At 56.1% G+C, this 115343-nt stretch carries 105 protein-coding genes and 2 pseudogenes (1 of these 107 running past the window's edge); 62 read left to right on the top strand and 45 right to left on the bottom strand.

Going from position 1 to position 115343, the window contains the following annotated elements:
- The 4 genes in view from H8S11_RS04885 to H8S11_RS04870 are tightly spaced (at most 43 nt apart) and all read right to left on the bottom strand, a layout consistent with a single transcriptional unit that may run on beyond the window.
- Positions 1-172 carry the start of a TRAP transporter substrate-binding protein gene (locus tag H8S11_RS04885; RefSeq protein WP_186852385.1) on the bottom strand. Its footprint begins 878 nt before the window's first position, so the window shows 172 of its 1050 coding nt (coding positions 1-172); its start codon is at positions 170-172; its stop codon lies beyond the left edge, outside the window.
- Between the two features lie 41 nt (positions 173-213).
- The gene (locus tag H8S11_RS04880; RefSeq protein WP_186852384.1) at positions 214-696 is read right to left on the bottom strand and encodes an RpiB/LacA/LacB family sugar-phosphate isomerase; all 483 of its coding nucleotides are present in this window, start codon (positions 694-696) and stop codon (positions 214-216) included.
- A gap of 21 nt (positions 697-717) precedes the next feature.
- Entirely contained in the window at positions 718-1689 is a 972-nt protein-coding gene (locus H8S11_RS04875; RefSeq protein WP_186852383.1) for a transketolase family protein, read from the bottom strand.
- Positions 1690-1732: 43 nt separating this feature from the next.
- Complete coding sequence (locus tag H8S11_RS04870; protein WP_147572886.1) at positions 1733-2566, bottom strand: transketolase; 834 nt, start codon at positions 2564-2566, stop codon at positions 1733-1735.
- 328 nt (positions 2567-2894) lie between these two features.
- On the opposite strand from H8S11_RS04870, the gene H8S11_RS04865 reads away from it, so the two are divergent.
- The 8 genes from H8S11_RS04865 to H8S11_RS04835 all read left to right on the top strand — a co-directional run bounded on the left by H8S11_RS04865 (position 2895) and on the right by H8S11_RS04835 (position 11927).
- Complete coding sequence (locus tag H8S11_RS04865; RefSeq protein ID WP_186852382.1) at positions 2895-3668, top strand: DeoR/GlpR family DNA-binding transcription regulator; 774 nt, start codon at positions 2895-2897, stop codon at positions 3666-3668.
- A gap of 256 nt (positions 3669-3924) precedes the next feature.
- The gene (locus tag H8S11_RS04860; protein ID WP_147572882.1) at positions 3925-4398 is read left to right on the top strand and encodes an RpiB/LacA/LacB family sugar-phosphate isomerase; all 474 of its coding nucleotides are present in this window, start codon (positions 3925-3927) and stop codon (positions 4396-4398) included.
- An 81-nt stretch (positions 4399-4479) separates the two neighbouring features.
- Positions 4480-5850, top strand: a complete 1371-nt coding sequence (locus tag H8S11_RS04855; RefSeq protein ID WP_186852381.1) for an aldehyde dehydrogenase family protein — start codon at positions 4480-4482, stop codon at positions 5848-5850.
- A gap of 91 nt (positions 5851-5941) precedes the next feature.
- On the top strand, positions 5942-6571 hold the full coding sequence (locus H8S11_RS13895) for a hypothetical protein (protein WP_243200929.1): 630 nt from the start codon (positions 5942-5944) through the stop codon (positions 6569-6571).
- 72 nt (positions 6572-6643) lie between these two features.
- The gene (locus H8S11_RS13890) at positions 6644-7159 is read left to right on the top strand and encodes an acetyl-CoA hydrolase/transferase C-terminal domain-containing protein (protein WP_243200928.1); all 516 of its coding nucleotides are present in this window, start codon (positions 6644-6646) and stop codon (positions 7157-7159) included.
- Between the two features lie 483 nt (positions 7160-7642).
- Positions 7643-8674 carry a TAXI family TRAP transporter solute-binding subunit gene (locus H8S11_RS04845; protein ID WP_186852380.1) on the top strand — a complete coding sequence of 344 codons (1032 nt, stop codon included), beginning with the start codon at positions 7643-7645 and terminating at the stop codon, positions 8672-8674.
- 136 nt (positions 8675-8810) lie between these two features.
- Positions 8811-10778: a TRAP transporter permease gene (locus H8S11_RS04840; RefSeq protein WP_186852379.1), complete on the top strand. Its 1968-nt coding sequence runs from the start codon at positions 8811-8813 to the stop codon at positions 10776-10778.
- Between the two features lie 543 nt (positions 10779-11321).
- Entirely contained in the window at positions 11322-11927 is a 606-nt protein-coding gene (locus H8S11_RS04835) for a cytidylate kinase-like family protein (RefSeq protein WP_186852378.1), read from the top strand.
- Between the two features lie 72 nt (positions 11928-11999).
- Here the strand turns inward: H8S11_RS04835 and H8S11_RS04830 are convergent, their stop codons facing one another.
- Positions 12000-12968 (bottom strand): LysR family transcriptional regulator, encoded by a 969-nt coding sequence (locus H8S11_RS04830; RefSeq protein WP_186852377.1) that lies wholly within the window; start codon positions 12966-12968, stop codon positions 12000-12002.
- Positions 12969-13098: 130 nt separating this feature from the next.
- On the opposite strand from H8S11_RS04830, the gene H8S11_RS04825 reads away from it, so the two are divergent.
- The 4 genes from H8S11_RS04825 to H8S11_RS04810 are packed head-to-tail and all read left to right on the top strand — an operon-like array spanning position 13099 to position 16938.
- On the top strand, positions 13099-13800 hold the full coding sequence (locus H8S11_RS04825; RefSeq protein ID WP_147572873.1) for an RraA family protein: 702 nt from the start codon (positions 13099-13101) through the stop codon (positions 13798-13800).
- Positions 13801-13843: 43 nt separating this feature from the next.
- Positions 13844-15097, top strand: a complete 1254-nt coding sequence (locus tag H8S11_RS04820) for an SLC13 family permease (RefSeq protein ID WP_186852376.1) — start codon at positions 13844-13846, stop codon at positions 15095-15097.
- 15 nt (positions 15098-15112) lie between these two features.
- Complete coding sequence (locus tag H8S11_RS04815; RefSeq protein WP_186852375.1) at positions 15113-15964, top strand: DUF6282 family protein; 852 nt, start codon at positions 15113-15115, stop codon at positions 15962-15964.
- 11 nt (positions 15965-15975) lie between these two features.
- The gene (locus H8S11_RS04810; RefSeq protein WP_186852374.1) at positions 15976-16938 is read left to right on the top strand and encodes a hydroxyacid dehydrogenase; all 963 of its coding nucleotides are present in this window, start codon (positions 15976-15978) and stop codon (positions 16936-16938) included.
- A 130-nt stretch (positions 16939-17068) separates the two neighbouring features.
- Here the strand turns inward: H8S11_RS04810 and H8S11_RS04805 are convergent, their stop codons facing one another.
- A complete protein-coding gene (locus tag H8S11_RS04805; RefSeq protein WP_186852373.1) occupies positions 17069-18265 on the bottom strand; it encodes an ABC transporter ATP-binding protein in 1197 nt (398 codons plus the stop codon).
- A gap of 640 nt (positions 18266-18905) precedes the next feature.
- Here H8S11_RS04805 and H8S11_RS04800 point away from each other — a divergent pair.
- From H8S11_RS04800 to H8S11_RS04735, 14 genes are all read left to right on the top strand, one after another.
- Positions 18906-19886 (top strand): thiamine pyrophosphate-dependent dehydrogenase E1 component subunit alpha, encoded by a 981-nt coding sequence (locus tag H8S11_RS04800; RefSeq protein ID WP_240288741.1) that lies wholly within the window; start codon positions 18906-18908, stop codon positions 19884-19886.
- Positions 19886-20956 carry an alpha-ketoacid dehydrogenase subunit beta gene (locus H8S11_RS04795; protein WP_186852443.1) on the top strand — a complete coding sequence of 357 codons (1071 nt, stop codon included), beginning with the start codon at positions 19886-19888 and terminating at the stop codon, positions 20954-20956. The genes H8S11_RS04800 and H8S11_RS04795 overlap by 1 nt, the downstream gene beginning before the upstream one ends.
- A 17-nt stretch (positions 20957-20973) precedes the next feature.
- A complete protein-coding gene (locus H8S11_RS04790; protein ID WP_186852371.1) occupies positions 20974-22557 on the top strand; it encodes a dihydrolipoyl dehydrogenase family protein in 1584 nt (527 codons plus the stop codon).
- Positions 22558-22570: 13 nt separating this feature from the next.
- Complete coding sequence (gene lpdA / locus H8S11_RS04785; protein ID WP_147572863.1) at positions 22571-23941, top strand: dihydrolipoyl dehydrogenase; 1371 nt, start codon at positions 22571-22573, stop codon at positions 23939-23941.
- An 88-nt stretch (positions 23942-24029) separates the two neighbouring features.
- On the top strand, positions 24030-24779 hold the full coding sequence (locus H8S11_RS04780; protein WP_186852370.1) for an SDR family NAD(P)-dependent oxidoreductase: 750 nt from the start codon (positions 24030-24032) through the stop codon (positions 24777-24779).
- A gap of 173 nt (positions 24780-24952) precedes the next feature.
- Positions 24953-26089 (top strand): GNAT family N-acetyltransferase, encoded by a 1137-nt coding sequence (locus H8S11_RS04775; protein WP_186852369.1) that lies wholly within the window; start codon positions 24953-24955, stop codon positions 26087-26089.
- Between the two features lie 54 nt (positions 26090-26143).
- Positions 26144-27040 carry a carbohydrate ABC transporter permease gene (locus tag H8S11_RS04770; protein ID WP_147572860.1) on the top strand — a complete coding sequence of 299 codons (897 nt, stop codon included), beginning with the start codon at positions 26144-26146 and terminating at the stop codon, positions 27038-27040.
- Positions 27037-27873 (top strand): carbohydrate ABC transporter permease, encoded by an 837-nt coding sequence (locus H8S11_RS04765; protein WP_186852368.1) that lies wholly within the window; start codon positions 27037-27039, stop codon positions 27871-27873. The genes H8S11_RS04770 and H8S11_RS04765 overlap by 4 nt, the downstream gene beginning before the upstream one ends.
- A gap of 65 nt (positions 27874-27938) precedes the next feature.
- The gene (locus tag H8S11_RS04760; RefSeq protein WP_147572856.1) at positions 27939-29351 is read left to right on the top strand and encodes an extracellular solute-binding protein; all 1413 of its coding nucleotides are present in this window, start codon (positions 27939-27941) and stop codon (positions 29349-29351) included.
- 92 nt (positions 29352-29443) lie between these two features.
- Positions 29444-30523 (top strand): ComEC/Rec2 family competence protein, encoded by a 1080-nt coding sequence (locus H8S11_RS04755; protein ID WP_186852367.1) that lies wholly within the window; start codon positions 29444-29446, stop codon positions 30521-30523.
- A gap of 24 nt (positions 30524-30547) precedes the next feature.
- On the top strand, positions 30548-31168 hold the full coding sequence (locus H8S11_RS04750) for a DUF624 domain-containing protein (RefSeq protein ID WP_186852366.1): 621 nt from the start codon (positions 30548-30550) through the stop codon (positions 31166-31168).
- A gap of 32 nt (positions 31169-31200) precedes the next feature.
- Positions 31201-32685, top strand: coding sequence for an FGGY family carbohydrate kinase (locus H8S11_RS04745; protein WP_186852365.1), 1485 nt, complete (start codon positions 31201-31203; stop codon positions 32683-32685).
- Positions 32686-32739: 54 nt separating this feature from the next.
- Positions 32740-34062: an alkaline phosphatase family protein gene (locus H8S11_RS04740; protein WP_186852364.1), complete on the top strand. Its 1323-nt coding sequence runs from the start codon at positions 32740-32742 to the stop codon at positions 34060-34062.
- A gap of 164 nt (positions 34063-34226) precedes the next feature.
- Complete coding sequence (locus tag H8S11_RS04735) at positions 34227-35318, top strand: LacI family DNA-binding transcriptional regulator (protein ID WP_147572846.1); 1092 nt, start codon at positions 34227-34229, stop codon at positions 35316-35318.
- 90 nt (positions 35319-35408) lie between these two features.
- Here H8S11_RS04735 and H8S11_RS04730 read toward each other — a convergent pair whose 3' ends face one another.
- Positions 35409-36227 (bottom strand): sugar phosphate isomerase/epimerase family protein, encoded by an 819-nt coding sequence (locus H8S11_RS04730; RefSeq protein WP_186852363.1) that lies wholly within the window; start codon positions 36225-36227, stop codon positions 35409-35411.
- A gap of 169 nt (positions 36228-36396) precedes the next feature.
- Here H8S11_RS04730 and H8S11_RS04725 point away from each other — a divergent pair, with 169 nt between their 5' ends.
- The 10 genes from H8S11_RS04725 (at position 36397) to H8S11_RS04680 (ending at position 43079) form a co-directional block, all read left to right on the top strand.
- Complete coding sequence (locus H8S11_RS04725; RefSeq protein WP_186852362.1) at positions 36397-37047, top strand: GDSL-type esterase/lipase family protein; 651 nt, start codon at positions 36397-36399, stop codon at positions 37045-37047.
- 165 nt (positions 37048-37212) lie between these two features.
- Positions 37213-38193, top strand: coding sequence for a lipoate--protein ligase (gene lplA, locus H8S11_RS04720; protein WP_147572840.1), 981 nt, complete (start codon positions 37213-37215; stop codon positions 38191-38193).
- Between the two features lie 27 nt (positions 38194-38220).
- Positions 38221-38910 carry an MgtC/SapB family protein gene (locus H8S11_RS04715; RefSeq protein WP_240288722.1) on the top strand — a complete coding sequence of 230 codons (690 nt, stop codon included), beginning with the start codon at positions 38221-38223 and terminating at the stop codon, positions 38908-38910.
- A 338-nt stretch (positions 38911-39248) separates the two neighbouring features.
- Entirely contained in the window at positions 39249-39926 is a 678-nt protein-coding gene (gene tsaA, locus H8S11_RS04710) for a tRNA (N6-threonylcarbamoyladenosine(37)-N6)-methyltransferase TrmO (RefSeq protein ID WP_186852442.1), read from the top strand.
- A 108-nt stretch (positions 39927-40034) separates the two neighbouring features.
- A complete protein-coding gene (locus tag H8S11_RS04705) occupies positions 40035-40370 on the top strand; it encodes a cyclic-di-AMP receptor (protein WP_147572836.1) in 336 nt (111 codons plus the stop codon).
- Positions 40371-40527: 157 nt separating this feature from the next.
- Positions 40528-41328, top strand: a complete 801-nt coding sequence (locus H8S11_RS04700; protein WP_186852361.1) for a YhfC family intramembrane metalloprotease — start codon at positions 40528-40530, stop codon at positions 41326-41328.
- A 50-nt stretch (positions 41329-41378) separates the two neighbouring features.
- Positions 41379-42032: a MerR family transcriptional regulator gene (locus tag H8S11_RS04695; RefSeq protein WP_147572832.1), complete on the top strand. Its 654-nt coding sequence runs from the start codon at positions 41379-41381 to the stop codon at positions 42030-42032.
- Entirely contained in the window at positions 42016-42270 is a 255-nt protein-coding gene (locus H8S11_RS04690; protein WP_147572830.1) for a hypothetical protein, read from the top strand. The genes H8S11_RS04695 and H8S11_RS04690 overlap by 17 nt, the downstream gene beginning before the upstream one ends.
- Complete coding sequence (locus tag H8S11_RS04685; protein WP_147572828.1) at positions 42251-42514, top strand: hypothetical protein; 264 nt, start codon at positions 42251-42253, stop codon at positions 42512-42514. Before H8S11_RS04690 ends, H8S11_RS04685 begins: the two co-directional genes overlap by 20 nt.
- Positions 42515-42767: 253 nt before the next feature.
- A complete protein-coding gene (locus H8S11_RS04680; protein ID WP_147573039.1) occupies positions 42768-43079 on the top strand; it encodes a YbjQ family protein in 312 nt (103 codons plus the stop codon).
- Positions 43080-43170: 91 nt separating this feature from the next.
- Here the strand turns inward: H8S11_RS04680 and rny are convergent, their stop codons facing one another.
- On the bottom strand, positions 43171-44718 hold the full coding sequence (gene rny / locus H8S11_RS04675; RefSeq protein WP_147572825.1) for a ribonuclease Y: 1548 nt from the start codon (positions 44716-44718) through the stop codon (positions 43171-43173).
- Positions 44719-45157: 439 nt separating this feature from the next.
- Between rny and H8S11_RS04670 the strand changes: the two genes are divergently transcribed.
- On the top strand, positions 45158-46546 hold the full coding sequence (locus H8S11_RS04670) for an NAD(P)/FAD-dependent oxidoreductase (protein WP_186852360.1): 1389 nt from the start codon (positions 45158-45160) through the stop codon (positions 46544-46546).
- A gap of 377 nt (positions 46547-46923) precedes the next feature.
- Positions 46924-48306, top strand: coding sequence for a tRNA uridine-5-carboxymethylaminomethyl(34) synthesis GTPase MnmE (mnmE, locus tag H8S11_RS04665; protein ID WP_186852359.1), 1383 nt, complete (start codon positions 46924-46926; stop codon positions 48304-48306).
- A 104-nt stretch (positions 48307-48410) separates the two neighbouring features.
- On the opposite strand, the gene H8S11_RS04660 is transcribed toward mnmE, so the two are convergent.
- The 9 genes from H8S11_RS04660 to gpr all read right to left on the bottom strand — a co-directional run bounded on the left by H8S11_RS04660 (position 48411) and on the right by gpr (position 59704).
- Entirely contained in the window at positions 48411-49433 is a 1023-nt protein-coding gene (locus H8S11_RS04660) for a TAXI family TRAP transporter solute-binding subunit (protein ID WP_207721906.1), read from the bottom strand.
- 88 nt (positions 49434-49521) lie between these two features.
- The gene (locus H8S11_RS04655) at positions 49522-51498 is read right to left on the bottom strand and encodes a TRAP transporter permease (protein ID WP_207721905.1); all 1977 of its coding nucleotides are present in this window, start codon (positions 51496-51498) and stop codon (positions 49522-49524) included.
- A gap of 109 nt (positions 51499-51607) precedes the next feature.
- Complete coding sequence (locus H8S11_RS04650; RefSeq protein ID WP_186852357.1) at positions 51608-53017, bottom strand: MATE family efflux transporter; 1410 nt, start codon at positions 53015-53017, stop codon at positions 51608-51610.
- A 358-nt stretch (positions 53018-53375) separates the two neighbouring features.
- Positions 53376-55223 (bottom strand): FtsX-like permease family protein, encoded by a 1848-nt coding sequence (locus tag H8S11_RS04645; RefSeq protein WP_186852356.1) that lies wholly within the window; start codon positions 55221-55223, stop codon positions 53376-53378.
- Positions 55213-55980, bottom strand: coding sequence for an ABC transporter ATP-binding protein (locus H8S11_RS04640; protein ID WP_147572800.1), 768 nt, complete (start codon positions 55978-55980; stop codon positions 55213-55215). Before H8S11_RS04640 ends, H8S11_RS04645 begins: the two co-directional genes overlap by 11 nt.
- Before the next feature lie 56 nt (positions 55981-56036).
- Positions 56037-56189, bottom strand: a complete 153-nt coding sequence (locus H8S11_RS04635) for a hypothetical protein (RefSeq protein WP_186852355.1) — start codon at positions 56187-56189, stop codon at positions 56037-56039.
- A gap of 199 nt (positions 56190-56388) precedes the next feature.
- Positions 56389-58173, bottom strand: a complete 1785-nt coding sequence (locus tag H8S11_RS04630) for an asparagine synthetase B family protein (RefSeq protein WP_186852354.1) — start codon at positions 58171-58173, stop codon at positions 56389-56391.
- A gap of 133 nt (positions 58174-58306) precedes the next feature.
- Positions 58307-58612, bottom strand: coding sequence for a translation initiation factor 2 (locus tag H8S11_RS04625; protein WP_240288696.1), 306 nt, complete (start codon positions 58610-58612; stop codon positions 58307-58309).
- A 201-nt stretch (positions 58613-58813) separates the two neighbouring features.
- Complete coding sequence (gpr, locus tag H8S11_RS04620) at positions 58814-59704, bottom strand: GPR endopeptidase (RefSeq protein WP_186852353.1); 891 nt, start codon at positions 59702-59704, stop codon at positions 58814-58816.
- Positions 59705-59902: 198 nt separating this feature from the next.
- Between gpr and rpsT the strand changes: the two genes are divergently transcribed.
- Positions 59903-60166, top strand: coding sequence for a 30S ribosomal protein S20 (gene rpsT / locus H8S11_RS04615; RefSeq protein WP_147572797.1), 264 nt, complete (start codon positions 59903-59905; stop codon positions 60164-60166).
- A 105-nt stretch (positions 60167-60271) separates the two neighbouring features.
- Here the strand turns inward: rpsT and H8S11_RS04610 are convergent, their stop codons facing one another.
- Both H8S11_RS04610 and H8S11_RS04605 read right to left on the bottom strand, forming a co-directional pair.
- Entirely contained in the window at positions 60272-62566 is a 2295-nt protein-coding gene (locus tag H8S11_RS04610) for a sensor histidine kinase (RefSeq protein ID WP_186852352.1), read from the bottom strand.
- Entirely contained in the window at positions 62541-63242 is a 702-nt protein-coding gene (locus tag H8S11_RS04605; RefSeq protein ID WP_186852351.1) for a response regulator transcription factor, read from the bottom strand. Before H8S11_RS04605 ends, H8S11_RS04610 begins: the two co-directional genes overlap by 26 nt.
- 230 nt (positions 63243-63472) lie before the next feature.
- On the opposite strand from H8S11_RS04605, the gene H8S11_RS04600 reads away from it, so the two are divergent.
- The 6 genes from H8S11_RS04600 to H8S11_RS04575 all read left to right on the top strand — a co-directional run bounded on the left by H8S11_RS04600 (position 63473) and on the right by H8S11_RS04575 (position 72521).
- A complete protein-coding gene (locus tag H8S11_RS04600) occupies positions 63473-64351 on the top strand; it encodes a YihY/virulence factor BrkB family protein (protein WP_207721904.1) in 879 nt (292 codons plus the stop codon).
- Positions 64352-64492: 141 nt separating this feature from the next.
- Positions 64493-69292 (top strand): nicotinate-nicotinamide nucleotide adenylyltransferase, encoded by a 4800-nt coding sequence (locus tag H8S11_RS04595; protein ID WP_186852350.1) that lies wholly within the window; start codon positions 64493-64495, stop codon positions 69290-69292.
- A 70-nt stretch (positions 69293-69362) separates the two neighbouring features.
- Complete coding sequence (locus tag H8S11_RS04590) at positions 69363-70601, top strand: lactate dehydrogenase (RefSeq protein WP_186852349.1); 1239 nt, start codon at positions 69363-69365, stop codon at positions 70599-70601.
- 78 nt (positions 70602-70679) lie between these two features.
- Positions 70680-70910: a hypothetical protein gene (locus tag H8S11_RS04585; protein WP_186852348.1), complete on the top strand. Its 231-nt coding sequence runs from the start codon at positions 70680-70682 to the stop codon at positions 70908-70910.
- Between the two features lie 98 nt (positions 70911-71008).
- The gene (locus H8S11_RS04580; protein WP_186852347.1) at positions 71009-71416 is read left to right on the top strand and encodes a hypothetical protein; all 408 of its coding nucleotides are present in this window, start codon (positions 71009-71011) and stop codon (positions 71414-71416) included.
- A 46-nt stretch (positions 71417-71462) separates the two neighbouring features.
- Positions 71463-72521 carry a flavodoxin family protein gene (locus H8S11_RS04575; RefSeq protein ID WP_186852346.1) on the top strand — a complete coding sequence of 353 codons (1059 nt, stop codon included), beginning with the start codon at positions 71463-71465 and terminating at the stop codon, positions 72519-72521.
- Positions 72522-72608: 87 nt separating this feature from the next.
- Here H8S11_RS04575 and malQ read toward each other — a convergent pair whose 3' ends face one another.
- Entirely contained in the window at positions 72609-74117 is a 1509-nt protein-coding gene (gene malQ, locus H8S11_RS04570) for a 4-alpha-glucanotransferase (protein ID WP_186852345.1), read from the bottom strand.
- Positions 74118-74377: 260 nt separating this feature from the next.
- Between malQ and H8S11_RS04565 the strand changes: the two genes are divergently transcribed.
- The 3 genes from H8S11_RS04565 (at position 74378) to H8S11_RS04555 (ending at position 77103) form a co-directional block, all read left to right on the top strand.
- A complete protein-coding gene (locus tag H8S11_RS04565) occupies positions 74378-75010 on the top strand; it encodes a cytidylate kinase-like family protein (RefSeq protein ID WP_186852344.1) in 633 nt (210 codons plus the stop codon).
- A gap of 26 nt (positions 75011-75036) precedes the next feature.
- Positions 75037-75699: a gamma-glutamyl-gamma-aminobutyrate hydrolase family protein gene (locus tag H8S11_RS04560; protein ID WP_186852343.1), complete on the top strand. Its 663-nt coding sequence runs from the start codon at positions 75037-75039 to the stop codon at positions 75697-75699.
- 63 nt (positions 75700-75762) lie between these two features.
- Positions 75763-77103, top strand: coding sequence for a D-alanyl-D-alanine carboxypeptidase family protein (locus H8S11_RS04555; RefSeq protein ID WP_186852342.1), 1341 nt, complete (start codon positions 75763-75765; stop codon positions 77101-77103).
- A gap of 55 nt (positions 77104-77158) precedes the next feature.
- Here H8S11_RS04555 and H8S11_RS04550 read toward each other — a convergent pair whose 3' ends face one another.
- The 8 genes from H8S11_RS04550 to H8S11_RS04515 all read right to left on the bottom strand — a co-directional run bounded on the left by H8S11_RS04550 (position 77159) and on the right by H8S11_RS04515 (position 87959).
- Entirely contained in the window at positions 77159-79024 is a 1866-nt protein-coding gene (locus H8S11_RS04550) for an S-layer homology domain-containing protein (RefSeq protein ID WP_186852341.1), read from the bottom strand.
- A gap of 111 nt (positions 79025-79135) precedes the next feature.
- Positions 79136-80377 (bottom strand): ABC transporter permease, encoded by a 1242-nt coding sequence (locus tag H8S11_RS04545; RefSeq protein WP_147572774.1) that lies wholly within the window; start codon positions 80375-80377, stop codon positions 79136-79138.
- Positions 80374-81114: an ABC transporter ATP-binding protein gene (locus tag H8S11_RS04540; RefSeq protein WP_279287539.1), complete on the bottom strand. Its 741-nt coding sequence runs from the start codon at positions 81112-81114 to the stop codon at positions 80374-80376. The genes H8S11_RS04545 and H8S11_RS04540 overlap by 4 nt, the downstream gene beginning before the upstream one ends.
- A gap of 5 nt (positions 81115-81119) precedes the next feature.
- On the bottom strand, positions 81120-82751 hold the full coding sequence (locus H8S11_RS04535) for an efflux RND transporter periplasmic adaptor subunit (RefSeq protein ID WP_186852340.1): 1632 nt from the start codon (positions 82749-82751) through the stop codon (positions 81120-81122).
- Between the two features lie 246 nt (positions 82752-82997).
- Entirely contained in the window at positions 82998-83168 is a 171-nt protein-coding gene (locus H8S11_RS04530; protein WP_186852339.1) for a hypothetical protein, read from the bottom strand.
- Between the two features lie 156 nt (positions 83169-83324).
- Positions 83325-84143: a Cof-type HAD-IIB family hydrolase gene (locus H8S11_RS04525; RefSeq protein ID WP_186852338.1), complete on the bottom strand. Its 819-nt coding sequence runs from the start codon at positions 84141-84143 to the stop codon at positions 83325-83327.
- A gap of 54 nt (positions 84144-84197) precedes the next feature.
- Entirely contained in the window at positions 84198-86600 is a 2403-nt protein-coding gene (gene feoB / locus H8S11_RS04520) for a ferrous iron transport protein B (protein ID WP_186852337.1), read from the bottom strand.
- A gap of 180 nt (positions 86601-86780) precedes the next feature.
- Entirely contained in the window at positions 86781-87959 is a 1179-nt protein-coding gene (locus tag H8S11_RS04515) for a pyridoxal phosphate-dependent aminotransferase (RefSeq protein ID WP_147572764.1), read from the bottom strand.
- A 161-nt stretch (positions 87960-88120) separates the two neighbouring features.
- On the opposite strand from H8S11_RS04515, the gene H8S11_RS04510 reads away from it, so the two are divergent.
- The 4 genes from H8S11_RS04510 to H8S11_RS04495 all read left to right on the top strand — a co-directional run bounded on the left by H8S11_RS04510 (position 88121) and on the right by H8S11_RS04495 (position 94044).
- The gene (locus H8S11_RS04510; RefSeq protein ID WP_147572762.1) at positions 88121-89083 is read left to right on the top strand and encodes a LysR family transcriptional regulator; all 963 of its coding nucleotides are present in this window, start codon (positions 88121-88123) and stop codon (positions 89081-89083) included.
- Positions 89084-89249: 166 nt separating this feature from the next.
- Entirely contained in the window at positions 89250-90161 is a 912-nt protein-coding gene (locus tag H8S11_RS04505; protein ID WP_186852336.1) for a phosphate acyltransferase, read from the top strand.
- A gap of 308 nt (positions 90162-90469) precedes the next feature.
- Positions 90470-92305: an NAD(P)-binding protein gene (locus tag H8S11_RS04500; RefSeq protein WP_186852335.1), complete on the top strand. Its 1836-nt coding sequence runs from the start codon at positions 90470-90472 to the stop codon at positions 92303-92305.
- On the top strand, positions 92299-94044 hold the full coding sequence (locus tag H8S11_RS04495) for an NADH-dependent [FeFe] hydrogenase, group A6 (protein ID WP_186852334.1): 1746 nt from the start codon (positions 92299-92301) through the stop codon (positions 94042-94044). Before H8S11_RS04500 ends, H8S11_RS04495 begins: the two co-directional genes overlap by 7 nt.
- Positions 94045-94164: 120 nt before the next feature.
- Here the strand turns inward: H8S11_RS04495 and H8S11_RS04490 are convergent, their stop codons facing one another.
- Entirely contained in the window at positions 94165-94986 is an 822-nt protein-coding gene (locus tag H8S11_RS04490; protein ID WP_186852333.1) for a hypothetical protein, read from the bottom strand.
- Between the two features lie 177 nt (positions 94987-95163).
- Between H8S11_RS04490 and H8S11_RS04485 the strand changes: the two genes are divergently transcribed.
- The 3 genes from H8S11_RS04485 (at position 95164) to H8S11_RS13885 (ending at position 96094) form a co-directional block, all read left to right on the top strand.
- On the top strand, positions 95164-95397 hold the full coding sequence (locus tag H8S11_RS04485; RefSeq protein ID WP_207721903.1) for a helix-turn-helix domain-containing protein: 234 nt from the start codon (positions 95164-95166) through the stop codon (positions 95395-95397).
- Between the two features lie 152 nt (positions 95398-95549).
- The gene (locus H8S11_RS04480) at positions 95550-95888 is read left to right on the top strand and encodes a helix-turn-helix domain-containing protein (RefSeq protein WP_186852332.1); all 339 of its coding nucleotides are present in this window, start codon (positions 95550-95552) and stop codon (positions 95886-95888) included.
- Positions 95889-95920: 32 nt separating this feature from the next.
- Positions 95921-96094 carry a helix-turn-helix domain-containing protein gene (locus tag H8S11_RS13885; protein WP_186852331.1) on the top strand — a complete coding sequence of 58 codons (174 nt, stop codon included), beginning with the start codon at positions 95921-95923 and terminating at the stop codon, positions 96092-96094.
- Between the two features lie 91 nt (positions 96095-96185).
- Here H8S11_RS13885 and H8S11_RS04470 read toward each other — a convergent pair whose 3' ends face one another.
- Genes H8S11_RS04470 through dcm (H8S11_RS04455) form a run of 4 tightly spaced genes read right to left on the bottom strand, consistent with a single transcriptional unit; the run spans position 96186 to position 100002 of the window.
- Positions 96186-97115, bottom strand: a complete 930-nt coding sequence (locus H8S11_RS04470; RefSeq protein WP_186852330.1) for a DUF6119 family protein — start codon at positions 97113-97115, stop codon at positions 96186-96188.
- An 11-nt stretch (positions 97116-97126) separates the two neighbouring features.
- On the bottom strand, positions 97127-97432 hold the full coding sequence (locus H8S11_RS04465) for a hypothetical protein (RefSeq protein ID WP_186852329.1): 306 nt from the start codon (positions 97430-97432) through the stop codon (positions 97127-97129).
- A 59-nt stretch (positions 97433-97491) separates the two neighbouring features.
- Positions 97492-98715, bottom strand: a complete 1224-nt coding sequence (gene dcm / locus H8S11_RS04460) for a DNA (cytosine-5-)-methyltransferase (protein WP_186852328.1) — start codon at positions 98713-98715, stop codon at positions 97492-97494.
- 51 nt (positions 98716-98766) lie between these two features.
- Positions 98767-100002 carry a DNA (cytosine-5-)-methyltransferase gene (dcm, locus tag H8S11_RS04455; protein ID WP_186852327.1) on the bottom strand — a complete coding sequence of 412 codons (1236 nt, stop codon included), beginning with the start codon at positions 100000-100002 and terminating at the stop codon, positions 98767-98769.
- A gap of 65 nt (positions 100003-100067) precedes the next feature.
- Between dcm (H8S11_RS04455) and H8S11_RS04450 the strand changes: the two genes are divergently transcribed.
- From H8S11_RS04450 to H8S11_RS04440, 3 genes are read left to right on the top strand one after another with little or no spacing between them, the layout of a single operon-like run.
- The gene (locus H8S11_RS04450; RefSeq protein WP_186852326.1) at positions 100068-101462 is read left to right on the top strand and encodes a Sau3AI family type II restriction endonuclease; all 1395 of its coding nucleotides are present in this window, start codon (positions 100068-100070) and stop codon (positions 101460-101462) included.
- Positions 101463-101490: 28 nt separating this feature from the next.
- Positions 101491-102300, top strand: a complete 810-nt coding sequence (locus tag H8S11_RS04445; protein ID WP_186852325.1) for a hypothetical protein — start codon at positions 101491-101493, stop codon at positions 102298-102300.
- Between the two features lie 2 nt (positions 102301-102302).
- Positions 102303-102785: a very short patch repair endonuclease gene (locus H8S11_RS04440; RefSeq protein ID WP_186852324.1), complete on the top strand. Its 483-nt coding sequence runs from the start codon at positions 102303-102305 to the stop codon at positions 102783-102785.
- A gap of 279 nt (positions 102786-103064) precedes the next feature.
- On the opposite strand, the gene H8S11_RS04435 is transcribed toward H8S11_RS04440, so the two are convergent.
- The 7 genes and pseudogenes from H8S11_RS04435 to H8S11_RS04405 form a co-directional block, all read right to left on the bottom strand.
- Positions 103065-103307: a DUF6061 family protein gene (locus tag H8S11_RS04435; protein ID WP_186852323.1), complete on the bottom strand. Its 243-nt coding sequence runs from the start codon at positions 103305-103307 to the stop codon at positions 103065-103067.
- Positions 103304-103603, bottom strand: a complete 300-nt coding sequence (locus H8S11_RS04430; RefSeq protein ID WP_186852322.1) for a hypothetical protein — start codon at positions 103601-103603, stop codon at positions 103304-103306. The genes H8S11_RS04435 and H8S11_RS04430 overlap by 4 nt, the downstream gene beginning before the upstream one ends.
- Before the next feature lie 45 nt (positions 103604-103648).
- A pseudogene (locus H8S11_RS04425) lies at positions 103649-104882 on the bottom strand (plasmid recombination protein).
- A 385-nt stretch (positions 104883-105267) separates the two neighbouring features.
- Positions 105268-106416, bottom strand: a complete 1149-nt coding sequence (locus H8S11_RS04420; RefSeq protein ID WP_186852321.1) for an AAA family ATPase — start codon at positions 106414-106416, stop codon at positions 105268-105270.
- Positions 106406-106738, bottom strand: a complete 333-nt coding sequence (locus tag H8S11_RS04415; RefSeq protein ID WP_186852320.1) for a plasmid mobilization protein — start codon at positions 106736-106738, stop codon at positions 106406-106408. The genes H8S11_RS04420 and H8S11_RS04415 overlap by 11 nt, the downstream gene beginning before the upstream one ends.
- A 3-nt stretch (positions 106739-106741) precedes the next feature.
- Positions 106742-107817, bottom strand: a pseudogene (locus H8S11_RS04410) (site-specific integrase).
- Positions 107817-108008, bottom strand: coding sequence for a DNA-binding protein (locus H8S11_RS04405; protein ID WP_186852319.1), 192 nt, complete (start codon positions 108006-108008; stop codon positions 107817-107819). The pseudogene H8S11_RS04410 and the gene H8S11_RS04405 overlap by 1 nt, the downstream one beginning before the upstream one ends.
- Before the next feature lie 531 nt (positions 108009-108539).
- Between H8S11_RS04405 and H8S11_RS04400 the strand changes: the two genes are divergently transcribed.
- The 4 genes from H8S11_RS04400 (at position 108540) to H8S11_RS14185 (ending at position 109951) form a co-directional block, all read left to right on the top strand.
- Complete coding sequence (locus H8S11_RS04400) at positions 108540-109052, top strand: helix-turn-helix domain-containing protein (RefSeq protein ID WP_186852318.1); 513 nt, start codon at positions 108540-108542, stop codon at positions 109050-109052.
- 37 nt (positions 109053-109089) lie between these two features.
- Entirely contained in the window at positions 109090-109383 is a 294-nt protein-coding gene (locus H8S11_RS13880; RefSeq protein WP_243200927.1) for a hypothetical protein, read from the top strand.
- Positions 109384-109443: 60 nt separating this feature from the next.
- On the top strand, positions 109444-109695 hold the full coding sequence (locus H8S11_RS13875) for a hypothetical protein (RefSeq protein WP_243200926.1): 252 nt from the start codon (positions 109444-109446) through the stop codon (positions 109693-109695).
- Positions 109696-109783: 88 nt separating this feature from the next.
- Positions 109784-109951, top strand: coding sequence for a helix-turn-helix domain-containing protein (locus tag H8S11_RS14185; protein ID WP_366460690.1), 168 nt, complete (start codon positions 109784-109786; stop codon positions 109949-109951).
- Between the two features lie 656 nt (positions 109952-110607).
- Here H8S11_RS14185 and gdhA read toward each other — a convergent pair.
- The 5 genes from gdhA to H8S11_RS04365 form a co-directional block, all read right to left on the bottom strand.
- On the bottom strand, positions 110608-111960 hold the full coding sequence (gene gdhA / locus H8S11_RS04385) for an NADP-specific glutamate dehydrogenase (RefSeq protein WP_147572750.1): 1353 nt from the start codon (positions 111958-111960) through the stop codon (positions 110608-110610).
- A 260-nt stretch (positions 111961-112220) separates the two neighbouring features.
- Positions 112221-113096, bottom strand: a complete 876-nt coding sequence (locus tag H8S11_RS04380; protein WP_186852316.1) for a GNAT family N-acetyltransferase — start codon at positions 113094-113096, stop codon at positions 112221-112223.
- Positions 113097-113154: 58 nt separating this feature from the next.
- Entirely contained in the window at positions 113155-113364 is a 210-nt protein-coding gene (locus H8S11_RS04375) for a PspC domain-containing protein (RefSeq protein WP_147572747.1), read from the bottom strand.
- Between the two features lie 126 nt (positions 113365-113490).
- Positions 113491-114069 (bottom strand): hypothetical protein, encoded by a 579-nt coding sequence (locus H8S11_RS04370; protein WP_147572745.1) that lies wholly within the window; start codon positions 114067-114069, stop codon positions 113491-113493.
- Positions 114066-115247: a DEAD/DEAH box helicase gene (locus H8S11_RS04365; protein WP_186852315.1), complete on the bottom strand. Its 1182-nt coding sequence runs from the start codon at positions 115245-115247 to the stop codon at positions 114066-114068. Before H8S11_RS04365 ends, H8S11_RS04370 begins: the two co-directional genes overlap by 4 nt.
- Positions 115248-115343 lie beyond the last annotated feature (96 nt).

Raw genomic sequence — 115343 nt, 5'->3', positions numbered from 1 at the left:
GATACTGGGGACTAGTAGTAGTCAAACCGCCGCCCATGTGAAGTGTGACACTCTTCTCAGCGGTGTTGCTGCTGTCAGCTCCGTTGGTGCCACTACTGGAACTGTCGTTGCTACAGGCAGTTAAAGAGATGGCCATTGCCAGTGCAAGGGAAAAAGCGAATAGTTTTTTCATTGTCAAAACCCTCCTAAAAAATAATGGTTTATTTTTTGCGCTCATTTAAAATTCTCTTCCTCAATACGAGCAATCTCCTGCTGGGCAAACTCTAAAAATTCATGTCGGTCTGCGGGAAAACCGACCTTAAAGGGTGTTTCGAGAAAAAGATCCAGCATTTCTTCCGCAATTGCGGGAGTAAGAACTCCGCCACCCAGGCACATGATGTTAGCGTTGTTGATTGTCTGGCACATACGTGCCTCATACGTGTTATGGCAGAGCACCGCATAGATGCCCTTAAACTTGTTTGCGACTACGCTCATTCCAGCCCCAGTGCCACACAGGAGGATCCCTCGGTTAAAGTGCCCCTGCTGGATTTCACGGGCAGCCTTACACGCCGTGTCAATATAGGAAATAAAGGCGCCGCCCTCCTGCATCCCCACGTCGGTAACTTGATAGCCATGGACTTCCTCAAGTCGATGTTTTAGAGCATCCTTTAGCGGTACAGCCAAACGGTCAGCGCCAATAATGATTGTTTTATCCATCTCCAATGACACCTCTTGCCTTTAATATTTCCGCTTGAGGACCTGTTTTGCTTTTTCTACAATGAAGCGGAAGCTTAGTCCGTACTCATCCATCAGGTAGCGCAGGCTTCCCACATCCCCAAAACGGTCCATATTGGCCACACGCTCCATCGGTACCAGACAGTGCTCTACCAGATACTCTGCGACAGCAGAGCCGAGCCCTCCGTTCACATTATGGTTTTCAGCAGTGACGATGGCACCCGTTTCCTTGGCTGCGGCCTCCACCGCATCGGTGTCTAGGGGCTTGATGGTGAACATATCGATGACTCGGGCTTCGATGCCCTCCTGGGCTAATACCTCGGCAGCGTCAAGTGCCTCGGATACCTCAATACCAGAAGCAATAATCGTTAGGTCTTTTCCGTCGCGCAGTTGAACAGATTTGCCGAGCTGAAACTCCATGCTCTCATCATATACACGGGGAATGCTAGTACGTGGATATCGAATAAAAAATGTGCCGTGAGTGTCAGCGATTTGAGGTAATAGCTTGGCGGCCATCACCGTATCGCATATGTCTACGATGGTCATCTCTGGAATGGCCCGTAGGGCAGCGATATCTTCGTTAGGGGTATGGGTGCCGCCATTGAGGGCGGCGACTACACCGGGATCGCTGCCTAGGATCTTAACGTTTTGTTTGGCGTAAGCACAACTCATAAAAATCTGGTCTAAGGCACGACGGGCAGAAAAACATCCAAAAGTATGGACAAAAGGAATAAAGCCCTCGCTTGACAAGCCGGCAGCGACACCTACCATGTTGGCTTCGGCAATGCCACACTCAATGATCTGCTCTGGATATTTGTTCCAGAGCCCGTAAGTGCCGATGGCTCGCATAAGGTCTGCGTCCAGAGCGACAATTTGTTTACCTTCCAGAATCATCCTTTCAATGGACTGCGCATAGATAGTGCGCATCTCCGGATCTTTAATGTCCTTTCTATTTTGGGCTAAGCTTCCAATCATAGCAAAATCACCTTATTCTTTATCTTGAATTACCCTGAACCCTTTATTTTTGAAGGAAAAATTCCGCACAGGCCTCTGCCGCCTGCTCTGCATTGACCTTGAAGTTATGGTTGTTCTCCAGTGTCTCAGCATAGGACCAGCCTTTGCCCTTTACTGTATGTAGAATGATAGCGGAAGGTTTGGACTGTTCTGCCTTGGCTAGTTCAATTGCGGCCCAGATCTGCTCTACATTATTCCCGTCCGGCACGTCAATAACATTCCAGTTGCAGGCTTTAAATTTTAACTCAAAATTGGGAGGGCCTCCCACTTGTTCCACCGTGCCATCAATCTGCTTTCTGTTGTAGTCCACAAAGGCAATTAACCTGTGGAGATGCTTGGCGCCAGCGAACATGGCAGCCTCCCAGACCTGACCCTCTTGACTCTCGCCATCTCCTATGATCACATAAGTGTAGTTATTGTTCCCTTTTAAATGACATCCCAGTGCAATACCAACTGCGGAGGAGATTCCTTGGCCCAAGGAACCAGTAGTCATATCTACACCAGGGGTACGGTTCATATCTGTATGACTGGGAAGATTTGTAGGGGGCTGGTTCAGAGTGTCTAACATAGCCATTGGAAAATATCCCTTTAGACCAAGGGCTGCATACATAGCAGGACCGGCATGGCCTTTGGAAAGAATAAAACGGTCGCGGTCCTCCCATTTTGGATTTTGGGGATCAATTTTCATTGCGCCGCCATATAGACAAGCCAGTACATCTGCGATGGACAGACAACCCCCTACATGACCGACGCCGATTTTGGAGATCATCTTGATACACTCGCTTCTAATTTCAGCCGCAAATCCAGTTAACTTTGTTTTCTGTTCCTGTGTCATCATAGCTCAGTTATACACCATCCTTAATAGATTGCTTTTTGAATCATTTGAGTGTTCGGTATTTTTTATTTCTGGTTATATTATGTTCTTTTATGTATCATAATATATTTTTTTGAAACAAGAAAGTCAACATATTTTTTGCGGGAGGTAAAATATTTATTAAAAATATACAACTTGTTTTTCTTTTGTTGGTTGTTTTGACGAAAAAAGTTTAAATTAAATAAACGGAATTTTAAAAATATAAAAAGTGCTGTAACATAGTTGACATTAAGTAATAAATGTACCATAATAAATTTAAATTTATAAAAAATAGAGGAAAGCTGGTGATTCCTTGACTGCATCAGAAAGACGCAATACAATTATCAATTATTTGCAGACCAAGCAAGACTGTGATGTAAATGAAATTATTGACCAGTTTGACGTTACGCCAGCGACCATTCGCCGGGACTTGACTTTTCTGGAAAACAGCGGAAGTATTAGCCGTACCCATGGTGCGGTACATCTTGTAAAAACGCCGGCGGTACCCGGATTCTTGACTAGAAATACTTTATTTGCGGAAGAGAAACAGGCAATGGCTCGTGTGGCGGCGCAAATGGTGCAATCGGGAGATTCTGTCATGCTGGACTCCGGCACGACCGTGCACGCAGTAGCGATTGAAGTTGGAAAACGGTCAGATATTACTCTGATAACGAATTCTTTGTCAATTGTTTCTGCGCTGGAGGCACCCAAACAGAATATTTTGCTTACCGGCGGGTTGTTTGAGTATGATAACCTGGCTCTAGTTGGTCCGGATGTAGAATTGTTCTTAGATCGAATTTCTGCTTCAATCCTATTTTTAGGTGCTACAGGGATTCGTGGATGTGACGGGCTGACAGTTATTTCACCCCTCCAGGCGGGAGTAAAGCGAAAGATGATCCAATGCGCGAAAAAACGTGTATTGGTAATTGATAACAGTAAATTTGCATTAACTGGAATGGTTTTATTTGCATCCTTTGAAGAAATAGACACAATTATTGTAGCCCGGCCAATTGAGGACCCAATTTTGAAACGGCATTTAGATGAAATTGGTGTTCAGGTAATTGTGGCGCTGCCCGAACAAGGTTAAAAGAGAATATATTAAGAAAGTGTTGCGCGAAATCGCGAAGACGGCGATTTCACGCAACACTTTTTTGCTTTGTATAGAGTTCTGAAAAATACTATTTCTTTATGAGAATAAGAAACTCATAAAAAATCCATTATTTTATATTGACAAATATTTTAGGCTAGATTACAATAAACGAAAAATAAATGATATTAAAATAAAAATAAATATTATCTTTTTGATAATAAAAGATAAAAAATATGAGAGATGGTGACTGAATATGAAAATTACTATTGCGGCAGACCCAGGAGGAGCAGAATTAAAAGAAACAATTAAAAAGCACTTAGAAACCTGCGGATATGACGTGACCGACAAAGGAAGCAGGGAGGGAGAACGTGTCCTGTATCCTTCGGTCGGGGATGTGGTAGCTTCTGATATTCAAAGTGGCAAAGCGGATGTGGGCATTGTACTATGCGGAACTGGAATGGGAGTCAGTATTGTTGCCAATAAGCACCGCGGTGTCTACTGTGCTGTGGTGGAGAGCATATATGCCGCCTACAACTGCCGTGAGATTAATAATTGCAACTGTTTGGCTTTGGGCGGCAATATCATTGGGCCTGGTCTTGGTATTCAAATCGTGGATACGTTTTTGAACACAAAATGGAAGGCGGATGCGGATGAAGTGCGCGGTAAACGCTTGGAAGCATTTCTGGATGCAGTTCGTAACATCGAGGATAAACAGTTCCGGACATGAACATAAGAAGCTGTGTTCAGGGAGACCAATCTGTCTGTATTTCACGTAGTAATCGAGTTTTATATCAAAGGAGATTTTATTATGAATACACAGGAATATCTGGAGGAACTGATTGGAAAGGCCCGTACGGCACAAAAGGAGTTTGAAACCTATACCCAGGAAAAAGTGGATGAAGCGGTGAGGGCTATTGGAAAGTCCGTCTATGACCATGCGGAGGAACTGGCAAACCTGGCAGTGGAGGAGACCCGAATGGGAAGGGTAGATAGTAAAATCGCTAAGTGCCGGAACAAGGCCAAAAGCACCTGGTGGCGGATGAAGGGAAAGAAGAGCCGCGGTATTATCGAGCGGGACGAGAAGAACGGGATCGTCAAGGTGGCCAAGCCAATTGGCGTGGTAGGCTGCATCACTGCCACCACCAACCCAGTGATCAATCCCATGCACAACTCTATGTGCGCCCTGAAGTGTGGAAACGCAGTGATCATTTGTCCCCATCCACGGGCGAAAAAGGTAGGGGTAAGAACAGTGGAATTGATGAACGAGGCACTAGACCAACTGGGGATGCCCAATAATCTGATTCAGATTATTGCGGAGCCCACCATGGAGCTGTCTGCTGGACTGATGAAGTTTGCTGATTTGTGTGTCTGTACCGGCGGTCCAGCACTGGTCAAGACGGCCTACTCCTCTGGAAAACCTGTGTATGGCGTGGGCCAGGGCAACGTCCAGGTGCTGGTGGACCGGGATGTGGACTATGATGAAGTGGCCAAGATGGTTATTGCGGGCCGTACTTTTGACAACGGAGTGCTGTGTACCTGTGAGCAAAATATCATCTGCCCCCGAGACAAGGCGGGAGAGATGATTGCGGCAGTTAAGGCTAACGGAGCCTATTACATCGGGACCCAGGGGGAGGCGGACAAGGTGCGGGACAGCGCCTTCCCAGATGGTGTGTTCAACAAGGCCTGGACCGGAACGACAGTGCAGGAGATAGCAGAGTTGGCCGGGCTGAAGGACGTCCCCCAGGATGCCAAAGTTATTGTGTGCTGCACCCACGGATACGCTCGGGATGAGGTGCTGTCCAAGGAGAAGCTGTTTCCCGTGCTGGCTCTCTTCCTGTACGACACCTGGGAGGATGCTATGGAGATCGCTCGGGCCAACCTGGCGGAAGAGGGGATGGGGCACAGCGTGGTAATTCACTCCAATACCCAAGAACATATCGAGGCAGTCTCATTTGTAGTTAATGTGTCCCGCTATGCGGTCAACCAGGTGGGCGGTACCGCATTGGGCGGAGCTATGGATAACGGGTTAAATCCCACCACCACCCTAGGCTGTGGTACATGGGGGAACAACGTCATCAGTGAAAATCTGTGGTACACACACCTGATGAACGTGAGCCGTATTTCTTATAAGGTGCCTGAGATGTATATCCCGACGGATAAAGAGATTTGGGCTGAGTAATACAGACAAGGGCCTGTTTGACAGATTGAATGTGAAAGTCCGGCTTAAAGAAGCCGGACTTTCATATTGGAAAAAAGAACCTGGGTTTCAAATGGAAGAAAAAATGTGGAGCGGTCTAAAAAGTAAGTTTACTACCCCAGAAGTAGCGGCAAAGGCAGTCCGTCCAGGGGACTGGGTTGATTATGGATTTGGAGCGGGATTTTCAGAATTGATGGACCGGGCGCTAGCAGAACGCAGAGAGGAACTGACTGATGTGAAGATCTGCGGAGGGCTGGTGATACGGCCGCGGATTGAGGTAGTGGAGTGCGACCCGGAGCAACGGGCGCTTTCGTATTATAGTTGGCACATTGAAGACTATGAGCGGGGACTTCAGACTAGGGGATTGGTAAAATTTACACCAGTTATGCTCCGCTCCCTGCCTTATCAGTATCGGGACAGACATATTCGCTGTGATGTGGCCTTTGTGCCTGTTTCTTTGCCAGACAGCCGGGGATACTATGGTTTGGGCATTTCCAATTACACATGGCGGACCATTTTGAAATGCGTGCGGACGGTAGTTTTCGAGATAAACGAGAGACTTCCCCGGCTACATGGGATGGATTTCATAGGGTACATGTTAGCGAGGCGGACTATATTGTGGAGGGGGAGCATGAATCTCTGCCTCAACGCAGCTATCGGGAGCCCAGTGGAGCGGACCTTGAGATCGCCAAGCTGGTGGTGAAGGAAATCCCCGATGGAGCGGTGCTGCCCCAGGGGTGGGGAGCGTGCCCTTTACTGTGGTCAAGCTGCCAGCTTGGTCAGATCGGAAGGGGACCTGGGCTGCCACACAGGAACGATCAGCGACGCCTTTTTAGAGCTGTGGAAGGCAGGTAAACTGACCAATGCAAGAAAAGAGGTGGAGCGTATCGGCCGGATGAGTAATGTGATCAGTATCGATGGCGGAGTAGAACTGGATCTTATGGGACAAGAAAATGCAGAATCTGCTGGCACCCGTCGGCTCTCAGGCATTGGAGGACAGATGGACTTCTTAGAGGGAGCCTGCCGCTCCAGAGGAGGAAAAGGTTTTATCTGCTTGAATGCTGTTCATAGATACAAAGACGGAACACTAAAATCGAATATTGTCCCATACTTTTTCAGTGGAAGCGCTGTTTCTGTTCCCCGGACGATGGTCCAATATGTAGCAACCGAGTATAGGATAGCGAGGATATCTGGACAAACGCTTCGAGAGAGGGCAGAGGCTATGATCGCAATAGCCCATCCTGATTTTCGGGACAGCTGGGCGCAATACGCTCAAGAGCACTTCCAGTAGAGAGCGTGGAGAGGAGAAGCCTTTATAAAAAAGTGCCGGATGGGGACAGTGCTTCCCTATCCGGCGCGCCTCTACAGCGATAAAATATTTAAAAAGTGGTTGAATTGCTGACTGTGAAAGGTGTTCTGTATCCCGATTGTTACGGAAATTTTAGAGTTCTGCCTCCTCACTTTTACTACTTTACTACCTGCTTCACCGAGCGCATATCAAACACAGCGGAATTTGAAATGAAAAAGTTGGAGCAAAAGTAGGCTAAATTACAAAAGTTTAAGAAAAATCCAGAAAATTGTAATATCTCACAAATGTTTCGCGAAATAAAGAAGAGATATTGCGCAGAAAGATGAGCCGTGATATAATACACTCACCCAATGAGGGAAAAAATGGAAAGCAAATCCCCCGGGGGATTTGCTGTGTACGGTCGTACACAGCAAATGGTTTGAGAACCAATGAAATGGTTCAATATCGAAGAAAGGGAGCGAAAAAATGAAAAGAACAAAACAAGCGATCGGGATTTTGCTGTCTGCGGCGATGATGCTGGCTATGCTGGCTGGCTGCGGCGGAAAGCCCAGCACCTCTCAGGGCGGCAGGGACAACAGTAGTGGTGCCGCAAGCGGTTCGAACAGCCCCTCCCGTGGAAATGTGATGATGACTTTTGGAACTGGTGATACTGGCGGTTCCCTATATCCGGCTGGCGCGGCGCTCTCACAGTTATGGACCAACAGCGTTCAGGGTGTGAAGTGCAATACCCAAACCTCTACTGGATCCTTCCAAAACGTTCAGGATGTGGCCAGCGGCGAAGTGGATGTAGCCGTGGCTACCGCCGACGTGGTGCTGAATGGTTACAATGGAGTCGAACCCTTTACATCCGCACTGGAGAATGTCCGGGTTATCGGTGCGGTTTACACCTCTGTTTCCAGTGGCGTAGCGCTGAAGGAGTCCGGTCTGGAGTATGTCCATGATCTGCTGGGCAAGCGTGTTGCTGTTGGCCCCGCCGCTTCCGCTACTGAGAACTCCTGCTTGGATGCCTTCGAGGTTATGGGCATCAGCGCCGAGAATACCAGCCTGGAGAACCTTGGGCTGGGTGATGGTGCCGATTCTGTGGGCGACGGCATCATTGATGCGGCCTTTGGCTTTGCTGGGCTGCCCATTGGCGGACAGCTCAACTTGGCTGCCACTAAGGACATTGTGGTCCTGAACTATACCCAGGAAGAGATCGACGACATTCTGGCTGGAAACGAGGCATACATTCAGTCCACCATTCCTGCGGGCACCTACACTGGTCAGGACTATGATACCTTGACTTTCGGTGTGAAGTGCCTGGTCATCGTGAGCGCGGATTTGGACGAGAGCCTGGTCTATGATATGTGCAAGACCATGAACGAGAACTCTGCCGATTTGGCGGCCGGCAACGCTATCCTCAGCGAAATGACCGATTCCTCCTTCCTGTGTACCAACATGCCTATTCCCCTGCACCCAGGCGCTGAGAAGTATTATGCCGAGCAGGGTCTGATTTGAGCGCCCTGAGCTACAAGGTTTGGTAGTTTCAATATCAATGCGCTAGCGGCCGGAACTGAGGAGCCCTCGGCTCCGGCCTCTCTTTATGTAGGACACGATACTGTGTGAATCTGTAGTAAGGAAAGGATTCAATTTTATGGCAGAAAAAGAGTACAAGGAGATTGACATAACCTCGTTGGACAGCGAACTGGCCGCGGCCAAAGCCGTAGAAGATGGGAGAAAGGACAAATTTATCAAGATTGCTACCATTGTGGCGATTGCCATGACGATCTTTCATATCTACACCGGGTTCTTCGGCCTGTTTGATTTTGTGACACAGCGAGGTGTCCATCTCAGCTTTGCCCTTACCTTAGTGTTGCTGACGCAGCCCCTTTATAAGCACGTCTTTAAGGACAAGTTTGCCGGGAATAAAGGCTTCCGGATATTTTGCCGGGTGGTGGATATTGCCTTGATCGCCCTCACTTGGCTGGCTTGGTGGATGGCCCAGGATGAGGTGCATCACATGACCGAACGCCTGAGCCAGACAACATGGATGGCCGTCTTTGCTGGTGCGGTTCTGGGTCTGGTAGTTCTGGAGTGTGCCCGGCGTGTGCTGGGCTACATTATGCCTGTGTTAGCTCTGATTTTTGTGGCCTACGCCTTGGCTGGGCCCCATCTGCCTTGGGCTATTGCTCACCGGGGCTACTCACTGGAGCGTATTTGTTCCTTCCTGGCCACCGACTTGGACGGCTTATTTGGTACGACAATGAGTGTGTCGGCCACCGTCATTTTCATGTTTGTAATGTTTGGCGCATTTCTGGAATCCTCCGGCTGTTCCGATTTCATCAATAACATCGCTATCTCCCTGACCGGAAAAATCAAGAGCGGCCCTGCCCTCTCTGCAGTGGTGGCCTCCGGACTGATGGGCTCCATTAACGGCTCCGCCGTAGCCAACGTGGTGGGCACGGGCACCTTTACCATTCCGCTGATGAAGTCCCGCGGCTACAAGCCCGCTTTTGCTGGCGGTGTGGAGGCGGTGGCCTCCACTGGCGGCCAGATACTTCCTCCAGTTATGGGCTCCGGTGCCTTCCTAATGGCGGCATTTACTGAAAACCAGTATATTACGATCTGTATTGCCGCCGTCATTCCTGCCCTGTTATACTATTGGGGCTGCGGAGTGGCGGTTGTCAGCCAGTCAGAGTTGGCGGACATCAAGTTAATGGATCCCAAGGATGTGCCCAAATCCCGGGACGTGATGAAGACCGGCTGGATCTATCTGCTGATTATTGCGATCCTGCTGTATTGCCTGTTGGTGGCCCAGTATTCCCCGCTGTACTCCGCCCTGTGGGCGACCTGCGCAGTGCCTGTTATCATGCTTTTTGACAAGAAAAAGCGATTCACCCTAAAAAGCATTTTGCCTGCCATGGCAAAATCCGCCTTTAGTTCCATGTCCATTGTTATCGGTTGTGCCTGCGCCGGATTTGTGGTAGGCATGGTGTCTCTCACCGGTATCGGAGTCATCTTCGGTGACATGATGATCCAAGCGGCCCACGGCTTGCTGTTCCCTTCACTGCTCTTTACTGCTATCACTTGTGTTATCCTGGGCATGGGCCTGCCCACCACAGCGGCCTATGTCATTGCCGCCTCTATCCTGGCTCCCTCCCTGATCAAGCTAGGTCTGCCTGCGCTGACCGCCCACCTGTTCGTGTTTTATTTTGCCTGCCTGTCTGCCATTACACCTCCTGTAGCCCTGGCAGCCTATGCTGGCGCTGGTATCGCAAAGACAAGCCCCATGACAACGGCAATCGAGGCATGCAAACTGGGCTTTGCCGGATTCATGGTGCCATTCGCCTTCTGCTATAATGAGGCAATGATGATGCAAGGCAACGTGGTGGATATTATTTCGGTGGCGGTTTCAGCCATTGTTGGTACGGCTGTGATTTCCGCGGCCTTCCAAGGCTGGTTGCTGTGGAAACTGAATATCCTGGAACGGACAGCCTTTATCGTAGGTGGTCTGTTAATGTTCATTCCTGGAACAGTGACAGACCTGATCGGTCTTGCTATTGCGCTTCTCCTGATCTTGATTAACATGAGAAAATGGAAGAAGATAAAGCAATCTGTGTAGCCTGACATACATAGGAATTCTTTATAACATATGTGAGAGGCTCGGAACTGTTGATGACAGTCCCGAGCCCTTTTTTGCCCACTTGCCATAAAGTGTTTAAATTTGGAACAGCTTGCTTGAAGATAAAAATTCCAAAATCCCGAGGAATTGAAAAAGGCGGGAGGGGCTGGGCGTCCTGATGGGAAAATATGCGATACCACGTACTATTTCCTTATTGGCCGCGGCGTTGTATAATATGATAAAGCAGATTTTTGCTGCCAATATGGTGGCCTGTCCAATCACCATGGTGGCACAGGTGGCGGAAGTGATAATCAGGACGGCTGCTTTTCCAGCATCAGCATAGGAGCGGGACGCGCCGAGGGGGCTCATCGGGGCACTGGGAACGCGGCTGTGCTCTGCGTGTGCTCCTACCTGCCGCTGCCGATGCTTTTAGGATCTGGATAGAGTCCTGAATTCTATGCCGGGGTTAAACCTGTTGACTTTTTTGATTGTGGCGCCGGTCATCCGAAAAATCTATCGAGAGCTAAATGAGGAGGAACGAATATGAGCAAGACAATCATTACCATTAGCCGGGAGTTTGGCAGCGGGGGCAGAAGTATCGGAAAATCAGTGGCCGAGGCTCTGGAGATCCCCTACTACGACAAGGAACTCATCAAACAAGTGGCGGAGAAGACCGGCTTCGCGCCAGAGTATGTAGAGAATGCGGGGGAGTACGCGCCTGGAAAGTCCATTCTGGCCTATTTCGCCGCCTTCAGTGGGCGGGCTGATGTCATGGGCGGCATGAACGCCTCCGACTTCCTATGGTGTATGCAGCGCCAGGTCATTCTGGATCTAGTGGAAAAAGGTTCCTGTGTGATCGTAGGCCGCTGCGCCGACTATATTTTGAAGGATAACCCAGACGCCTTCCATATCTTTGTCCACGCCGCTCCTGCCTTCCGGGCAGACCGGATCGTCCGTCTGTACGGTGAGAGCGAGAAGAAGCCGGAGGAGCGGCTGCGCGACAAGGACACAAGGCGAAAGGTCAACTATAAGCACTTCACCGGCAGGGAGTGGGGGCGCTGCCAGAACTACCACCTCTCTCTGGACAGCGGTGTCATTGGCGTTGAAAAGTGTGTTTCCATGATCGTGGAACTGGTCCGGTCCAGATAATAGAATAGAAAAGCGCCGGACGGAAAGATACTCTTTCCAGCCGGCGCTTTTGCTACCAGACGGACGGAAACATCAGTCGGAGATCTGTCCCAGACGCTCCATGCGGGTGCGCTCCACGTCGCTGAAATAGCCGAAAAGCTGCTCCAAAAAGAATTTGGAATAGTGGGACAGATAGCGGTCCTTCATGCGGATGAGAGAGAGCCGCTGGGACAGGGGCTCATTCCGGTAAAGCAGGGGAAAAATGTTGATATCCGAAGGAATGTTGTCCCGCTGGCTGACCAGGTTCGCCTGGGAGCAGAAGCAGGCGGCCAGTCCCTGGAAACAGGCGGTGATGCCGGCCTGGGTATAGGTGCTGGTGATATAGGCGCGGGGAATCAAATTGGCGCTTTCAAAACACTGGTTGATCTGGCGTCCCATACGGTTGTCAAAAATGCAGAAGGGGAGCTTGGAGAAGTCCTCCACATGGGCGCCGGAGAGGGCCTTCCGTTTCAGCATCGGGGCCTGTTCTCCATAGTAGGACTGAAGCAGGGAGTCCGCGACACAGAGATAGACCTGGTCGTCCATCAGGTGGTGGGTGACCAACTTGGGGTGCTCCTCCCCGTTGAGGGTGATAGCAAAGTCGAGGGACCGGTCTAATACCAGCGGCTCCAGACGGGGTGTGATGGTGTCGGTAATGTGGATGTCCACATTGGGATAGCGGGCAGAGAACTGCGGCAGGACAGCGGGCAAACACATATTTAAGCGCAAGGCGCTGGCGCCGAAACGGAGGACGCCCCGCTCCTGCTGCTCGATATCGGACAGAATGTCCTTCAGATTGGTCTGTTCCTTCATCATCACCTCCGCAAAGGCCAGCACAAACTCCCCTGCCGTAGTCAGGGAGAGGGACGGCTTGCGGTGAAGCAGCCGAACGCCATAGTAGTCCTCCAGACGTTGGATGTGGTTGCTTAACGTCTGCTGGGAGATAAAGAGGCGGTTGGCGGTGCGAGTCATATGCAGGTCCTTTGCCAACTCGGAGAAGTAATATAGACTGGTCAGATCCATACATACCTCCACAAAATTTTTTTGTTAAAAACTCAAAAAAACTCCGTTTGATTTTTGCATACCACTATATTACTATGAAACTACAAAATCCGCAACGCAAAAAACAAGGAAAGCAGAGGAGGAATTGATTATGTCTGTTGGCAAGAGGATCTACCTCAAGCGCGAGATGCCGGACCCCGAGATCATGGCGCAGTTTAAGAGCATTCCCGCATCCAACACCGCCGATGTCATGGGCCGCAGCTGTGCCATGAACCCCCGTATCAAGCTGGTGAGTCAGCCAAAGGACCAGATGATGGTGGGTCCGGCCTATACCGTCAAGGGCCGGGCGGGGGACAATCTGGCTCTCCACGCGGCGCTGAACCTGTGTCAGGAGGGGGATGTGCTGGTGGTGTCCAACGAGGAGGACGATACCAGAGCTCTGATGGGCGAGGTGATGATGGCTTACCTGAAGTATACCAAAAAAATCGCCGGTATCGTTCTGGACGGCCCCATTCGTGACATCGACGAGATTGGACACTGGGATTTCCCGGTCTACTGCACCGGAACTACCCCTGGCGGCCCCTATAAAGAGGGTCCCGGCGAGATCAACGTGCCCATCTCCTGCGGCGGTGTCAGTGTTAACCCTGGGGATATTATCCTGGCTGATCCTGACGGAGTGATCGTGATCCCCAGAAAAGACGCTCCCGTGATTCTGGAGGAGGCCAAGAAATTCCAGGCCGCGGATGAAAAGAAGCTGATTGCGGCCAGAGAGGGTACTGCAAACCGGGCCTGGGTGGAAAAGACACTGGAAGAAAAGGGGTTTGAAATCATCGACGACGTATACCGGCCCTGAACACATATTTCCCGCCAATACAACGACATAAGGAGAGAGAACCATGAGTCCAATTACGATCGCACTGATCATTCTGGCAATCACTGTCGTCCTCTTTATCTGGGAGCCGATTCCCATCATCGTCACTGCCATTGGCGCGTCTATCGCGTTCGCCTACACTGGTCTAATTACCATTGATGATATCTTTACCGGCTATAACAGCACAACTATCGTTCTTTTGGCTGGTATGATGGTGATTGGATCGTCCCTGTTCCACGCCGGCATCACCGATTTGATTGGTGAAAAGATGGTTCGTGTAACGGGTAAAAGTGAAAGGAATATCATTCTTGCCACATTGATTGTGTCCTGCGCCCTCAGCTCTGTATGCAGCAATATTGGTGTGATGACTGCAATGGCTCCCCTGGTTACCGCCATGTGCATCGCCGCCGGAGTTGGTCCCTCCAAGGCTCTGCTCTCCCTGCTGTTCGGCGCTCAGTTTGGAGGCTTTGTGACCCTGGTGGGTGTCGGCTCCAACGCCACGGCCAACAGTGTAATGAGTGAATTGGGCATTACTCCCTTCGGATTCTTCAGCATCACTCCCTTCGGCATCGGTATCTGCATCCTGGGTACCCTGTACTTCACCTTTATAGGGCGCAAGCTGATCCCCGACACCGGCTATGTTCCTGAGTTTGCCAAGACCGATAAAAAGCCCTTGGACAAGAGAAAGGCCGCTATTTCTGTGATTACACTGCTGTGCGTGCTGGTGGTGATCGCGGCCAGCCCCAAGAACATGCCTATGCATGTGGCAGCTGTGATTGGTGCTCTGATCATTGTGGGTACCAAGTGTATGACTGTCCAGGAGGCTATACGGGCTATTGACTGGAACTGCATGTTGCTGGTTGGTTCTCTTACCGCAATTTCAACCGGATTCAAGAACAGCGGCGCGGGTGATGCCGTGGCGGAACTAATCTTGAAGATCCTGGGCGAAAATCCCAGTCCCTTTATGGTTACGACTGTGATCTTCTTTGCCGCCGCCATCCTGACCCAGTTCATGTCCAACATTCCCTCTATTATGCTGTTCCTGCCTATCGGCATCTCCATTGCCGAGCAGATTGGTGTCAGCCCATATCCTGTGGCCATGACTATCACTTTGGCGGGTGCCGCTTCCTATGCCACCCCCTTTGCTGCGCCCCAGAACATGATGACGGTCGGCTGGACCCACTACAAGTTTGTGGACTTCTGCAAGATTGGTCTGCCTATGCTGTTGGTCACCTATGTGGTGGTGGTTGCGCTGGTTCCGATTTTCCTGCCTTACTAAAGAAAGAGGTGCACGATGGAAGACCTCCTAAAGGGCGCATATGACCTGCATATCCATACGGCTCCTGATGTAGTTCAGCGGAAATGCGGAGATCTGGAGCTGGCCCGGCGGCTGGTCCATCGGGGAATGGCCGGGTGCGCGATCAAGAATCACTATTTCGATACTGCCGTCCGGGCGAAACTCCTTCAAGAGCAATTTCCTCAGCTGAGAGTTGCGGGCGGCGTGACGTTGAACCGTTCTGTTGGGGGTGTAAATCCCGATGCGGTGGAGCGTTCCGCCCAGGCGGGCGGCAAGCTGGTCTGGTTTCCCACCCTGGAGGCCCGGTCATACCAGCAATATCAGCATCGGAACGAGCCCAGTGCAGACCTGTCCCGGTTTTTGTCGGTCTGCGATGAAAAGGGAAATCTCCTGCCCCAGGCGCTGGAAGTGCTGGATGTGGCCACACGACACCAAATGGTGGTGGGGACTGGTCACATTGGGGCCGATGAGGGTATGGCTCTAGTCCGGGCTGCGGCAGAGCGAGGCTGCACCGTTGTCTTGACCCATGCGGATAACCCGGCCGATTGCTATTCGATCCAACAACAGCAGGAGGCCGTGGCGTTGGGAGCCTATGTGGAACACAGCTTTTTTACCACATACCACAACAGGACATCTATCGAGGAAATCGCCCGGCAAATCAGGGCGGTAGGATGTGAACATGTGCTGCTGACCACAGATTTTGGTCAGCTGAATTCCCTCTATTCTGACGAGGGTATGGAGGAATATGCCCGGGTGCTGATGACCCAGGGATTTACCGCAAAAGAGTTGGGGATCATGATGCGGCAAGTGCCTGAGCGTTTGCTGGAAGGGATGTCCTCCGCAGACTAAGGAGTGTAATAATGAGTTATAAGGTTTTACTGCCCCAGCCGATTCTACCCGAAGGCTATGCCTATCTCCGTGACCACGGCTATGAAGTGGTGGATGGACGTGGCTTTGCGGAGGAGGATGTGCTGGCGGATGTGGCTGACTGTGACGCCATGATTGTCCGGACCGCTAAGATTACCGCGAAGATACTGGACAACGCCCCCAAACTGAAGATCATAGCCCGCCATGGGGCGGGCTATGACGGAGTTGACTTGGAGGCTGCCCGCCGCAATAAGGTGCTGGTCACCACTGCCGGCGGGGCCAACGCCATCTCGGTGGCGGAGCTGGCGATTTTCTATATGCTCTACTGCTCCCGGAATTTTAAGGCCGTGATGGCCCACTGCGAGAGCGACTACCGCTATGCCAAGATGGGAATCCCAAAGACCGAGCTGGAGGGCAAGACCTTGGGCTTGATCGGCACGGGCAACATCGGAAAACTGGTGGCGAAGAAAGCGGCGCTTGGCTTTGATATGAAGGTAGTGGCATATGACCCCTTCGCCCGGGAGCTGCCGGACTACATTCAATTAACAGAGGATCGGGACGAGGTGTTCCGCTGTGCCGACTATGTGTCTCTCCATGTACCCGCTACCAAGGACACTGTTCACAGCATCAGTGACCATGAGTTTGACCTGATGAAGGAGAGCGCCTTTCTCATCAACACTTCCCGAGGAAAGATCGTAGACGAGGCGGCGCTGATCCGAGCCCTTGAAGCGAAGAAGATCGCGGGAGCCGGCCTTGATGTGGTGGAGCAGGAGCCCTTCGACCTAAAGAATCCTCTGCTGAACATGGAGAACGTACTGGTCGCCCCTCACATCGGCGGCGCGACCAAGGAGGCATCCACCCGGTCCTCCCTGGCCTGTGCCCAGGCCATCGACGACTTTTTCTCCGGCCGTACGCCCAAGTTCATCGTCCCTGAACTGCGGGACCTGATTGGATAACGATTGACCAAAAAAGAGCGCGGAGCCCCAGTGGGGCCCGCGCTCTTTTCCTTGCTGAAACGATGAGGCCGGAGCCCGTAGGGGTTCCGGTCTCATCTGTTATCAAAAAGAAACGATTTGCTGGAGCGGATTAAAGCTCCAAATTGTTCTCGTCAGCACCAAAAATGTGGCATACGTTGCCGCCGAAAGTGAAATTGATCTTGGCGCCGTAGGAGAATGTCTCCTTATGGCTGCCGGAGATGTCCATGGTGGGGACAATGATAATTACATCCCGGCCCTGGGTGTTGGCGTGGAGATGGACCTCGCTGCCCATCATCTCTGACACATCTACCGTGGCTTCGATGGCGTTGGTGCCGTCGTTGAGGATGATGTGGTTGGGGCGGACGCCTAAGGTGACATCCTGGGCGGAAACTTTCTTCGCCGCTAGGGCTTGCTGCTTCTCTTCAGAAAGCTCCACCTTGACCGCCCCGGTGGTGACAAAATAGCGCCCACCTTCCAGAAGCAGTTTGGCATCAAAGAAATTCATCTGGGGCGTGCCAATAAAGCCGGCAACGAACAGATTGGCCGGGTGGTCAAAGACCTCCTGAGGCGTGCCGATCTGCTGGATAAAGCCGTCCTTCATGATGACAATACGGTCGCCCAGGGTCATAGCCTCGGTCTGATCGTGGGTAACGTACATAAATGTGGTATCGATTTTCTGGCGCAGTTTGATGATCTCGGAGCGCATCTGATTGCGGAGCTTGGCATCCAGATTGGACAGGGGCTCGTCCATCAAGAGCACCTTGGGTTCCCGCACGATGGCGCGGCCGATGGCAACGCGCTGACGCTGGCCGCCGGACAGGGCCTTGGGCTTCCGGTTCAGGTACTGGGTGATGTCCAGAGTGGCTGCGGCCTCTTTCACCTTGCGGTCGATCTCGTCTTTGGGCATTTTCCGAAGCTTCAGGGGGAAGGCCATATTTTCATATACAGTCATATGGGGGTACAGGGCATAGCTCTGGAAGACCATTGCGATATCACGGTCTTTGGGCTCTACGTCGTTCATCAGTTTGCCGTCAATGTACAGCTCGCCTTCTGAGATCTCCTCCAGACCGGCGACCATCCGAAGCGTGGTGGATTTTCCGCAGCCGGAGGGACCGACCAGTACGATAAACTCCTTGTCAGCGATATCCAGATTGAATTGCTGGACAGCTACCACGCCCTGGGAGGTCACCTCAAGATTGGCTTTTTCGCCTGTGGGAGCCTCGCCTTTTTTGGAAGCCTTCTTTTTCTTGCCGTTGCTGGCATGGGGATAGATCTTTTTGATGTTTCTAAGGGAGAGAGTCGCCATAGTGATCGGCTTTGGTGTCACGGCCTCTGCCTGTGACCCCTTGCCCGCGGAGAGCGGAACTCCGCGGACGTTGCAGCAGGTCTCCACACTGCTGTACCGCAAGCCGCGCGGATATTTGGTCCTCCTTACTTTATTAGCCTGACAGACTATAAGAATGGAGTAGGCTGCCGGCCTGATCTAAATCGATCGCTCGATTTTGGCTATTATACATGATGATTTTGGGAAACACAAGTAAAATGAAGGTAAAAAGTGCCGAATAAAAAGGTAAAGAGGAATACCATCAACCTGAAAAATATATTAGTAATTAATAAAAAGAGAAATGAAATGTAAAAAATAAGAAAAATAAAAGAAAAATGTTAGTAAAAATAAATAATTATAAAAGAAAATAAAATATTGTTCGAAAAATAAAAAAACAACGTGAGTAAAAGAAGGTTGAGAAAAAATAGATAAATTAGATTTGAAAAAATTTATTTTCAGTCTATTATTGACAAAAATAAGAGCTAGAAGTATACTTGCTTTACGTTCGAGGAAATAAAATATTAGTAATAAAAAGAGGGGGAGAAGGGACGGGACTGGTTGGAAAACAGTGGGAAGGAATACGGCACAGCCGGCAAAATGTAATGAGCAGGAGGATATGATCATGAGCGATTTCCCATCGAAAGAAAAAGCCCTTGGAATGTACAAAAAGATGTACGAGATCAGAAAGTATGAGGAGAGTATCTACTATCTGTTTTTAGAGGGCATCATGCCCGGCACCATCCACCAGAGCACTGGCGAGGAGGCCAGCGCCGTCGGTATGCTCTACGATTTGAGCCATGAGGACTGGATGGCCTCCACCCATCGGCCCGCCGGCCATGATATCGCCAAGGGTATCAGCGTCAAGGCCATGATGTGTGAGATGTTCGGCAAGGCCGAGGGCTGCTGCGGCGGCAAGGGCGGCGCTATGCACACCGGCGACATCTCTGTGGGCGCTATGGTGGCCAACGCCATCGTTGGCGGAAACCTGCCCATCGCGGCGGGTGTCGCTCTGGCCTTTAAGATGCAGAAGAAGAACAATGTGGTGGTCTGCTTCTTTGGCGACGGGGCCAGCAATGAGGGCTCCTACCATGAAACGATGAATGTGGCCGGCCTGTGGAAGCTGCCGGTGATCTTTGTGTGCGAGAACAACCTGTACTCTGCCACCACCTCAATCAGCCTGACCTGCCTGCAGGAGAACGTGGCCGCCGACCGGGCCGCCATCTACGGCATTCCCAGCGAGGTGGTAGATGGCAACGACGTGCTGGCTGTCAACGAGGCTGCTACGCGGGCCATTGCTCGGGCTCGGGCTGGGGAGGGTCCTACTATCCTGGAGCTGAAGACCTACCGCCACGGCGGACACTCCCGAAACGACGCCTGCGGCTACCGCCCCAAGGAGGAGGAGGCCGAGTGGTTTGCCAAGGACCCTGTGGTTCTGTTCCGGAAGAAGATCCTGGAACACGGCGTGATCACGGAGGAGGAACTGCAAAAAGAAGAGGCGGCTATCGAGCAGGAGATCGAGGACGCGGTGGAATACGCCAAGCAGGCGCCCTTCCCGGCCAACGAGGACGCTCTGATCAACGTGTTTAAGGAGGATGATGAGTGATGGCTGTGATGTCTATCGCTGACGCGCTCAAGAGCGCCATTGCGGAAGAAATGAGAAGAGATCCCACCGTATTCTGCATCGGTGAGGACGAGGATATCCCCGGAGGTATGGGCGGCGCCTTTACCGTTACGAAGGGGCTGGCTGACGAGTTCGGCGCTAATGTGAGATCCGCTGACGATAAGGGCTTCGGCGGCACGCCGGTGCCCATTGGCGAGGCTCGGGTCATCAACACGCCCATCGCGGAGATCATGATTTCCGGCGTGTGTGTCGGCGCGGCTATGGCGGGGATGCGCCCGGTGGCCGACCTGCAGTATGGCGATTTCCTGTTCTGCATGATGGATCAGCTGGTCAATCAGGCGGCCAAGATGCGCTATATGTCCAACGGTCAGGTGTCTGTGCCGATGGTCATGCGGGCCCCCTGCGGCGCCACCAACCGCGGTGCCCAGCACGCCCAAAGCCTGGAGAGCTATTTTACTCATGTGCCCGGACTGAAGGTCATCTGCCCCTCTACCGCCTATGATGCCAAGGGCATGATGAAGCAGGCCATCCGGGACAACAACCCGGTGCTGGTATTCGAGCACAAGCTGCTGTACGGAGGCTCCCGAAAGGAGGCCGGCCAGCTCAGCTCCGCCGGCGAGGTGCCCGAGGGAGATTACACCGTTCCCTTTGGAAAGGCGGCCATCCGCCGGGAGGGCAAGGATGTAACCATCGTGGCCAACCTGCTGATGTGGTATCGGACGATGGAGGCTGCGGAAGAGCTGGAGAAGGAGGGCATCAGCTGTGAGATTATCGACCCCCGCAGCCTGGTCCCCTTCGACTATGATACGGTGCTGGCCTCGCTGGAGAAGACCGGAAAGCTGATGATCGTCCACGAGGACCACTACAACTGCGGCTGGGGCGCTCAACTGGGCTCCTATGTAGCTGAGAACGCCATCACCCTGCTGGATGCGCCTATTGTCCGCCTGGGCGCCACAGATACGCCTACCCCCTTCTCTCCGCCGCTGGAGCAGTTTGTGATCCCCTCTACCCAGCGCATCATTGAGGGCGCGCGCAAACTGGCCAGGCTGTGATCGGGAGGGACCGAACTATGGTACAGCAGATCAAAATGCCCTCTGCCGGACAGACCACCGATGAAGCCCGGATTACCAGCGTCAAGGTAAAGGCGGGAGATCCGGTGAAGCGGGGCGATATTCTGGTAGAGGCGGAAACTGATAAGGCGATCCTGCCGGTAGAGAGCTATGCTGCCGGCGTCGTGCTGGATGTTCTGGTCGCGGAGGGCGACGATGTCCACGCCGGAGATGTATTGGTAGCCGTGGGCTCTGAGGAGGATCGGAAGAGCTATGTCCGGAGCGGGGAATCCGCCCCTGCCGCTCCTGTGGTTCAGGCGGCCCGGCCCGAACCGGAGAAGCCGGCGTCGGCGGCCGGCGGCCAGCCCATCAAAATGCCCTCCGCCGGCCAGACCACCGACGCGGCCCGGATCACCAGCGTACTGGTCAAGGTGGGCGACAAGGTCAAACGGGGCGATACTCTGGTGGAGGCGGAAACAGACAAGGCGGTGCTGCCGGTAGAGAGTTACCTGGCCGGCACCGTACTGGAGATCCTGGTCAAGGAGGGGGACGATGTTACCTCCGGGGATGTGCTGATGATGATCGGGAGCGGAGCCGCTGCCCCCCGTCCTGCTGCCGCTCCTGCGGTTCAGGCACCAGCCGCCCCTGCCGCTCCTGCCGCCGGCGTTCTGGATGAGGAGGAATATATCCCCATCATCAAGGGCGCTGCTCCCGCCCCTCGTCCCGCTGCTCCCGCTGTAGCCAAGGCCCTGTGGCCCGCTATGCCCAACGCCAAAATGCTGGCCCGGGAGCTGGGTGTGGAGCTGGCCGGTCTGACTCCGGCCAATGGGGTGATGCTTACCCGTAAGGATGTGCGTGCAGCCCAGGCGGCGGCTCTGGCGGCGGAGCGGGCCCTGCCCGCTCCGGCTGCTGCGCCCGCCGAGGCGGAATATGAGGTCCTGCCCATGACCAAGACCCGGGAGGTCATCGGCCGCCGGATGCTGGAGTCCGTCCAGAACATCCCGGCTTGGCAGTGTACGGTAAATATCAATATGGAGGCCTGCATGGCCCTCAAGCAGAGCTATCAGGAGAAGCGGGGCGTCAAGCTATCCTACAACGACATTATGGCCAAAGCCATCGCCGTGGCCTCCCGAAAGTTCCCTCTGGTCAACGCCCGCTGCGAGGGCGGCGAGGTCCGGGTCTACCGCCATACCAATGTGGGTCTGGCCGTGGGTCTGGAGGGCGCTCTGCTGGTCCCTGTAGTAAAGGGAATTGACACAATGGGGCTGGAGGAGATTGCGGACAAGTACCGCCAGGTGGTGAAAAAGGCCCGGGACAGCAAACTGGCCCCCTCGGACATGGGATGTGGCAGCATTACCATCTCCAATCTGGGTATGTTTGACGTGGATCAGTTTATTGCCATCGTTAATCCGCCGGAGAGCTGTATCCTGGCGGTGGGACGGATCGCTGTGCAGCCCGTTTGGGACGGACAGCAGTTCCAGCCCGTCCATATGATGAGCGTGACCGGGTCCTTCGATCACCGGATCATTGACGGAGCTTATGGAGCCCAGTTCCTGCGTGAGCTGAAGCTGCTGATGGAGAATCCTGCCCTGATGCTGGGCTGAGGAGGAATTCGCTGTGGAAACGTTTGATATTTTGGTGCTGGGCGGCGGCCCGGGGGGATACTCTTTAGCCATCGCCGCGGCTAAAAAGGGGCAGAAGGTAGCCCTGTTTGAAAAGGAGCATCTGGGTGGGACCTGCCTGAACGTGGGCTGCATCCCTACTAAATACCTGGTGGACAAGGCCAACGCCATGGAAAAGGTCCGCTCGCTGGTAGACAGGGAGATTTTCCGGGATGCCGGTTCTTTCAGCTTCCGCAAGATTCAGAAGGGCAAAGGGGAAGTGACGGCCAAGCTGGTGGGCGGCGTACAGTTTCTGCTGAAAAAGTGCGGCGTCACCGTGATAAACGGCGAGGCCAGTCTGGAGAAAAACCGGGTGGTCCGCTGCGGCGGACAGGAGTACAAGGGGAAAAATGTGGTGATCGCCACCGGCTCGGTCCCCATGACGGTGCCCATCCCCGGCCATGAGCTGACGATTGACAGCACCGGAGCGCTGAATCTGGAGCGGCTGCCCCGCCGTATGGTGGTGATGGGCGGCGGTGTCATCGGGTTGGAACTGGCCAGCGCCTTTGCCTGCTACGGCACTGAGATCACGATTATTGAGATGCTGCCCAGTCTGCTGCCCCGGGATCAGAAGGAAGCTGCCAATATGGTGGTATCTGCGCTGAAAAAGCAGGGGATCCGTATTCTCACCGGGGCTAAGATGCTGCGGGTAGAGAAAGGAAACGGCGCCCTGCGGGCGGTCTATGAGCTGGACGGAAAGCAGGACAGCGTAGAAGCGGATCAGGTGCTGATGGCGGTGGGACGACGCCCCAATCTGTCCGGGATCGACGCGGAGGCCCTGGGACTGAAGTTGAGCGAGAAGAAGCACATCCTGGTAGACGGCGCCCAGCGCACAAATTTGAAGGGCGTATACGCCATCGGGGATGTAGCGGGAGGGATCCAGCTGGCCCATGCGGCTTACGCCGAGGGCGAAGCGGCTCTGACCCATATCTTGACAGGCAAGGCGCCCAAAGACCGGGCACCTGTGCCCAGCTGCGTCTATACGAATCCCTGCTTTGCCTCTGTGGGACTGAATACGGACAGTGCCAAAGAGGCCGGCTTTGATCCGGCTCTGGGTACCTTTGACTACTCCGCTAATGGTATGGCACTGGCGGAGGGAGCCTCCGGACGGGTGTTCGTGGTGGCGGATAAGGCCACCAAGCAGACTCTGGGCGTTACCATCGTCGGGGAAAATGCCTCTGAGCTGATTGCCTTTGGGGCCCTGGCGGTAGACAAAAAGCTGACTCTGGAGGAGTGGGAACGGATGGTAGTGGCCCACCCCTCTCTGGCGGAGATGGTGCGGGAGGCCGCTCTGGACGCCTTCGGAGCCGCGGTTCATAAGGCTTAACGGACCCGAAGGGCGGCCTCCTGCCGCCCTTCGGAGGGGCGGGCGCGGCGATGACCCCGCCTGCCCGACAGGAAAGGAGATCGGGTCAATGGACCATATGTTTATGCGAGATAAGGTGGCCGTGGTCACCGGCTCCGGCCGGGGAATTGGCGAGGCGATTGCCCGCCGCCTGGCGGAGTTTGGGGCCAAGGTGGTCATTACTGACATCAATATGGAAACGGCCCAGAGGGTGGTGGACGACATCATCGCCCAGGGGGGGCAGGCCAAGTGTGTGCTGTTCAACGTGGCGGACTTTGACCATATCAAGGAGAAGGTTGAGGAGATCAAGGGGCTGTTCGGCCGGATCGATGTGTGGGTCAACAACGCCGGCATTACCGGCTCCACACCTATAGAGGAGATCAGTCTGGAGAGCTGGGACAAGATGATGAACATTGACCTGAAGGCTATGTTCTTCTGCACCCAGGCGGTATTTGCCATCATGAAGGAGCAGAATTACGGCAAGCTCGTCCATATGTCCTCTCTGGCGGCGCTGCGGGGCGGCCGAAGTTCTGACGCCTCCTATGCGGCGGCCAAGGCCGGCATCCTGAACCTGAGCAAATGCTTTGCGCTTCATGGCGCCGCATACAACATTACCTCCAACGCTGTGTGTCCTGGCAATATCCTGACGCCGATGGGCAAAACGCTCTCCTGGTCCCAGAAGAACCCCAAGACCTATATCCCCCTGGGCCGGTACGGCACTGCCGAGGACATTGCTAACGCGGTGCTGTTCTACGCCAGCGACCTGTCCAGCTATGTGACTGGTGATGCCATGAATATAAACGGCGGCCTTTATATGTAATATTAATAATATTAAAAAACATTTAAGGAGATATTTTACACAATTTTTACAAGAATTAAACAAAAAATCTTGACTAAGTAATAAAATATGTGTAAAATAAAATTGAAAATTCTTAAAAGAAATCGTTAAAATTTTACTAATAGTAACGAGGCGGAATGGAGGGAGAATCTGGAATGGCAAACATTTACTTGGTCCGGCACTGCGAGTCAGAAGGAAACGCCTGCCGGCGGACTCAGGCACAGACGGACGCTCTGGTCACCACGAAGGGCTATCTGCAAAATGAGATGCTTCGCCGCCGTTTTCGGGATATCCCTATCGACGGCATCTATTCTAGCGACGCCTTCCGTTCTATCATGACAGTGGAGCCCATCGCCAAGGAGCGAGGGCTGCCCATCCGAGTGAGGATCCACCTGCGGGAAGTCACCACTGGTGTCTGGGAGGATATGGCCTGGGGCAATATTGCCAAGGAATATCCCAAAGAAAGCAAAGATTGGGATGAGCACCCCTGGGCCAATACTACTCCGGGGGCCAGTACCTTTCAGCAGGTGGCAGACCGTCTGCTGTTCGGCCTGCGGCGCATTGCCCGGGAAGTGGGGGACGGGAATGCCCTGTGCGTATCCCACTCCTGTACCATCAAGGCTGGCCTATGCGCTATGATGGGGCGGCCCATGTCTGATGTGAAAGTGGTAGGCCATGGGGACAACACCTCGGTCAGCCTGATTCATGTAGACCGGGAGGGCAATTTCTCTGTGGAGTACATGAATGACGGCTCCCACCTCCCGCCGGAACTGCGGCGGGCCTGGAGCGGCGTAGCGGGAGCCGACATCAATATGGCTGTGGACCCGGTGGACTTAGACAAGGAGAGTCAGGTCCTGGAGGAACTGGCCAGAGCCCACGCCCGGCAGACAGAGGGAGCGGAAGTGCCCTTTGACGAAGCGGAGTGGCTGGCACGGGCCAGAGAGCTGACGGCCTACAATCCGGATTATTTGGCTGTCTGCCGCCTAAAGGGCCGCCCTGTGGGCTTTGTCTGGATGGAAAACGAGGAGGAGACTCCTGAGGACTGCGGCCATGTCAGGACCATGTTTGTCCTGCCAGAGCTTCAGGGCAAGGGTTATACTGAACAACTGTTCGGATATGCGGCTCATGTGTTTCGGTATCAGGGGAAACGTGTCCTGACCGTCTCTGTTCCTCGGCTGCCCGAGGACCAGCGGGTGGTGGAGCGGTTTACCTTTACCCCTATGCGGGGCTTCCGGGACCGTATGGCCCTTGAACTGTTCTCTCCCCCGTGCCCTTATCCCATCCTGGCCTGAGGCCGGGTGGATGACCGTTTGATGCTTTGAGCGAACAGAGGAAGGGTGAAAATTTTGAGCAAACTCCAAAGGGAACCGGGGAAGGAACGGCGCCTGGGACGGGTCAAACCGCTGCCCTATGTACTGATCTTTCCTGCTATGGCCCTGTTCACGCTGTTTACCTTTTATCCCTTTATCAAGACTATTGTACTGTCCTTCGCGCTGACCAATAAGCAGGGTAACTTTACCCAGTGGGTTGGTCCGGACAACTGGATTCGAGTGCTGACCAAGGACTCCTTCTGGGATGTGGTGGCCGTTACCTTGAAGATGGCCGCTATCAACCTGTTTTTTACCTTTATTGTCGCCATGATTTTTGCCCTGATGGCGACTAAAAAGGTCCGTTTTTCCAAGGTCTACCAGACCATGTACGCCTTGCCCATGGCCATCGCCTCCTCCCCGGCTGCCGCTATCTTCTTGTTTATCTACCGCCAGAAGAACGGCCTGCTGAATAATATTCTGGGTACGGAGATCGCCTGGACAAACGAGATGCCCCATGCCATCTGGGCGGTCTGCGCTATGACAATCTGGATGCATATTGGCGTGAGTTTCATCTTCCTGTTGGTAGGCTTTCGGAATGTGCCTGAGGACCTGCTGGAGAGTGCCCTGCTGGACGGGGCCGGCCCTTTCCGCCGAATTAAGGATATTATTATTCCAATGGCCTCTCCTCAGATTTTCTTTGTCCTGTTTCTGAACATCGGCAGCTCGTTCAAGAGCTTTGCTCAGATCAGACTGCTGACCCAGGGCGGTCCGGCTAACCAGACGAAGACACTAATCTACTACATATACGAGAACGCCATTATTAACGGTCGATTTGAAACGGCCTGCGTGCAGGCCCTGTTCCTGTTTGGGCTGATCTTCCTGTTCACCAGGATCCAGTTCGCCCTGGAGAAAAAGGTGGTGCATTACCAATGATTACGCCCCATCAGAAGAAAATAGCGGGAGAGATATCCTCCTTTGCTCTCAAGACGATCATCGGTATTTTGTTCATTTCTCCGCTGATTGTCGGCGTATGCTTCTCGCTGCAGACGGATCAGGAGCTGATGACCTATCCCCTGAAGCTGATCACAGCCAACCCCACCCTGGAGAGCTATGCTCAGGTTTTTCGGCAGATCCCCATTCTTCACTATCTGAAAAACTCTGCCGTGGTATGCTTGGTGTGTATCGTGGCCCAAGTCATAATCTCCTGTCTGGCAGCCTACGGCTTCGTGTTCTTCAAATTCCCTGGGAAAAACCTGCTGTTTACCCTGATTTTGATGACGACGATGATCCCTGGCGAGGTGGTGGTCATCACCAACTATGTTACCATTCAGAACATGGACCTGATTGACACCTATATCGGTTTGGTCCTGCCCTCCCTCATTTCGGGCACCGCTATTTTCCTAATGCGGCAGTATTTTATGACCCTGCCCAAAGATTATAAGGAGGCCGCTATTCTGGATGGCTGCGGTGACATGGGATTTCTCTTCCGTGTGGCTATGCCCCTGTCCATCCCTACCATTTCCTCGTTGGCGATCTATCTGTTCGTCCAGATCTACAACCAGTATTTCTGGCCTATGCTGGTCACCAGCCGGGACGAGATGCGGACCATCCAGATTGGAATCTCCTATCTAGTCACAGCCGATGTGGTGAACTACGGACATATTCTGGCCGGCGCCGTGGTAGCTATCATTCCCTCGGTCCTAATCTATATTTTGGGTCAGGATTACATTATCAAGGGCATGACAGCCGGCGGCCTGAAGGGCTGAGGCCTATCCTGATGTTGTAAAAAGCAAAGAGGCTTTTTATAAAAAATTGGAAAAGGAGCATTAGTATGAAAAAGGTCTTATCCATTGTTCTTGCGCTTGCCATGACTATGAGCTTGGCGGCCTGCGGCGGCAAAGACAAGCCCGACGACAGCAAGGGCAGCGCGTCTTCCGGCGCGGGCACCAGCGCCAGCACCCCCTCCACCTCCGGCGAGCCTGTCGAGGTTCTGTGGTGGACCGCCTTTGGCCAGGCCAACGTGGACCACCTGCAGAAGGTGATTGACGCCTTCAATGAGAGCCAGGACGCCTATCATGTGACCATCGAGTATCAGGGCAATCAGACCGAGCTGAACGCCAAGCTGGGCTCTACCGCCCAGGCCGATCTGCCCTCCATGTTCTCTGGTCCTGTGGAGAACGTAGCTATGTACGCCACGGCTGAATACTGTGTCCCGCTCCAGGGCTTTATCGACGCCGATACCAACGGCTGGCCTGAGCTGGAGAGCACCTGGGAAGCCATCCGCACCGCTTACTGCGACAACGAGGGCAACCAGGTCGGTTACCCCGTGGGCTACAGCTATCCCGGCATTTACTATAACGCCGATATGCTGGCTGAGGCCGGCATCGATCCCAAGGAGATCAAGAGCTTCAACGATCTCTATGACGCCTGCGTCAAACTGGTCGAGGGCGGTTATACCACCTACGGCGTCGGCTTCCATCCCGATGGCTTCTACTTCAACGCCGCTCTGGGCCGTGAGGGCCTGCAGGCATATAACAACAACAACGGCCTGGGCAGCGAGCGGATCACCGAGTGTCTGTACACCAAGGATGCCAAAGTACACGACGCCATCTACAATATGCTGGACGTGTATCAGAAGCTCCACGCGGAAAAGCTGTGTGTGGCCTACGGTTCTGACTACCAGGCTGAGGTTATTCCCCAGATGGCTTCCGGCGACTGCGCCATGTTCATGGGCGTGGTTTCTATGACCACCAAGATTCTGGACGCTGCCAACGGCGCTTTTGAAGTGGGAATCATCCCCATGATCTCTGCCACTGAGGCCGGCATGAATTCCGGCGAGCCCGCCGGCGGCACCGGCCTGTGGATCTGCAACACCGGCGACACCGCTGAACAGCAGGGCGCCTATGAATTTATCAAGTTCGCCAGCACCGGCGAGCAGGCCGCTTCCTTTGCTGTCGCCACCGGCTATCTGGCTCCCAACCAGGAGTCCTATACCAGCGATACTTATAACGACTATGTGGCCAACACCTTCCCCGCCGTTACCGGCGTGTACGAGTCCCTGGCCGCCTCTGACGACTCCGCTACCAACCCCTATATCCCCATCTCCAACGAGATGAAGGTGGCTAACAAGCTGGCCATCGAAACCGTGTCCAGCGATCCTAAGGCTAACATCGACGACGTCATCAAGACTGCTGAGGAGACCATCCAGGAAGCGATTGACCTATACAATATGTCCAATCCCTGAGCGGACGGTGTTCCAGGTATAGCATAACTTCCCATGTGGGGGCAGGGCCAGGCCCTGCCCCCCTTTTCCAATGATAAAGGGGGAACTTGGTCATGAAACATAAACTTTTCTGGACTTCCCTTCTGGCGCTAGCGATGCTGACCGCGTGTGCGGGAGAGCCAGGGGATATCAGCGGCGGTCAGAGCGGCACATCTGTGTCCGCGTCAGGACCAGGGGACTCCGCTTCTGGCTCCTCGGCTTTGAAAGAGGGAGAAATTTCCCAGCCGGAGGATTACTTTGATCTGGTTTTTGACACCAGCCAAGACCAAGGGAAATTGACCGCCCGCTACCTTTATCTACAGACGATCTACGGAACGGGTAAGGAGGCGGTCACCACCGGCGACAGCGCGGTCTATACTTCGCCGGATGGGATGGTGATGCTGGTGGACTGTGGAAATGTACCTGGAGGGCAGGAGGTGACAAACCAATTGCTGGCTATGGGTGTAGATAAGATCGACGTTCTGGTCCTCTCTCATCCGCATGCGGACCATGTGGGAGGGTTTGTCACAGTAGCAGACAATTTTGAAATCGGGCAGGTCTATGTCAATGGGCATGAATATGACAGCGGGACCTACCGAGCCATGATGGAAAAGATAGAAGAACTGTCCCTGCCCTGTGAAGTTTTAGAGGCGGGGGACGCCTTCTCTTTGGGGGAGGAAGTCCAAGTCCAGGTGTTTGGTCCGACTCCGGGGGATACGGAGGAGGTGGCCGGCGGCTATCTGGACGCCAATGACGGTTCGATTGCCATGCGTCTGACCTATGGTCAGTCTAGCTTTTGGACTAGCGGCGACCTGTACATTACTGGGGAACAGGCGCTGACAGAGAGGTATGGGCAGGATATTGCTAGCGATGTGGTAAAAATGAACCACCACGGCAAGGATACCTCCAACGGCAAGGACTTCGTTCAGGCCATGTCTCCCAAGATCGCGGTGGGGATGTTCGACAGCGTGGCCAGCCGGACAGTGGCAATGCGGTATATAGCCGGTGGGGCCGAGGTATTCTACAACAGCACAGACGGAGCAATCCGGGTATCCACTGCCGGCGACGGCGTGTATGATGTCCAGATCCAGAAAATAAGAGATGTGGCGGTCCTGCCGGATGCCCCTTCGGAGGGACACATCGTGATCTCTTGACCGTCCATACATTGGGAGGCATACATGGGACAGACAACGGAACTGCTTAAACGGCTTTTTCTGGAGGAGTGGAAGGCTCTGCTGCTGGCCAATCTCCTATTCACGGCCTTTTCTCTGCCGCTGCTCACAGTAGGACCGGCGCTGCTGGCCATGAATGGGGTGCTGACCAGACGGGCTGATGACCGGGGAAATTCGAGCTGCTGGGTAGACTTTTGGTATGTATTTAAAGCCAAATTCTGGCGGGGCATCCAGCTGGAAGCGGTGGTAGGACTGTACCTGCTGATTATCCTTTGGAGCGCCAGCGTAGCTGGACAGTTGGATGGAGCGGGACGGACAATGCTTTGGCTCTTTATATCCCTGTCGCTGTTTTTGGCGGCAATGACGGGCGTATATCTGGTCCCTCTGCTGGCGGACAGTAGCATACCGTTCTTTTCAGCGCTGTGGGACGCTGCGCTGCTGTCCTTCGCCCGGCTCCCCCGTACGCTGTTGGCTATGGGGGCGGTGTACGGGTCGCTTTGTGTGTTCCTGCTGCTTTATCCCATTTCTGTATTGCCGTGGGCCATGCTGCTTTTGGCCGCTGCTGCCGCCCTCTCCGTAGCGCTGGTGTGGCCGGCTATCAATGAACTGATTTTTCCCCAGGAATAAAATTGTGAAAGGAGCGGGAAAGGAGGATCTCTATGGAACGAGGCTATATTTTGTCGATTGACCAGAGCACCCAGGGGACCAAAGCGATCCTGCTGGATGGCCAGGGCCAGTTCGTCCTGCGCCGGGACCTGCCCCACCGGCAGTTAATCAGCGCCCAGGGATGGGTGGGGCACGATGCCCAGGAGATCGCGGAAAATATTATTCGGGTTGCTCAGGCGGCGGTACGGGACAGCGGGATTGATTCCCGGCGGCTGGCCGGCGTGGCGGTCACCAATCAGCGGGAGAGCGTGGCCCTGTGGGAGCGGGATACAGGCAGGCCGGTGTGTGAGTCTATCGTCTGGCAGTGTAACCGAGCGGCGGAGCTGTGCCGCCATATCCAGGAACGAGGCGATTATCCGGAAATTCAGCGGCGTACCGGGCTGGTCCCCTCCCCCTTTTTCTCTGCCGGGAAGGTGGCTTGGGCGCTGGAACATGTGCCTGGGGCCAGAGAGAAGGCTGAACGGGGACAGCTCTGCATCGGCACCATGGATACTTGGACGATCTGGCAGCTCACCGGAGGAAAAGTCCACAAAACGGATTGCAGCAACGCCTCCCGCACCCAGCTGTTTAATATCCATACCATGGAGTGGGATCCGGAGCTGTGCCGGATATTTGATATCCCCATGTCAGTGCTGCCCCAGGTGTGCGGCTCTGATGGGGAATATGGACAGACAGATTTGGGAGGACTGCTGGACCATCCGGTGCCGATCCGAAGTGCTATCGGGGACTCCCATGCCTCCCTTTTTGGACACGGATGCGTGGAGCGGGGGGACTGCATGGCGGGTCACGGAACAGGCACCTGCGTACTGATGAATATTGGAGAAGAACCGCTGGAGTCCCAGAATGGACTCAATACCACGGTGGCCTGGCGGATGAATGGAAAGACTGTATACGCTCTGGAGGGTGTGGTGAACTATGCTGGAGCGGTCACCACCTGGCTGAAGGACGGTCTGGAGCTGGTGTCCTGCCCAGAGGAAACCGAGGCGCTGGCCTGTCGGGCTGACCCAGGTGACCATACCTATCTGGTACCTGCCTTCACGGGGATCGGAGCGCCCTACTGGGACGATGGCGCCTCTGCCTGCTTTGTGGGGATGAGCCGGCTGACCGGGCGGGCGGAGCTGGTCAGAGCTGGGATAGAGAGCATTGGATACCAAGTGGCCGATATCGTGAGAGCCATGGAGCGGGATATGGGCGCGCCTGCCAGTCAGGTGCGGATGGCTGGGGGGCCTACGAAAAATCGCTATCTGACGCAATTTCAGAGTGACATTATGGACCGCCCTGTTGTCCTTGGAAAGTATGAGGAGCTGGTAGCCGTGGGCGCGGGACAAATGGCTGGACTGGCTATGGGACTGTATGACCTGCCGGAGCTGGAACGGCTTCGGCGGACACAGCTGTTCCGGCCGCGGATGGAACAGAAGGAGCGCCTGGAACGGCTGGATGGCTGGGCCCGGGCGGTGCAAAAGGCGTTGAGCCGATAGGACTCTGGCCTGCCGGCGGGCGGGAGCGGAGTACGCAAATAAGGAGATGCTGCAATGAAAAAACGTATTTTAGTCTACTCCGTAGACGCTATGGTATGTGAGGACGTAGACGCCCTGCGGAGGCTGCCTAATTTTCAGAAATTTTTGGCGGGAGGCTGTGAGGTCACGGGAGGTATGCGTACCATATATCCCTCTGTGACTTATCCGGCCCATGTGTCCATGATGACCGGATGCTATGTGGGAAAGCACGGTGTCACCAGCAACTTTTCCTTTACCACCACCAACAAGGATGACAACTGGCTGTGGTTCAGCGACGCCATCCAGGTGGAGGACATCTTCCAGGCGGCAAAAAAAGCCGGGTATACCACAGGCGCCATCTCCTGGCCTGTTACCGCTGGGAACAAGAATGTGGATTGGCTGATGGCTGAATACTGGATGCCCCATCCTGGAGACACATTGCGCAGCAGCTTCGCCGACGCGGGTTCCAGCCCTGCTATGCTGGACATCATAGAGGCGAATAAGAGGTACCTGCCCGCTGGCTATGAAAAAGGCGGCAAAAAGAATTTCATGCAGTGGCCCACGGTGGACGACTTCATCATCCATGTGGCCAGCGATGTGATTCGTCAACATGCCCCTGAGGTGATATTTGTTCACACGGGCACCTTTGATACTTATCGCCATGCCCACGGGGTGTTTAGCTCCTATTTGGACGAGGCTCGGGCCAATCTGGACCGGTATATCGGGGAGCTGATGGAGGCGTGCCGGATTGCCGGTGTAGCCGAGGAAACCAACTTGGTTCTGGTCAGTGACCATGGACAGAGGGATATCTGCCGGGCTATCAATTTGAATGTGCTGCTGGCTGATCGTGGCTTTATCGATGTGGACAAACAGGGCAACGTAGTGGACTGGCGCGCCTACTGCTTCTCCAATGCCATGTCCTCCAATGTCTATCTCCGGGATCCGGAGGACCAGGCGTTGAAACAGGCCGTCTATCAGTGCCTGGAGGAGCTGCGGCAGGAGGGAGTTTATGGGATCGGCAGACTGTTCACAGCCGAGGAAGCACGAGATGAGGAGCATCTTTACGGCGGCTTCAGCTTCGTGATCGAGAGCGACGGCTATACCTCCTTTGGAGACAAGGCGGTGCGTCCGCTGGTGCAGAACTTCGACGTGAACGATTACCGCTTCGGCCGGGCTACCCACGGATACCTCCCGGACCTGGGAGCGCAGCCCGTTTTTGTGGCAAAGGGACCTGATTTTCGGGAGAGGACTACGCTGGAGCGGGGGCTGGTGGTAGATGAGGCGCCCACCTACGCCAAGCTTCTGGGGGTGGAACTGCCTCAGGCGGATGGTAAGGCTATGGACTGCTTCCTGCGTTAGATGACCGTATTGACCATAAAAAGAACAAAACCGAAAGGTATCGCACATAAAAACTATACAGAGGCTGGAATTTGTGATAAAATATTACCATCGGCCAGCGGAGGGGGTTCCCTGCTCCTCTGCTGGGCGGTGGTATTCTGAAAAGCTGAGCAAGGTGTTGAACAATGAAAAGGGTTACCGTTACCATGCACGACGTGGCGCGTTTAGCTGGAGTTTCCCAGACCACGGTTTCTCTGATTCTGAACCAGAGCGGCAGTGCCTCCTTTTCCCAGGAAACTGTCAACCGGGTCTATGCCGCTGCTGCCCAGTTGAACTATAAGGCGAAACGTCCCATTACGCAGGGGCCTCGGCCCAAGACCGTTATGGTGCTGATGGCAAACGTGACCAACCCGTATTACACAGCCATGCTCAGCAGCATCGAGGACGTGTGTTACGCCCAGGGGTATAAGGTGGTCTCCTGTTGCACTTACCACGATACGGAGTCGGAAAAGCTGTATATGGAGATGGCGGTCAGCAATAACTATCCCGGAGTTATCCTGCTGTCGCCGCCGGATAATCCGGCTGCCTTTGCTGAGGTGTCAGCTAAGATACCGGTAGTTACCATTTGTGACCGCATCTCTAATCTGGAAACAGATATCATAGAGCTGAATAACTGTCTGGCGGGCCGGTTGGCTGCTGAACACCTCCATGCGCTGGGCCATCAGCGCATCGCTGTACTTACCAGCCCTCTGAAACGGAACACTGCTCGGACGGAGCGGCTGAACGGGCTGAAAGCCTATTTCGCACAGCATCTGCCCGACAATGACCTGGTCTTATGTATTGAAAACAATTCGGAGGCGGACAACCTGGCCGAACGGCTCAATGATTACCACGCGGGTTACTTGCTGGCCCAGAACGAGAAGCTGTACGACCAGGGAGTCACCGCCATTGTCTGTATCAATGATATGCTAGCATACGGAGTGATTGACTCCCTTCGAGAGAGGGGCATTTCTGTGCCAGAAGATGTATCGGTGCTGGGGTTTGATAATTTATTTTATTCCCGGCTGACCGGTGTATCGTTGACCACAGTGGATCAGCACACTGAGATGTTGGCCCGGAGCGCGGTGGAAGTGCTGCTGCAAAAGCTCAAAATGCCTCCGGGGGGAGCTGGGGCGGCCGGCACAGTGCCGCGGTACAAGGTGGAGTGCCATCCTCAGCTGGTGGCCCGTGGGACCACGGCTCCTCCTCCTGCCCAGAGCCGGCTGGTGTTAAAGTGACAGGAAGCGGACACAAAATATGCGCCCCGGCAAAGCCGGCCTGAGAGGCCGGATGCCGGGGCGCGCAATATTTGTGAGGGAGTACAGCTGCTACAGGGACTCTGTGATTTGAACCACTCGGCGGATGTCGGAGTGGATGACAGGCGTGGTTGCCCTCCCGTCGGGGGCGTATTCCAGCACTAGGTGGGCCTGAGGTGTATATTGGGCGATGGCGCGGAGAATGTCGTCCATCTCCTGATGGGAACAGAAGCCCTCTGGGTCGTAAATAGGGTAGTGGCTGTCGTGGAAGCCGTCGTTGTTGTTGAGGTGGTATCCTTTGATGCGGGTCCCCATTCGGCGGATAAGGGCGGGAATATCCCAGCGGTTGAGCATGGCGTGACCGGTATCGATCAGACAGCCGACCTCCTGGGGGAGACGGTCAAAAAGAGCTACGAACTGCTCCTGGTCAAAAAGGACGCTGTTCTTTTTGGGATAGCCCACATTTTCCACTGTTACGTGGATGCCCTCGTCTATCATGCGGCGGGTCCAGTCCAGCAAGACCTCCAGAGAGCGGGCTCGCCAGCGGTCCCCCTCCTGGGCGGGAAAGCTACCCTCGTGGGTATGCATAACCATGGAGGTAGCGTGGAATTGATGATAGAGGCGACAAGCCTTGTTGTACTCCTTTTCCATGAATTGCTCCTCTGGGCTGCCGGGGATGGTGCACTCCTCCACAAAAGGGGCGTGGAGGGTAATAGGCAGATGGGAGAAGACTGGGATCTGACGGACCAGATTTTCGTCAAAATTGGGTGTGGTCCAGCTGGTGGCAAATTCTACACCTACAGGGAAGTCTGGGAAGGTACGGATGCACTCCGCCAGCCAGGGGTAGTCTTGAAAGGCCACGCAGTAAGTAGATAAGTAAATGTCTCGCATAGTTGACCTCCGATTCTATTAAAATATTAGTTTGATATTACTTAAAATTGCTCTAAAATTGGCAAAAAACAGGAAAATATATTTTGAATATCAATATTTTAGACGGAATATACAGAGATGTCAAGGGAAGATGGAAAAATATATTATTAAAACTTGGAGGCAAAATTCGATGTATGGTATAGGTAAAGATCTAGGGAGAAACGGGGACGGCATTCGGAGGAAACTGATATGCCTGGGAGACAGCCTGACATTTGGAGCGGGAGTAACTCGCCGGGACTGCTGGACCTCTCTTGTTCAGAGAGAGTGTGGGTGGACGGTGGTCAACCGGGGGATCAGTGGTGATACGACCGGCGGAATGCTGGTTCGTCTGCAACGGGATGTCCTGGGTCCGGCGCTGGAGGAACGCCGATGCGGCGGAGACTGCCGGGTCTTGGTGATGGGGGGCAGCAACGATATCTTTTTTTCCGGGACAGACAGCCAGGCCAGAGGCAATATGACCGCGATCTGTCACCAACTGGAGGCGGAGGGAATTTTTCCGGTAATTGGCATTCCGCTTCCGGTAGACTGGTCCAAAGCTCCAGAGAAATGGACGGGGGTGGTGGACTTCTATCAGAGTGCCCCACGCATTTTGGCCTACAATGAGTGGCTCAGACGTTTTGCAGCCAGTGCCGGGCTGGTCCTGGTAGACTTTGCGTCGGATTTCCTGAGCGTTTCCGGGCAGGTGCGCCATGAGTTGTTTTTGGATGGAATCCACCCAAATCTTGAGGGGCATCGGGAAATGGCCCGGCGATTGGCAAAAGAATTGGATAAAATATATTAATAATATTTTCTGGAGCAAAAATTTTAAAAGTTGAATAATTGATAAAAAATATAGGCAAAAAACGGAGTGCTATTGACAAAATAGAAAGTATACTCTATACTATCTAATATAAAAATGAAATATTATTAGTAATATTTTTGTTTTAGAAAGCAGGTCGCCGGCGCTATGGAATTTTATGAAAGCACCAGCACAGATCCCTATTACAATCTGGCGCTGGAGGACTATTTTTTTACCCATATGGATCCCATGAAGGACTATTTTTTGCTGTGGCAGAATGATAAAGCTGTTATAGTAGGAAAATACCAGAATACTCTGGAGGAAGTTGACCAGACATTCGTGGATGAGAGGGGAATCCGGGTAGCCCGCCGCCTGTCGGGCGGAGGCGCGGTGTATCATGATCTGGGGAATCTGAACTACACATTTATCGTGGAGGAAGACCGGGCTGAAGCATTTCGTTTTGAAGTGTTTACAAAGCCTCTGCTGGCTGCCTTGAAGGAACTGGGCGTGGCGGCGGAGACATCCGGTCGGAATGACATCACCATTGATGGGAAAAAGATATCCGGCAGTTCTCAGTATTTCAGGAATGGGCGGCTGCTCCATCATGGCTGTATCCTGCTGGACTGTGACCGGGATACTCTGACCAGGGCGCTCCAGGTGAAGGAGGGCAAGATTCGCTCCAAGAGCATCAAATCCGTGCGCAGCCGTGTCACCTCAATCAACGAGCATCTGGAGCGCCCCATTACTATGGCCCGTTTCAAAGAGGTGCTACGGAAACAAGTCTTTGCGGCGGCACCCCATCCAGTCGTCTTGAGCCAGGGAGATTTGTCGGAAATCCAGATTTTGCGGGACAGCCGCTACGCGACGTGGGAGTGGAACTACGGGGCGTCTCCCCGCTGTGATATCAGGAGGGAGGGGTATTACCCCTTCGGTCAGATATCAGCTGAACTGGCGATGGAGAAAGGCCGGATTCAATGCCTGAAACTGTCCGGTGACTTTTTTGGCAGGGAAGAGCTGTCTTCCCTGGAAGACCTGTTCCGGGGACGGCGGCTCATCCCAGAAGACTTGTCCCCTCTAACCGGGGTGGACCTTGGGGCCTATGTGTCCGGCCTGGATTGGGATACATTGATCCAGCTGCTGTGCGGCTGAAGAGGTTTTTGAGAGGAGTATATGTCCATGATCCCCTACATACTGGAAGCTGAGTTTTTTCTCCGTATCGTGTTGGCCAGCGTCTGCGGTATTTTAATTGGCTTTGAGCGGTCCAAAAGGCTGAAGGAGGCCGGGGTGCGCACACACTGTATGGTCGCCTGCGGAGCGGCGTTGATGATGATTGTTTCCAAATATGGTTTTGCGGATCTTGTGCAGGAGGCCGGGGTGTATCTCTACGGGACGAAGGGGGCGGATGCGTCGCGGATAGCCTCTCAGGTAGTCAGCGGTGTGGGATTTTTGGGGGCCGGAGTTATTTTCCGCACCGGGGTTTCCATCAAGGGCCTGACCACCGCTGCGGGTTTGTGGACCACGTCTGCCGTGGGGCTGGCACTAGGGGCGGGTATGTATATCATCGGCATCACAGGTACGCTGCTTATTGTGTTGGAACAATTTTTGATGCACCGATTCCACTTTGGAAACGACGCCTACACCATGCAGGAGATCAAGGTGCGATTCCGGGACTCCCTGGAATTTCGGGACTATCTCTTCCGCCTTCTACAAGAACGGGGAGGCAGTATCTGCAACTGCGCCGTGAACAAGACGGGAGATGGAGATGTGGCCTATACCTTGACCGTCCGGGTCAAGGAACCCATCAGCGCCCAGGAGCTGCAGGGGCTGATGGACCGGCATGAACAGATTAGCTCCTTTTCTGTCTGAAGGAAGCCCCCCTGGTCTTTGACCAGGGGGGCTTGAAACTGTTGAAAAAGCGGCAAAGACACTTTTTCGAGAAAAGCCATACACAGGGTGGTCCTCCACTCCCAGCGGAAAAGTCGGCCCACCTTGCGGGAGAAGTGTCATTTCCGACGCGTATGTCGCCGGAAATGACGGGATCAAATTTTATTCCATCGCCTGCGGGCGACGGAACTCCTTGCGGGAGGGCTTTTAGGGGCGAAAACAAATTTGCTTCAGGGGATGAAATCGGGGCTGACCTGTTGTATAATAGAGGGGACAATGGACGGCGGAGGAGGGGATATGGAGTGGAGGAAAACGGAGCGATGACGGTAATCGCCCACATCGAGAGCCAGTTCCACACAAAATTTGGTATCCCTCGGCAGAGCGGTCTGGTGGAGGAGTTGGAGGCGGACGTCGTGTTCGAACCCCAGTTTCGGGACCTCAATGCGCTGCGGGGGCTGGAAGGATTTTCCCATATCTGGCTTATCTGGGACTTTTCCGAGGTCAGGGACAAAGGCTGGACGCCCACTGTCCGGCCGCCCAGACTGGGGGGAAACCGCCGATTGGGAGTTTTTGCCACCCGGTCCCCCTTCCGTCCAAACCCTATCGGCCTAAGCTGTGTCCGGCTGGCGGGAATAGATCCGCACACGGAACGGGGGCCCGTCCTCCGTGTCAGGGGGGCTGACCTGATGGATGGGACCCCAATCTATGATATCAAGCCCTACCTGCCCTATTCCGACTGTAAGCCGGAGGCGGTGGGGGGCTTTGCCAGCCAACCCAAGGAGGCGTCCCTGGCGGTGGATATCCCGGAGCGGTGGAAGGCTCTGATTCCAGAAGGACTGCTGCCCGCGCTGACTGGGGTGCTGGCCCAGGACCCCAGGCCCTCTTATCAACAGGCTCCGGACCGGATCTACACCATGGAGTTTGGAGGTCTGGAGGTAAAGTTTCAGGTAGAGGGGGATATCCTGAATGTGTGCCAAATATCCCAGAGGAAATCTTAATAAAGTTTTGATTCAAAATGGTGTATAATATCGTTATATACTACATGAGCGACTAGGGATATTAGTCTTAAAAGCATCGAAAAAACAGAAGTACAGGAGGAGCAACCTATGAAAATGATCTTTGCGGTGATCCGGGACAAGGACAGCTATGCCGCCATCGGCGCTCTGAGTGAAAAAAATATCGGTGTGACAAAATTAGCTAGCAGCGGAGGCTTTTTGCGGGAGGGCAATACCACACTGATGATCGGGGTCGAGGACAGCAGGGTGGAGGAAGTCATGGGGATCCTGCGGGAGAACTGTGCGAAGCGGACCCAGATCGATGTGGCCGCACCCTATCCCATAGGCGGGGCGCCCATTTGGAACTATAATTATAGCACCATCCAGGTGGAGGCTGGGGGAGCCACAGTCTTCGTGCTGGACGTATCAGATTTTAAAAAACTGTAAGCGCACCCGCGGACAGCGGCCCCGGTCTCGCCAGACCGGGGCCGCTTTTTGAAAAAGAAGACCTTCCACCAACAGGAAGAAAAGTTATTTATAAAATAGTCTTGACATTCCCCCTTCTGGACCATGTATGGTCTGACCAGAAAGGAGTGGAAGCGATATGGAAATGAATGGAGCGGTAGCCTCCTCGGCCATACTGGTCATGGGGCTGGTGGGGCTGTTCTCGGTCGCCCTCCCGCTGGGACTGGCCCTGCTATTTCGGCGGAGGACCGGGGGACGCACGAGATTCTTCCTCTTGGGCTGTGTGGTGTTCCCGCTGTTCGCCATGGGGCTGGAGGCCCAGGGGCACCGGCTGCTGTACTACGGGGTCTGGAGCCAGGCGCTGAACAGCAGCATCTGGCTATACGCTCTGTACGGGGGGCTGATGGCCGGTATCTTTGAGGAGTGCGGCCGCTGGGTGGCCTTCCGGCTGGGCCGGCGGTGGACTCAGGGTCCCGGAGACGCCCTGATGTATGGGGCGGGCCACGGAGGGGCGGAGTCATTCCTCCTCTTGGGAATGACCATGGTCAACAATGTCATTCTGTCCCTGACAATCAACCAGGGCGGACTGCCAGCGGTGGAGGAGCTGATAGGCCCCATTTCAGAAGCTGGTATGGCGGCTATCACCTCTCTTGCTGTTACCCCCGCCGCACTCTACCTCTGGGGAGCCTTCGAGCGGATCACGGCGATGGTGGTACAGATCGCCCTGTCGGTACTGGTGTACGCCGCCGTTACCAGGAAGAGCGGCTGGTATTGGTTCCCTGCCGCCATTCTGCTCCACGCCGCGGTGGACGTCACCGCTGTGGCAGCCGGGGCCTTCCTGCCTATTCCGGCTACCGAGGCGCTGCTGGCAGCATGGGCGGCAGCCCTGGCCCTGCTGGCCCGACGGGTCTATTTACAGGAAAAATGGAAAAAGTCTTGACCTTCCCCCAGGTGGAAGGTGTAGAGTAGGACCAGAAAGGGGCGTAGCCCATGAAGATCAACGAGGTGGAGGCCCTGGTGGGCATCACCAAAAAGAACATCCGGTTTTATGAGGAGCAGGGCCTGCTCTCTCCCAGGCGCAACAGTGAGAACGGCTATCGGGACTACGGCCAGGAGGAAGTGGATACTCTGCGGCAGATCAAGCTGCTGCGCAAGTTGGGTGTCCCGTTGGAGGAGATCCGGCGGATGCAGGCGGGCAGGATCACGGTAGCGGACGGGATGAGGCGGCACCTGGTCACCTTGGAGCGGGAGCAGCGCAGTCTGGAGCAGTCTATGGAACTGTGCCGCTGCCTGAAGAACCGGGAGGAGCGGCTGGCCGAGCTGGATGCCGGATCCTTGCTGGCGGAGATGGAGCAGATGGAGCAGGCGGGCTCCACCTTCCAGGATAAGCAGTACGGAGATGTGAAGCCCATCCGCTATGCCGCGGCCGTAATCGCGGCCCTGGTAATGACCGCCTTTATGGCTGGTGTCATCGCGCTGATGATTTGGGGGTTTACAGTGGAGGCTGCGGAAGCTCCGCCCCTTCCGCTGATCGTGGTGCTGGTGGCCCTCCCGGCAGTGGTCATTCTGGGGGTTCTGCTGGCACTGATCCAGCGGATTCGGGAGATTCAGCGGGGGGAGGAAGACGATGCGAAAAACTACTAAGGGAAAAGGCTTCCTGGGTGCTGTACTGGTCACGATCACTGTGGCGGTCCTGATGTTCCTGCTCACTGGCGCCCTATTGACCGGCTACTTCGGCGGGGATACCGAGCCCTTTGCCACCGGCGTCGTTCTGTTTTTTGCCCTGCTGTATCTGGCGGTGGCTCTAGGCGCGATCATCTCTTTGTACCGCCGCTGGAAAGAGATCCAAGGGGGTGAGGAGGATGAAGCCAAAAGGTACTGACATCCGCAAGAGGGAACAGAAGCGGGCTGCCGTTAAAAGCGTGCTGTTCAGCGGCCTGTTCCGAATCCTTGGAGCGGCCCTGCTGCTTTTCACACGGGAGCACACCCCCTGGCCTGAACTCCACGGCCTGCTGCTTCTGCTGGCCATTCTAGATCTGCTTACCATCCCCTTCAGTTTCGTCGTACTGATCCAGCGGATTCGGGAGATCGAGAGGGGGGAGCTGGATGAAGCGCGGAAATATTGAGTGGCTGCGGAGAGAAAAGAGATCGGCTGTCTTGGGAATGGCCCTTTTTGGTCTGCTCCAGATGGCCTGTGTCATTGGATTTGCGGCCCTGAGCGCTATCCCGAACATTCCACGGTGGCTGTTTATCCTGTTTACTGTACTGGCGGCGGTCTGTGCCGCTGTGCTGCTGCCCGCGCTGTGGACACTGCGGAAGCGGTTTCAGGAGCTGGATACAGCAAAGGAGTTTGTGAGTTTGTATAAGGAGGAAAGACATATGCTATTGGTAAACATTGATTATATTCCGGGCAGGGAGCTTGAGGTGCTGGGGATTGCTAAAGGTACTGTCGTCCAGTCCAAGAACTTTGGCAAGGATTTTATGGCCGGGATGAAAACTTTGGTGGGCGGTGAGATCACCAGCTACACCGAGATGCTCAACGAGGCCCGTCAGATCGCTGTCAAGCGTATGGTGGACGAGGCGGAGTCCATGGGGGCGGACGCGGTCATCAACGTGCGTTACGGCTCATCCTCAGTCATGCAGGGGGCGGCCGAGGTCATCGCCTACGGTACCGCGGTGAAGTACCGCTGAAGACGGATCGCCGCCTTTCGCGGTGGTTCTTCCGAGAATATCAACAAAAAAGAGCGGGACGCTGGGGGGCGTCCCGCTCTTTTTGACTGTATTATTTGGCGTACTCGATGGCCTTGGTCTCCCGCAGCAGGTTGACCTTGATCTGGCCGGGATATTCCAGCTCGTCCTCGATCTTCTTGGCAATCTCCCGGGCCAGCAGGACCATCTGGTCCTCACTGATGACCTCGGGCTTGACCATGATACGGACCTCACGGCCGGCCTGAATGGCAAAGGATTTCTCCACCCCATTGAAGGAGGAGGTGATCTCCTCCAGCATCTCCAGCCGCTTGATATAGTTTTCCAAATTCTCCCGCCGGGCCCCGGGGCGGGCGGCGGAAATGGCATCAGCCGCCTGGACCAGACAGGCGACGACGGTCCGGGGCTCCACGTCGTTATGATGGGCCTGGATGGCGTGGATGACGCCCTCGCTCTCCCGGTATTTTTTGGCCAGCTCCACGCCAATCTGAACGTGGGAGCCCTCCACCTCATGGTCAATGGACTTGCCCAGATCGTGGAGCAGACCGGCCCGCTTGGCCTCGGCCACGTTGGCGCCGATCTCAGCGGCCAGCAGTCCAGCCACATGGGATACTTCGATGGAGTGATTGAGCACGTTCTGACCGTAGCTGGTGCGGTAACGCATCCGGCCCAGCAGCTTGACCAACTCCGGATGCAGGCCGTGGACGTTGGTCTCAAAGATGGCCCGCTCGCCCTCGGACTTGATGACGGCGTCTACCTCGCGCTTGGCCTTCTCCACCATCTCCTCGATGCGGGCGGGATGAATGCGGCCGTCCAGAATCAGCTTCTCCAGGGCAAGCCGGGCGACCTCGCGGCGGACGGGGTCAAAGCAGGAGACTGTAATGGCCTCCGGCGTGTCGTCGATGATTAAGTCCACCCCGGTCAGGGTCTCCAGGGTGCGGATGTTCCGGCCCTCGCGGCCGATGATACGGCCCTTCATCTCGTCGTTGGGCAGGGGAACGACAGAAACTGTGGCCTCGGCCACGTGGTCCGCGGCACAGCGCTGGATGGCCAGGGAGATGATCTCCCGCGCCTTGGTGTCCGCCTCGTCCTTGAACCGGGCCTCGATCTCCTTGATCTTCATGGCCGACTCGTGGGTGACTTCCTCCTCCAACTGCTGGAGCAGGTAGTGTTTGGCCTCCTCCGCGGTGTAGCCGGAGATGCGCTCCAGCACCTCCAACTGGCTCTTTTTGATCTGTTCCGCCTCGGCCTGGGTGGCCTCCAGCCTGGACAGCTTGGAGGAGAGCTGCTCCTCCTTCTTCTCGATGTTCTCGGTTTTGCGGTCTAGGTTCTCTTCCTTCTGCTGGAGCCGGTGCTCCTGGCGCTGCAGGTCGGCCCGACGCTCCTTGACTTCACGCTCATGCTCGTTCTTGGCCTTCAGGATCTCCTCCTTGGCCTCCACCATGGCCTCGCGCTTTTTGCTCTCGGCGCTTTTATAGGCCTCATTAACGATGCGGGTAGCCTCCTCCTCGGCGGAGCCGATCTGCTGCTCGGCGGACTTCTTCCGACGTTGAATGCCTACAGGGATACCTACCGCCAGACCGATCACGATACCGATGATCGCTCCGATGATATAGGGTAGCATTTGGTCTTTTACACCTCCATGAAATTTCATAAGGCTGGAGCGGACCGCCCCAGCGCCCGTGTCCAGGCCGCCAGCCCTCACGGGACTTGTACATAAAATCAGCCGCAAAGAGCGCCCGACTTGGAATGGCTGGCCTCTCTGCGACAACTGAAAAACATCCCCAAAGTTTTTCATTTTTGTCCGTTTCTATTGTAAAGGCATCTGTCTTTCCTGTCAAGATTTATTCATATTTATGGGCGCGGCTTTTCTGCCGATTTTTTACAGTTCTCTCTGGTGAAAAGGGACGGTTAGAGCCATGTAGGTACTGAAACAGGCCGCCGCTATGGGAAATCTCTTTCTTTTTTTTAAAAAGTATGCTATACTATTTCCTGTATGTGTCTGAGGGGAGATCCCTGACAAAAATGGATTTTCAAGATAAGGATAAAGGAGAGACGTTCCCATGAACGCCAATTATGACGTTGTCATCCTGGGCTGCGGCGAGGCTGGCATCTTTGCCGCCTACGAACTGACCCATCTAGCCCCCGGCCTAAAGGTACTGGCCATAGATCAGGGCAGCGATATCTACCACCGGAGCTGTCCCATCGTGGCCGGTAAGGTGAAGGAGTGCATCCACTGCCCGGTGTGCCACACCATGTGCGGCTTCGGCGGGGCCGGAGCCTTTTCCGACGGGAAGTTCAACTTTACCACCCAGTTTGGGGGCTGGCTCACTGACTTCATGGAGCCTGGCAAGGTGATGGAGCTGATCGACTATGTGGACTCCATCAACGTCCGTCACGGGGCCACTGACCAGGTATTCTCCACCGAGTCCCCAGAGGCCAAGGCTCTGGCCCGCCGGGCCCTGGCCTTTGATCTCCACCTGCTTCAGGCCCGGTGTAAGCACCTGGGCACAGAAAACAATCTGCGCATCCTCACCAATATCTACGAGGGACTGCGGGACAAGCTGGAGTTCTCCTTTAATACCGAAGTGGCCTCCATCACCCGGGCAGAGGAGGGTTACCGCCTGACTCTGGCCAAGGGGGGCGAGGTGGCCTGCAAATATCTCATCGCCGCCCCCGGCCGATCCGGTGCCGAGTGGTTTTCCAACCAGTGTAAGGACCTGGGGCTGGAGCTGCTCAACAACCAGGTAGACATTGGCGTGCGGGTGGAGCTGCCCGCCACTGTTTTTGAGCATATCACTGACGTGGTGTACGAGTCCAAGCTAGTCTACCGCACCAAGCAGTACGGCGACCAGGTGCGCACCTTCTGCATGAACCCCTACGGCCATGTGGTGGCGGAGAACGTGGAGGGCATTAACACGGTGAACGGCCACTCCTATGCTGACCCGGCCCTCCGGAGTGAAAACACCAACTTTGCCCTGCTGGTCAGCAACCGCTTTACCAAGCCATTCAATGAACCATACCGCTACGGCAAGCACGTGGCCTCCCTGTCCAATATGCTGGCCGGTGGCGTGCTGGTCCAGCGGTTCGGGGATCTGGTGGGTGGACGGCGCACCAATGAGCATCGGATGAGCAAGTCCTTTGTCCGGCCCACCCTTACCGCCGCCGTCCCCGGAGATCTGTCCCTGACATTGCCCAAGCGGCAGTTGGACAACATCATTGAGATGATCTATCAGCTGGATAAGATCGCCCCCGGTACTGCCAACTATGACACCCTGCTCTACGGGGCAGAGGTGAAGTTCTACTCCGCCCGCCTGCAGCTCACCGAGGAGTTGGAAACCGCCCTGCCCAACTTCTTTGCTGCGGGTGATGGCGCCGGTGTTACCAGAGGACTAGCTCAGGCCGGTGCCTCTGGTGTGCAGGCGGCCAGAGCTATCGTGAAACGGATGTAAGGCCGGCCCCCTGCACAGGAAGGCCGCCCGTCCTTCCGGCTACCGTGGCCGGCTCAGGGCGCGGCGGTCTTCCTGCATTTTTGGGTAAGGTGGGCGCCGAGACCCGAGGGATGCCGGTTATTTTTTGGCAGATGTATATGCAGTTTCGCGAAACCGTTATTTTGATTTTCACAGAAGAAAGTATGCCCTGTTTTCAAGGGTTGTCCACATTATCCACAGGGTTTTCCACAACGTGTTATGTTAACTGCTGGGGAGCAGACGATTCATTTTGGTTTCCATAATTATTGTCAAGGGTAAAAATTCGACAAAAAACTTGCCGCCTGTTTTTGCAGGAAGCGGACCGCTTCCTGTCGGCTCGCATACCGAAGGAGGCTTTTATGTGCTACACTGACACTATAGCCGCCATCTCCACTCCTGCTGGCTCCGGAGCCATCGGGGTACTCCGCCTGTCTGGCCCGCAGGCGGTAGAGATTGCGGAAAAGTGCTTCAAACCGCTGGGGCCCAAGGGATTAACGGATCATGCCCCCCGCTGCCTGGTCTATGGAGACCTGCTGGACCTGGAGGGCCGTCCCATCGACCGGGTGCTGTGTACCTACAGCCTGAGCCCAGCCAGCTACACCGGGGAGGATACCGCTGAGTTCCACTGCCATGGGGCGCCTATGGTGCTCTCTCTAGGGCTGGAGGCCCTGTTTGCACAGGGAGCCCGTCAGGCGGGGCCTGGAGAGTTTACCCGGCGAGCCTTTTTGAACGGCAAGCTGGATCTGGCCCAGGCGGAAGCGGTGGGCGACCTGTTGGAAGCCAGAAGCCGGGAGGGGGCCCGCCATGCGGCCGGACAGCTGGCCGGAGCTCTATCCAAAAGGATCGGGGAGATCTATTCCGCCTTAGTGGACGTGATGGCCCATTTCCATGCGGTACTGGATTACCCGGACGAGGACATAGACCCCTTCCGGCTGGAGGAGCTGAATGGGATTTTGCGGGGTCAGGAGGATGCGCTCCGGACGCTGGCAGGCAGTTACCAGAGGGGGCGCTATCTTCGGGATGGGATCCCCTGTGCCATCGTGGGACGGCCCAACGCAGGCAAATCTTCCCTGTTGAACGCGCTGGCGGGATATGAGCGGGCCATTGTCACCGATATTCCGGGAACGACCAGGGATACGGTGGAGGAGCGGGTGGAGCTGGGCAACGTCACCCTCCGCCTCATTGATACCGCCGGTCTTCGGGACACCGACGACCCCATTGAGCGGATGGGAGTAGAGCGTTCCCGGCAGGCCATAGAGCAGGCGGAGCTCATCCTCCTGATAGTGGACGGGACTGTCCGCCTCACCCCGGAGGACCTGGATCTGATGCGGACCGTTTCAGATACCGGAAAACCTTGGGTACTGGTAGTGTCCAAGAAGGACCTGGCCCGCAATGCCAGCAGCCTGGGGTTGATCGGCGCAAAAGCGCCCCACGCGGTGGCTGTCAGCTCTGCCACTGGTGAGGGCCTTGATGATCTGGCCGCCGCCGTGGAATACCTGTTTCCCCGCGGCAGCGATGCCTCTTATGGCCAGATGCTCACCAACCAGCGGCAGGCCGAGGCGGCTGGTCGGGCCCGGGAGGCGGTAGGCCGGGCCCGAGAGGCCCTGGAGGCGGGGATTACCCCGGACGCCTTGCTTACCGATGTGGAGGAGGCCCTGTCCGCCCTTGGGGAGCTGACCGGCCAATCGGTCCGGGAGGATATCACTGACCGCATCTTTTCCCGGTTTTGCGTGGGAAAATAAGGTATGCCGAAGAGAACGGCGGCCTGTGGATAAGATGATAAAAATAGCTCCGGGACCTGAACAGGTCCCGGAGCTATTTAAATTATTCGGTCCAATAGAGAAGCTCACAGCACACCGATTTCGGTGTAGTACTTCTCAGAGCCGGAATGGAGGGGCAGATCGGCGATATCCTTCACCGCCTCCTCGGGAGTCAGACCCTTCAGATTGGCCTGGGAGTCGCCCAACTTATCAATATTTTCCCAGAAAGTCTTGGTGAGCTGATAGACGGTCTCCTCATCTAGATCGCCCCGGCAGAACATGACCATCTTGATGGCGGAGGTCTGGATGTCTTCGTCCTGGTTGGGATAAGTGCCGGCGGGGATGGTCAAAGGGGCGTACCAGGGGTACTGCTCCTGCAGGGAGGAGATGATGGTGTCGTCGATGTTCAGCAGCTTGCAGCCGGAGGAGAGGGCCTGGGACACAGCGGCGGCCGGGGCGCCGGACATAATCCAGGCGCCGTCGATAGTGCCGTTGGCCAGCATATCGGCGGCGGCGGTAAAGTCGATATATTCGGCCTGGATGTCGTCGGGGTAGGTCAGGCCGGCGGCGGTGAAGTGGTTGCGGCACTCACCCTCCACAGAGGAGCCGGCGGCGGCCACAGCGAAGTGTTTGCCGGCCACATCGGCCAGAGAGGTAATGCCGGACTTCTCGGTGACCACCACCTGATTGGGGTTAAAGTACAGGCCGGCGATGACCTTCAAATCGTCATAGGCGTAACCCTCGAAACTGTCGGTGCCGTTGAGGCACTGGTAGCAGTTGCTGGAGATGGCAATGGACACCTGGGCCTCGTCCTCGGATACCAGAGTCAGGTTCTCGATGCCGCCGGCAGAGGCCTGGCTGGAGGCGCTGACATAATCGATCTCAGTATCCCACAGATTGGTGATGGCGGCGCCGACGGCGTATAGGGCGCCGGAGGCGGAGGCAGTGGGGAAATTGATGGTGACCGGGTCATGGGTCCCGGTGGTCTGACTGGAGGCGCCGCCGCTGTTGGCGGAGCTGGTGGAGCTGCCGCTGTCCTTGGAGCCGCAGCCGGCCAGCAGAGAAAGGGTCATAGCGGCGGCCAGGGCAAGAGAGAGGATCTTTTTCATTTCGAATACTCCTTTGCGATGTGATTTCATATGTCCAACACCCTGTGGCAGGAGGATGAGGAACAACAGATGGGGTCCGGGACAAGGTTCAGGCAGTCTGTGCCGGGGCGTGGCGGCGGGTGAAGAACTGGAAGAGAATGACTGCCGCTAGGATGGCAAAGCCGATGAAGTCGGTGACCGCTCCGGGATAGAGCATCAGGGGGGCCACAGCGATGAGGACGATACGTTCAGGCCAGCTGGACTTGCGGACGAACCAACCCTCCAGTCCGCCCACCAGGGCCACAGTGCCGATGGAGGCGGTGAACATGGCCCACAGGCTGCCAGCGATGGTGGCGGTGGGGTCGGCTCCAATGAGGAGGATGGGGTTATCCAGGAAGAAGAAGGGGATCAGGAAGCCAACCAGGCCCAGGCGGACAGACAGCAGACCAGTCTTGGTCTGGTTGGAGCCGGCGATGCCGGCGGCCACATAGCTGCTCATGGCCACCGGGGGGGTGATATTGGACAGACAGGCGTAGATAAGGCAGAACATATGGGCGGAGATAGGCAGTACGTTCACGTCGATCAGAACGGGGACGGCCACCGCCTGAACGATGACGTAGGCGGCCACTCCGGGGACGCCCATGCCCAGGATAGTGGACATGATCATGACCAGCAGACCAGTGAGATAGATGCTGCTGTTCTCCACGACGGAGAGGATGAGGTAGCCCATATTCAACCCCAGGCTGGTGAGGGTGACGGTGCCAATGATGACGCCGATGATAACACAGCAGACACCCACGGAAACAGCGCCCTTGGCCCCCTCCACCGTGGCGGCCACGATCTTGGACCAGGTCATTCGGGTGTCCTTCCGCAGCCAGCTGGCGGCGATAGTGGCAAAGATGGCGATGACGGCGGCATATAGAGGGGTGTAACCCATGGCCATCAGGGCGATGAGGACCACCAGGGGAATCACCAGATGCCCCTGCTCCCGGAGTACCTTCATGGCGTCGGGGATGTTCTCCTTGGACAGGCCGGACAGTCCTAGCCGCCTGGCCTCGAAGTGGACGGCAAACAGCAGCCCCAAATAGTATAAAAAGGCGGGGACGATGGCGGCCAGCATGACGGCAGTGTAGCTCAGGTTCAAAAATTCCGCCATGACGAAGCCTACCGCGCCCATAATGGGGGGACAGAACTGACCGCCGGTGGAGGCCACCGCCTCCACGGCGCCGGCAAATTCCTTCTTATATCCCGTCTGCTTCATCAGGGGGATGGTAATGGTGCCGGTAGTGGCCACGTTGGCAATGGCGGAGCCGTTGATCATGCCCATCAGGGCGGAGGCGAGGACCGCCACCTTGGCCGGACCGCCGGCGGTCTGACCCACCAGGGTCAGGGAGAAGTCATTGATAAAGCGGGAGAAGCCGCTGTACTTCAAGAAGGCGCCGAACACAACGAACAGGAAGATGTAAGTGGCGGAAACGCCGATGCCGGTGCCCAATAGTCCCTGGGTCCCCCAGAACTGGGTGGACAGCACCCGCTTCAAAGTAAAGCCGTTGTGGCCCAGCTTACCGGGCAGATACTGGCCAAACCAGTTGTAGGCCAGGAAGATCAGGGCCAGGATGGCCAGATTGCCAGAGGCCCGGCGGGCAGCCTCAAAGGCCAGCACCAGGGCCACACCGGCGATGATCAGCTCAAACTGGTTGATCCGGCCGCCGTTCTGGGCGATGCGCTCATAATTCAAGATGAGATAGCCAAAGGTGAGAACGGTGAGCACGACTAGCGCTAGGTCCCACACCGGAGGCAGCTTCCGCACCCGCCTCTCCCGCTTATAGGTGGGGTAGAGCAGAAAGGTGAAAGCCAGCAGAAAAATACAGTGGAATGCCCGCAGGTTGATGGCGCTCATGACACCAAAGGTGCTGTAATACAGCTGGAACACCGTCCACACACACAGAAGGATGGTGATTGCTGTACCTGCCGGGCCGGAGTAGGAGCGGGTGCGGGATTCTGCCTCCTTTTCCTCCAGCAGCTTCTGGGCCTTGGCTTCCAGCTGTTCCTGATCGTGCTGGGCCATTGGTCGGTTTTCTTCCATTGGAGTTCCTCCCCAAATACTTTATCGCTTAAAAGTGCTGAAGCAACAACGCTACTTGTTGTATCATAGATAGAGCCCTGTGTCAAGTCCTGAAGGAAAGTTTTTGCCCTTACCGGGCCGGGTCCGACAGAAGAGCGGGGGCGGGGTCGGCAGTCCGCTCATTGTCCGGGACAGAGGGGTAGAGCTTGCGCAGCCGGGAGATGCAGAAGATACTGGCTGGGAGTAGGAACAGGTCTGCGGCCAGCCAAGCTGCGGGGGAGGCCAGGCAGGCGGCGGTATAGCCAAAGATGGGGACCAGCAGGGTGGCTACGCCGGTCCGGGCAAACATCTCCAGCACCCCGGCCAGAATGGCGAAGGTGGAGAAGCCCATCCCCTGGATGGAGAAGCGGACAATATTCACAAGGGCCAGGGGAAAGTAGAAAGATACTTGAATCACAGTATACCGGGCGGTCAGTTCCACCAGCAGGGCCAACTGTTCCTCGCTGGGGTCCAGGAAGAGCATGGCGCACTGAGGGGCGAAGGCCAGCATGGCGCACAGCACCAGGAGGGACCAGCCCAGCCCCAGCGCCGTGCAGGAGCGGATGCCCCGGCCCAGCCGGTCCAGCTTGCAGGCTCCCACGTTCTGTCCGCAGTATGTGGCCATAGTGGCTCCCATAGCGTCGAAGGGACAGGCCAGCAGCTGAAAAAGCTTGGCTCCGGCCGCTACGGCGGCCACATAGAGACTGCCCAGGGCGTTGACGGAGGACTGGAGGATAATGGAGCCGATGGCGGTGATGGAGTATTGCAGGCCCATGGGAATTCCCATGGCGCACAGCACCCGGCAGGAGTGGATGTCCAGCCGCCGTTCCTCCCGACTCATGCGGAGGATGGGATATTTTTTGGCCATGTAGCATAGGCAAGCTACACCAGAGATCCCCTGGGATACCACCGTAGCGATGGCTGCCCCCGCCACCCCAGCGTCGAACCACAGGATAAGGGCGAAGTCCAGGAAAATATTGAGAAAGGAGGACAGCGCCAGAAAGACCACCGGCGTCTTGCTGTCTCCCAGGGAGCGGAGGATGCCGGCCAGCAGATTGTAGAGAATGGTGGCGGGGATGCCCATAAAGATGATAAAGATATAGGTGTAGGCGTTGTCAAAGATGTCCGCCGGAGTCCGCATGACGGTCAGGATCGTGCGGCAGAGCAGACCAGTGGCCGTGGTGAGCAACAGGGAGAAAAGGGCGGCGAGATAGGCGGAGTTGGCCACATAGCGCCTCATCTTGGAGGGCTCGTTGGCCCCCATCCGCTGGGCCACCGGGATGGCAAAGCCGCCGCACAGCCCCATACAGAAGCCGATGACAAAAAAGTTGATGGAGCCGGTAGAGCCCACCGCCGCCAGGGCGGAAGCCCCCAACAGCTTGCCCACGATCATGGTATCCACCATATTATAAAGCTGCTGGAACAGCATCCCCAGCAGAGTGGGAAGGGCGAATCGGACGATTAGTCCCATGGGACTGCCTTGGGTCAGGTCCTTAGTCATGCACATACCTCCAAACAGGAGCCAAAATAATCATCCGTATTATAGTCACCTGTTCCCGGCCTGCATAGAGCTTTTTTATACAATCTTTATGGCTAGAGAGCCAACTGTTTTGCATTAAAACGCAAAGAATGCCTCGGCCGGCGGCCCATGAGGGAAATGGAGGCCCCTCTCGACTGGGGAAAGGCAGAAAGGCCCGCCCATGGATATCCATGGGCGGGCCACAAACTATCAAAAAAACCTCACAGAGTTTCGTGCCCACAGGTGCGAAAGAATAAAAGCGTACCTCACCCCGTAAGTGTGGAATATGCCCATTTACAGCGGATACATCGTCAGTGGATCGCCTCTTTCTTGTACAGCCTCAGGCCTGTTTTGCCATCCGGCGGCAGGCCAGAGCGGTAGCCAGGAAGTAGCCCCCGTACACAGCTAGCAGGACCAGGGCGGTGACGGCGCTGCTGGCGGCGCTGTCCACCTTCCCGGCGGTGGAGATGAGCTCGTTGGCTGCTCTCATTCCAACGGCGGAATGGATCAGGGCCAGCCCGAGGGGGAGCAGGAAGGCCAGGGCCACCTGCTGGGTAGCTGATCGGGCCACCAGCCGTTCCTCGGCCCCCAGCCGGCGGAGGATGGCATACCGGCCGGTATTGTCCGCCCCCTGACTCAGCTGCTGGAGGGCCAGCACAGCCGCCGCTGCCAGCAGGAAGGTAAAGCCCAGGTACAGTCCCAGGAACAGGGCCAGGATCTTGTTGCCCATGGCCTCTTGATAGATGGTCAGCCGACTGTTGATGGACAAGTACCAGTTTTCCTCCTGGAACTGGCGCAAGGCGGCCATGACCTCCGCCTCCGTTTCCTCCGGGTTTCCGGCGTAATCCGCTGACCAGACCTGACGGCGTATTTTGAGTTCGGATGCCATCTCATCCGGAATAATGAGATAGCTTAACCCCAGATTCCCGGTGGTCAGCGTCACGTCGCTGCCCTCCTGGAGATGGGGCAGGGGGCCGCTGCACCCCGGTTCTCCCTGGCGGGCCAGCAGGGCGTTATAGTCGGACAGCCGGACGGCGGCGCTGGCCTCCTCAATGCCGGTGACGGAGGCGTCATTATAATAAAAAATGGTGTCCTGCTGCCAGGAAAGGGCGGAGGAGTTTACCCCATGTTCTTCCAGCAGGGCGTCAAAGTCCATAGGACCCAAGGCGTCGGCGTTCCGGTTCTGGACAGTGATATCGAAGGGGGACTGATAGCCGGTCATGGATTCGATGGTGCTGTTCAGTCCGACCGAGCTGGCGGTGATGCCGATGGCCAGCAGGAGGAGAATACACACCACGGTCTGGGCCAGATAAGTGGAATGGACCTTGCTGATCCACTGGCGCAGGGTAAACAGATTGAGATTTTTGTAGTAGAGCCGGGGCCGCCCCTGGACAAATTTCAACACAAAGCCGGACAGGGAGCGGAAAATGAGCAGGGTGCCCAGGGTACCAAGAGTCAGCATGGGGACGCAGATGGGCAGAACGGCTACGGCGATGGCCATGCCGAAGGTAAGCAGGATGGCATAGGCGGCGGCCAAAAATACAACGCCCAGCAGAAATTGGAACACGGCCACTCCCAGGGGGCGGGGCTTTAGCACTTCGTTTTTTCTCTCCCCCTGCATCAGGTCGATGAGCTTGGCCCGAGATACCTGCACACCGCTGAAGAGCATCACCAGCAGGAAGATGAGCCCAAAGTATAGGACGGTTTTGACCGCGGCCCCTGGGGAGAAGGTGATGGCCAGCAGGTCGGACACATCCATCTCGAACATGGACAGGGTGAGGGCAGACATCCCGTAGGAGGCGGCCGCTCCAAGACCCAGCCCGGCGGCTAGGGAGAGGAGCCCGACAACTCCGGTCTCCAGAAAGAGCAGTCTTGAAACCTGCCCTTGGGACAGGCCCAGCAGGAGATAGGTGCCCAGCTCCCGCTTCCGCCGCCGGAGGAGGAAGCGGTTGGCATATAGGATCAGGCAGGCCAGCACCACCGCCACAAAGACGGAAAAGATGTCGATCAGCATGAGGATGGGTTCCACCATGGGGTTTTGATTTTGGGCCAGATAGACCATGGCCCCCTGCCCGTCGATGGAATTAAAGGTATAGAACAGGCACACGCCGAAGGTGAGGGTCAGCAGATAGACCCCATAATCCCGGAAGGACCGGCGCACATTCCGAAGGGCCAGCTTAGAGAACATCGGCCATCTCTCCTCCCATTTCAGACACCACACGGATGATTTTCTGGAAGAAGGCGCGCCGGTCCTCCCCTCCGCGGCGGAGCTCCAGGAAAATCTGCCCGTCCCGGAGAAAGACCACCCGGCGGCAGCAGCTGGCGGTGAAGGCGTCGTGGGTAACCATCAGGATGGTGGCTCCCATCTCCCGGTTCAAGTGTTCCAGCCGGTCCAGCAGGAGCTTGGCCGACTTGGAGTCCAGGGCCCCTGTGGGCTCGTCGGCCAGCACCAGGGCCGGCCGGGTGACCATGGCCCTGGCGGCGGCGCACCGCTGCTGCTGGCCGCCGGACATCTGATAGGGGTACTTGTTCAGACAGTCAGAGATACCCAGCAGTCCGGCCATCTCCTTCACCCGGCCGTCGATCTCCTGGGCGGGGGCCTTGACGATGGACAGCGCCAGGGCGATGTTCTCCCCGGCGGTCAGGGTGTCCAGCAGATTGCAGTCCTGAAAGATGAAGCCGAGCCGCTCCCGGCGGAACCGGGCCAGCTCCTTACCCCGCAGGGCGGTGAGCTCCCGGCCGTCGATAACGATGGAGCCGGCGGTGGGCCGGTCGATGGTGGACACGCAGTTGAGCAGGGTAGTCTTGCCCGAGCCGGAGGGGCCCATGACCCCCACGAACTCCCCCGCTTCCAGAGACAGGGACACCCCGTCCAGCGCGCGGGTGGCGGCCGCCCCTTTGCCATAGACCCGCCGAAGGTCTGTTACTGTTAAAATCTCTGCCATGATGTTCCTCCTTGTCATACTGTAAGTGTGGACAAAGCTGGCCCGCGGAGTAAACCCTATCGTCCGGGAGCCAGATAGGAAAAGGGAATGGGGGAAGCGGAGCTTGCCCCAGGCCCTCCACCCTGATAGGACACATCCTGGAGATAGGCTGCCAGCAGAGCCAGCACCAATACAGCCGCGCACAGTCCCGTCTTGATATGGTTCGTCATCGTATATCCGCTCCCTTCGGGGGATTACCCCTAAAACTGTATCAAATCATATCATACAGTTTTGACGATTGCTCTAAAGGAATTATGAGGATTTCATTAAAATTGTTTTAAAAAGAAAAATAAGAAAACGCCCCGGAAAACCGGGGCGCCAGGATAAGGAGGAAAAGAATGAGAGCAAAGAAAATTGGTTGCGCCGGTGTCATACCGACAGATGGAATGCCTCCATCCAGCGGTTGAGCTGAACCAGATAGGCCATGACATGGGCCTTCGGGATGGAGGAGCCCACGGGAGCGACGCCATCCTCCATAAGGAGGCGGCGCAGGGCCCGCTCCTCCGCCAGAGGGCGGATCGGGGCGTTGGTGTCGTCCAGGAGACGGGCCAGCCTGGCCCGAACCAGTTGCCCATACAGGGATTCTGCGGCAAGGATGCGGGGGAGAACGGCCTGGTCCCGGACTGCCTGGGGGAGAAGGTCCTCTGTCCCGTCCCGCAGCAGCTGAAGGGGTCTGCCGTTGGCCGTCTTCATAGACCAGGGGATGTTCCAGGCGTACTCCACTAAAAGGTGGTCGCACAGAGGGGAGCGGAGGTCTAGGCCGGAGGCCCGGCCCAAACGCTCGTTGCGGGCCAGCAGGGCGGGAAGGAGCCAGTTGAAGGCCAGCCAGCTCTCCCGGCGGCGCTGTGTCTCTCGAGGACTCTCACCATCCAGTGTGGGACAGCGATCTAGGAGCCGGGACAGGTGGTCCCTGCCGTGTTCCTCCACTCCAGAGGAGTGCCACAGACCGGGATCAAAGATCTGCCTGCCTAGGGGCAGGGCGGTGGACCGGGGGAGGGGGAGAAAAGTCCCGCCTTCCCCCTCCGGCCAGAGGGAGCCGCCCAGAATACAGCCGCCCCCAGTCCCTGTGAGGACCGTGTGACAGGTCCCGGAGACTTGGAGGCAGAGAAAGAACAGTCCGGCGTCCGACAGGGCCATGGCGGGAAACTCCAGGATCTCCCCTTCCTCCTCCATACAATTGACCAAGGAGGGCAGGGGACACTCCAGAGCGCGGTGCCGGGTATGAAAGGCATCGGCCACCTGTCGGACGGAGGATTCCCCGTTCCGCTGAAGGGACCAGGTGTCCAATGGCGGCCGCCCATCCTCAGTATACGCCAGGGCGGCGGCCGCGGTTACAAATGAGGAGGAAAGACTGCCCGACAAAAAAGAGCCCAGTGCAGGCGGGCCGGCCAGCTCCCGGCGGACAGCCTCGTCGGCCAGCTGGCGGACCCTGGCGGCGGTGGTGGGGTAGTCGTCGGGGTGCGGACGGCTTTCCAGCGCCCAATAGGGGTGGACACTGACCCCGTCCGGGGAAAAGATTAGCAGGGAGGCGGGGGGCAGCAGATGGATACCCTCAAACATTTCAATGCCGGGCGGTGGGACTGGAGCCAGGCTCAGAAGCTGCCGTAGGCCGTCCTGACTCAGCCGAGGGGCCAGACCGGGGAAACAGAACAGGGCCCGCTGCTGGGAAGCAAAGAGAAAGGTGCCGTCCACCCAGGTCCAGAACAGAGACCGTCCTCCCAGCCGGTCCCGGCAGCAGAGGAGCCGCCTGGAGCCCCCGTCCCAGAAGGCGTAGGCAAAGGAGCCCCGCAGCCGTCTGGGCGTCTCTACTCCCCAGAGGATACAGGCGGCAAGCAGAGTTTCCGTATCATCGTGGGAGTCAAGGGGAAAACCGGCTTCCGCCAGCTCCCGGCGAAGCTCCGGGCCGTTGGTCAGGGCCCCATCCCATACAAGGGCGTACTCCGCCCCCTCCCAACCCCGGACCATGGGCTGACGGGCCTGGGGCGCCAGACCCGCCGGCCGGCGGTGGACCAGCACACAGTGCCGGCTCTGCCATAGGCCGCGCTCCACAGGCTGAGGGCAGGTCAGCCCCTCTCCCATCTGATGGGCCTCTTCCCGGCGGGCCAAAGTGCCGCCGTCACGAAAAAAGTCGCAGGATCCACAGATACCAGACATAAGTACATACGCTCCTTTATGGGATCAATTTGGAGTGTCCGCCCGGAGCCGGTCCGGCGGCGGAGGCTGGCTGCCCCGCAGAGAGTGGGAGGGGGCCTGCCATCTCCATTCTATTCCGCCGCCGGGAGAGGGCTCACAGCAGCAACAGCCACACCGTCCAGCCCAGAGAGGCCAGAAGGGCCCCCGCCGCTCCCCAGACGGGACCGGGCAGCCGCTCCAGCCGCCGGTTCCAGGCCCGACCCTGCTTGAGATAGCCATCCGCCGCCTGACGGGCCTCCTTCAAGACCCGGTCGGCGCTGACGCCCTCCCGGGCCAGAGCCTCCTCCTTGACAATAAAAATGGCCTCCTCAAAGAGCCGGGGGTCCGGGGACTTGACCAGGATGACCTGGCGGGTGATGCCCTTGACCATATCTGCCACATCCTTTCCGGGGATCCACATTCCCAATCATGGAACTAGTGTGTCCACTTTTTGGCCGGTATATTCTTCCTTGTCCCACCCGTAGACTAGGCGTGGAGGAAAAGGGGGGACGTTGTGAAGGAAAAGCAGTGGCAGCGGCTGGCAGGGCTGGCTCTGATTTATGTGGTAAATGTGGTCCTGATCTGGCTTGCCCAGAAGCTGTGAAAGAAAGAGGGGGAGCGGTCAGCTCAGGAGCAGCTCCAGCTCCTCAATGGTCAGGCCGGGCTGGAGGGCCAGATTGATGGCGTAGCCGATGATTTTGGACAGGTCGCCCACCTGACTGTCGATGTCCTTGGGGGTGACCAGCAGGTCCCGGCCTTCCCCAAGATCGGGCAGTTCTTCCACGCCCATCAGATCGGCAGCGAGGGTGGCGGCGTCCACCACCGTGGGAACCCCGATGGCGATAACGGGCACGCCTAGGGACTTCCGGTCCAGCCCCATCCGGTGGTTGCCCACCCCGGAGCCAGGGGTGATGCCGGTATCCGTCAGCTGCACGGTCCGGCACAGCCGGTGGAGGGAGCGGGAGGCCAGAGCATCCACGGCGATGACACAGTGGGGACATATCTTTTCACACAGGGACTGGATCAGCTCGCCGCTTTCCACCCCCGTGGTCCCCATGACCTCTGCCGCCAGGGAGGCCACAGGCCGGAAGGCGCCAAACGTCTCCGGCATCTGGCGGACCAGGTGCCGGGTTACCAGAGTGTAGTTGTGGACCTTGGGGCCGATGGCGTCCGGGGTGATGGCCCGGTTGCCCAGCCCGGCCACCAGCACCAGCCCCTGGGGAGGAATATCCTTCAGCAGCAGGGAGAGCTCGGCGGCCAGAGCCTGTATCGAGCGGGCGAAGATGTCCCCCTCCCGGCTGGCCAACCCCTCCAGAGTGAGAGTCACATAGCGGCCCTTGGGCTTGCCAAGGGCCTTTTCCCCCTCCTGGTCCAGAATGTCCACTGTGGTGACAGGCAGGCCCTCCCGTTCTCCATCCCTAGCCTCCACCCCAGGCAGCTTGGTGGTCTCTCCGGCGCTCTCTTGCCACAGCTCTCTGGCTTCCAGGGCCAGGTCGGTCCGGCGCATAGTCATGACCATCCCTCCTTCACGCTATATCTTGTGCGGATGATTTCTTTGCGCCCCTAGTCTTTGCGGCACATTCCGTTCTATCCAAAAAATCTGGAAAAAATGAAAAAAACAGTTGATTTTTTCAAAAACCGATGGTACAATACATATCTGCACAGGCGTACTGTGCTCAAATCAACGATAAGATCGGAGGAGGTGTTTGGTTTGCCGAATATCAAGTCTGCCAAGAAGCGTGTGCTGGTCAATCAGGCCAAGGCCGCGCAGAACAAGGCCGCGAAGTCCGCGCTGAAGACCGAACTGAAGAAGTTTGACGCCGCTGTGGCGGAAGGCAACCGCAGCGAGGCCGATGTCGCCTATAAGGTGGCCGTCAAGGCTGTGGACAAGGCCGCTGCCAAGGGGCTGCTGCATAAGAACAACGCTGCCAACAAGAAGAGCAGCATGACCATCAAGCTGAACAAGCTGGCCTAAGGGCCGATGTGGGGAAAGCCGTCTGTACTGACAGACGGCTTTTTTCGTATCTGAATCAAAACACGGGGACGAAAGTTCGTCCCCGTGCCGAGAGCAGTATTTTATTCACCGCGCGAGAGGAAAAATGACTGTGGCGGTGAACAGGTCCGCCTCTGTGGTGATTTCCAGCACACCGCCGCAGGCCTGGGTGAAGGAGTCCGCAATGGACAGCCCCAGACCGGAGCCGCCGTCGGTCCGGCTCTCATCCCCCCGGACAAAGCGGGCGGTGTAGTCCACTCCCGGCTTTAGCTCGGCGGCGGAGGTGTTCTGCACGATGGCCCGGGCCTGTTCCCCCTCCACGGTCAGGGTCAGATAGACCCGGGAGCCGGGCAGGGAGTATGCTAGGGCATTGGACAGCAGATTTTGGAAGACCCGGTACAGCCTGTCGCTGTCCGCCGTGATGGGGATACCCTCATCCGGGATGGAGGGCCGCAGGGCCAGACCGCTGTTCTGAATCGCCTGGTCCATGTCCGCCAAGGTCTGTCGAAGCAGCCGGCCCAGGTCCAGCCGCTCCAGTTTTACCGGAAGCTGACCGGTAGCGGCCTTGCTTACCTCGAATACATCCTGAACCATAGCCCGCAGCCGATGGGCCTTTTCCTCCAAAATAGCCACATATTCGCTGGCCGGGGGATTCAGGGGCTCCTGGGCCAGCAGCTCGGTGTAGCTCAGGATGGAGGTCAGGGGGGTCTTTAGATCGTGGGATACGTTGGTGACCAGCTCTACCTTCATCCGCTCGCTGCGGGTGCGCTCCTCCACCGCTTGGTGGAGGCCCTGCTGGATGTGATTCAGGTCGTCGGCCAACTGATAAAGGCCGTGATCCGGGGGCAGATCCAAAGGCCGGTCCATTTCTCCCGCCCGGAGCCGGGCGGTGTGGTTGGCCAGGGCCCCCAGGTCAGTCCAGATATTCTTCTGTCGCCCCAGGGCCCATACCAACAAGAGCAGTGCCGACATACAAGGTCCTAGCACTAGGAAATACCACCACAGGGGATCGGGCCAGCCCTCATTTGACACAATAACTAAAAAGAGATAGCCCGCCACCAGTCCCAGCGCTCCGAAGGTCAGCCCCGTCAGCCCAGCCAATCGGCTCATTTGCTTCTGGATAGGACGACTTAGCTCCCGAGCGGCCAGCATTCCCAGCACGCCGTGCCGCCAGGGCTTTTTGTTATACCGCCAGTCGTTGATGATGAGCAGGTATAGTCCCCAGAGCACCGCCAGCAGGCCGGGAGCGTGGTCTGCCAGCTGGGGCAGATACTCCCGCAGCAGCCAGCCGTGGTTCTCCGACAGAGTGGTCACCGCCGTACCGATGCCAATGGCCTGCTCAAAGGAGTAGTCGTATTCGTAAACGGGTTCGACAGAGGCCCACTCTCCCGTTTCGGGGTCATAGGTAGCGGCGGAGGTGGAGCCAGAAGCAGTGCTTTGGGGCGTGTCGCTGTACACCAGATCCTGCCATACATCCCCCAGATACTGCGTCCGGGGCATACAGAAAAACACCAGCAGGAAAGCCAGGACGAGCTTCGCCTCAAACCATATCCTTCCCGTCCCACGGGCCAGAAGTCGGTCGGCCCGCTGTTTGTCCTTCCGCAGAAGGATATACACCAGGAACAGCGCCCCTCCCACACCCATGCAGGCGGCGTGGGCGAGGATCGTTTCTCGATAGATCTGTAAATTTTGCTTTAAATAATACAGCTCGTTATACTCTTTTGCCCCGGAATTGCCATAGTCCCCCCTAATAAAGATATGCGGCTCGTCGATGACCGCCATGGTTACCCTGACTTTGCTCCCTGCCTCATCTATGGTAAAGTTTTTGTAGCCGGGGACATACCACTGATAGGGCTCGTCAATGTTCTGATAGCGGTAGTAGCCATCACCATAGATGTCCAGCTCGACACCGTCCCGCCAGGCCCGGACCTTCGCTCCGTCGAACTGGAGCAGGAATCCATAGCCATCGGGGAGCTGTGCCGCCGTTGTAGAGGAGGTCAAAGTGTCACTATTGCTGTAAAGTTCTTTTCCTTCTCGCTCAACGCGGTAGAGGATGTTCAAGTCTTCCTTCATGACGTTGTGAAGAGAGCGGACCTTTGTATCCCGTAACCCCCAGTCGCCCCCGTCATAGCCATTGATATCCCCAAAGACATCGCCTCCGGCGCCCATAGTGATCAGCTGCACCAACCGGGCGCTGATAAAGCCCTGAAACTCTGTGGTATCCCGCCAGTCGGCTTGGAAGCTGTCGGAGATCCACCGGCGGCTGCCAGAGGAGGTCAGCGCCGTGCCAAAGTACAGGGCCCCCTCCAGAAGCATGGAGATTCCCAGCAGGAAGGCCAAAAACCCGGCAGCCGCTCTACTTTTTTTCCATTTTGTATCCAATGCCCCACACCACCTTCAAATAGTCTGGTTCCCGAGGATTCAGCTCAATTTTCTCCCGAATGCGGCGGATATGGACCATTACCGTGTTGTCGGAGGCGAACGCGTCTTCCCCCCAAACCCGGCGGTAGATCTCCTCCGCTGGAAAGACCCGGCCCAGGTTCCGCATCAGCAGGTCCACGATGCCTGTTTCGGTGGCGGTGAGGCGTACCTCATCCCCATCCGCCGTCAGGGCACGGCGGTCCGGGTCATAAACCAGCCGGCCATTGACGATGGCCCCAGCGGGGGCGGCATTCACATCCCCCAGCCGGGTATACCGCCGAAGCTGACTGCGGACACGGGCCACCAACTCCTGGATGCCGAAGGGCTTGGTCATATAGTCGTCCGCCCCCATGGACAGGCCAAGCACCTTGTCGCTCTCCTCACTCTTGGCGGACAGGAGAATGACGGGCAGGTTCCGGCGCTCCCGGATGCGGAGGACGGCGGACAGGCCGTCCAGCCTGGGCATCATCACATCCATCAGAATGAGCCGCAGGTCCGGGTCCAGGGCCTTGTCCAGCGCCTCCATGCCGTCGTAGGCCCGAAGCACCCGGTAGCCCTCCTTCTCCAGGGCGGCGGTGATGGCCCCCACGATCTCCCGGTCGTCGTCCACCACCAGGATAGCCGCTTGTTCAGCCATGAAAACAGCTCCTTCCTCGGTCACTGGATACAGGATAACAGAGATTCCTTACAGATTTCAGCGGATATCTCTTACAAATCTCTTACAGTTTACGACGGATACCCCAATTCATCAAGGGGATTTTCCCAGACAGGCCGGGGGATCAGAGGGAAGAAAGACCTCGCCCCCCGAAAACATACTTTTTTTGACAGGCGGGACCAGTACAATGGTCTAAGAAGGAGGGACCTCCTATGGTGAAAAAGCTGATAACATTTCCGCCCGTGGCCCTTGCTCTGGAGATGGCCCACACCTACATCCGGGTGGGTGTGGCCCGGTCGGCGGCGGCCCTGTCCTATTTTTTGATTTTGACTCTGTTTCCCATGCTGTTGTGTGTCAACTACTTCATTGGGCTATTCCATCTAGACTTGGAGCAGCTCCTGACCGCCCTGGACCAGTTGCTCCCCGCCCAGGCTCTGGCCATTATGGAGGACTATCTGGCTTACGCGGCGGACATCCAGTCCCCAGCCCTGTTGGCCGCCGGACTGTTTACCATCCTGGTTTCAGCTTCCGCCGGCATCCGGACGCTATTCCTGACCATGGACGAGCTGTACCAGGTCAGGCGGAACAACGGCCCGGCCCGGTTTCTTCTCAGCCTGGGGCTGTCTCTGCTCTTCCTGCTGACCATCTACCTGTCCGTGGTGGTAATCTTCACCGGGGACTGGTTCTTTGGCCTGCTTCAGACCCATCTGCCCCCCAGAGTGGTGGAGCTGATCCCGCTGCAGGCGCTGTCCGGGCTGTGGCGATGGACCCGCTATCTGTTGCTCTTCTTCTTTTTCCTGCTGCTGGTGCTGGTGATCTATCGGGTAGGGACGCCTAGAGACCGGGCCGGGCGTCGGATCGTGCGGGGAGCCGCCCTGCTGGCCTCCCTGGCCATGGTGGCCTGCTCCGTCCTCTTCTCTTGGTTTATCGGCCTGTCTTCTCGGTATACCTTGGTGTACGGCTCCTTGGCCTCGCTGATCATCCTGCTGGTATGGCTGTATTTCTGCGGAAATATCCTGCTTTTGGGGGCAATCTTCGGCCAGGTTGCGGCCCGGAGGGGAGAGAGGAGGCGGCAGGGACCGCCCGCGTGAGATGCGGGCCGCCCCATCCCGCAGCCTCCCAGCGTGTGGCCATTTTCTCGGCCGGACACACTTTCCAAACCGGCAGGGATGTGTTACACTTTTTACAATAGTATCCCGTGCCACACGGGCGCGGAGAAAGGCGGGCCCACTATGAATGACAAGCTGATTCGTCAGATCACCGGCGAGATCGCCGAGGCCCTGGTATCCCGAAAGCTGGCCGCGATTCCCAACCGAAAGGCCGCCCAGGCCCTGCTGAAGTCCTGCGGCATGGCCGAGAGCCTGGCGGCCCTGTTTCCCATCCGGGAGCGGTTGAGCTGCGTACGGGTGCTGGAGCTGTGCGCCCCGGTCCTGGAGCGTCTCTGTCCCCAGGGACCGGAGAAGGGGTGGGAGCCCTTTATCTATCAGTATGTGTGCCGGCTGATGTTCCCAGAAAACGGCTTTGCGCCGGAGGCCGACCGGTATGCCCAGGGGGCGGAGTTCTATCTCACCGTACTCCAGGTCCTGCTGGACCATGAGCGGGCTGCCCTGCCCTTTGACCCAATGCTGGACTTCCAGTTTTTGACGGAGGAGGAGTACTCCCTCTGCGACCAGGCAAAGGAGTACCGCTGGTTTCTGGCTGCGTGGCGGGAGGAGTTCGTCTACGAACTGATGCGGATGGGATTGGAGGTTACTCCCTTCCGTGCCCTGAATCATATTGCCGGCGTTCACTATATCGCTATGACGGCGGCCAGAGGTCTGGCGGAGGCTCAGGTGGACGTGGATCTGGCCCTGATCTCCGCCGCGGCCGCTGCCCACGATGTGGGCAAATTCGGCTGCCGGCCTGGGGAGCGGGTGCCCTACCTCCACTATTACTATACTGACCAGTGGCTGCTGGGCCGGAAGATGGAGGCGGTGAGTCACATCGCCTCCAACCACTCGACCTGGGATCTGGAGTTGGAGTCCCTGTCCGTGGAGTCCCTGCTTCTTATCTACGCCGACTTCCGCTGCAAGCAGGAGCGGGACCAGGAAGGAAACGAGGTGACCACCATTTTTCCCCTGGATCAGTCCTTCCAGGTCATTCTGTCCAAGCTGGACAATGTGGACTATGAGAAGCGCCGCCGGTATGAGTTCGTCTATGGAAAGCTTCATGACTTCGAGGACTATATGCGTTCACTGGGGGTAGACGTGGACCTCACTGGCCGCCCCCAGCCTCCGCTGCCCCACAAGGACCCGGCGCTCATGGATCCGGAGGAAACGCTGGAGGGGCTGATTCTGCTGTCGGTGGATCACAATCTGCGGCTGATGCACATGCTGTCCAACGAGCAGAAGTTTGGCAACATCATCGAGGAGGCCCGCTCTGTCAAGAGCTGGCAGCAGCTGCGGGCCTATCTGAATATCTTTGAGGAATATTTTACCTATCTGTCTGTCCGACAGAAGACCCAGGCCCTGTCCTTCCTCTACGAGCTGCTGATGCACCGTGAGGGTGATATCCGCCGCCAGGCCGGTGGACTCATCGGCCAGCTGATCGCCCGTTTCCACCTGGTGTACCGCAAGGAGGTGCCCGCCGACGCCCAGAGCGACCCGGCGGAGGAGGTGCCCTTTACCCTGTGGGAGCAGTATCTGGACATGATCATTTTTCCAGACCACAAGACCACCCCCCAGCAGCGATCCCACATCGGCTATACTCTGAAGCTGGTCATCGGTTCTATGCTGGACCACGCTCGGCCGGGAGATATTCCCCGGTTCCTGGGGGCCTTTCTGCGCTATTTTGAGACCCCAGAGGACACCATCCCAGACACCGCCTTTACCCTGCTGGATGCGGTACGTTACCTGCCGCCCCAATACTACGGAGATGACATCCGTGGCAGGCTGATCGAGTTTGCCGCCCACTTTATCAGGTCCGACGACCTGCGCCTGGTCACCGCCGCCCTGGAGTTCCTGCGGGAGGCGGAGCGGTCCATCCCTCGGAGCCATCCCCAGATGGCCCGCATCGCCCAGGTGGCCCGACAGGCTGGCTCCGACCAGCTGACCACAATTTTCCTGAAGTATAAGATCTTAAGCCGGGCCGGGGAGGACGCCACCCCTCTGGAGCAGACTCTGTACCAGTTGGACATCACCAGCGAGGTCTTTTTGGACAACCTAAAGACGGCCACCCCCTGGATCGTCAAGGTGGCCGGCGTGGAGCTGCTCCGGGACCAGGTGGAATACGGGATGCGCACCCATATTCTTCACATCGCCACCCACTTTTCCAACCTGGTCAAGGTATCTGAACGGGTGGTGGTCCGGCATACCGCCGGCTCCGCCCTGGTACGCACTCTGTCCCTGCTGCGCCGGGACCAGCGCAACGAGGTAGTGGTGGAGCTGGGCAAAGGGCTGGAGATGGGACAGTACGAGATATCCAAATATATCCCCCAATACCTGGGGGAGGCCGCCCTCTATCTTTACCCCTCTGAGCTGGACGAGCAGGTGCTTTGGCTCAAGGGGCTGCTGGGCTCCCCCAACGACTCCGCCGTATCCGGCGCCCTGAATACCATTGGAGTCCTCTTACAGCACTATCCCGCCTACCGGGATCGCTTTCCTGAGCCGGACAAGCACTACGAGGGCCGGCGGCAGGAGCTGCTGGGACTGCTTCTCCAGGGGCTGGCCCACTATCGGGAGGCAGTGCGGCAGGAGGCCCTGCTGGTGACTGGCAAGCTCCTCTTTGAGTCCCCCATCCTGGACATGGAGGAGAAGGCCCGGCTCTTTGCCCTGTGCTACCGTAAGCTCCTTTTCCTGACACAGGAGACCACGGGGCACAGCGGCTTGACCTTCTTCTACCGGGCCGCCGCTCTGGCCCATATCAACAGATTCATCGCCCTGCGGCGGTTGGACCAAGGGCCTTTTCAGTTCTCCTGCCCCACGAAGATCGCCTTTTTCCCTGGCACCTTTGACCCCTTCACCCTGTCCCACAAGGGCATCGTCCACGCCATCCGGGACCTGGGGTTCGAGGTCTATCTGGCTGTGGACGAGTTCTCCTGGTCCAAGAAGGCCCAGCCCCACCTGGTCCGCCGGCAGATCGTCAACCTGTCTATTGCCGGGGACTTCCACGTCCACCTGTTCCCGGACGACATCCCGGTGAATATCGCCAATCCCAGGGACCTGAAGCGGCTGGTGGAGCTGTTCCCCGGTCAGCAGGTCTATATCGTGGCGGGCAGCGATGTGGTGGCCAACGCGTCCTCTTACAAAACGGAGCCCAGGCCCTTCTCCATCCACCACATGGACCACGTCATCTTTCGCCGGGCGGGAGAGGCGGAGCTGCCGCAGCCCCTGCCCATCACGGGGCGGGTCATTCAGCTCCAGCTGCCCCACCATCTGGAGGACATCAGCTCCTCCCGCATCCGGGAGAACGTGGACCTGAACCGGGACATTTCCAACTTCATCGACCCGGTCATTCAGGACTTTATCTATCAAAACGGCCTCTACCTCCGGGACAGCCAGGACAAGCCCCTGCTCTATGCCGGGGACTTGGAGTTCCAGTGGGTGAAGGACCCCTCCCCGCTGCTGCTGGCGGACATCACCGCCGGTCATCCCGAGGGGGAGGCCCTGCGCTCCGCCATTATCCGGAAGGGGGACCAGCTTCTCCTTCTCCACCGTACCGGGGAGGAAGGGAAGCTGCTGGGCTATGCCAGCTACCGCTATCTGGCCTCCTCCGACCTGTTCCCGGCTACCGAGGACCCGCGGCTGGCGGACCGCCTGCGGCTGCGGGCGGGGGGAAAGGTGCTGCTTATTACTGCCCTGGCTGCCGACCGGACCGACCGGCATAAGGACTACGGCCAGCTCATCCTGAGCGAACTGCTGGCCCGAGCTCTGGAGGAGGAGTATGTTTACGCCGTGTTCTCCCCCCACGACGGAAAGCTGCCTCAGGAGCTGGGCGACATCCTGTCCCGGTCCGGCTTTGTGGACCGGGAGGGGGGCGGTACCGCCATCTGGGAGGTGGATATGCGGACGCCCACAGTGCTTATCCAGAATTTGGAGACCACCATTCAGGAGCCTCTGTCCGGCAATCCCAGGGTGCTGTCCGCTATCCGCCGCGGGCACGAGCGGCTCCAGCGGGCTATGACCGGCCTTTATCCCGGCTGCCTGGTGCTGACTTTGTCCACCGATATCATCCACCACCGCCTGCTGGAGAAAATCACGGCTTATAACAATGTCCCCGCCACCCCCACCACCCCCAGGACGCTGGGCGAGGATATGTGTGTCCCCTTCGGCAAGATGCTCCGGGGAAAGATTGTGCCCAACACGGTGACCAAGACCATCCACACCGACAAGGTGTTTACGCCTGATCTGTCGGAGAGCGTGATGGAGGCGTTCCCATACTATGCCCCCATCCCCAGCCAGATCCGCACCATCAAGTCCTTCAATCGCCCGGTTATCCTGGTGGACGACCTGATGCACCCCGGCTTTCGGATGGGGAGTCTGGACCCCATCCTTCGCCAAGAGGGGGTGGATATCCGTATGGTGCTGGTGGGTATCCTGTCCGGCTATGGCCGGGATCTGATGCGCTCCTGGGACCGGCCGGTGGACTGCGTCTACTTCCTGCCCCGGCTGCGCCAGTGGTTCGTAGAGGCCACCCTGTATCCCTTTATCGGCGGCAATACGGTCCGCCGGCCCGCCTCCCCGGTGCCGGGGCTGCTGCCGGGCATCAACCACATCCTGCCCTATGCGGCGCCGCCCTACCAGGATGAGTGCGGTCGGGAAGCTGTCTTTCAACTGTCACGCACCTGCCTGGAGGCCGCTCTGGATGTGATGCGGGTGCTGGAGCGGGAGTACCGGGTCCTCTATGGCCGCAACCTGACCCTGTCCCGGCTGCCAGAGGCGGTCGTCCTGCCCCTGTGCCCGGACAAGGGTACCTGCTTGAGCTACGACCCCAATTTGTCCCCCTCCGTCTATCTGGAGAACGACCTGGAGCAGCTTCTCCGTCAAAACGGATGACAGCGGAGCTGCCACGCTTGTGCCCCCTGTGTCCCAACCGCTGAAACTGTAAAAAGGACAGGTGATCTGTATGTATTATTACCGCTGGAAAGGGGCTGCCCTGGTTTCTCCAGCCCCTCTGGAGGGCTTCGGCCCTGAAACCGATCCTGCCGCCGACGGCCCTATTTTTGCCCTGGTGCCCGGAGATCCGGTTCTGGGCCGGGGCTCGTTCCGGGTAAACCACCCCGGCCAGCTGCTGGCCGGCCACGGGCTGGAGGCGCTGGACGCCTCCCGCCTGCCTTGGGTGGAGGTGGACCCGGCCCTGTCTGCCGCCATCACAGAGGGGCGGCTCACCGCTGTCAACCCTGGCCGGGCGGGGTGGGAGGCCCTCCTCGCCGCCTCCCCCAAAGAAGGGAAGAAACGGGTGAATCTCCTGGCCATCGGTGATGTGGGCTCCACCCTGCTCACCGGGCTGAAGCTGCTGGGGGGAGATGTGATCTCCTCCATCGGTATCTGTGACCTGTCCGACCAGATCACCGCCCGGTGGGAGTTCGAGATGGGGCAGATCTCCCTGCCTTGGGAGTACAGCGCCTTCCCCGAGGTGGAGATCATTTCTCCGGAAAATCTCTTTGACTGTGACCTGTTCGTCTTTGTGGCCTCCCGTGGTATTCCCCCGGTGGGCTCCCAGGTGAAGGATGTGCGGATGGCCCAGTTCGAGGCAAACGCCGCCATCGTCAAGGGCTACGCCCGCATGGCGCGGGAGAAGAAGTTTCAGGGACTGTGGTGCGCGGTGTCCGACCCGGTGGACCCCCTGGCCAAAACCGCCTATCTGGAGAGCAACCGGGACGAGAATGGGAACTGGGACGGCCTCGGCCTGCGGCCGGAGCAGGTACAGGGCTTCGGCCTGGGGGTGATGAACGCCCGGGCGGCCTACTTTGCCAAGCGGGACGCCAGATTCGCCTCCTTTCTGACAGAGGGCCGGTCCTTTGGGCCCCACGGCACCGGGCTGACCATCGCCAACTCCATCAAACATTATGATGAGGCCATCTCCCAGGAACTGACCCGCCTCACCGTCACTGCCAATCTGAAGATGCGGGAGATCGGCTTTAAGCCCTATGTGGCCCCCGCTCTGTCCTCCGGGGCCCTGTCTCTGCTGCTTACTCTCCGGGGGGAGTGGCACTGCGGTTCTGTCTTTCTGGACGGGGTCTATATGGGGGTGAAAAACCGTTATACCCCGGCAGGAATCGAAACAGAGCTGCTGCCCCAGATCCCGGACCCTCTGTTTGGGCATATTAAGGACGCGGCGGAACACCTGAAAGAGATTTTGTAGAGAGCGGCGTCCTCGAAGTCTGGCCTTTTCCGCCCGGCCTCTTTTTAACATTTACTGTAATAAGGAGGACAGAACAGAATGAAACGGAGCAAAAAAGACACTCTGATTTCTATTGTCATCCTGCTTGTGTTTTTCATCCAGCTGAAGCGTGGGTTCAATCCCCCTGAGCTGGAGACTGGTATGATTCCGGGTGGACTTTTTCTCAGCACTGAGGAGGGGGTTGTCGTTTCGGCCATTCTGTCCGCCTTGCTGGTGTGGGGCATCCTTGAGCTCTTGTTCTGGGTATATACCAAGATCAGGAAAAAATAACTTGGTCAGCTGCTTTGTTTTACCATGCGGACATCCTACCTTGAAAGAAGGCGATTTTATGTCCCTTACTTTGCCCTGGATCATAAAGGAGGTACTCCATGAGAGAAAAAATTTTGGCCCACCCTATCCGCTGGCTTATCGGTCTGTGTGCTTGTCTGGTGTTTTTCGGTTGCTTCGGCTTCCCTATCTACAATTTCACCACAGGGCGGCGGTTTGGCAGCTGGTATTTGCTGCTAGCGCTCTGCTTCTTTTACTATGAAATCGGACAGATCCTGGGTGTGCTGCATAGCCGGTGCAAGGTGCGGAGATCAGCCGCCCTGGCCCTCGGTATGACGTTGCTGGGGCTGGCCTGCCGGTTCTTGATGGAGTTTGGCGAGGTGTCCAATACCGAAGACTTTACGCTCCCCAATGTGGCGCTCCACCTCTTTGTTGTCGTGGCGCTTACCACCCTGGGGTCCCTGTCCCCTGTCGTGGACAACCAGCGGCCGCCCCTGAGAAATGGCTGAGTTTCCCCGGCGCCCCCGTACATCAACTTTTGAAGAAGGCGATCTCATGTCCCTCGTTTTGATTCATCCATACCCTGACCGGCCGGAGGCGGACACCCGCCTGTCCGGCATTCTCGCCCACGCCCTGGCGGGCCGGGCGGGGAGGACCATCCGCACCGCGGAGGAGCTGGAGAGGCTAGAGGGCCAGAGGCTCCTCTTCGCCCTGCCTCTGGGGGCGGAGGGAGTGAACCTGGAGTATGTCAGGATGCTGGCCCGGATGCGCCGGGAGCCGGAGTTGCTGGCGGGCTGTACTGCCGGGCTGATCGTGGACGGGACCTCTCACCTGTACACCAAGTCCGCCGCCGCCGAGCTGACACTGGCCGCCAACCTGGCGGGCTGTTCCTTTGTGGGCCGCCCCCTGGTGGAGGGGACGGGAGACCTGTCCAACTTCAAGGTCCAGGCCAATAATCTGGGGACGGACCTGGCGGGAGCCTACCGGGCTGCCGCCCAAGAGCTGACAGAACGGCTGGAGCAGCCCGCTGATCTGACCCAGGACAGCCCGGAGCTGCTGGTGCTCCACGCCTCCAGCCACCATACCTCCAACACCATGGCCCTGTGGGAGCAGACCAAAAAGCGGCTGGGGGACCGGTTTATTTATACGGAAATCGGTTTGCGCAATGGCACCCTGTCCGACTGCTCCGGCTGCCCCTACACCATGTGCCTCCACTTCGGAGAAAAGGGGGGGTGCTTCTACGGCGGGCTGATGCAGCAGGAGGTCTATCCCGCTGTCCGCCGGTGCCAGGGGGTGGTTATGCTGTGCCCCAATTACAACGACGCTCTGTCCGCCAACCTCACCGCCTTTGTGAACCGGCTTACCGCCCTGTTCCGCCAGACCCGCTTTTATGACAAGGCCCTGTTCGCCATCGTGGTTTCTGGCTATTCCGGCGGGGATATTCTGGCCCGCCAGCTCATTGCCGCCATGAACATGAACAAGTCCTTTTTCCTGCCGGGGAAGTTTGTCATGCTGGAGCGGGCCAACGACCCAGGGGAGGCCCTGGCCGCTCCAGGCGTGGGGGAGAGGCTGGACCGCTTTGCCGGCGATATCAAGCGGACCCTGCTGAAATGAAGTGCCGGAGCCGCCCCAAAAGGGGCGGCTCCGGCGTTTTGTTACAGAGCTAGGAACGCCTGCGGTAACAGAAGCTGGGATTTCCATTCAGCGGGGCCCGCCATTTTCATTCTGACTGGGAAGGCGCTGATATACCTTCATCTCCCGGTGAAGCCGCCGGGCCAGCTTAGGGCCGTAGCTGCCGGGAAGGGCGCGCCACTGCCAGTTACCGCCCAGGGTGGAGGGAATATTCATTCGGGCCTCGGAGCCCAGGCCCAGCAGGTCCTGCATCTGGACCATGGCCAGACCGGCGGGGGAGGCCCAGGCCGCCCGCATCATCCCCCAGTGGTATCCCTCCCCGCGGCTCAGGCGCAGATACTCCTTGGCAAAGGCGGCCTCTTTCCGGGGGGCGGAGGCCATCCAGCCGCGGATGGTGTCATTGTCGTGGGTGCCGGTGTAGACCACGCAGTTGGTGGGGTAGCAGTGGGGCAGATAGGCGCTGCCCAGCTCCCGGCTGCCAAAGGCGAACTCCAATACCTTCATTCCAGGATAGCCGGTCTCTTCCAGCAGGCGGTGGACCTCCGGAGTGAGAAAGCCAAGGTCCTCAGCGACGATGTTCTGTTTCCCCAGGGCGCTGTTCACCGCCTGGAAAAAATCCAGGCCGGGGCCGGGCCGCCAGCGGCCGTTGCGGGCGGTGGTGTCCCCGTAAGGGATGGCGTAATAGGACTCGAAACCCCGGAAGTGGTCGATGCGCAGCGCGTCATAGAGGCATAACTGATAGCCTACGCGGTGCAGCCACCACTGGTAGCCGTCCCGCTTCATCCGTTCCCAGTCAAACAGGGGGTTGCCCCAGAGCTGGCCGTCCTCAGAAAAGGCGTCCGGGGGACACCCGGCCACTTCGGTCGGGCAGCCCCGGTCATCCAACTGAAACTGCTTCGGACTGGCCCACACGTCGGCGCTGTCCAGGGCGGTGTAGATGGGCAGATCCCCCAGGATGGAGACGCCCTTCTCGTTGGCATAGGACTTCAGCTTTTTCCACTGCTGGCAGAACAAATACTGAACACCCTTCCAGAAGTTCACCTCGCCAGCTAGCTGAGTTCGGGCCGCCTCCAGGGCGGCGGGCTCCCGCAGCCGGATCGGCTGGGGCCACTCCTGCCAGGAGCGGCCGTCAAACCGCTCTTTCAGGGCCATAAACAGGGCGTAGTCCTCCAGCCAGTCAGCCTCGCCCAAACAAAAGGAATGGAAGCGGGCATCCCCCCGCTCCAGCAGCCGGGCGCAGGCCTTCCGCAGAACGGGATAGCGCGTTTTGTATAGCAGCCCATAGTCCACACGGGCCGGGTCCTCCCCCCAGTTCAGACGCTGATATTCCTGCCGCTCCAGCAGTCCCTCCGCCGCCAGATCATCCAGATCGATGAAATAGGGATTACCGGCCCAGGAGGAGAAGGACTGGTAGGGGGAGTCGCCATAGCTGGTAGGGCCCAAGGGCAGGATCTGCCAGAAGGACTGTCCGGCAGCGGCCAAAAAGTCGATGAACTCCCTGGCCGCTGCCCCCAGGGCGCCGATGCCCCAAGGGGAGGGGAGGGAGGAGATGGGCAGCAGCACCCCGGCTTTTCTCACGTTGGAGTCCGCCTTTCTGTCTGTGTTTTCCGCCCCGGATCAGAGGGGGCGGTATCTTATTTTACCCCCTGGGGGGACGGTCCGCAACCGTTTTATCAGGGAAAACCGGAGGAATGGCCTTCTCAGAGCTGTTTTAGGGTCCGGCCCAGTTTTCCATTGTCATTTTTCGGTTTATCCGCTATAATATATTTAACAACAAAAGAAAATTTGTTGGATACCTGACGGTTTGGTATCATATCTTTAGGATCAGGAGGCGCACTATGAGTAATTACGTCATTTCCATCAGCCGCGAATTTGGCAGTGGAGGCAGACTGATTGGCAAGCGCCTGGCTGCCCAGCTGGGCATCCCATGCTATGACCGGACCATCATCCAAAAGACGGCGGAGAAGAGCGGCCTGTCCCCGGACTTTATTGCCCGTGCGGAGGAGCGGGCCCGCAGCCGCTTCCATTTGTCCATTACCCCCATCGGGATCGGGACCCCCGCCTTTGCCCACCAAGGTGTGCCCGTCAGCCACCAGGCCTTTTTCGCCCAGGCCGACGTGATTCGGGAGCTGGCCGACGAAGGCCCGTGTGTTATTGTGGGGCGGTGCAGCGACTATGTGCTGGGGGATCGGCCAGAATGTCTGAAGGTCTTTGTCCACGCCGATCTGCCCAGCCGGGTGACCCGGTGTGTGGAGGAGTACCACATCCCGTCAGACGACATGGAACGGCGCGTCATCCAGATGGACCGGGGGCGCGCTAACTACTACAATTATTACACCGGCCACACCTGGGGCGATATGCGCCGCTATGACCTGACCCTTAATTCCAGCACTTCTGGTATTGCCGGAGCGGTGGAGCTGATCTGCGCGCTGGTCCGGTCCAGAGCGGCGGTAGACGCCCAGCAGAGCTGACCGGGCCCCATCAGAGAGGAGCTTTTATGGACCATCTCCCTTCCATCCAGATTTCTGGTCAGGCCGGACGTATGGATAACTACTGTCGGGCGGCCTGTGAAACAGGGGCGAGGCCTGTCCCCGGCTGTTGCCCATCTCCTGACCTGTCCTGCGCTGGGCTCATCCTGTGCGGAGGCGGGGATATGGACCCCACTCTCTTTGGGCAGGAAAACCGGGGCTCCCAGCCCCCGGACCGGCAGAGAGACCAAGCGGAGCTGGAGCTGTTCTGGGCCTTTTTTCAGGCGGGCAAGCCAATCCTGGCGATCTGCCGGGGGATGCAGGTGGTCAATGTGGCGCTGGGGGGCACCCTGCTCCAAGACCTGCCGGGAGAAATCAGACCTTTCCATGGCGGCGGGGAGGAGGACCGGGTCCACCCTGTGCGCAGCCGGGAGGGCACTCTGCTCCACCGGCTGTACGGCCCCATATTCCCGGTGAACAGTGCCCACCACCAGGCGGTGGACCGACTGGGTGAGGGACTGGAGACCATCGCTTGGGCGGAGAGCGGCTTTCCGGAGGCTTTGATTCACACACAGCGGCCGGTGCTGGGGGTCCAGTTCCATCCGGAGCGGATGTCCTTTGACCAAAGACGGGGGGATGCGGTGGATGGAGCGCCGATCTTCCAATATTTTATGGACCTGTGCCGGGGCTAGGCCCGGCCGTATACTGACAGAGAACGGCGGAGCTGTTCCGCCTGAGGAGGATATTATATCACCATGCGCAGCTTTTTCCCGAAGGGCCGCCTGTCCAGGATGTTGGCGGCTGGACTTTTGGTATTTTTGCTCCCGGCGGTGGTCTTTGCCATACCGCCAGAGGAGCCTGGGGATCCCTCGCCCCTGGTGCTGGACAACGGCGACCCGGCGGCAGCCTATCGGGATGTGTCCGCTCTGCTGGCCCGGAGGGGGCTGGAGCGGGACCAAATCGCCCAGGTTTGGAGCCGCCTGGACCGAGAGCTCTATCACCGGCTGATGGAGGGAGCGCTGTCCCAGCGGGAATTGGAATTGCTGGTCCTGCCCTACTGCCATGTGGAAAATATGGGCCGCTATCTGGACTACGGGGAGCGGCACCCGGAACTGACCACAGAACAGGTGGCGACCGAGGTGAATATCGGCCTGGACCGCCCATTCTATCAGGGAATCCAGATGGTGGAGGACCCGGACAGCCAGACCGTCCTGGTCAATAAGTACCACCAACTCAGCCCGGACTATAAACCTGATCTGGTCCGGATGGGGACAGCCTATACTTATGGGACAGCTTATCTCCAGCGGGAGGCCTGGGAGCAGTTCAAGGCCATGGCGGACCAGGCCCGGACGGAGGGGATTCGGCTGTGGAACGTATCCTCCTACCGCTCCTATGGGACACAGGAGCGGGTATATGACCGATATGTGTCCCAGGATGGTCAGAGCCTGGCGGACACCTATTCCGCCCGTCCAGGCTCCTCGGAGCATCAGACCGGACTGGCACTGGACATCAATACCGCCAGCGTCCAGGCCCACTTTGAGAACACGCCCACCTACGCCTGGCTGGTAGAGCACTGTGCGGAGTACGGATTTATCCTCCGCTATCCAGAGGGGAAGGAGCGGATCACCGGCTACCGGTTTGAGCCCTGGCATTACCGCTATGTGGGCAAGGACATTGCCAAGCTCTGTATGGAGCGGGACTTGACCTATGAGGAATATGTGGCCCGCCTCCCTGTCCAGGGCACAAATGGCGTGCCGGCTTTGTACATACAGGGACGGGAGCTGGAGCTGGGCTCCGGCGCTCTGATGCTGGAGGGCAGAGTTTACCTCTCTGCCGGCCGTCTGGCCCAGGCGCTGGGGTGGCGGGTCGGAACCACATTCGGCGGGGAGGAAGTCGTCCTGTACGGCGGGGAGCACTGGTATACGCTGACGACCGGCCAGAACAGTCAGCGGGACGGCCAAAGGGTAGAACTGTCCGCCCCGGCGCTGATGCTGGAGGGGGAGCTGTACCTGGCCCTGGATGACTTGAATTTCCTGTTGGAGCTGGATCTCGGCTTGGAACAGACCTATGTTTCCGATACCACTCCTGCCATGTGACAAATAAGACCGCCCCGGCGCCTGAAAAGGCGCCGGGGCGGTCTTTCTGTTTTAGTTAGATGCTTCGGGCTACGATGACCCGGATACGGCCTCCCAAGGATTCAGACTTGTCATACCAGCCACTTAGCTCAAAGCGGCCGCCCTGGACTCTGGCCAGGGTGGACAAATAGTACGCCCCGTCCTGGTACTCGTAGACCATCAGATTGTCGGAGAGGGTATATCCCTTGGAACCGGACAGGAACTGGCCCCCGCTGGCCTCGCCCTTGCCGGCGAGTGTCAGGGAGTAGAGCCCGTCAGGATGGGCAGGGTCGCCCTTAATGCGGATCGGCCCCCGCTCCACAGGGTAGCGGGTCGTGCTCTGGGGAAGGGAGATCTGCTGTCCTCCTACATCCAGCTCGTAGCTGTAATAGGAGGAAAATTCCCCGGCAGACGTACTCTCCATGCGGGTGAGGATGCCGTACCGGTAAGCGTCGCCGGTCACATCGTTGAGTACCAGTGTCTCGATTTCACCGGAGCCGTTTAGGGAGTGGTACTTGACCATGCTGTCGGTCAGTTCCAGTCCGGCCAGACGGCTGGGATAGATCCGCGCGCCCTGCCCATCGCTGACATCCAGAATCTCTGCACCCTCCGCAAAGGGGTGGCTGCCCAGCTTGGTGCCGGCGGCGTTCACCTTGCCGGTGAGAGAGGCGCTGGTCAGGCCCTTCAGGGTCACCTTCCCCTGGTCATCCACCGCGGCTCGGACCAGGGCTCCCTCTTTGACAGAGCTGGTGGTCTGATAGCGGTAGGTCTGGCCATCCGTGGACAACAGCGTCACAGTTTTGGCCTGATAGGTGCCGCCCTTGCCATCGGGGTAAGAGGAATTGGACACTGAGGTGACCACGCCCACCTGCTGGCTCTCATCGGCGGATAGGGCCCCTATCACAGCGGCCACACCCCCCTCGCGTCCCAACAGCAGGGTCACTGTGTCGCCCAGAGCATATTCTCCCAGTGTGGAAAGGGAATAGGCGGCAGAGGAGGTTTCAATGGTGCAGGTCCTTCCAGATACCGTGACAGAGGTAGGGTTAGAGGCGCTGGGCTCCAGGGCCTGGATCGTGCCTGTTACCTTGTCGGAGTAAGCCCACAGGGTGCGCATGGCCCGGTTCCAATAGACCACGTCGTAGTTCTGAATGGCAGACAGCGTGGACACGCCGCCGTTGCGGTAAACCTTGGCCTGGGCCGGGTCAAAGGAGAGGGAGGACTGCCAGTTCCCCTGTGCGACCACCGGGCCCTCCATCTGTCCGCTGATCAAGGCCACCAGGTCGATTTCACCAGCGGCGTTGAGGGAATAGCCGAGACTCTCCAGGTAGGGACGCCCCTCCTTGGTGTTGGCGGTCATCAGGTTATAGAACAGGTACATGGCATCCTGCCGGGTCAGAAGGGTAGAGGGCCCGGCAGCGGTCACACCCTGGTCCAGCTTTAGACTGTGATACATGGCAAGCTGTCCGGTGGGGTAGGCGCCTGAGAAATCACTGGGGCCATAACCCAGAAGCTGCAGGGCAATGGTCACGCCCTCGGCCAGACTGATCTCCCGGTTGGGGCGGAAAGTACCGTCTGTGTAGCCGGATACCAGTCCAGCGGCCACTCCCGCCTCCACATAGCCGGAGGCCCAGTGGCTCCGTGGGACATCGGGGTAGGGGGAGGTGGCGGCCTGACCAATTTGCTCCCCGCCGGGCGTGGCTTTGACAGCCATGGTGATAAACTCCGCACGGGTGACCCGGCTGGACAAATTCATGTTGCCATTGGTGTCCCCCACCATGATGCCTAGGGCGTTGACCACCTGGATGGCCTCCTCCTGCTGGGGCTGGCTTGCCGCGCGAGCGGGGAGAGCCAAGCCCAGCACCAGACAGGCGGTCAACAGGGCGGATGTGAATTTTTTTCTCATTTTAATGGCTCCTTTTTTCATCAGAGGTCAGAAGATTGAGCGTCCAACGGGGCCCTAAGGAAAAAACGACCGTTAGAAAGGGACCGCCGCGCTTCTTCTGTCTCTAATTTATCAGTCATATCGCAGCGCGTCAATAGGATTCAGCTTGGCCGCCTTGTTGGCGGGCAGATAGCCGAACAGGACACCGATGCCCACAGACACCCCGAAGCTGATGGCAATAGCGCCCAGAGTAGGAGTGGCGTTAAAGACGGCGCCGCCCATCTGGGCGGACAGCATCCCACCGAACAATGCCCCCAGTCCCATCGCCAGCAGACAGCCCAGGCCGATGCCCAGCAGCCCGCCAATGGCGGAGGTGGTCCCGGCCTCGATGACGAACTGGCGGCGGATGTCCCGCCGTTTGGCGCCCAGAGATTTCCGAATGCCGATTTCACGGGTGCGCTCGGTGACGGATACCAGCATGATGTTCATGATGCCGATGCCCCCTACTAACAGGGAGATGGCGGCGATGGCCACCAGTACCCCCATGGCCACCCCCATCATCAGGTTGATCATTTCGGCCTGCTCCGCCATGGTCTGGGTGTAGAAGGCGTCATAATCCCCGTCAAAATACTCCAGCAGCATACTGTCGATGACCATTCGCGCGGCGGCCGCTGTTTCGCCGGAAGTGCTGGTGAACATATACAAGGTCACGTTCCGGGTGCCCAGCATCTCCAGGGCGTTCTCATAGGGGATGTACACCTGGTCGTCAGGGCCGCCCTCCTCCATGTTCTCCCGGATTTGCTCCAGCACGCCGATGACAGTGTAAGCCTGACCGTTGATGGTCAGAGTCTGGCCCAGGGCGTCGCCCCCAAAGGCGTTTTCCGCCAGATAGCTTCCAATGACACACACCTGGCTTCGCCGCTCCACGTCCAGCCAGGAGAGGAACCGTCCCTGGCCCAGCTTCTCCCCGCCGTCGATGGTGCCCTTGGTACTGTTGTTGAACATGACCTCGCTGACTCCGTAGAGAGAGGTCTTGTCAAATTTTTCGTCCCCCTTGCGGACGGTGGCCTGGGCGTTCACATAGGGGGAAACACCGGAGAGCACGTCCGGGTTTTCCTCCACCAGATCATACATATCCTGGGGGTCCAGGGTAGAGGTGGACCCATCCCCTCGTCCCCAGACATAGGTCATCATCATGTTGACCCCCAGCTTATCCACCTGCTGCTGCACCATGCCGGTCAGGCCGTTGCCCAGGGCCAGGATAATGATGACGGCGGCCACGCCGATGATGATGCCCAGCATGGTGAGCAGGGAGCGCATCTTGCTGGTGGCCAGGGCCTTGATGGCCAGGCGGAAGGACTGTCCATAGTTCATACCGCATCCACCTCCTCATCCGCCGCGTCGGGCTGGACCACCGCCCGTGGATCGTGGGCGTCCCCGTCATAGATGACCTTGCCGTCCTGGAGGCGGATGATGCGGTCCGCCTTGACGGCGATGGAGTTGTCGTGGGTGATGAGGACCACCGTGTCCCCCTCCCGATTGAGCTTTTTCAAAAAGCCCAGTACCTCCCGGCCTGTTTTGGAGTCCAGGGCTCCAGTGGGCTCGTCAGCCAGGATGACCGAGGGGTCCCCGGCCAGGGCACGGGCGATGGATACCCGCTGCTGCTGGCCGCCGGAGAGCTGGCTGGGCAGATTCTTTTTCTTGTCCGCCAGTCCCACCCGCTCCAGAGAGCGGATGGCCCGCTCCCGACGCTGGTCGGCGGGCACGCCGGCGTAGAGCAGGGGAAGCTCCACATTTTCCAGCACAGACAGCTTGGGGATCAGGTTGTACTGCTGGAAGATAAAACCCAGCATCTTGTTGCGAATGTCCGCCTGCTGGTCGTCCTCCATGGTGGACACATCCACACCCCCCAGATGGTAGGTGCCGGAGGTGGGCACGTCCAGGCAGCCGATAATGTTCATAGCTGTGGACTTGCCTGAACCGGAGGAGCCTACAATGGCCACGAACTCCCCCTGGTCGATGGTGATGTTCACCCCATCCAGGGCATGGACTGTCTCCTCCCCCATCGGATAGATCTTATATATGTCCTTCAGTTCGATGAGATGTTCCAAGCCGGTCAGCCTCCCATCGCAACGGCGCCCATGGAGCCGGTGGCCTGGTCAGGAACCAGCACCACCTCGTCCTGAGACAGTCCGGAAGTGATCTCGATGTACTCCTCGTTGCTCCGTCCCAGCTCCACAGGGCGGCGCTCCGCCTTGGAAAGATCGGCTATGGTGAGGCCATCCTCAGAAAGTGTGCCCGGTCCGGCTACCAGCACAGTGCCGTCGCTGTTGACGGCGGACACCGGGACACAGAGGACGCCCGTGGTCCGCTCGACAACGATATCGGCGGACACGTTCATGCCTGGATTCAGGTCGCCGAACTCCCGCAGCAGAATGGTGACGGGATAGGTGGTAAAGCCGTTGGTGGTGGTGCCGTTGATGGACACCCGGTCCACTACGCCTTGAAAGACCTGTCCGGGCAGCGCCTCGGCGGTGATGTCTACCTCCTGACCCTCCTGGACCTGGTTCAGGTCCAACTCACTGATGTTCATGGTCAGCTTCAGACTGCTCATGTCATAGAGAATGGCCAGGGAGCCGGCGTCCATGCCGTCTACCTTGTCACCCACCTTATAGTTCTTCTCAATGATCGTGCCGGAGATAGGGGCGGTGATGGTGTAGCTCTCCAGGGCGTCCTGGGCCCTTTGGAGGGCCAGCTGGGCATTTTCCACGGAGATGGCGCTGTTTTCCAGGGCGCTCTGGGCCCCATCGCCCCCCAGGGTGACCAGGGCGGTACCGGCGGACACCCTGCTGCCAGCGGTGACGTGGACGGCAGTCACCTCGCCGGAGGTCTGGGCCACCACGGTCTGGCGCGTATTTTCCTCAAAGGAGCCGCTTCCGGCACAGGCGATGTCCCCCACAGTGGCGGTGGCCGAATTGGCGGAGGTTAGAGCGCCTGGGTTATCCACCCGTATCTTCACCTGCCGGACCAGAGCACCGCCATTTCCCACCAGCTCGGCGGAGGAGATGGACTCCACTGTGCCGGACAGCACCTCCATGGTGCCGGCGATGGTCACCTGGGCCCCCTGACCGGGGGACAGGCTGGAGGCATCCGCCGACTGGAAGGGGAGGGTCAAGGTCATGGTGGAGTTGTCCGCCACGTCGGCAATAGGGGTGCCGGGAGAGACCAAGTCCCCCTTTTGGACGTGGACCTGTTGGACCACCCCGGCGGCGGAGGCGCTTGGGCTCATGCCGGAGAGCAGCTCATCATAGTTGAGCTGGGCCTGACGCAGGGATAACTGGGCCTGCTGAAGACCGATTTCCGCGTCCCCGGCATCCAGTTGATAGAGCAGATCTCCCTTCTCAATCCAGTCGCCCACCTCGAAGGGGGCGGCAAGCACCTCGCCGCTGACCAGGGCGCCCACCTGATAGGACTCGATGGGCGTCACCGCCCCGGAGCCGTCCACCGCCACCGTCAGATCCTGGAGAGAGGCGGGAACAGGAATGTACTGCCCGGCGGCGCTGACGCCGCCCCCTCCGCCCGACGGGCGGAGGAAAAACCACCATATCGCTAGAAGGACTACAAGGAGGATGGCCCCCCGCTTGATCCACTTCTTCTTTTTCCGGGGGACTGGAAAAAGAGGTCCCTTCTTCCCCGGCTCCTGTGGGAGCTGTATCTCCTCCTGTGTGCTGACCTGTGTCGCGTCCATAAAAAAACTCCTTATCTTCATGGCCCGAGGGCCGGTTTCGCCGGGGTGTCCCTGTGTGCTTCCATTGTACGGGACAAAGTTTATATCCATTGAAAGAATAGATGAAAATTTCATTAAAATTTGTCCCACCGCTGCCGTGACAGTTTATACCGTCCAGCAGGTGGAAGGTCAAGGGGAAATTTGTATTCCAGTGGGGGAGAGGGCATAAAAATTCCTGCCCGGTGAAACCGGGCGGGAATTTCGGCCTTATGGCTCCCCCTCCAGGGAGTGGATATGGTTCCGCAGCACCTGGCGGATATAGGCGGGAAGGCTGTATGAGTTCTGCTCCGCCAGACGGGCCAGCGCCTGGTAGCGGTCCAGTGGGAGAACGACGGCCACCGACTTTTTCGGATCGTCTACATGGGGACCTCTGTACATAAAATCACCTCCTGGTAGAACATGATACCAGATGGTAAGGGAAAGGGTGGGATTTAAGGGTATTTTCCTTAAAAAAGCTGCCGCGTCCTTAATCCCTTCAAAGAAAAGAGGAAAATATAAAAGTGCCGCCGGAGCTCCGGCGGCACGATGCGACGATTAAAGGGATGGAGAAAGTTTCGGGTCCAGGCAGTTCAGAATAGCCGCAGCCACACCGTCCTGTCCATTGTCCGCAACGACCCGGAGGGCCAGGTCCTTGACGGACTGGGAGGCGTTGCCCATGGCGATAGGAACGCCAGCCGCCTGGAGCATGGCCAGGTCGTTGTCGCTGTCCCCCACGGCGGCGCACTGGTCCAGGGGCACGCCGTACCGCTGGGCCAGCTGGGCCAGAGCAACCCCCTTATCCACCCCGGCGGGCACCACCTCGAAGTCATGGTCGTTGGAGGAGGTCAGCTCCAACCCGTCCAGGGCCCGCAGCTCCTCCAAGGGATAAGCCGGCTGATTCCAGTCCCCGTGTACCTTGGTCAAGGGCAGGCGGTGCTCCTCCAGATAGGCCAGGGGGTCCTCCACCACCACGGCGTTGTTATGAAAGACTGGATAGGGATAGGTCCGCAGCAGGGACTCCTTGGAGAAGGGGTCCAGGACGATCTCCTCCCCGGCGAAGATCATCAGCTCGATCCGCCGGCCCAGACACAGCTCCAGCACCCTCCGCCCCGTGTTTTGGGGCAGGTCCTGGCGCTGGAGGACCTGGCCAGTGGAGCTGTCCGCCAGCGCCGCCCCTCCCAAAGCAGATACCAGATCATCACACCCGGCCTGCCTGGCGAAAAAGCAGGCCTCAGGGATGGGACGGCCAGTATTCAGCACTACCCGAATCTCAGCGGCCCGGGCCAGGGCGATAGCCGCCTTAGAGGCCGGGGTGATCTGGCCCTGTGGATCCAGCAGCGTGCCGTCCAGGTCCAGCGAGATGAGTTTTACCATAACAGATTCCTCCTAGATCGAGAGACCAGAGAGGCCTTCGACCGCTCCCGTCATTTAGAAAAATAGATTGCCTACCTGATACACCACCAGAGATACTACATAGGCGCAGCCTATCTGCCAGGCGATGGAGAACCAGGCCCACTTGGGGCTGTTCATCTCTTTAAACAGGGTGGACACGGCGGCCACACAGGGGACATACAGCAGAATGAACACCAGCATGGAGAAGGCGGACAGGGGGGTGAAGCCAGCCATGGCCGCTGCCACCGCTCCGCTGGAGGCGGTGAGGGAGAAGCCGTAGAACATGGACAGGGAGGACACCACCATCTCTTTAGCGACAAGCCCGGTGAGCAGGGCAACAGCGGCCTGCCAGTGGCCGAAGCCGCAGGGGGCAAAGATGGGGGCGATGAGGGAGCCCAGAGTACCCAGCATACTCTGGCCGGCGTCCTCCACCATGCGCAGAGAGAAGTCGAAGGACTGGAGCAGCCACAGCACCATGGACATGAGAAGGATGAGGGTGCCTGCCTTGATGAGGAAGCCCCGCACCTTCTGCCACACATGGGTGAGCATATTGGACAGGGAGGGGAGGCGATAGGGGGGCAGCTCCAGTACAAAGGGGGCGGGCTCCCCGGCGAACAGGGTCTTTTTAAAGAACAGGCCGGACAGGATGCCCGCCGCCATGCCGATGAGATACAGCCCAAAGACCACCAGTCCGGCGTAGGGGCCGAAGAAGGCGGCGGATAGCAGCCCGTAGACGGGCAGCTTGGCCGAGCAGGACATGAAGGGAACCAGTAGAATGGTCATCCTCCGGTCCTTCTCATTTTCCATGGTCCGGGCCCCCATGATGGCGGGCACCGAGCAGCCAAAGCCCATGAGCATGGGGATGAACGCCTTTCCAGACAGTCCGAACCGGCGGAGCAGGCGGTCCATGATAAAAGCGGCCCGAGACATATAGCCCGAGTCCTCCAGGAAGGACAGGAAGAAAAAGAGCAGGGCGATCTGGGGCAGAAAGGTGAGCACGCCCCCCACCCCGGCAATGATGCCGTCGCACACCAGGGACACCAGGACCGGGGACACTCCCGCCCCGGACAGCGCCCCGGAGAGCCAGCCGGATAGACTGTCCACGGCGGCCCCCACCCCGTTGGACAGCCAGGAGCCAAAGGGACCAAAGGTGACGACAAACATAAGCAGCATAGTCAACAGAAACAGGGGAATGGCGAACAGGCGGTGGGTGACCACCTTATCCACCTTCTCGCTGAAGGTCAGCTCGCCGGGACGGCCGCCCTTGACCACAGAGGCGGCTACCACCTTTTCGATGTACTGGTAACGGCTGTCGGCAATCAGGGTCTCCCGGTCGCCCAGGTCACTGGATCCCTCGTACTCGGCCACTACCGCATCCAGCAGGCCGGACACCCGCGCGGGCAACTTCAGGGCCTTGGCTACGATGTCGTCTCCCTCCAGCAGCTTGATGGCGGCCCAGTGGGCGGGCAGCCCGGCGGCGTAGGCGTAGTCGTGGATCAGCTCGCCCATCCGGTGGTGGATGTCATGGGTGAAGCTGTCGTACAAATCGTCAGGTTCGATTGTAAAGCCCAGGTGCATCTGACGGTGGGCGGTGTGGAGCAAGGTGTCCAGCCCCTCTCCGGTTCGGGCGGTGATAGGGACTACGGGAATACCCAGCTCCTTGGACAGCCGGGCCACGTCGATCTGGTCGCCCCGTTTAGCAACCTCGTCCATAAAGTTCAGCGCCACCACCATGGGCCGCTCCAGCTCCAGAAGCTGGACTGTGAGGTACAGATTGCGCTCCAGATTGGTGGCGTCTACGATGTCGATGATACAGTCCGGCGCCTCGCCGATAATAAAATCCCTGGCTACGATCTCCTCCATGGAATAGGGGGACAGGGAATAGATGCCAGGCAGGTCCACCACCGTCATGGACTTATCGCCCAAACGGGCGGTGCCCTCCTTCTTTTCCACGGTGACACCGGGCCAGTTTCCTACATACTGGTTGGAGCCGGTGAGGGCGTTGAACAGAGTAGTCTTGCCGCAGTTGGGATTGCCAGCCAGAGCCACACGCATAGACCGACTGTCGTGGGCGGCGGCGTCATAGCGGCCGCCGTGGGCCTCCAGCTCATGCTCGTGGTCCCGCAGCTGCCGGCGGGCGGCTTCGGGATCTGGACCGGTCTGGAGGGTGGTCCCTCCGGCCCGCCGCAGGCGGGGCTGCCCTATGACGATCTGTTCGGCGTCCGCCCGGCGCAGGGACAGCTCATAGCCCCGGAGGGACACCTCCAGGGGGTCGCCCAGAGGGGCGATTTTATTTACCTTCACCTGGGTGCCGGGGGTCAGCCCCATATCCACTAGCCGGCGCTTCACTGCCCCGGACTGATTGCCCACAGACAGGATCGTGCCGCTCTGGCCCGGAGCCAGGTCATTGAGAGTCTTCCGCTGCACTGTCGTTTCCATCCAAGTTTCCCCTCTTTTGAAACGGTCTGCTATCACGAATCGGTTAATCTTCTCCTAACGTCATTGTAATGGAAAGGAGGGCTTTTTGCAAGGCCGTGCCTCTCCCTTTCCCTCCTCTGAACGGAAAAAGAGAGCGCCCTTTTGGGCGCTCTCTTGTGCAGTTTGTTCCATCGGGAAGACTTACTGCCGCAGTTTAGCCACAGCCTGGGCCAGCCGCTTGCAGCCCTCCACGATATTGTCATAGCTGTTGGCGAAGGAGAGGCGGAGATATCCCTCTCCGCCGGGACCAAAGACATCGCCGGGAACCAGGGCGATCTTGGCCTCATCCAGCAGATAGGAGGCCAGCTCGGCGGAGGGCTTTCCCAGGGATTTGCAGTTGATGAAGATGTAGAAGGCGCCCTTGGGGCACAGACAGCTCAAACCGGGAATGTCGTTGATGGCCTTGACGGCATAATCCCGGCGGCGCTGATACTCCTTAACCATGTCGTTGACCTCGTTCTTCTCGTCACGGAGAGCTGCCACAGAGGCCGTCTGGACGAAGGAGGGGGCGCAGGTGGTGTTATGCTGGTGGAACTTGTTGAGGACCGCGATATAGGCCTCGGGGGCGGCCACATAGCCCAGGCGCCAGCCGGTCATGGAGTAGGCCTTGGACATGCCGTTCATGGTGAAGGTCCGCTCCTTCATGCCCGGCAGGGAGGCGATGCTAATGTGCTTCTCCCCATCGTAGATGAGCCGCTCATACACCTCGTCGGAGATGACTAACAGGTCCTTCTCGATGGCCAGGTCGGCTAGGCCCTGGAGGGTATCCTGGGACAGAACGCCGCCAGTGGGATTGTTAGGGGTGATGATGACCACGGCCTTGGTCTTGTCCGTCACCTTGGAGCGCAGCTCGGCCAGGTCCATTTGGTAGCCATTCTCCTCCTTCAGAGAGTAGGTGACGGGGACGGCGCCCAACATACGGGGCACATTGTGGTAGTTGAGCCAAGCAGGGTCGGGGACCAGGATCTCGTCCCCCTCGTCCAGAATAGCGGCCAGAACAGCAAAGACAGCCTCGGACAGGCCTACGGTGACCAGCACCTCGCTGGCCTTATAGTCCACATTGTTCTGCCGCTTCAGCTTGTTGGCAATCTCCTGCCGCAGCTCCAGAGTGCCGAAGTTGGAGGTGTAAAACACGTCCCCCTTGTCCAGAGCCGCCTCAGCCGCCTTCTTGATATATTCAGGGGTGTCAAAATCGGGACGGCCAATTTCAAAATGAATGACATGCTCCCCGGCCCGCTCCATAGCCAGAGCCTTCTCATTGACTTTGCGGATGCCGGAGGGGGCCAGTTGGTCCATTCTGGCTGAAGTTTTCAGTTCCATAGCGATGATTCTCCCTTAAAATGTTAAATTGTACCCGCCGCGGAGAGGAATCCTCTTGCTGGACGGGGGGACATTCTGATATAATTCTAGCAGGTGCCGGCCGCGATGTAAAATAGCAAATCGTTGAAGGCGCTATATGATTTTCCTTATAGAGGGCTGCTATGACGGATTATAAAGAGTACATTTACGCCATATATCAGGAGAAGAGCTTTTCCAAGGCGGCAAAAAAACTATATGTGTCCCAGCCCTGGCTGAGTGCCACAGTGAAAAAGGTGGAGCAGCAGCTCCAGATCCCCCTCTTTGACCGGAGCACCAACCCTATCAGTCTTACCGATGCGGGGCGGTACTATATTGAGCAGATCGAGCGCATTATGGCCATCGAGGAGGAGATGCAGCGGCATTTCAACGAGATGCGCAGCGTCAACAATGTGGAGCTGCACATTGGCAGTTCTATGTTTTTCTGTACCTATGTGCTGCCTAAGCTGCTTACCGACTTCTGCGCTCTGTACCCCCAGGTCACCCTAACCTTCACCGAGGGGACTACCTCTGGCCTGACTGAGAAGCTGAGGGCGGGCCAGCTGGACTTTTTGCTGGAAGCGGAGTGCCCCTCTGGTAGCGACATACAGACCTTTCCCTGGGCGTCAGAGCAGATTATCCTGGCGGTTCCGGCCCACTATGAGATCAACCAGCGGCTGGAGCCCTACCGATACACCTTTGAGGGGCTGCTCCGACGGGACGAGCTGGAGCACAGGCGTCCGCCAGTCCCACTGCACCATTTCAAGGACGAGCCTTTCCTTTTACTCAAGCCGGACAACGACGTCCACGACCGGAGCCTGACCCTGTGCCGGAATGCCGGATTCACCCCCAACGTATCCCTGTACCTCAGCCAGATGATGACCGCCTATTACCTGGTGTGCGAGGGAAAGGGAATCACATTTCTGCGAACCACTATCCCAGAGTTTGTCACTCCCACCAGTGGCGTGGTGTTCTATCTGCTGGACGACCCCCAGGCATTCCGAAACATCTATTTATCCTACTCTAGGAACAAGACCAGCCCAATTCATCGGCAGCTCATCGAATTTATGCGCGGCGAAAGCCCAGGGAAGAACTGGTCCCGCCGGTGAGTGCCGCCGGACTTGTAATCACAACTTTTTCCCACAATTATCCCTGGAAAGCCTTGTTTTAGCGGAAGAAAGATGCTAAGATGGGGGAAAAGACCAGACAGAGTCCCTGTTTCCCGCTTTTGAACTGTGACGAAGGATCGATGTGAAAAAGGAGATGTTGTGTACCATGGCGCTGAAAAATTTTGATCAGATCGTGGAGCAGGCTAAGAGCGTTCAGAAGCCTAAGACTGTCGTTATCGCCGGTGCGGACGCGGAGAATATCTTGCTGGGGGCCTTTATGGCTCAGGAGGCCGGCTTTGTATTTCCCGTCCTAGTGGGCGAGGAGGAGAAGGTGGTCCCCATGCTGGAGCGGCTGGGGATGAAAGACAGGCCCTACCGCCTGGTACCCACCCAGCCTGGGGAGAATGTGGCCCAGACGGCGGTGGATGTGGTCAACCGGGGCGAGGGGGATATGCTCATGCGGGGCAACACCCAGACCCGGGAGTTCCTGCTGCCCCTCCTGGTGCCGGAGAATGGGCTGCGCACCGACAAGCTGCTGGCCCACATTGACTTGGTCTGTATGCCCGAGTATCCCAAGGTCATAGCCATCGGAGATGTCACCGTCACCATTGAGCCCAATCTTCAACAGAAAAAGACCATCATCGCTGACATGGTGGATATGCTGAAGACTGTGGGTTATGAGAGGCCCAATATTGCCCTGCTATCCATGGTGGAGAAGGTCGCCTTCCATATGAAGGACACCATCGAGGCCCAGGAGCTGGTCCGAGAGCACTGCCGGCACCCCATCGCGGACTGCCAATTGGTGGGCCCTATCGCCTATGACCTGATTCTGTCCAAGGAGGCCGCCCGGTTGAAGGGCTACGACTGTCCCTTGTGTGGGGAGTTCGACGGGATCGTCGTTCCCAGTCTGCTGGCGGGCAACCTGATTGTCAAGTGCTGGCAGATGCACGCCCACGCCCAGACCTGCGGCGTGGTCATCGGGGCCAAAATCCCTGTGGCCCTCACCTCCAGAAGTGATGACAAAGAGGTGGCCTTCCACTCCCTGGCCTTCTGTACTGCCCTGTCTCAGAAGGCCTGAACTGGACCGAGAGTTCCCGGCCGGCGTCCGCGCTCCAGCGGCCGCCGGCCGGTTTTCATTTTGGTAGGCTGGAACAAAAATATCCCCCGGATAAAAATGATATCATATGAAATAAGAGAATGCCCGGTTGCCATTGACAACGGCTGGGCCTTGTGATACTTTTTTGAATATAGGAAAAGTGAAGCTGTCAAGATTTTTGCAATCGAGGCAGGAAAAACGCTGGAAAGCAGAAACTTTTTGCCGAACTATGAAAGACAAGGAAGGAATGCTTTGCAGAACAGCGAGAAGATGTGAAGGAGGAGATCCCTTTGAGCCGATTGTCCATCGAAACGCCGGGGCGGGCCCAGACCGTCCTTTCGTGGCTCAGTCGGGACATGGAGCGCAGGATCAGTGCCAGCTCCTCTGGCCTGTGTCCTGTGGACATGTCCCTGAATTTTTTGCGGCTGTGCCACGCCCAGACCTGCGGCAAGTGTGTTCCCTGCCGGGTGGGGCTGAACCAGCTGGCCATCCTGATCGAGCAGGTGCTGGACCGCACCGCTACGCTGGAGACCATCGACCTGATTGAGAGCACTGCCCAGGTCATAGCCGATTCCGCCGACTGCGCCATCGGCTATGAGGCTGCCCACATGGTGCTCAGGGGAGTGCGGGGCTTTCGGGAGGACTATGAGGAGCATGTGGTCCACGGCCGCTGTATCTGCGGCCTGAGCCACCCGGTGCCCTGCGTGTCCGTCTGTCCGGCCCATGTGGATGTCCCCGGCTATGTGGCCCTGGTCCGGGAGGAGCGGTACGACGACGCGGTCCGCCTGATTCGGAAGGACAATCCCTTTCCCTCCGCCTGCGCCTATGTGTGCGAGCATCCCTGCGAGGCCCAGTGCCGCCGCCGAATGGTGGATGACGCGGTCAACATCTGCGGGCTGAAGCGGTTTGCGGTGGATCACGCCGCCCCTGCCGCCCCGCCGGAGCGGGCGGCGGACACTGGAAAGACAGTTGCCGTCATAGGCGGCGGCCCAGGCGGCATGACCGCCGCCTATTATCTGTCCCTTATGGGGCACCAGGTGACGGTGTATGAGCAGCGCCCTAAACTGGGCGGTATGCTGCGGTACGGCATCCCGGACTACCGTCTGCCTCAGGAGATCCTGGACCGGGATATCGACCACATCCTGTCCGCCGGAGTCCGAGTCCATACTGGGGTGTCCATTGGCAGAGATCTGACCATGGAGGACATCCAGAAGAGTTTTGACGCGGTGTACATCGCCATCGGCGCCCACAACGACAAAAAGCTGGGGCTGGAGGGGGAGGACTCCCAAAACGTCATCAGCGCTGTGGAGCTGCTCCGGGGCATTGGCGAGGGCCAGGTCCCGGACTTCACGGGAAAGAAGGTGTGCGTCATCGGCGGCGGCAACGTGTCCATGGACGCCACCCGCACCGCCCTGCGCCTGGGGGCGGACAGCGTCACCTGTGTCTACCGCCGCCGGGTGGAGGACATGACCGCCCTGTCTGAAGAGATCGAGGAGGCCATGGCCGAGGGCTGCCAAATTCTGCCCCTCCAGGCCCCCGCCCGCATTGAGGCGGACGAGGAGGGAAAGGTGGCCGCCCTGTGGACACAGCCCCAGATCATCAGCCGCTATGGCCGGGATGGCCGGCCCACTCCGGCCGGCGCCCAGACAAAGGAATTCCGCATCCCCTGCGACTACGTCGTCGTGGCCATCGGCCAGGCCATCGAGGCCCAGCCCTTCGAGGCGGTGGGCATTGCCACACGCCGGGGGGCCATCCAGACCGACCTGACCAGCTCGGTCCCAGGCGTGGACAACGTCTTTGCCGGCGGCGACGCCGTGTCCGGCCCAGCCACCGTGATTCGGGCCGTGGCCGCCGGAAAGGTGGCCGCCGCCAACATTGACAACTATCTGGGCTTTGACCACAAGATCCGCTGCGATGTGGAGATCCCGCCGGCCCATATGACCAACACCCCGCCCTGCGGCCGGGTGAATCTGAAAAACCGCCATCTCTCCTGTTACAGAGGGGACTTCTCTCTGCTCAAGGAGGGCATGACACTGGAGGAGGCCCAGCAGGAGGCCAGCCGCTGTCTGCGCTGTGACCACTTCGGCTACGGTATCTTCAAGGGAGGGAGGAACACGGAATGGTGACGATGACCATTGACGGACTGACTGTCCAGGTGCCGGAGGGCACCACCATCCTGGAGGCCGCCAAAACGGCCCACATCCGTATTCCCCACCTGTGCTACCTGAAGGGGATCAATGAGATCGCTGCCTGCCGGGTCTGCTGCGTGGAGGTGGAGGGGGAGCGGGCCATGGTCACCGCCTGCAACAACCCGGTGAAGGAGGGAATGGTGGTCCACACCAATTCCCCCCGTGCCAGGACCACCCGGCGGACCAATGTGGAGCTGATTCTGTCCCAGCACGACTGCAAGTGCGCCACCTGCGTCCGCAGCGGGAACTGCCAGCTTCAAGCGATTGCCAATGACCTGGGCATCCTGTCCCTGCCCTATGAGAGCCAGCTGCCACGGGGACTGCGGGGGGCCTGGACCACCACCTTCCCCCTGTACCATGATTATAATAAGTGCATCAAATGCATGCGCTGCATCCAGATTTGTGACAAGGTCCAGTCCCTGTCCATCTGGGACCTGGCGGGCACCGGCGGCCGCACCACCATCGACGTGTCGGACAACCGGGTCATTAAGGACTCGGACTGTGCCCTGTGCGGCCAGTGCATCACCCACTGTCCCGTGGGCGGCCTGCGGGAGCGGGACGACACCCAGCGGGCCTTTGCCGCCCTGGCCGACCCGGACAAGATTACCGTGGTCCAGGTGGCTCCCGCCGTCCGTGCCGCCTGGGGCGAGGCATTTGGGCTGAAGCGGGAGGAGGCCACCATGGGCCGCATGGCCGCCGCCCTGCGGCGGCTGGGCTTCCAATATGTGTTTGACACCAACTTTGCCGCCGACCTGACCATTATGGAGGAGGGCAGCGAGTTCCTCCACCGCCTCCAGGCCGGGGGGCTGACCCGCTGGCCCATGTTCACAAGCTGCTGCCCCGGCTGGGTCCGGTTCCTGAAGAGCCAATACCCAGAGCTGACCCATCAGCTTTCCTCCGCCAAGTCGCCCCAGCAGATGTTTGGCAGCGTGGCTAAGAGCTGGTTTGCTCAAACGCTGGGGGTAGCGCCGGAAAAAATCTTCTGCGTGTCCATCATGCCCTGTGTGGCCAAAAAGGCGGAGAGTGAGCTGCCTACCATGGCGGTGGACGGCCGCCCGGATGTGGACCTGGTTCTCACGACCCGGGAGCTGGTCCGTATACTCCGGGCCGACAAGCTGGACCCCGCTCTCCTGCCGGAAGAGGAGCCGGACAGCCCCTTGGGCGTCCACACCGGGGCCGGAGTTATCTTCGGGGCCACCGGCGGCGTGATGGAGGCGGCCCTGCGGACAGCGGCCTATGTGCTCACAGGGAAAAACCCGGACCCGGACGCCTTCGCGGCGGTCCGTACCGGGCCCGGACTGCGGGAGGCCGCCTTTGAGCTGGCCGGCATCCCTGTGCGCTGCGCCGTGGTCAGCGGCCTGGGCAACGCCCGGAAGCTCATCGAGCGGCTGAAGGCGGGCAAGGTCCATTACGACTTTGTGGAGGTCATGGCCTGCCCCGGCGGCTGTGTGGGCGGCGGCGGTCAGCCCATCTCCGTAGAGGACGAGGAGCTGTATGGCGTCCGGGGCCAGCGGTTGTACGACCTGGACCGGGCGGAGCCCATCCGCTTTTCCCACGAGAACCCCCAGGTCCAAGCCCTGTACCGGGACTTTCTGGGCGCCCCGTTGAGTCAGAAGGCGGAGGAGCTGCTTCACACCGACCACAAGGCCTGGGAGATGCCCGGCCAGCGCCAATAGAGAGAAATAGAGCGGAAAACTGCCCGGAGCGCCCCGTTGGGGCGCCCCGGGCAGTTGGGATATAGAGGAAATTGGGTTCAAGGCGGCCTCCCATGGGAGGCCGCCTTTTTCGTGCTGGGTTCAGGCCGGGAAGCGGTAAAAGTCCGTCCCGGCGCCGGGAGTGGCCGCTATGCTCGGCGGATTCTGGCGCTCATACAGGTCGGGCTTGAGATAGTCGGGGTAGAATTTCAGGATGGCGTTTTTCAGGGCGGCGATGTCGATTTTGTCCGCCCAGTCCCGCTCCCCGTACTCCAGCAGCTCAAAGAGGGGGATGCAGCTCACCTCAAAGGGATAGAAGCAGTAGCCGAAGGTATTGTCCAGCCCCCGTTCCCGGTCGGTTGGCATGAGGGCGGCAAAGACCCTGGTGTGGAACATCAGATCTTCACGGATGGGGTAGGCCAGGGCCAGCACCCAGCCGGCGTACTCAGTCTCCAGCCAGTAGAGCCCGTTCCCCAAGCGGTCGTGGCGGAGAGGCGGTCCCCAGGGTGTGTCCGTGGGGACCGGGAGCTGGCCGAAATATTCAGGGCAGACCTCCATCCCAAAGACCCGGTCCCCCAGCAGAGATTCCGCTTCCGGTAGAGGAAGGCCGTGGTCAGCGAGATATTTGTGGGCCTCATACCGGACGACGTGCTGGCCCTTGTCGTAATAGTCGTTGGCCTCGAAGATCAGGGCGCCGTCGGGCAGGGGGGCGCCGTAGGCCCTGGCCTCCGGCGAGATAGCTGGGGAGCTGGCCGTCACGACCATGTACTGGGCCACGAGAAAGGTATAACGCTCCAACAATCTGGCGGAGGCGTAGTATACCCCAGGGCACAGTTCCTCAGCGTCGATGAGAGAGCCATATTTCTCCTCCACCCCCTGAAAGCTGAACGGGAGTTCCTCAAGTTTAATTGAACTTTCTGACATGGTATTTTATCCTTTAACTGAAATGTAATTTGATTAGGGAGTTTTTTCTTTGATTACTCGAATACGGGTAGTTCAAAGTATTATTATTGCTATCATGAAGACACTACTCAGGGTGAGGAGGGGCTTCAGATAGCAAAAATAGACTATGAGTATGCGCAAATTCTTGTAGATAGGATTTTGACACTTTGTCGATCAAAAGGCATATCTATTAACGGTCTATCAGAGATGAGCGGGGTTAGTCAGTCAACACTTGACAATTTTGTAAATAAAAGGACGTTTAATCCCCGTATCCGAACACTTCATCAAATCGCATTGGCGTTCGGTATGACAGTAGCTGAATTTTTAGATTTTCAAGCGCTAAATGACTATTCGTTTGAAGATTCAACCGATGAAGATTCGGCTGATGAGTAAAGACAGGTTACTGATTGTTGTACCTGTCTTTTTTATTTGTATATATCATACCATAAAAATCGGTGTATTGCTAGTAATTAAATTACAAACTTGTATATATTTTTGTTAAGGCAATTAGGGGCTACACTCTTATTAAAAGGCGGTGTAACACTGTGCCGAGAGCATTGAAAAATATAAATCTTGAAGTTGGTGCCAGAATCAAACGACAAAGACTTGCACAAAAACTGACACGAGAACAACTGGCGAGTCTATCTGGTTACAGTGCCAATTTTATTCAGGAAGTAGAGCGTGGCCGTTCCGGATTATCATCCGAATCTATAAGAGCGTTTTCTATTGCGCTTAAAATATCATGTGACTATCTGCTGTTTGGCGATATGTCGGAGGGCTATGGATATCTTTTATCCAAGTTAGATGCTATACCACAGGCAAAACGGAAATATGTTATTGAGATTATTGAAGCCGCCATTCAATGTGCGAACACACAAGAGTAAAGAGGTAATACAATAAAAGGGGCCTTTTTGCTATGATTCAATACAGTCCTCTATGGAAAACTATGTCAGATAAACGGGTGACAACATATACTTTGCGGGAAAAGCATGGTATGAGCCATCCCACAGTGCAGAGGTTACAAAGGAATATGCACGTATCCACATTTACACTCGCTCCTGTTTGCGAGAAACTAAGCGTTTTTAGTTAGTGGAAATTGCTTCTCATATCACTATTATCTTCATTATCGGAATAGGATAGGCTATCTGATTTTGTGTTGCCATAGTGTTGCCACAGATTTTTTAGTTCAATCTATAATTGATATAAATCATAGGGGTAAATCCTTGCAATCTTACTTCTTTCTTCCACTGATTCAATCTGTTTTTGAGCATGAGCATATCCAGCTGATTCAACTGCGGCCGCCCATCCACATCTTCGATATGTGTCTGTGTTTCTAAAACGAACCACAAAACTACCGTATTGATTTTAGGGACATTAGGCAAGTTTCCTTTTTTATACAGCTTAAGAGCAGTCAAAGATTGGTCTACAGCGTAACACAATTTAGAAGATGCGCTACCTATTTTCACCGCACACATCATTCCATCTTTGTATAAGTCCATGACCTCAATATTACAGTCGCCTATTTTCACATCAACACGGTCATAGTTCTGAAATCCATTTTCTTGCTCTCGTAGCAAGTTATACGCTCTCTCTGCATAATACTTTTGTTTCAGCGCTATTTTTATGGCTGTCTCATCCTGTCCCTGATAACGAGGCTCATTTTTCTCTTCTTCATATTTCTGGTTTATGAAATTATCGTGTTGCTCCCTCGAAAAATCAAATGCAGGATTATATTTTACTTCTATTTCAGCAATTGAGTCTCTCAGATAAGACAAATAATCATCATTATATTGATACCAAGTTCCTTTTGATAATAGACATTTTTGTCCGTCATCTGTGTAATCGATTAGATCCCTTACCTTCTTCGTTACAACTGAATGTCCATTATATAAGCTTATCACAGAAATATTCAGCAGAGTTCGACTATAATCCCAACCGTTTTCATCGCAAAATTTTTCAATTTCCGCATTTGAGAGAGATGAAATATTTTTTTGCTGTCCTCTGTAACTCAACTGAAATTCTCCGTCATTGTGGTTGAAAATTTCTGTTACACCGATAATATCCAACTCAGATATGTTAACTTGCGTTGGATTTTCAGCAATTGCCGTCAATAGATTCCCTTCTATGAATGGCCAAATGTTACTGCATATGTTATTCCATCGTCTTTTTCTACGATAATAATCCCCTTTGGTGCAGTTGATATTTCTATTGATTGCTCATGAAATTCTTCCAGTACCCAATTCCAGGCAATCTCTTTATTTTCTCCTGGACGAGACAAATATAAGGTCAGGCCAAAATTTTCTACCATCCCAGTTTCATTTTCTGATTCCAAAAAGATAGTGTCCCTAAGTTCCATTTTTTGCGCCAATTCTTGAAGAAAAAGTCCCTGCTTTTCCTCATCTATTCTGTATAGATTGATGGTCCCCACATTCTCCCCTCCTTAAAACCAACTTGTGTTCTATATGATATCATGTAATTTACCAAAGATCAAGTTATATCATTGATTATTTTTCCGATTGCACTAACTAAAGGAACTACTAACGCATTTCCCATCGTAAAATATCGCATTCGCTCCGGCATACCCTCGGTCCACCCGTCAGGGAAGCCATTCAATCGTTCACATTCAACGGGCGTCAAGGTACGTAGTTTCTTCGTTTGTGGATCTACGACCACATGGGACGTTCGGCTGACATTCGATTCGCTGGTCAACATCGTTCTGGACGGCCTATCCAAGGGTTCTGGAAAGGCTACTACGCCTTCTGAAAAACAGTAGGTACTTCCGTCCTTCCTATGACGCAGTTCGTTTTTAGCACCCTTCATATAGCGCCAACGGGGCAGGTCCTCTTCCTTGATAAAGTAACGACTGTCTATCTCTCCATCCTGCAAAATATCCCGGATAGGGATGCAATGTTCTATCTCCGGCACCACATCCACCGAATAGATACGTCCATTCATCATGGCACCAGCGTTATAAAAATATACAGACTGTTCCCTTGATAGACTTGCCATATCTTCATAACTGAACTCATCAATCCAGTTATCTAAATAAGACCTCCCATGTCCACTGACAGGGAATGCTTTTGCCAAGACCCCATCGGTCATAACATGGGTATGCATCCTTTTCACACCATATCGACAAGTCTCTTCTGCAAATTGCTTAAAAATTTCCGTATCGTTATGATATGCCAATAAGAAAGTACGTCTACGCCGCTGGGCCTGACCGTAATCAGCTGCATTGATTACACGCCATTCTGCTGCATACCCTTTTTCATAAAAACACCTGAGAATGATAGATAAGTCCCTGCCTTTTTGTTTTGCGGGAGAACGGATCAGTCTATCCACATTCTCCAGTAATACATACAAAGGTCTTTTCTTATCCAAAATTTCGTCTATCTGCCACCATAGCACACCTTTTTTACCTTCAATGCCCTTTGCCCCTTTTTTCGCAATAGAATAGTCTTGGCACGGAAAGCCACCTACCAGTAAATCATGGTCAGGAATTTTATCTTTGTCGATTGCTGCAATATCTTTGCATACATGATTATGAGATTCGCCAAAGTGTTTTGCATAACACCTGAATGCCCATTGATCCTCCGTCGACGGCTCCCATTGATTGGCCCACACTGTCTGGAATCGCTCTGAAGCCTGTTCCAGACCTAATCGGAAGCCGCCAACACCAGCAAATAATTCAACTGTTCTTATTTTCTCCATGGTAGCCTCCTATAGACAAAGGGACACACCAATAACGGTGTGTCCCTTGTCTTACATGATTTCCAACAGTTTTCCGCCCATTTTTTCAATCAGCGGCACCACAAGGGCATTACCCATGATGAAGTATCTCTGTCGTTCTGGCGTACCTGTATCTGTCCACCCCGTATCGAATCCATTGATCCGCTCACACTCCTCAGGAGTCAGGCGGCGATATTTTCCGGTGAGCTTATCTGTAATGACATGACTACTACGGTTCGCTGTACCCTCACTGGTCAACATCGTTCTGGCTGGACGGTCCAACGGGTCAGGGAAAGCAATGGCCCCCTCTGAGAATTGGTAGGTGAATCCCTCTTTTGAGGTTCGCTCGATTTTTTTAGAACCCTTCATGTACTCCCATTTCTCTATTTGATCCTGAGAAATAAAATACTTATCGTCTACGGGCTCCTCAAGAACGATATCTCCCAACAGTTTCTGTGGGCCATTATAGTCAGGACTCAGTTCTTCCGAATAAATTTTACCAGCATACATTACACCGCTGTTGTAAAAAGTAGCGTGGAACATATCGCTGACAGTGACCAAATCCTCGTACTCGTCCAAGTCCAGTTCGGTCGGCTTTTTCTTGTCGTGGTGTTCCTGTTTCACAGGGAAGCTTTCAGCAAAGAAACCATCCCTGACCAACCACTCAAACTCGCCTTCAGTTTCCATATGTTTTTTGATTCGAGCAAACTGTTTTGTTGTATCCTTGAATGCAAAAATGAAAGTACGGCGACGACGTTGTATATTTCCATATTCTGCTGCATTGATAACTCGCCACTCGACAGCGTAACCTTCATCATATAAGCATTTTAGAATAATACCAAAATCTCGACCACGCTGCTTCGTAGGAGATTTCAAAAGGCGGTCAACATTTTCCAACAAGATAAATTGGGGATGCCGCTTGCGCACGATATCGTTGATTGACCACCAAAGAACACCTTTTTTACCTTCGATACCCTTTGCCCCAGTACTTGCAACAGAATAATCTTGGCAAGGGAAGCCTCCGACCAATAAATCATGCTCTGGCACCTGTTCAATTACGGTTGAAATATCTTTATTAACGCAATGTGCATCCGCACCAAAACGCTCAGAGTAGCACTTATATGCCCACTGGCCTTTTTGACCAGGTTCCCACTGGTTCGCCCATACGGTCCGGAATACATCTTTGGCACATCTTTCGAGGCCCACACGGAAACCGCCGACGCCAGCAAAAAGTTCGACTACACGAACATTCTTTTTGTTGTTAGCCACTTTCGCATCACCTCTCAATTTGATATAATGGATATACTTCCATAATTTTGTTAGTATAGCACATCTTGACCGAAAGATCAAGCACTATTTTCGAAATCGAGGTGATTTTTGTGGAAGGAACAACTTATACCACCAAAGCCGCTATTTTGCAGAGAGCCACCGAAGTCATCGGTGTCCCTATGAAAGACATCGATAAAACCGGGCGGATTCAGACTGGAAAAGGTGCAATTGGTACAGTTATCGAAGAAAGCTGGTTTGGCTATACTCCCAACTCTGAAGCTGAGCCCGACTTTCCTGAGGCAGGTGTAGAACTCAAGGTCACGCCTTATATTCGTAAATCCGGGAACACCCGTGCAAAGGAGCGCTTGGTCTGCAATATCATCGATTACATGACCGAGTATGATAAAACTCTTAGAACCAGCTCCTTCTGGCATAAATGCGAAACGATGTTGCTCATGTCCTATGAACACAGGTACGATGTTCCCAAGAGCGAGTACACTATCGACAAAGCGGTCTTGTTCACTTTCCCAGAAGAAGATTTGGCCATCATCGAGCATGACTGGGAAACCATCATGAATAAAGTCCGCTCCGGCAATGCCCATCTGATTTCCGAGGGCGATACGATGTATCTGGCTGCCTGCACCAAGGGTGCCAACGCAAAAAGTGTCCGCCAGCAGCCTTTTTCTGATATCCCCGCAAAACAGAGGGCATATTCTCTGAAGTCTTCTTATATGACGCATATCTTGAATGCGTACATCTTCGGGAACCAGCAAAATGAGCATATCATCAAGGATCCCCGTATCCTGCAGAAGCACAGCTTTGAACAGCATATCATCGATGCAGTTTCTCCCTATATTGGTTTGACCCAAAATCAACTCCAGCATCGATTCGGACTTGACTGTAAAGCGAAAAATCTGAATGAGGTCCTGCTGGCCAAGATGCTCGGCGTGTCCGGAAAAATCGCATATACCGACGAGTTTCAAAAGGCAAGCATCGTACCTAAAACCATCCGAGTCCGGCGTGATGGAACGATTAAAGAGAGTATGTCCTTCCCCACCTTCGATTTTATCGAGTTGAGCCAGGAGAAATGGGAGGATTCCACTCTCCGCAACTACCTCGCCCCGACAAAATTCTTGTTTGTCATCTTCCAGGAAAACGCTGCTGGTGAGTTAGTATTTGACCGTATCCAGTTCTGGAACATTCCGGACGCAGACCTTGACGAGGTCCATCGTGTTTGGGAGAAGACCGTACAGATCATTCGGGAAGGCGTGAAACTTTTTGACTCTCCCCGAGGTGTGCGAAACAACTTACCCAAGAGTTCTGAAAGTCGTGTAGCTCATGTCCGCCCACACGGAAAGAACGCTGCCGATAAATTGCCGCTACCTGATGGCCGCATGATGACAAAACAGTGCTTCTGGCTAAATAATACTTATATTGCAAATCAAATAAAAAATTGTTGAAAGGAAATTTAACATGCCACTTATTTCAATGCATGAAGTGCGAAATCGTTTAACAACAACAATTCCCCAGCAAACTCCGTACCGCACTTCTGAAAATCAAAAAATGGAAAATATTAAGAATTTTTCATCTTTGCCTCGAGAAAATCTTTCATACGGAATGACTGAAAAAAGAATTTGTTTATATGAAACTATTGCTGGCGAAAAGCTATATATGCAGTATCCCGGCTTAGAAAGTTCACGTGCAGGTAATCGAAATTTTCCTTTAGATGCCAGACCTGTATTAATAAAAGCTGATGGCTCATATGCTCAAGATATGGATTTCAAAAAAATATGGGATATTATCGATTTAATAGGACAAAACCATCGAGCCGATATAGATATTCTTGCAACTATCTTTTTACGAATTGCCTATATGATTGACTATATGCACACTGAAAACGGCTACATCTGTGAAACACTTGACATCCCGAGTGGCACAATAGTTAATACACAAACCGTTCGATTTGTTTGGAATTATCTGAGACTCGATTCCGATGTTATTGAAACGTTGAATGATCGCTTTGAATCTTTTGAAGGCATTTCTTTAGAGGGATTTTTATATTATAATGACTTATTAGCTCAGAATGAGGATTGCAAATATCACTATTTGCAAGGAAATCATTGGAATATCACGACAGGAAGAATAAATAATTGCCTCTCTCATCTAACTGTTATTTCCCACATAAGAGGTAAGATTGGCATATCTAAATTAATCGATAGTTTTCAACGCACAGGTGTGGCACCATTACCCCAATCCAGATTTAACGAAGCTTGTGGGGATCTTGTAATTCGACAATAACCATGAAACACCAGAAACTTAAAACAACACCAGCTATTTCTAAGAGGATGTCCCATGTACACCTCAAAAAAGGAAAAGCTGAAACCATTCTTGCTAAAGCCCTTTGGCACTGTGGTTATCGTTATCGACTGAATTATAAAAAATTGCCCGGTTCTCCTGATATTGCTATCACAACATATCAAATCGCCATTTTTGTGGATGGCGAATTTTGGCATGGCTACGATTGGAAGAACAAAAAAGAAAAACTGAAATCGAACCGAGAATTCTGGATTGAGAAAATCGAGGAGAATATCCAAAGAGATATCCGCAATGACAAACTGCTACTATCTTCTGGGTGGATTCCCCTTCATTTCTGGGAAAAAGAAATCAATAAGGATTTAGATGGATGTATCCAGGTCGTCCAGGATGCCATCCTTCAGGCTGAAACCCAACGTTGCGAAGATAAAGAACCTCTTTCCTCAGATTTTGATTTGACAGATTTATAGTATTTTTGTAGTATTTTCGGACCACTTATTGTCTCTGGAGCAAACGATATCTACTTCGGAGGTTTTTATTGAATAGAATCTGTTAGTATTCCTTGTTTACGAGAAGATCTGCGATGGCCTGGGGATTACGATTGAGGACTTTTTTAACTCTGAGTTGTTCCGAGATTTGGAACAGGAAATTCAATAAAAAATAACCCGCCTGCACTCGTACCGGCGTGATACGGATGCAGGCGGGTTTTCTTATCATTTCTAACGAAATCTAACCATTAGATTCACGGCTCAGTCCAGGGGCTTATACTCCGTGACTATTTTCAGGTAGGCTTCCGGATTACCGTTCAGGATCAGGTCAGCGTAAGCTGCCGGGTCATTGTAGATTAGATAGTCCAGCTCTGACCGCTCATACATGTTGCTGGCAACCTCATTCTCCACGGCAATGGTGTCGATGGAGATCGTGCTGCTATCGGCAAATTTCAGTTCGACACAGGCTGTATCCATGTTAAACGCACAGGATAAAATCTTCATTTCTGTGCTCCTTTCAGATTTTCAGTGTGTTTCTTTGCCAGATTACTGCACTTTTGACAGCGTTCTTTACTATATAGGGCGGTCAGTCGAAAGCTCAAACGACCTTTCCTGATTTCAAAGGTCAGTCCGCCTTGCTCATCGTCATCGGCCTGGCAGCACTCCTGGGGGTATTTGAGCGCATATTCTGCCAGCCGATTTTTAAGGTCTGTGTTGTGGGTCTGTACTTCTATCATATCCCCTTGCTCATCAAAAAAGATGGCAGTTGTTTTCTGCCTCTTGGTAAGGCCTGTTGTCATAAATACCTCCTGATTTCTGAATTTTTCTTCGGCTCTACACGGAAATCAACGATTTTCTTCTCTTGTCACCGTTTTAGACCGTTTGCGACCAAACAAGTGCCACAAATCATGCCGGTCGATCACATTTTCATAGCTGCGGAGCTTGCCCCGAAGCTCGTCATTTTCCTTCTCTAATTCGCTGGCACGCAGCTTTCCACGGACAGACTTGTATTCTGCCAGTTCAGCGGTCAACTCAGCGATTTTGCTTTTTAGCTCCGAAATCAGTTTGTTGGCAGCATCCAGCAGCTTTTGCAGATGCCGCTCTTTCTTCTCCTGAGTCACATATTTCTTGGCGGCAGTGGCAAGGCTTTCGTATTCGGAGCGCTCCAGCATCACCTTAGAAGAAAAAGGTACAGCCTTTGCTTCGATTTTCTCAACGTTCTGAACCGCCAACTGCTGCTTTTGAACTTTTTCAATTTTCTTATCCAGCGTTGCTGCTTCCTGAACTTTCTGTGCTGTCTGTTCCGTCAACTCTTCCAGTCGTTCCTGTTCCTTCATCACCTTAAACTGGGTCACGGTCAGATGTTCTTCACTGCTGCCTCGCTCTCCACGCTGGATGTCGCTATAACCAGCAAGCTTGCATGGCGTTGAAAAAGTTATCCTGCAAAACAGTGTAGGATTTTTTCAGAACTTTCTTGCCCGTCTTGGTCAACAGTGGCCGTCCCTGTCCATCCGAGGCAGGCTGAGAGGCCCACTTCTTACTGCTGCTGACCTGCAACACAGTCTCTTTCACGGTGCCCACCAGAGATTTGTCCTTGCACCGCTTCGACCATAGAATCTGCTTTTCTACCACCGGGATGTAGACCACATGAAGATGGTAGTGAAATACATCCTTGCCCAAGGCTTCTGACATAGCTCGGTTTCGCTCATCGGCGTGCATAACCGCAGACAGAATGTACTGCTCACCGCCCACGATCTCCACTGCCGCTTTGTAGGCATCCGCATAGAACTGTTTGGCAAAGTCATAGCCACCGTGGTTGTAAAAATAGGCAGAGTTTACATCGAAGATCAGCTCTCCGAAAAGGTGTGCATCTTCTTTCAGACCTCTTGTAGAGATTGCTCCATCGGCTTTCATTTTATCAAACATCTGCTGATATCCAGCGGTTGGTTTCTTGAAGTGGATATTCAGAGGAGTGCGTTCCAGGACGATGTCCTGGTTGGTGTAGGACTCTTTTTCCCATTCATTGTGCCGCTGTGCGTTTCCAATTTTTACGGCAGTCAAATTTGCGTTTCTTGCCATAGAACTCCTTTCCTGTTTGTACGGCCTGCGGGCCGGGGATGCACTTTTTCAAAGTGTAATAACCCACTATGACACTTTCACTGCGTGCAAAGATGTCGTGGGCTCTCCGAGGGGGCGTGCGGCTCCTGCGGGAGCCTGCCGAGCTTGCAATGGCTATCCACCACTGCAAGCTCGGTGCGCTCACCAGCCTCGATTAATCATCGTTTCTGGTTCCCGCTATCTGGGAAAATTCACCGGATTTTCTCAGATAAACCACCGTCGATCTGTGGATCTCTGGTGGGGACGAGGGATGCGTTTTGGGGTTCTGTGACGGTTGTGACGATTGTGACGGTATTTTCGATACCGCACCCGCTGTCGTTTTAATCGTCATAACCGTCACCAATCGTCACACACTCTGGTCAATGCGCTTCAAACAAAGGCTGCTGCCCTCTCTGATTCTCTTCGCAGTGTACTGAATCTGATACTCGCTCAGCAGCTCGCTGACTTTCACATTCAGTTTTCTGGTAAGAATATTCGGCTGCATATCCTTGCCCATCAGTGCAAGTAGCTCTGTTGCGCTGCCTTTCCACTCTGTCAGCTCACCATGAAACAGGTGGCTGATTTCCTCAAGAAGCGGGTCAGGCGGTTCCTTCCAAAGCTCGTTTTCTTTTCTCTCCAACTCCCAAATCAGCCGTTCCTGGTTCTTGACCAGATAGAGCTGCTGATCTGGCTGATTTCGGCCCACAATACTGAGCGTTGCTTTGCCGGAAGTTCGTTTCTCTTTCTCCAGCAGGAATGAGCCATCTGCACATCCCAGCAGTCCAGTGGTGCCGGAGATTTTCTCGAAAGTGTCACCCGCCGGCTGTTTGCGGGTATGATGGACAATTAAAATGAAGATACTATGCTTATCAGCAAAGTTCTTCAACGCTCCGATTACCTGATAATCGCTGGTGTAGCTGTAATTGTCGCTGGTTGCCTCTCGGACCTTTTGCAGCGTATCTATGATGATGAGTTTGGTTCCCAGATATTTGTGGAGCGCAAATTCCAGCTGTTCATCCAGTCCGTTTCCAACTTGTTTTGCAGCAGTTGCAAAGCGGAGCTTGTCCGTTCCGTTTACCCCAAACATCCGATACATTCGATCTTGCAGCCGCTTTTCGTCATCCTCCAGTGCCAGATAGCGGACATCGCCCTGTCGGGCGTTGTACCCCCACAAGGGCTGTCCAGTGCTGACATGGTAGGCAATCTGTGCCACAAAAAACGACTTGCCGATTTTGGGCGCTCCCGCCAAAGTATAGGCTCCTGTATAAAGCAGGTCATCAATGATTGCCTGCTTTCCTACATACGGTGTATCCAGCAGTTCATTGTGGGACACCATATGCAGGTAACCGGGAGCGTTGATTTCGTCCATTTTACGGCACATAGCCATAAATTCATCCTCAGAAAGGTTGCTTTGTGCCCGAGAGTTTGATACAATTTCAGTGTTAGTTTTAACGGACGGCTGCCCTGCATCTGCGCCAACAGATGCGTTTGGGGCGGTCGTTTTCTTATTTTCCATAAGTATCCTCCTTCATGCCATCCATGATGATGGCAACCATCTCGATGATATCCAGCAGTTCATCATCAACACCGGCACCAGCTTCAATCCTGCGCAGCTCATCCAGAATGTCTGTCATCTGATTTCGCAGCGCCTTGAACACTCTGGGATTTCCCTGCACGACCACATCTTTGCAGAGCAGACGTCTGGTGATGTAGTCCTGCTTGGTCAACCCAGTGAGCCTCACGGCTGTGTCAATCTGTGCGTTTTCCTCTTCCGAGACACGGAATGCCACGGTTCGATTTCTCCAACGATTGTGATTGTCCAAATTCTTTGCTGACATGATTTAATCATTCCTTTCCATATTCAGCTTTTCAGCCATTTCTTTCTGCTTTGACGGGAACAGGTGGGCATAGTTGTAAGTGATGTCGATACTTTCATGGCCCACTCGATCTGCGATTGCTGTTGCCGAAAATCCCATATCGATGAGAATTGAAATTGCGCTATGACGAAGATTGTGTATTCTGATTCTCTTTACCCCGGTCTCCTTAGAGAGCCTCTGTCTATCTCCCGATGGAGATAGCTTTTCGTGATGGTGAACATCCGGTCATCCTCGCCGATGTCATACTGCATTTTCAAGTAGTCCTGAATTTCATCGGTCAGAAACTGCGGCATGGTGATGGTTCGATTGCTCTTTTCAGTCTTGGGCGTGGTGATTACATCCTGGCCTTTCAGTCGCTGATAGCTCTTGTTGATGGTCACTGTACCTTTCTCAAAGTCGAAATCTGCCGGGGTCAGTGCCAGCAGCTCACCTTCTCGGATACCGCACCAGTAAAGCATCTCAAAGGCGTAGAAGGACATTGGCTTGTCCATCATCGCATCGGCAAACTTAAGATATTCTTCTTTTGCCCAGAACAACATCTCACGGTTTTTCTTCTTTCCCATACTGCCAGCTTTTGTGCAGGGATTTTCCCGCAGATTGTAATACCGTACAGCGTGGTTGAAAATAGCGCTAAGTTGATTGTGAACCGTTTTAAGGTAGACAGGCGAATAGGCTTTTCGCTTATCGTCCTTATAGTTCAACAGTTCATTCTGCCAGCTGATAATCTGCTGCGGGGTAATACTGCTGATTTTCAGCTTGCCAAAGTAGGGCAGCAGCTTTGTTTCAATGATGTGATTTTTCATCTCCCATGTGTTTTCCTTGATGCGTCCAGCTTTGTCCTCACGGTAACGCTCCACAAAGCTCTGAAAGGTCATATCCAAGCTTGAGGAAACCAGATTCATCTGTTCCCGTTCCCATGCTTGAGCTTCTCGTTTGGTCTTAAAGCCTCGCTTCTGGGTCTGCTTTTTCTCGCCAGTCCAGTCGGTATAGCGGTATAGGACACGCCAGGCACCAGTTTTTTCTTCCTTATAAACAGACATTACATTTCCTCCTCTTCTTTATAACAGAACTTTTTCATGAAGAACGCCCGGTTCACTCTGCTGGAAACAACCATATAGCCCATCGCTTCCAGCTCGTCATTGAGGGCTTTCATGATTCGGTAGGCATGAGAGTTGGAAACGTCCAGCTCTTTTGCTACATTGTCCACACGCATAAAACGGTTCTCTTCCATATAAAATCCTCCTGTTCATTTTAATTGATCCCTTACAAGCTTCATTTTCAAACTGGTTAGGCATTCCCCCTTTCAACACGATTTTTTGTTTTCCTGCTCTCCGAACCGCTGACAGTGGATCAGCGCTCATCTTTTGATCTCCGCTTAACTTACGAAGCCTCTCACCGGATTTCGGTGGGGAGTATCTTCTCTCTGCTGTCATCGCCGCCTCCGGGAACTGCCCGGATTTTTCAAAGCTGGTAGTGATTGCTCACTCCTTTGCGGAAGGTCTTGGCGTACCCTTTGATGTGGCTCATCAGTTTCCTGATTGTACAGAGAGATTGTTGCTCGGTAGAGTGTTATTCAGTTTTCAAGGTTCATCCGAAGTTAAACATATTTGCTTTGTAAAAATGATTATACTAAACATTTTAGCTTATATCAACAGGCTTGCAAGAAAATATTAAGCAAATTTATTTAACGTTCCTTGACTATCCTAAACATATCTGCTATATTAGAGATAACACAACACCGCATATAACAGGAGATGATGCTATGGCAATCGGTGAAAGAATTCATTTTTTCCGCAATAAGTGCGGAATGACACAAAAACAGCTTGGAAAGCTGCTCGGTTTCCCTGAAAAATCCGCAGATGTACGTCTGGCTCAGTATGAAACTGGCTCAAGAACTCCTAAAGCTGACCTCACGGCTGCTCTGGCACAGGTTCTTGAAGTCTCACCAAATGCTTTTTCTGTACCGGATATAGACTCCTATATTGGCTTGATGCACACGCTGTTCACGCTGGAAGATCGCTATGGTCTGTATGTTGACGAGGTGGACGGAGAGATTTGTCTAAAAGTCAATGTACGAAAGAACCGTGATGCTGCTGAGCTGCACCAGATGCTCTGTGCTTGGCGTCAGGCCGCAGCCATGCTTCAAGCTGAGGAAATCAGCCAAGAGGACTATGACAACTGGCGGTATCACTATCCGGAGTTTGACACCACACAGAAGCGAGCAAAAGTTATGTCACAGGGGCTAAGTGATATGCTAATAAACGATTTGAAGTAATCGGTAACTATCAAGTTTGCACTAAGGAGGTAGCGAGATGGAATACACCGATAAAGAGAAAGAGATTATGGCTCTTGTAGATTGCACAGATTTCAGAAACCTATCGAAAAGCGATTTTATAAGCTATGCTTCAAAACTAAACGAATTACGCCCTGAAGTAGCCGCCCAGGTCATTGCACAATATCCTGAATACGTCAATTTTGTTCACTCTTGTTTGAGTGAATATAAGGGTGTACTTGATGCCATCATTGCAAGCGATGATACCAACCTGAAACAGACTTTTGATTTCATTCAGCAGGAAATAGAGCATTCGAATCAAAGCCGTACTTAGTATATTCAGTTTGCGGAAAAGGTTCAGACTGATTGCAGCAAATGTCTTGATAACCCCGATATGACGCCTGAACAGCGACAAGAAATTATCGACCGAGAAATCGAAATTATGAAAATGGTTGACCAAAAAGATACTGAAGCCAGACAACAAGAACAAAGTGCTGTGCAGGAAGCAGAGCAGAAAGACTCTGAAAAACGGATGTTCAACTGGAAGGTTATCGGAAGTGCAAGCTTCTTAGTCCTTACTGCCGTTGGAATTGGAACCGCTGTGCTTGGCGGCAAATTCAATATAAAACTCCCGACTAAAAAGTAACTTCATCAAAATAACACTTGATAAAACAAAAAAAGAGCTAACCGGTTTAACAAAACCAGTTAGCTCTTTTTCTATCAATAATGAAAATTTGTTGCCATTTCGTTGCCACAAAGCTCCGAAATCGCTACTTTTCCGGCTCTTGAACCGGGAAAGTCAGGTTATGGGATTATTCCCACTCAATAGACTCTGCGAGATATTGGATTGTGAGATTTCAGACGTTGTACAGTATGTACCGGGGAACAAAACAGAACAATAAAGAACACCCACAGGCCGAATAGCCTGCGGGTGTTTTGCTGTTTAGGCGAAATACCGTCCTTCTTATAGGGGCGCATATTGCGTGACCGTCATATTTCAACAGAAGCGGCCCCCGATGGACCTTGGCGCAAATCTGATGGCCTGTCGTGCCTGCGGCGCGCCACTTTCCAGAGAAGGAAAGTGGCCAAAGTTCTCCGGGGTCTCGACCCCGGACCCCAGGGGAGCCATCCGGGCAGCGATTTTGTATCTCCGGTGCGGCGGTCATCGAAAAGCAAGCCGTCCCCCATCCGCGCGTCCCACGCGCTGACTGTCTGTCACCGCCGGCCGCCGCTCCCACGGGATAATAGGCACCTGGCGGGGTGCCAATCACGGGGTGCTTCTGGAAGGCGGCCCGGCGGCCTTCCTGATTTTAAGCGCCGGATCTTCCCCCAAGGCTCTAAGTAGTGCGTCCCCCGTAAAACGGGGGAGCGGGGGTGGGGCCCCTGTGGGCCCTGTCCACCGGGGCCTGCCCCGGTGGCGGTTTGGTTCCTTTTCTGCCATGGGCAAAGGAACCCGCCGCTGTCTCTCTATGCCCAGCGCATCCCCCACATCGTATTTTTAATAAAAACGCCTGCCCCTCTCAAATGGAGGGGCAGGCGTATCAGTTTGAGATAAGGCTTAGAAGATGCCCTGTGCCATCATGGCGTCAGCGACCTTCTGGAAGCCCACGATGTTTGCGCCGGCTACCAGGTCATAGCCCAGGCCATAACGCTCGGCAACTTCCACGGAGGAGTGGTAGATGTTCTTCATGATGCCCTTCAGCTTGGTGTCCACTTCCTCAGCGGTCCAGTAGAGGCGCTCGGCGTTCTGGGCCATCTCCAGCTCAGACACGGACACGCCGCCGGCGTTGACGGCCTTGGAAGGAGCGACCACCATGTGCTTCTGGCTCTTCAGGAACTCCAGAGCCTCGTTGGTGGTGGGCATATTAGCCACCTCGATGTAGTATTTCACGCCGGACTCAGCGATCTTCTTGGCCCAGTCGAGGTTGACATCGTTCTGGGTAGCGGCGGGCATATAGATGTCCACGTCCTTGACGCCCCAGCACTTGGCGTTGGGAACGAACTCGCAGCCGAACCGCTCGGCATAGGGAGCGCAGTGCATAGGATCCTTGGCGCGCATCTCCAGGATGTAGTTCAGCTTTTCCTCGGTGTCCACGCCATCAGGATCGTGGATGTAGCCGTCAGGACCGGCGAAATAGGTAACCTTGGCGCCCAGTTCAGCGGCCTTCTTCATGATGCCCCAGCCCACGTTGCCGTAGCCGGACATGGCGATGCGCTTGCCCTCGATGGACTCGCCGTCGTGCTTCAGGGCCTCGCACAGATAATAGACAGCGCCGAAACCAGTGGCCTCGGGACGCATGATGGAACCGCCGGTGCAGACAGCCTTGCCGGACAGAGCGCCGAATTCGGCGGCACCCACGATGCGGCGGTACTGACCGTACATATAGCCGATCTCACGGCCGCCGCAGCCCAGGTCGCCGGCGGGGCAGTCGATGTCCTGGCCGATGTGGCGGTACAGCTCGGTGATGAAGGCCTGGCAGAAGCGCATAACCTCGGCGTCGCTCTTGCCCCGGGGATCAAAGTCGGAGCCGCCCTTGGCGCCGCCGATGGGCAGGCCGGTCATGGCGTCCTTGAAGACTTGCTCAAAGCCCAGGAATTTAATGATGGACAGGTTTACAGAGGGGTCAAAGCGGATGCCGCCCTTATAGGGGCCGAGGGCCGCGTTGTACTGCACACGGTAGCCGCGGTTGACGTGCCAAACGTGGTTGTCATCCTCCCAGGTGACACGGAACTCGATGGCGCGCTCAGGCTCCACCATACGCTCCAACAGAGCGGCCTTCTCATACTCGGGATGGGCGTTGATGACGGGCTCCAGAGAAGACAGAACCTCCTCTACGGTCTGCAGGAATTCGGGCTCGTTGGCATTTTTGGCCTTGGTATCGGCCAGCACGCGCTCAATGTACTTGTTCATTGTGACATTCCTCCTGTTATAATATGTTGTACGGGATGAATTGACAGATTACTTGCATTTTGCCGAGATACAGAAATTTTCGCTAGGAAAATCCTGAATCAAGGTCCTTTATATGTATAGCATATCATAAAAAATGGAAGAGTAAAGCAAGATTTTTGTGGAGGTTACCACAGCTAAATGACTGTGGCAGAGAAAAGCAGCACCAAAAAACGGCCGTTTCAACAAAAAGAAACGGCCGTTTTTGGTGAATATGCAAGTTTTCAGTCAAAGGCTAGTCCCAGGTAGCCCGTGGACGACCAGTCCCAGCCTTCCGCCCCTTCCGAATCCAGCCATTTCAGCATCCCGAAGGGGACCGGAGAGCCCTCCCGGACTGGGGAGCGGACCTCCAAAATGGAGGCCCCCAGCAGGGAGAGCAGGCGCCCCTCCTCCTGGACAAAGCCGGCGGCCTGGGGGCCGGCCAGCAGCTCTTTTACCACGGCCTTCTCCTGGCTGGCCCACTCCACACACAGCAGGGCGGGACCATAGGGGGTATCAGCCCGGTAGAGCCCGCCGCCGCCCAGGGCACAGCAGCCGGCCTGATAGGTGAGGGTGTCCTCGGGATAAAAAATATGGGGGATATCCTCCAGCAGCTCCTCCCGCAGAGCGCCGTAGCCGGCCGGGGACAACGCCTCCAGGGAGAGGGACGGCGGGACAGGGGAGCCGGGGCGCTCCGCATTTAGTTGGCTGACCTGGCTCTGGTGAACAAAGCACTCCCGAAAGCCGTTGGCCCCAAAAAAGTTGTGGAGGCTGGGTTCGGCCGGGACGGTGGTGACCGCGGGGATAGACAAGGTGCGGAAATACTCGTCCGCCCCCTTCAGCAGCCGGGCGGCCAGCCCCTTTCCCCGGCAGTCCGGATGGGTGGCCACGGCGTAGAGGTAGGCTGTCCGGAATTTTCCCCGGCCCGGCACCACAAAGACGGTGTCGAACCAGGCGGTCATAGAGCGGACCTGCCCCTCCTCCTCCAGTACCAGCACCCGGTCCGGGCGGTAATAGGTGTGAAAAAAATTGTCCACATAGGCCCCGTCGTCGCCAAACGCCAGGGACCAGAGCGCCCGCAGGGCGGGGACGTCTGCGGGAAAGGAAAGTCGTGTGTCCATGTCGGTTCCTCCATTGTAAAGATAAAAAGGCCTCCGGAGGGAGGCCTTGGGGTATGAATCAGTACCCAGGGTACACGTCGCTCTTTTTTGGCATGATGATGGCACAGATCAGATAGGCCCAGAGACCCACTGAGAAGGCAAAAAAGGCGATGACCCAGCCCACTCGGACCAGAGTGGGGTCGAGGTCAAAGTATTCCGCCAGACCACCGCACACGCCGCACAGCATTTTATAACTGCCCTCGGTCCGATACAATCGTTTAGATCCCATCAAGTATTCCCTCCAATGTGATATGAGATGACTTCCTCTTTCTGATACCAGCATACGCCAAAGCCGGTGAAAAATCCATGGGAAAAAGATTAAAAGAAGATAAAAAGCGGATGGAAATGCCAATCACTATCGGCGGTACAGCCAGGCCTTGCGGACGAGCAGGGCGGCGGAGATGGTGAAAAACACCTCCAGCGCCGAGGAGACCATCTGGGGGATGAGAAACAGGACCCCGCAAATGCCTACGATAATAAACCAGGCCCGGAGCAGGGGAACATACCGGTCCGGCTGACGCCGGTATAGGGCGAGCAGGGCGACCAGCAGGGCCAGCATCAAAAGGACACAGGCCAGAGCGGCCAGGATCACATGCAAGTCGGCGTATCGGGGAAACTGCTCCGGGAGATAGGGGATGGCTAGAGCATAGCAAAGGGACAGGCAGGCGGCCAGGGTGAGCAGAATGGCGGCGGTTTGAGCCACACGGCTGCGCAGAATGGAGGCCAGCTTCATCAGCATCAGGAAGAAATAGCCTCCCGCCAGCACGCCCCAGTAGAGAAAGCCCCGGTAGTGGTCTGGCCCGGTCACCGCGATGACGGAAAAATTAGTGGAGAACCAGGCTCGACTGCCCGCAAAGAGCAAGGTGTAGGCCGGGATTAGAAAGCAGGCGAACAGATCCAACAGGAGGCCGCTCCGCCGTGGACCGCCTCTCATGGGCGCTCCACAGCGGCCACCAGGTCGCCCCGCTCATTAAAATATACCTTGCGGATGTCGCTGCCGGTGACCTTCTGGATATCGTCCAGCCGAAGCCCCTCGGTAATAGTAGATACCAGGGAGAAGGCGACCCCGTGGCGCTTAGCCCGGCCAGTGCGGCCGATGCGGTGGATATAGTATTCGTTCTCGTCCGGGACATCATAGTTAAAGACGGCGTCCACATCGTCGATATCCAGCCCACGGGCAGCCACATCGGTGGCTACCAGTACCCGGAGCTGGCCGTCTCGGAATTTCTGGAGCGCCTTTTCCCGCTGGCGCTGCTGGATATCGCCGTGGATGGCCTCGCAGGAGATGCGCCGCATGGACAGCAGACCGGCCAGGCGGTCTGTCATGTTTTTGGTGTTGCAGAAGGCGATGACACGCTCATAGTCGCCCATGTCCAGCAGCCGGGCCATAGTGTCCGCCTTCTCCCCCCGGTCTACATCCAGGCGGTACTGGGCGATATCGGGCTTGTTGTCCTGATCAGCGTGGACGGTGATTTCCACCGGGTCCCGCTGATAGACCCAGGAGATGTCCATTACTTCCCGGGAAATGGTGGCGGAGAACATCCCCAGGTTCCGGCGCTGAGGCATTTTGTCCAGAATGTGGGTCACATCCCGGACAAAGCCCATGTCCAGCATCCGGTCGGCCTCGTCCAGCACAACAGTTTGGACCTGGTCCAGCCGGACTGTGTGCCGCTTCATGTGGTCCATCAGGCGGCCGGGAGTGGCCACCACGATCTGGGGGGACTTTTTCAGCTGGGTGATCTGCTTTTCAATGGGCTGCCCGCCATAGAGGCAGACTACCCGCACGCCCTCTTTAAAGGCGCACAGGTCCCTTAGCTCGTCCTGGATCTGGATGGCCAGCTCACGGGTGGGGGCCAGTACCAGAGCCTGGACCGCGCTGCTCTCCGGATCAATGTGCTCCACCATGGGGATGCCAAAGGCGAAGGTCTTTCCAGTGCCCGTGGGAGCTTTGGCGATGACGTCCTTCCACTCCATGAAATAGGGGATGGCGCCGGCCTGGACAGGGGTGGCCTGAACATACCCCTTCTTCTCGATGGCCCGCATCAGTGCGGGAGAGAGGTCCAGCTGGGCATACCGGACCGATTCGTTGACAGATGTTCCGTTGATCTCCATGTTTGTTGTTCCTTTCTGTGTTCGTGGATGTGATCCAAGGCCTTCCAAACAGACACAGAAAAAACGCCCTTCCCGGCGCGGCCCCGAATCAAAAAG

It is taken from the genome of Flintibacter hominis, assembly GCF_014287965.1.
Classification (GTDB): Bacteria; Bacillota; Clostridia; order Oscillospirales; family Oscillospiraceae; genus Lawsonibacter; species Lawsonibacter aceti.
The sequence above is the reverse complement of the archived record's forward strand: the minus strand, read 5'-3'. Positions and strand labels throughout refer to the sequence as shown.

Excerpts from the sequence above, each read along its gene's own strand:
- H8S11_RS04870 (WP_147572886.1), bottom strand. The coding sequence starts at position 2,566 with ATGATGACACAGGAACAGAAAACAAAGTTAACTGGATTTGCGGCTGAA.
- H8S11_RS04805 (WP_186852373.1), bottom strand. The coding sequence starts at position 18,265 with ATGGCGACTCTCTCCCTTAGAAACATCAAAAAGATCTATCCCCATGCC.
- H8S11_RS04600 (WP_207721904.1), top strand. The coding sequence starts at position 63,473 with ATGGTGAAAAAGCTGATAACATTTCCGCCCGTGGCCCTTGCTCTGGAG.
- H8S11_RS04650 (WP_186852357.1), bottom strand. The coding sequence starts at position 53,017 with ATGACTAAGGACCTGACCCAAGGCAGTCCCATGGGACTAATCGTCCGA.
- H8S11_RS04645 (WP_186852356.1), bottom strand. The coding sequence starts at position 55,223 with ATGTTCTCTAAGCTGGCCCTTCGGAATGTGCGCCGGTCCTTCCGGGAT.
- H8S11_RS04400 (WP_186852318.1), top strand. The coding sequence starts at position 108,540 with ATGGCAATCGGTGAAAGAATTCATTTTTTCCGCAATAAGTGCGGAATG.
- H8S11_RS04800 (WP_240288741.1), top strand. The coding sequence starts at position 18,906 with ATGAGCGATTTCCCATCGAAAGAAAAAGCCCTTGGAATGTACAAAAAG.
- H8S11_RS04790 (WP_186852371.1), top strand. The coding sequence starts at position 20,974 with ATGGTACAGCAGATCAAAATGCCCTCTGCCGGACAGACCACCGATGAA.
- H8S11_RS04545 (WP_147572774.1), bottom strand. The coding sequence starts at position 80,377 with ATGAACTATGGACAGTCCTTCCGCCTGGCCATCAAGGCCCTGGCCACC.
- H8S11_RS04765 (WP_186852368.1), top strand. The coding sequence starts at position 27,037 with ATGATTACGCCCCATCAGAAGAAAATAGCGGGAGAGATATCCTCCTTT.
- H8S11_RS04705 (WP_147572836.1), top strand. The coding sequence starts at position 40,035 with ATGAAAATGATCTTTGCGGTGATCCGGGACAAGGACAGCTATGCCGCC.
- H8S11_RS04685 (WP_147572828.1), top strand. The coding sequence starts at position 42,251 with ATGAAGCCAAAAGGTACTGACATCCGCAAGAGGGAACAGAAGCGGGCT.
- H8S11_RS04575 (WP_186852346.1), top strand. The coding sequence starts at position 71,463 with ATGTCCCTCGTTTTGATTCATCCATACCCTGACCGGCCGGAGGCGGAC.
- H8S11_RS04875 (WP_186852383.1), bottom strand. The coding sequence starts at position 1,689 with ATGATTGGAAGCTTAGCCCAAAATAGAAAGGACATTAAAGATCCGGAG.
- H8S11_RS04745 (WP_186852365.1), top strand. The coding sequence starts at position 31,201 with ATGGAACGAGGCTATATTTTGTCGATTGACCAGAGCACCCAGGGGACC.
- H8S11_RS04755 (WP_186852367.1), top strand. The coding sequence starts at position 29,444 with ATGAAACATAAACTTTTCTGGACTTCCCTTCTGGCGCTAGCGATGCTG.
- H8S11_RS13875 (WP_243200926.1), top strand. The coding sequence starts at position 109,444 with ATGACGCCTGAACAGCGACAAGAAATTATCGACCGAGAAATCGAAATT.
- H8S11_RS04495 (WP_186852334.1), top strand. The coding sequence starts at position 92,299 with ATGGTGACGATGACCATTGACGGACTGACTGTCCAGGTGCCGGAGGGC.
- H8S11_RS04680 (WP_147573039.1), top strand. The coding sequence starts at position 42,768 with ATGCTATTGGTAAACATTGATTATATTCCGGGCAGGGAGCTTGAGGTG.
- H8S11_RS04510 (WP_147572762.1), top strand. The coding sequence starts at position 88,121 with ATGACGGATTATAAAGAGTACATTTACGCCATATATCAGGAGAAGAGC.
- H8S11_RS04840 (WP_186852379.1), top strand. The coding sequence starts at position 8,811 with ATGGCAGAAAAAGAGTACAAGGAGATTGACATAACCTCGTTGGACAGC.
- gpr (WP_186852353.1), bottom strand. The coding sequence starts at position 59,704 with ATGACTATGCGCCGGACCGACCTGGCCCTGGAAGCCAGAGAGCTGTGG.
- H8S11_RS04760 (WP_147572856.1), top strand. The coding sequence starts at position 27,939 with ATGAAAAAGGTCTTATCCATTGTTCTTGCGCTTGCCATGACTATGAGC.
- H8S11_RS04585 (WP_186852348.1), top strand. The coding sequence starts at position 70,680 with ATGAAACGGAGCAAAAAAGACACTCTGATTTCTATTGTCATCCTGCTT.
- H8S11_RS13880 (WP_243200927.1), top strand. The coding sequence starts at position 109,090 with ATGGAATACACCGATAAAGAGAAAGAGATTATGGCTCTTGTAGATTGC.
- H8S11_RS04535 (WP_186852340.1), bottom strand. The coding sequence starts at position 82,751 with ATGGACGCGACACAGGTCAGCACACAGGAGGAGATACAGCTCCCACAG.
- H8S11_RS13895 (WP_243200929.1), top strand. The coding sequence starts at position 5,942 with ATGGAAGAAAAAATGTGGAGCGGTCTAAAAAGTAAGTTTACTACCCCA.
- H8S11_RS04555 (WP_186852342.1), top strand. The coding sequence starts at position 75,763 with ATGCGCAGCTTTTTCCCGAAGGGCCGCCTGTCCAGGATGTTGGCGGCT.
- H8S11_RS04445 (WP_186852325.1), top strand. The coding sequence starts at position 101,491 with ATGCATGAAGTGCGAAATCGTTTAACAACAACAATTCCCCAGCAAACT.
- H8S11_RS04380 (WP_186852316.1), bottom strand. The coding sequence starts at position 113,096 with ATGGACACACGACTTTCCTTTCCCGCAGACGTCCCCGCCCTGCGGGCG.
- H8S11_RS04405 (WP_186852319.1), bottom strand. The coding sequence starts at position 108,008 with ATGGAAGAGAACCGTTTTATGCGTGTGGACAATGTAGCAAAAGAGCTG.
- H8S11_RS04695 (WP_147572832.1), top strand. The coding sequence starts at position 41,379 with ATGAAGATCAACGAGGTGGAGGCCCTGGTGGGCATCACCAAAAAGAAC.
- H8S11_RS04415 (WP_186852320.1), bottom strand. The coding sequence starts at position 106,738 with ATGTCAGCAAAGAATTTGGACAATCACAATCGTTGGAGAAATCGAACC.
- H8S11_RS04505 (WP_186852336.1), top strand. The coding sequence starts at position 89,250 with ATGGCGCTGAAAAATTTTGATCAGATCGTGGAGCAGGCTAAGAGCGTT.
- H8S11_RS04640 (WP_147572800.1), bottom strand. The coding sequence starts at position 55,980 with ATGGCAGAGATTTTAACAGTAACAGACCTTCGGCGGGTCTATGGCAAA.
- H8S11_RS04815 (WP_186852375.1), top strand. The coding sequence starts at position 15,113 with ATGGAAGACCTCCTAAAGGGCGCATATGACCTGCATATCCATACGGCT.
- H8S11_RS04550 (WP_186852341.1), bottom strand. The coding sequence starts at position 79,024 with ATGAGAAAAAAATTCACATCCGCCCTGTTGACCGCCTGTCTGGTGCTG.
- H8S11_RS04375 (WP_147572747.1), bottom strand. The coding sequence starts at position 113,364 with ATGGGATCTAAACGATTGTATCGGACCGAGGGCAGTTATAAAATGCTG.
- tsaA (WP_186852442.1), top strand. The coding sequence starts at position 39,249 with ATGACGGTAATCGCCCACATCGAGAGCCAGTTCCACACAAAATTTGGT.
- H8S11_RS04655 (WP_207721905.1), bottom strand. The coding sequence starts at position 51,498 with ATGGAAGAAAACCGACCAATGGCCCAGCACGATCAGGAACAGCTGGAA.
- H8S11_RS04430 (WP_186852322.1), bottom strand. The coding sequence starts at position 103,603 with ATGACAACAGGCCTTACCAAGAGGCAGAAAACAACTGCCATCTTTTTT.
- H8S11_RS04835 (WP_186852378.1), top strand. The coding sequence starts at position 11,322 with ATGAGCAAGACAATCATTACCATTAGCCGGGAGTTTGGCAGCGGGGGC.
- H8S11_RS04580 (WP_186852347.1), top strand. The coding sequence starts at position 71,009 with ATGAGAGAAAAAATTTTGGCCCACCCTATCCGCTGGCTTATCGGTCTG.
- H8S11_RS04595 (WP_186852350.1), top strand. The coding sequence starts at position 64,493 with ATGAATGACAAGCTGATTCGTCAGATCACCGGCGAGATCGCCGAGGCC.
- H8S11_RS04810 (WP_186852374.1), top strand. The coding sequence starts at position 15,976 with ATGAGTTATAAGGTTTTACTGCCCCAGCCGATTCTACCCGAAGGCTAT.
- H8S11_RS04660 (WP_207721906.1), bottom strand. The coding sequence starts at position 49,433 with ATGAAAAAGATCCTCTCTCTTGCCCTGGCCGCCGCTATGACCCTTTCT.
- H8S11_RS04565 (WP_186852344.1), top strand. The coding sequence starts at position 74,378 with ATGAGTAATTACGTCATTTCCATCAGCCGCGAATTTGGCAGTGGAGGC.
- H8S11_RS04860 (WP_147572882.1), top strand. The coding sequence starts at position 3,925 with ATGAAAATTACTATTGCGGCAGACCCAGGAGGAGCAGAATTAAAAGAA.
- H8S11_RS04690 (WP_147572830.1), top strand. The coding sequence starts at position 42,016 with ATGCGAAAAACTACTAAGGGAAAAGGCTTCCTGGGTGCTGTACTGGTC.
- H8S11_RS04370 (WP_147572745.1), bottom strand. The coding sequence starts at position 114,069 with ATGAGAGGCGGTCCACGGCGGAGCGGCCTCCTGTTGGATCTGTTCGCC.
- H8S11_RS04630 (WP_186852354.1), bottom strand. The coding sequence starts at position 58,173 with ATGTCTGGTATCTGTGGATCCTGCGACTTTTTTCGTGACGGCGGCACT.
- H8S11_RS04845 (WP_186852380.1), top strand. The coding sequence starts at position 7,643 with ATGAAAAGAACAAAACAAGCGATCGGGATTTTGCTGTCTGCGGCGATG.
- H8S11_RS04605 (WP_186852351.1), bottom strand. The coding sequence starts at position 63,242 with ATGGCTGAACAAGCGGCTATCCTGGTGGTGGACGACGACCGGGAGATC.
- gdhA (WP_147572750.1), bottom strand. The coding sequence starts at position 111,960 with ATGAACAAGTACATTGAGCGCGTGCTGGCCGATACCAAGGCCAAAAAT.
- H8S11_RS04830 (WP_186852377.1), bottom strand. The coding sequence starts at position 12,968 with ATGGATCTGACCAGTCTATATTACTTCTCCGAGTTGGCAAAGGACCTG.
- H8S11_RS04780 (WP_186852370.1), top strand. The coding sequence starts at position 24,030 with ATGGACCATATGTTTATGCGAGATAAGGTGGCCGTGGTCACCGGCTCC.
- H8S11_RS04855 (WP_186852381.1), top strand. The coding sequence starts at position 4,480 with ATGAATACACAGGAATATCTGGAGGAACTGATTGGAAAGGCCCGTACG.
- rny (WP_147572825.1), bottom strand. The coding sequence starts at position 44,718 with ATGCTACCCTATATCATCGGAGCGATCATCGGTATCGTGATCGGTCTG.
- H8S11_RS04715 (WP_240288722.1), top strand. The coding sequence starts at position 38,221 with ATGATCCCCTACATACTGGAAGCTGAGTTTTTTCTCCGTATCGTGTTG.
- H8S11_RS04795 (WP_186852443.1), top strand. The coding sequence starts at position 19,886 with ATGGCTGTGATGTCTATCGCTGACGCGCTCAAGAGCGCCATTGCGGAA.
- H8S11_RS04820 (WP_186852376.1), top strand. The coding sequence starts at position 13,844 with ATGAGTCCAATTACGATCGCACTGATCATTCTGGCAATCACTGTCGTC.
- dcm (WP_186852328.1), bottom strand. The coding sequence starts at position 98,715 with ATGGAGAAAATAAGAACAGTTGAATTATTTGCTGGTGTTGGCGGCTTC.
- H8S11_RS04730 (WP_186852363.1), bottom strand. The coding sequence starts at position 36,227 with ATGCGAGACATTTACTTATCTACTTACTGCGTGGCCTTTCAAGACTAC.
- feoB (WP_186852337.1), bottom strand. The coding sequence starts at position 86,600 with ATGGAAACGACAGTGCAGCGGAAGACTCTCAATGACCTGGCTCCGGGC.
- mnmE (WP_186852359.1), top strand. The coding sequence starts at position 46,924 with ATGTGCTACACTGACACTATAGCCGCCATCTCCACTCCTGCTGGCTCC.
- H8S11_RS04560 (WP_186852343.1), top strand. The coding sequence starts at position 75,037 with ATGGACCATCTCCCTTCCATCCAGATTTCTGGTCAGGCCGGACGTATG.
- H8S11_RS04365 (WP_186852315.1), bottom strand. The coding sequence starts at position 115,247 with ATGGAGATCAACGGAACATCTGTCAACGAATCGGTCCGGTATGCCCAG.
- H8S11_RS04515 (WP_147572764.1), bottom strand. The coding sequence starts at position 87,959 with ATGGAACTGAAAACTTCAGCCAGAATGGACCAACTGGCCCCCTCCGGC.
- H8S11_RS13885 (WP_186852331.1), top strand. The coding sequence starts at position 95,921 with ATGATTCAATACAGTCCTCTATGGAAAACTATGTCAGATAAACGGGTG.
- H8S11_RS04670 (WP_186852360.1), top strand. The coding sequence starts at position 45,158 with ATGAACGCCAATTATGACGTTGTCATCCTGGGCTGCGGCGAGGCTGGC.
- lplA (WP_147572840.1), top strand. The coding sequence starts at position 37,213 with ATGGAATTTTATGAAAGCACCAGCACAGATCCCTATTACAATCTGGCG.
- H8S11_RS04435 (WP_186852323.1), bottom strand. The coding sequence starts at position 103,307 with ATGAAGATTTTATCCTGTGCGTTTAACATGGATACAGCCTGTGTCGAA.
- H8S11_RS04735 (WP_147572846.1), top strand. The coding sequence starts at position 34,227 with ATGAAAAGGGTTACCGTTACCATGCACGACGTGGCGCGTTTAGCTGGA.
- H8S11_RS04775 (WP_186852369.1), top strand. The coding sequence starts at position 24,953 with ATGGCAAACATTTACTTGGTCCGGCACTGCGAGTCAGAAGGAAACGCC.
- H8S11_RS04490 (WP_186852333.1), bottom strand. The coding sequence starts at position 94,986 with ATGTCAGAAAGTTCAATTAAACTTGAGGAACTCCCGTTCAGCTTTCAG.
- H8S11_RS04740 (WP_186852364.1), top strand. The coding sequence starts at position 32,740 with ATGAAAAAACGTATTTTAGTCTACTCCGTAGACGCTATGGTATGTGAG.
- H8S11_RS04530 (WP_186852339.1), bottom strand. The coding sequence starts at position 83,168 with ATGTACAGAGGTCCCCATGTAGACGATCCGAAAAAGTCGGTGGCCGTC.
- H8S11_RS04635 (WP_186852355.1), bottom strand. The coding sequence starts at position 56,189 with ATGACGAACCATATCAAGACGGGACTGTGCGCGGCTGTATTGGTGCTG.
- H8S11_RS04880 (WP_186852384.1), bottom strand. The coding sequence starts at position 696 with ATGGATAAAACAATCATTATTGGCGCTGACCGTTTGGCTGTACCGCTA.
- H8S11_RS04590 (WP_186852349.1), top strand. The coding sequence starts at position 69,363 with ATGTATTATTACCGCTGGAAAGGGGCTGCCCTGGTTTCTCCAGCCCCT.
- H8S11_RS04525 (WP_186852338.1), bottom strand. The coding sequence starts at position 84,143 with ATGGTAAAACTCATCTCGCTGGACCTGGACGGCACGCTGCTGGATCCA.
- H8S11_RS04750 (WP_186852366.1), top strand. The coding sequence starts at position 30,548 with ATGGGACAGACAACGGAACTGCTTAAACGGCTTTTTCTGGAGGAGTGG.
- H8S11_RS04725 (WP_186852362.1), top strand. The coding sequence starts at position 36,397 with ATGTATGGTATAGGTAAAGATCTAGGGAGAAACGGGGACGGCATTCGG.
- H8S11_RS04420 (WP_186852321.1), bottom strand. The coding sequence starts at position 106,416 with ATGGAAAATAAGAAAACGACCGCCCCAAACGCATCTGTTGGCGCAGAT.
- H8S11_RS04825 (WP_147572873.1), top strand. The coding sequence starts at position 13,099 with ATGTCTGTTGGCAAGAGGATCTACCTCAAGCGCGAGATGCCGGACCCC.
- H8S11_RS04440 (WP_186852324.1), top strand. The coding sequence starts at position 102,303 with ATGAAACACCAGAAACTTAAAACAACACCAGCTATTTCTAAGAGGATG.
- H8S11_RS04625 (WP_240288696.1), bottom strand. The coding sequence starts at position 58,612 with ATGTGGATCCCCGGAAAGGATGTGGCAGATATGGTCAAGGGCATCACC.
- H8S11_RS04700 (WP_186852361.1), top strand. The coding sequence starts at position 40,528 with ATGGAAATGAATGGAGCGGTAGCCTCCTCGGCCATACTGGTCATGGGG.